Raw genomic sequence first — 81,662 nt, 5'->3', positions numbered from 1 at the left:
CACAGAGTTACGGCGGCCATAGCGGAGGGGAAACGCCCGGACCCATTCCGAACCCGGAAGCTAAGCCCTCCAGCGCCGATGGTACTGCACTCGACAGGGTGTGGGAGAGTAGGACACCGCCGAACACACATTCCAGAAAACCCCCAACCACCACCGGTTGGGGGTTTTCTGCACCCCACACCACCCACACCCACAGCACCACACCCCGCGACCACCACACCCCCGCGTCACAGACGCGCGCGCAATCGTCAGACGCGCGCACAATCGCCACCCCACACGACACCAATCCGCGCGCGTTCAGCAAACGCGCGCGCATTTGCGCCAGGGGCCGGAGTGACCCAGGCACACGCAACGGATCACCCGCTGCACGCACCCCGAGCGCCCTCGACCCTTACCCCGCGGCACAGACGCGCGCGGAATCGTCAAACGCGCGCACAATCGCCACCCCACACGACACCAATCCGCGCGCGTTCAGCAAACGCGCGCGCTTTTGCGACTTAGGGGTACGCGACGGATCACGCGATGGGCACCCGATGATCGCGAACCTCGGAGATCAGGCGTGGACGGCAGTATCCGCGTTGGCGTTGATGTCGATACCCTTCGGATTCGCGAGTACTGTCTCGGCGGATCGCCCGCGTAGCGTCACCGCGTCGCCGAATTCCCATCGATCTGCTTCGTCGGACTCGGCACCGTCGACTGCTGCTTTCGATGAAAGGATTGCTCCGGGAGCGCTTTTCGCCAGTTCCGATAGGCGAGCGGCTTCGTTCACCGGATCTCCGATGACGGTGTACTCGAATCTGGACTTCGCTCCGACGTTGCCTGCAACCGCGCGGCCGGCTGCGACTCCGACGGCTGCGCTGCACTCGGGGACCTCGACCAGCAAGCGTCGGGCAATGGTCCGTGCCGCGGCCAATGCGGAACCGCAATGGTCTGGGATGTCGTTCGGGGCCCCGAAGATGGCGAGTGCTGCGTCACCCTCGAATTTGTTGATGAATCCACCGTGTTCGTCGACCTCGTCGACCACTACGGCAAAGAATCGGTTGAGCAGGTCGACGACCTCGGTCGGTGGCCGCGACGACGCGAGTTCGGTGGAGCCGACGAGGTCGATGAAGAACACGGCGATATCGCGCTCCTCGCCCCCGAGCTCGCTCTCGGACTGCAGCGCCTTCTCTGCGACCTCGTGGCCCACATGCCGTCCGAACAGATCGCGGATCTTCTCTCGATCACGCACACCGTCGGCCATGCGGTTGAACCCGCTCTGTAGCTCACCGAGCTCGGTGCCGTCGTACACCGCAAGGCGGACATCCATGTTGCCCTTCTCCACCTCGGCCATCCCGGCGCGCACATTGTTGATCGGCGACGTGGTGGCGAAGCCGCCGAGGACAGTCAGTGCGAATCCGAAGACGATGGTGATTCCGCCGAGCGCGAGGATGGACACGGCGAGCTGGTTCGCGCTCGTCTCCGGTCTGAGAAAACGGAAGACCGCGATCATCATCAGGCCCGAGACCGGAACGCCGGTTCCCAACAACCACGACAGGATCGACCGTCCCATGACGCCGGCGATACGGATCCGTCGTGGATCGCCTGCTTCGAGCGCCCGAGCCGCGATGGGGCGGAGCGCGAACTCGCTGAGCAGGTAGCTGAACGCGCAGACGACCGTGCCGCCGGCGGCGATCGTGAACGCGACCTTGGGGATCGCCTGAGGGTCGATGATGCCGTCGATCGTGGTCAACAGGATCAACGACCATGTGGAAGCCGATCAACCCGACCCACGATGAGCCGTCGAACGTGTCGGGCTCACACCCGTGCGGCAGCAGCGGAGCGACGACCGAACTCGGGACGCGCCAGTGCAGAAAGACCAACCGTTCCCATCGCTGGTCCATGACGATCGGACGAGGCAACAGCGGTGGCCGCGGCCACAGGCGTCGGGCATCGTCTCGATTCATCGTTCAGGAGGCCTCGAATCGGGCGTGCACGCTCGCGGTGATCGTGATGTCCTCGGGTTTGAGTGCAAACCCGGCAGGGGTCGACTTCGCCGCGAACATGCGTGGCGAGGAGTCGGCGGCACCGTGCGCGCCGATCCCCGGCAGCAGCCCTGGGTCGGCAACCGCAACAGCATGCACTCTCGTGCGTCCCAGGCTCGACGCGTAGGCCTCGGCTTTGGATACCGCGTCCTGCACGGCGAGTTCGCGGACAGCGAGTGTGTGGGAGATTCTGCTCGATTCGGTGAGGTCCCAATCGAAGTGATCGATCGACACGCCATCGAGTGCCGAGGCCGCGTACACGAAGGCATCGACGAGATCGAGCTGACTGAACTGCACGTTCACCGAGGCCTCGGCTTGGTAGACGTACGGCAGTTGTTCCCCGTCCTGATTGAACGGGCGGTTCCGTGAGTGACGCACCTGGTCCACGGACCACCGATCGATGGGGCCGCCATCGCTGTTGTACAGCGGCTCCACCAGCTGCGTGAGTTCGCGGACGAGTTGCTGGGCCGGCTCGGAGGCGGTTTCCGCGGTCCGTCCGTCGGTACGAACAGTCAACGACAGGGTGCACTGTTCGGGCGGATAGGTACGTGCGCCGTGACCGACGACGGTGATGTCGAGTGATTCCGGGCTCATAGCGTCCAGTCTTGCATCCGTGCAGCGGTATTCACCGAAACTCGACACTGCTGGCCGGCGCGTCGGGTGCGGAGGACAATGACGAACATGCTTCCTGTTCTCGACCTCGCCTCGGCCGACCACGACCCGCTGACGTTCCAGCGGTCGTTGCGCGACGCGGCGCATCGGTCCGGGTTCTTCTATCTCGTCGGGCACGGGATCGGGGCCGAGCGGATGAGCGAGGTACTGCGTCTGGCACGCGAGTTCTTCGCAGTTCCCGACGACGTCAAGAACGAGATCAGTCAGCTGAAGAGTCCCCATTTCCGGGGCTACTCGCGGGTGGGCGGCGAGCTGACCAACGGACGGGTGGATTGGCGAGAGCAGGTCGACATCGGGCCCGAGCGTCCGGCGATCGAGGGCGCGGACGGTTACTGGAACCTTCAGGGCCCCAACCTCTGGCCGTCGCAGCCGGTCGGATTCAGGGAGACGTTCGAGCAGTGGGAGCGGACGGTCTCGAGCATCGGTCTTCGGCTGCTTCGGCACTGGGCGCAATCCCTCGGAGCTGAGAAGAACGTGTTCGACGATGCGTTCGCAACCGCGCCCGCCACTCTCATGAAGGTCGTTCGATACCCCGGCACTGCCGATCACTCGCAGGGCGTCGGTGCGCACAAGGACTCCGGTGTGCTGACGCTGCTCCTCGTCGAGCCCGACTCGACCGGCCTGCAGGTGGAGACGACTCCCGATACGTGGATCGATGTGCCGCCGCTGGCAGGGGCCTTCATCGTCAACATCGGCGAACTGCTGGAGGTGGCGACCGGCGGCTACCTACGGGCGACGCGGCATCGGGTCCTCGCTCCCGAGCTCGGCACCGACCGAATATCGGTGCCGCACTTTCTGAGTCCCGCCCTCGACGCCGTCATACCGATCATCGAGCTGCCGCCCGAATTGGCGCAGCATTCGCGCGGCATCGAGAACGATCCGGACAATCCGATCTACGACACCTACGGCGAGAACGCGTGGAAGTCCCGGACGCGTGCCCACCCCGACGTGGCAGAACTGCACCACGGCATCGTTCCAGCCGAGCAGCGATCCACCTACTGACGCCCGCCACGGCGCCGTCGGGACGCACGATACCGAGCCCAGGCCCCGGTGCACCACAGTGCCCACATGATGAGCAGCGGCTGAAAAAGCAACCGGATTCCTCGTGCTGCATCGGAGTCGAGGCCGAATGCGTCGGTGTGGGTGAGGAACTGCGAGATGTTGCCGGGGAACACTGCGACGAAGAAGGCGGCGACCACCCAGCCGACCAGCGGTGCGCGCGCAGACCAGATCAGCAGCGCCGAGCCCAACACAATCTCCACGACGCCCGATGCCAATACGACGAAGTCGGTGCTCAGCGGCACCCAAGACGGAACCTGCGCCGCGAAGGCAGTACGCGCCCAGAACAGGTGGCTCAGTCCGGCGAAGACGAGGAACGCCCCCAACAGGGCCCGCCCGATGGTGCGAGATATCGATTTCGTCATGGCGTCATGAGACACCACGGGCACACTGAACACCATGACCGGGAGCACCCCAACCGAACCAGCGCGTCGCCGATGGGTACTGCATGTCGATCTCGATCAGTTCATCGCGGCCGTGGAAGTGCTGCGCAACCCCGATCTGGCGGGCAAGGCGGTGGTGGTCGGCGGCAGAGGCGACCCGTCCGAGCGCGGAGTGGTCTCGACGGCCTCGTACGAGGCGCGGGCCAAGGGGGTCGGCTCAGGGATGCCGCTGCGCATCGCCGCGAAGAAGATCCCCGACGCAGTCTTCCTCCCGGTCGACAAGCCGGCATACGACGAGGCGTCGGCGACGGTGATGGACACCCTGAGATCGTTGGGCGTCGTGGTCGAGGTCATCGGCTGGGACGAGGCGTTTCTCGGTGTGGAGACCGACGACCCCGAGGGTATGGCGAAGACAGTGCACGATGCGGTGTTCGACGCAACAGGGCTGCATTGCTCGGTCGGCATCGGAGACAACAAGTTACGAGCCAAGATCGCCACCGACTTCGACAAGCCGCAGGGAATCTATCGGCTCACGCAGGACAACTGGTTCGAGGTGATGGGTGAGCGCGGTACCGATGCGCTGTGGGGGATCGGCAAGAAGATCTCGAAGAGACTGGCCGCCCTCGGAATCTCGACAGTCCGAGAACTGGCCGATGCCGAGGACGCGGACCTCGCCGCGGCGTTCGGCCCGAAGATCGGTCCGTGGCTCGGTACGAAAGGGCGAGGCGTCGACCTCGCACCGGTGACCTCGGAGCCGTGGGTTGCACGGTCGCACAGCCGTGAGGTCACATTCCAGACCAACGTCGCCGACTGGGCGGTCATCCGAGACGAGGTCGCCGGTTTGACTTCGAGGGTGTTGGCCGATATCGAAGCCGAGAACCGGCCGGCAGTTCGGGCGGCACTGAAGATCCGCTACGCGCCGTTCGAGACCCACACCGTCAGCGCACCGATAGCCGGTGCGCCGACCTTCGACTCGGCAACCCTGACCGCCGCAGCAGTGGCTCTGGTGGATCGACTGGACCACAGCCGTGAGGTCCGCTTGATCGGCGTCCGACTGGAAATGGTTCCGCCGCAGCCCCGCTGACTATTTCCGGCCTGCCGCCCAGCGCAGTCCCCAGCCGTACTTCTTGTCGAGGTCGGCCTGGCTGCCTTGGATGTACTCCACCTCACGAGTGACCGTGATCCCTGCAGAAGTATTCTGCAACAACGCAATCGAGCAGATTCGTGCCGAGTTCTCGGCTGAGTCGAGCCGGACCTCGACCTGCGGTCCGTTGGTGGGATAGAGCGTCACCACTCCGTCGACTGCAGCCCAGTTCGGTGCGCCGTCGTAGATCATCGCGAAAATCAGGATGCGATTGAACTTTTCCGGATGAGCGAGGTTGATGTGCATGTTCTCGCCGCCGCTGACCGAACCGGAGCGGTCGTCGCCGTCGAGCGCGATGAACGGCGCATCCTGCAATGAACCGAAACTGTTGCCCAGTGCCTGCACGACGCCCTTGGAACCGTCGCGCAATTCGTAGAGGCAACCGAGGTCCAGATCGACACCGCCGTTGCCGTACGAGGCCGCGGCCAATTTCGCCAGGAAGCCCTTCTTCTTCGGCTGTGCTGCCGGTGCGCCGGTCGACCAGTTGAGGTTCACCCGCATCGAGCCCTGCTTCTCACCGGACTTCGTGAGGCTGATCGTCGGAGAGGCCTTGGACAGCGTCACCTTGCTCAGGCTGACGGGAGCTCCGGCCTGCGGTGCAGGGGACTGCCCGGACGAGGGCTTGCGGGTGTAGTCGATGGCCATAGTGGTGCCTTCCGATACGTCTGGTTCCGGATCGCGATGTCCGGTTTGGGCGGTCCGTCGAGAATAGCCGTAGCTCGAACGGCTGACGTGCCCGCGCCGGACCGACCGAGCAGCGGACTAGGGCCGGGGTACGTTGCGCAAATTCGATTTCGCCATCCGAACCGCCTCGCCGACGCCGCCGTTGAGGACGACTTTGCTCATCGCCAGCGCGAAACCCTTGATCTGCTCCCCAGTGATGGTGGGAGGCACCGACAGCGCCATCGGATCTGTGATCAGCTGGACCAGCGCCGGTCCGTCGACCGCAAAAGCGGTTTCGAGTGCGCCGCTGATGTCCTCCGGCCGTTCGACTCGCTGTGCGTGGATACCCGACGCGGCAGCGATGCCTGTGTAGTCGACCTGGGGAACGTCGACGCCGAAGTCGGGTAGGCCGTCGACGAGCATCTCTGCTTTGACCATCCCCAGTGTCGAGTTGTCGAACAAGACGATCTTGACGGGCAGCTTGTACATCGCGACGGTCAGCAGTTCCGAGAGCAGCATCGAGAAGCCGCCGTCGCCGGAGATCGAGACCACCTGTCGACCGGGGTTGGCGAACTGCGCGCCGATGGCGTGCGGCAGTGCGTTTGCCATCGAGCCGTGCAGCATCGAGGCGATGAAAGACCTTCTGCCGGTAGGGTTGATGTAGCGCGCGGTCCACACGTTGCACATGCCGGTATCGGTGGTGAACACGGCATCGTCGGCGGCGAGGTCGTCGAGTATCGAGGCCGCGTACTCGGGATGGATGGGTACCAGCTTCTCGGCGTTGCGGGTATACGCGCCGACGGTCTTGCCCATCAAATCGTTGTGCTTGTCCACCCACTTGTCCACGTAGCGCCGATCGGACTTGCGAGTGACCAACGGCTGCAACGCCTTCAGTGTGGCACCGACGTCACCGTGGATCGGATACTGCACCGATGTTCGGCGTCCGAGCTTCGTCGGATCGATGTCGATCTGCGCGGTGGTGACGTCCTCCGGCAGGAACTGCTGATACGGAAAGTCGGTGCCCAGCAGAATGAGCAGATCGGCGTCGTGGATTCCCGCATGCGCTGCTCCGTAGCCGAGCAACCCCGTCATTCCGACGTCGTACGGGTTGTCGTACTGGATGAATTCCTTGCCGCGCAACGAGTGTCCGATGGGAGCTCCGATGGTGTCGGCAAACGCGACCACCTCGTCGTGGGCATCCTTGACGCCGTAGCCGGCGAAGATCGCGACCTTCTCGGCACCGTTGATGGCGTCGGCGAGCTTCTTCATGTCTGCTGCCGGCGGAGTGACTACCGGCTTCGTGGGTATCGCGATCGGATCCATCGTTCCGGCAGCCGATAGTTCGGCGATGTCGCCGGGGAGCGTGAGCACCGACACTCCACCGCCGGTGATGGCGGCGTTCATCGCTGCGCGGAACACGCGTGGTGCCTGCTCGGCGGTGGAGATGAACTCGTTGTAGAGCGAGCATTCTCCGAACAGCCGATCGGGGTGCGTTTCCTGGAAGTAGCCCGAGCCGATCTCGCTGCTGGGAATGTGCGAGGCGATCGCCAGTACTGGTGCGCCGGAACGGTGTGCGTCGTACAGGCCGTTGATCAGATGCAGGTTGCCGGGCCCGCAGGATCCTGCGCAGACAGCCAGCCTGCCGGTGGTCTGTGCATCGGCCGATGCAGCGAAGGCCGCGGCTTCCTCGTGTCGGACGTGAATCCAGTCGATGCCGCCTTTGGCCGATCCGCCGGTTCGACGCACGGCGTCTACTACGGGGTTGAGGCTGTCGCCGACGATGCCGTAGATGCGTTCGACGCCGGCGTCCACGAGTCCTCGAACGAGTTGATCGGCCACTGTGGTGGGCATTGGATTCTCCTCGGATGTGGTGTGCATGGTTCGAAGACGAGTGGGTCTCACGCGTCCCGGCGACGCCTTCCCTGCGCACAGGGCTTGTCAAACATCCTTGGCACGTGCACACGGGCCGTCAAGTGGAAAGTGCTGGTAGAGCACCTGGCGATCTACGTCACGTCTCGGTTTTCCGGGTTGATTCTCATCGAAGACCGGGTCTGTACGTGTGTGCTGCGCTCGTTAAATTGAACAGGCTCTGTACAGGTTCACTTTTGCGATGTACGGTACTGGCATGACCGAGCCCGCTATGACCCAGCGCACATCGGAGCGCGCGCGGCACAAGCGTCATCAGGTGCTCGCCTCACTCAAGAACACCATCGAGTCCGGTGACATCCCTTCCGGTTCGTTCTTGCCAGGAGAGAACGCACTCGCCCGCGAGTTCGCTGTCAGTCGTGGAACCATTCGTTCTGCGCTCAGTGAGTTGGAAGATCAGAAGCTGATCGAAAAGCGCAGCGGCATAGGATCATTGGTCACCTTCGACGGGCATCAGATCGAGACCGCCGACGGGTGGGCTCGTGCCCTGTCGTCTGCGGGCGTCGAGATGCACACCCGTACCCTCCGCATCGAGCGCATCGTCGATCCGGAGTTGGCTGCCGAGGCCGGTACGTCCACGCTGAACTTCGTTGCCGTCGACAGAGTGAGACACGTGGTTGACGGGCGTCCGGTGTCGTTGGAGCGCAGCCGCATTCCCGCACTCGGACCGCTCGCGGCACTGCCCGAGAACGGACTGGTGGAGGATTCCCTGACGGCGACCTTGAGGTCCGCAGGGCTGGTGGCCGCCAGCGGTGAGCAATGGGTCTCGGTGGTCCCGGTCGACGCATCCGACGCGGCAGTTCTCGACGTGCCGGTGGGCACCCCGTACTTGCACAGCATTCGTGTCAGTCGAGACTCATCGGGTCGGTTCGTCGAGAAGGTTGTCAGCCTGCTCGCGCCCGACCGCTTTCGGCTCCACCTCGCATTCAATTCCTGATCGATCACCCACTCTCGGCAAGGACTGTTTCGATGTCTGCTTCTCGCGATCGCGCCCTCGGGGCCTTCTACGGCCTGGCTCTGGGCGATGCGCTGGGAATGCCGACGCAATCGATGTGCCGCGAAGACATTGCCGAGGACTACGGCCGGTTGCGCGGATTCGTCGATGCCGGTCCACGTCAGTTCATCGCACACGGAATGCCTGCCGGTTCGATCACCGACGACACCGAGCAAGCGATCATGTTGGCGCAGTTGATCATCGACGGGAGCGGTGTGGTAGATCCGTCAGCGTTCGCGCACGCCCTGATCGCTTGGGAAGCGCGAATGAAGGCACGCGGATCGCTGGACCTCCTCGGTCCGTCGACCAAGCGCGCAGTCGAACGCATTCTCGACGGTTCGGAACCGACCGAAGCCGGTAGATTCGGTAGTACCAACGGTGCGGCCATGCGGATCACGCCTGCGGCTATCGCAGCCTCGCTGGACGACGGCATGAGTGCGTTCGTCGACGCGATCTACCGATGTAGCTTCGTCACCCACAATACTTCCCTCGGAATAGCCTCTGCCGCAGCGGTAGCCGGCGCGATCAGTGCCGGAATCGCAGGCGCGGACCTACCCGAAGCAGTCGACACCGGCGTTGCTGCTGCGGCCGAGGGCGCCACCCGCGGATACTGGGTTGCCGGTGGAGACATCGCGACCCGAATCGAGTGGGCGGTCCAGTTGGTCGGCAACACCACCGATCGACACATCACGAATACGGTCGCCGACATCGTCGGTACATCCGTTGCGTCACAGGAATCAGTGGTAGCGGCCTTTGCTCTGGCCGTTGCGTACGACGACCCCTGGGACGTCGTACTCGCAGCCGCCACCATCGGCGGCGACACCGACACCATCGCGGCGATAGCAGGTGCTGTCCGCGGGGCCGTCGGTGGCCTGGCAGCGTGGCCCGGCGACGCGATCCGAACGGTCGTCGACGTCAACTCGCTCGATCTCGAGCCTGTCGTCGATCGGCTGCTCGCTCTCCGTAATACGAACTGACACAGTTCGACTCACTTTGGAGCACAACCATGACCTCTTCCGCCGCCACCTCCGTCTCGGACACCGCCGCCGACGCTCTGACACTGGAAACTCGCGGGATCGAGCCCGTCCCGGAGGACGAGTGCAACGGTAATCCACTGCAGCTGTTCTGGGTGTGGTTCGCCGCGAACATCTCCATCCTGGGGCTGCCGCTCGGTGCCACTCTCGTGGTGTTCACCGGGCTGAACATCTGGCAGGCACTGATCGTGGCGCTGATCGGTGCAGCTGGATCCTTCGCCATCGTCGGCATCGTCTCGATCGCAGGGAGACGCGGTGGTGCCCCCAGTCTCACCCTGTCGCGAGCCACATTCGGGGTCCGAGGCAACATCGGACCGACGCTTGTTTCGTTGATGTCGCGGCTCGGTTGGGAAACCGTCAACACCACCACCGCAGCGTTCGTGTTGCTGTCGATCTTCACTCTGATGTTCGGAGGATCCGGCGCCGCCAAGGATCATCCCGTCGTCACGCTCGGGTCCATTGTCGTATTCATCGTGCTCACACTCGTCGTCAGCGGGCTCGGGCACTCGGCCATTCTCGTCATCCAGCGCTGGTCCACATGGATCTTCGGTGCTTTGAACATCTTCGTTGCTGCCTTCTTGATCGCCACGGTCGACTGGGCCGCCGTGACCAGTACCCCGGCGGGATCGATCAGTGCGATGGTCATCGGTGTCGGAACCATCGCTGCGGGAACAGGTATCGGCTGGGCGAACGCCGGAGCCGACATGTCGCGCTACCAACGCAAGAGCGTCGGTGCCGGTTCGTTGGTGCTCTCCAGCGCTGCGGGTGCGGGTATTCCGCTCGTACTCCTGATAGGCCTCGGCGCACTGCTCTCGGCCGGTGACAACAGCCTCGCGTCCGCGACGGACCCGGTCGCGGCGATCCGGGAGATTCTTCCGGCATGGATGGCAGTTCCGTACCTGATCACCGCATTCGGGGGATTGCTGCTCTCCAATCACCTTTCGGTCTATTCGGCGAGTTTGACCACCTTGACGCTCGGCTTCCGAATCAAGCGGGTCTACGCGGTCGCTGTCGACGTGTTCGTCACCTTCGTCGGTGCCATCTACTTCATGCTGATTTCCGACGGCTTCTACGGCCCGTTCATCACCTTCATCTCGGTTCTCGCGGTTCCTCTGACGGCATGGCTCGGGGTGTTCATATCCGACATGATCAAGCGCAAGACCTACGACGCGGCATCGATCATGAACACAGGGAACACCAGCCGCTACTGGTATTCCGGCGGAGTCAATTGGTACGCGTTCGTGAGCTGGGCAGCGGGTATCGTCGTCGGGTTCCTGTTCACTGCCATCGCTGTGGACGGCGACGTCATCTTCACCGGGCCGTTGTCGGGCAGCTGGATCGGTGACAACGGCCTTGGATGGGTCGCGTCGTTCGTGGTCGCCGCCGGCCTGTATCTCGCTACCGGGGGAGCCCGCCGCACCGAAGCCGTAGCGCGGTGAGTCCGCGGCTGATACATACCGGCCAAGTCATCGTCGACGTGGTGATGGCCGTTCCTGAGGTCCCGACTCCGGGCGGAGACGTCGTGGCGACGTCGGTGAACGAGACGGCGGGCGGTGGCCTCAATGTCATGGTGGCCGCCATTCGTGATGACCTTCCGGTCGTATTCGCGGGAAGGTTCGGTTCCGGTCACTACGGCTCGGTCGTCCGCGACGCCCTGGCTGCGAGTGGGGCAAGCGTGGTCAATGATCGACCACGGCACAAGGATTCGGGATTCTGCATTGCTCTCGTCGACGCGAATGCCGAGCGCACCTTCGTGACGTACCCGGGAGCCGAAGCCGAATTGAGCGTTGCGGACCTCGAGGCAAGTGCGGTTCGAGCCGGTGATCTGGTCTACGTCACCGGTTATGGGTTGGCACACGAGAGTAACGCCGCGGCACTGACCGAGTGGCTCCCATCGCTCCCCGACGGCGTTCTGGTCCTGTTCGATCCGTCGCCGCTGATCGCGACTCTGGACCGGCGCGTCGTGGACGTTGTGATAGCCCGGGCCGACATCGTGAGTGTCAATGAGCGCGAGGGTGCGCTCATGACGGATGCGACCGAAATCGATTCCATCGCCGAGCAGTTGCTCGGACAGGTGCGTCCCGGGGCATCGGTGGTGCTGCGTACCGGACCGGACGGCTGCCGGATCGCAAGTCCAGGTCGGCCGACCCGGTCGGTGCCCGGGTTCGCGGTGAAGGCGGTCGACTCCAACGGTGCAGGCGACGCGCACGCCGGCGTGTTGTTGGCGGGACTTTCGCGCGGACTGGGCCTCTACGAGGCGGCGCTGCGGGCGAATGCCGCTGCAGCGCTTGCCGTCACCGAGCGTGGACCGGCGACGGCCCCGATTCGATCACGTACCGACGCGCTGGTCGGAGGGTGAGGGTGCACTTCGCCCCGGAACCGTGGAGTCGCGGACGACCAGCGTCGGCGTGAGTGCCACCGAGGACACCGGAAGTCCGTGAGTGACGGCCAACAGCATTTCGGCTGCGCGTGTGCCGATTTCGCGGTGCGGACTGTGAATTGTCGTCAGGGGTACCGTCAGTTCGCTGCAGATCGAGATGTCGTTGTAGCCGACGACGGCGATGTCCCTTCCCGGCTGCAAGTGCGCTTCGCGCAGAACACCGAGGACTCCGATGGCGCTGAAATCGTTGGTTGCGAAGATGGCCGTCGGAGGTGTCGGCAATGCCAGAAGTGCTGTGGCCCCGCGTCGTCCGGCCTCGGGATCGAAGCCTTCTTCCCGAACGTACTCGTCCGGAACGTCGATTCCCGCATCGCGGAGGGCAGCTCGGCAGCCTTCCAATCGGTCGATTCCGGTGCTGGCCCACGCCGGGCCGGACACGATCCCCACTCGGGTGTGGCCGAGTCCGGCCAGGTGCTCGCCGGCGAGATATCCACCCCGATGGTCGTCGCACGTCACCGAGGTCATGCCCGGGTATCGACGGCTGATGAGGACGAACTTGATGCCCCGGCGGTGGAGGTCCTCGAGGTTCTCGCTGTCGAGACGGGCGTCGCCGAAGATGAGTCCGTCGACATTGCGGCCGAGCAGCAGATCGATGCGTCGGCGCTGCTGAATCGGATCGTCGTGGGTGTTGGCGACGAACGTCTCGTAGCCGGCCCGGTTCGCTGTTTCCTCGATAGCGTCGTACATCGCCGAGAGCACCACGTCGGTCAATCGCGGGACGAGGACTCCGAACGCGGTGGACTTCTTGGTGGTCAAACTCGCCGCGTTGGGGTTGGGGACGTAGTCCATCTCGCGGGCCAACTCGAACAGCCGCAGATCTCCGGCGCTGGCACCGGCCGGGTCGAGCGCAACGCGGCGCAGAGCTCGGGACACGGTCGAGACGTGTACTCCCGCAGCGGCTGCGACCGTTTTGAGCGTGACGCTTCCCGATGTAGTGCTGTCCACTGGCGGTTCCCCTCGATGCTCCGTCGGCGCTGCCCCGACCCCTGATGACCCCTAAGCTAGCACCGTGCGCAATCGTTTGCGCAACAAGTTGCCCCTTCGAGGAACGGATAATCGATGACAGGTTTGGGTGGTCTCAATCCAACGCCGACGTCGCTCACGCTCGGCCTGGTTCAGCAGCAGGTCCCGCTGATCACGAGTATGGACGATGTGAACGCGACGACCGATCGTGTGTGCAGGCAGTTGCGCGAGGCCAAGGCCGGGTTCGGGGCTCTCGACCTCGTGGTGTTCCCGGAGTACTCGCTGCACGGGCTTCGCAAGTCCTCGTGGGCGTCCGACGAGGTGATGTGTGACATGGACGGTCCGCAGGTGGAGCGATTGCGCGACGCCTGCCGTGAGTCGAACGTGTGGGGGTGCTTCAGCATCATGGAACGCAACCCCGGCGGCGCGCCGTTCAACTCCGGAATCATCGTCGACGACCGAGGTGAGATCGCGCTGTACGTCCGCAAACTCCACCCGTGGACGCCCAAGGAGCCCTGGGAGCCGGGCGATATCGGCCTGCCGGTCTGCCCGGGGCCCAAGGGATCGGTGCTGTCGCTGTTGATCTGCCACGACGGAATGTTCCCCGAGATGGCGCGTGAGGCGAGTTACCGCGGTGCCAACGTGCTGCTGCGGACGGCCGGGTACAAGTTTCCGCTGCGGCAGTCCTGGCGTATCACCAACGAGGCCAATGCCTTCCATAATCTGGCGTACACGGGTTCGGTGTGTCTGGCGGGAGAGGACGGCAATGGCATCCCGTCGATGGGCGAGGCGATGGTGTGCGACTACGAAGGAACGATCATCGAGCGCGGCGACTCCACACCCGATCGGGTGGTGACCGTGTCGATCGAGCCGGCCCGGGCCGATGCGGCACGTCGCGGGTGGGGAGTGGAGAACAACATCTATCAACTGGGCCATCGTGGGTACACCGCGCTCGACGGTGGGGCACGCGATTGCCCGTACACCTACGTCCGTGATCTGGCCGACGGAACCTACCGAGTTCCGTGGGAGGACGAGGTGCGCATCGTGGACGGGACGTCGGAGGGGTACGGACCTCCGCGCCGAACCGGCAGTCCGATCGACACGGCCAGGGCCGGGTTGCGCGGCGAGTAAGGCGCAGGTTACGCAGCCGGTGCCCGTGTAACGGCGCTATTAATTGGTTTCGGATTTGTCGCCCAAAGCTCGACATCGACCGCGAAATCCCTCTATCGTCAGAGCAACGCAATCGGTTGCACGACCGGTTGCACAGCAAGCGAAAGAAGGCTCGTGTCGATGAATTCCCAGGTAGGCGACTCTCTGGAGCTCACGGATCGCACCCGCCACGACATCGACTCGATGTCGGCGGCGGAGGTGTACAAACTGCTGTCCTGTGCGGTGCAGCCTCGTCCGATCGCGTGGATCTCCACGGTGTCGGGTGACGGCGTTCGCAACCTGGCACCGTTCAGTTTCTTCAATGTCGCGTCGCGGAACCCGGCCACGCTGATGATCTCCATCGGCGAGCGCATCGGATTCCCGGGCGAGTTCAAGGACACCTTGGTCAACATCCGAGAGACCGGCGAATTCGTCGTCAACATTCCGGCCGCCGAGACCGTGAATGCGGTGACCGCGAGTTTCGCCACCGTCGATGCGGACGTCGACGAGTTCGAGCTCTCGAACATGACGGCAGTTCCATCGCTGTCCGTCGCGGCCCCGTCGGTCCTCGAATCCCTTGTCTCGCTGGAGTGCCGGACTCTGCAGGAAATCGCGCTCGGATCCGACACCCTGGTGCTCGGTACCGTCACCACCGTGACCAGCCGGCCAGGGTTGCTCACCGAGGATCTGCACGTCGACACACTCGAACACCGATTCCTCGGCAGGTTGGCGGGCCCGTTCTACACCACCGACATGAATCGAGTGGCGCAGTGACGACCTCGGCCCGTCCGCGCGGCATCGCCACCGACACGGTTGTCGATACGTTCGACATCGCCGTGGTGCAGACAGGTTCGCGGGTCGGTGCCTGGCAGCAGAACATCGACTCAGTGAGTGCGCAAGTGCGAGCGCTCGCCGCCGGTGGATCCAAGATCATCGTTTTGCCCGAATTGTTCGCCAGCGGTTACGATCTCGACGGTGTCGAGGCGCTGGCCGAGTCGGTGCCCGGCCCCACTTCGGTCGCGCTCGGCGAGCTCGCTGCCGAGACCGATACGGTTCTGGTGACGGCGATCGTGTTCCGCGACAGCGCCGGAGTAGTGTTCGACAGCTCGCTCGTCGTGGGCCCGGACGGCCTGCTCGCGTTGGGGCACAAACGCTTTCTGTGGGATCGGGAGAAAACGGTGTTCACGCCCGGTGCGGAGAGCGGGCTGCTGGTCAGCACTCCGTTCGGCAACATCGGGGTCGTGGTCTGCTACGAGGCCGGGTTTCCCGAGACGGTCCGCGATCTCGTCCAACGAGGGGCCGATGTGATCGCCGTACCGTCGGCGTTCGGACACGTCCGTTTGCACGTATGGAAACTGCTCACCCGCTCCCGAGCACTCGAGAACGGCGTCGTCGTCGCAGCCGCCGGACTCACCGGACAGACCGGGGACGGCCCACGGTTCGCGGGCCACAGCGTCATCGTCGGACCGCAGGGGCGCACCATCGTCGAGATGGACGAAAGCGTCGGCTCGGTGTCGGCAACGGTGACTCGCCGCGAGTTGCTCGACGCGCGCGACGAAGTTCCATATCTGAAAGACCTTGCCCGCCTGGGCGGAATCACCGACAACGAGTCAACCGAGAACCCTCACGAGAGGAACCGAGATGTTCGATCTGCGATCAGCTGATCTCCTGCGCGCGTTCACCCGTCAGCTCGAGCTGTGCAAAGTTCGGCCCGGAGAGCAGGTGGTGATTCTCGCGGAGCCCTCGAGCCGCGGCGACTACGTGTCGGCTGCCTTCGGGGCGGCCCAGAGCCTGGGCGCACAAGTACTGTCGGCCACCGTTCCCGGCGGCAGTCCGGCACCGATGCCGAGCACCCACACCGGTGCCGGCCCCGGTCTGGTGTCGGTGATGAACAGTTCGGTCGCCCAGGACATGCTCAAGGGAGCCGATCTCGTGGTCGATCTGACCAGTGAGGGTTTCATCCACGCCCCCATCCAGCAGGAGATACTGGCCGCCGGAACGCGCATCATCTTCGTGTGCGACGCGCCGGACGTGCTCATCAGGAACATGCCGCAGGACGGGGACAAGGAACGGGTACAGGCCGGTGTGGATCTGATCCGCAACGGTTCGACCATGCGCATCACCAACGAGGCCGGCACCGATCTCACCGTTCAGCTGAGCAATTCGCAGCCCGAGTTCCAGGTGGGCTTCGCCGACGACAAGGGACGCTGGGACCACTGGCCATCCACCATGGTGCTGTGTTGGCCGGAGATCTCCAACGGACGGATCGTGTTGTCCGAGGGCGACATCCTGCTGCCGTTCAAGGAGTTCGTCCGCGACACGACGACACTGACCGTCACCAACGGACACATCGACGAGGTCACCGGCGGTGCCGAGGCGGCTCTGCTCAACATGTTCTTCGCCGACTCCAACGACAAGTGGGCCCGCTACCTGTCCCACATGGGCTGGGGATTGATGAAGACCGGCGACTGGTTCGCTGCCGCGATGTACGGCAAGGACGACATCATGGGTATGGACGCCCGCGCTTTCGCCGGCAGCTTCCTGTGGTCCACCGGCCCGCACCCCGTACTCGGCCGAGACTCCTACGCACACCTCGACATCGGAATGCGTGCCTGCACCGTATCCATCGACGGCATCGATGTCGTCACCGAAGGTCGATTGGTGGAGAACTGACATGGCACCGATCGAAGTGGTCGTCGCAGGGGGCGGCCTCGGCGGGCTGACCGCGGCGCTCTCGCTGAGGCACAGGGGAATCCAGGTGACGGTCCTCGAAGCCGCTGCCGAGCTCGGTGAGGTGGGAGCAGGGATTCAGACCGCACCGAACTCAAGCCGCGTCCTCATTGCCCTCGGTATGCGCGAGAAGCTCGAAGCGATCAAGACCGAACCGATGGATCAGGTGCGCAGGCGCTGGGAGAACGGCAAGGTCATCGCTCTCACCGCGCTCGGCGAATACTGCAAGAAGACCTTCAACGCGCCGTACTGGCACTACCACCGTGCAGACCTGCACTCTGCGATCCACGCGCAGTGCCTCGACCCCGAGGGGCCCGGCCCGGTCGTGGTGTTCGAGACCGACGCGAAGGTCGTCCAGGTCGACCGGACCAACCCGATGCGGCCCGTCGCGGTCACCGAAGCGGGACGGCGATACGAATCGGACCTGCTCATCGGAGCCGACGGAATCCGCTCGACGGTACGCGATCTGATCGGTCTGCCCGACACTCTGGTGTTCTCCGGTGAAATGGCCTACCGCGCACTCATTCCCGGCGATCGGATCGTCAAGGATCCGGCCACACGCTGGCTCGTCGACCGATACCAGAGCACCATCTGGTACGGGCCCGACCGACACCTGGTGCACTACATGATTCGCAACGGTGAATATCTCAATGTCGTTGCGCTGGCACCGTGCACCGACGAGGTTCGCGACGGCGGACCTCGGCTCGTCGGGCCCGAGGAACTGATGGGGACGTTCCCGGACTGGGACGACCGCGCCCACGCGATGTTGTCGAAGGCCGACGAGAACGTGCTGTGCCAGGCGCTCTACTACCGCAGACCTGATCCTCGCTGGACCGACGGCCGCGTCGCGTTGCTGGGCGACGCGTGCCACGCCATGCTGCCGTATCAGGCGCAGGGCGCGTCGCAGGCGATGGAAGATGCGGCAGTGCTCGCCGAGGAACTCGCGAAGGTCACCTCGAGCGGAATCGACGACGCGTTGGCGCGCTATGTCTTTCGCCGAGCCCGGCACGCGCGGATGGTCCAGGACGCGAGCCTGCAGAACAAGACCTTCTATCACATACCCGATGGACCCGAGCAACAGAAGCGGGACGCGACACTGGCGTCGTTCGATGGGGAGTCCGACATCTCGTACGACTGGCTGTGGAGCGGTACTCCGCTCGACGACAGCGACGACGAGAAATTCCATTACTCGTTCGTCCGATGACCACTTCGGACCACAACACCGCGCCGGAGGCTGCGATGAAGACTGGTGATCAGGTAGTACAGGAACTCCCCTGGAAATGGGGTGTGCAGGGCAAGATCTTCATCATCGGCGGGTTGGGTTACATGTTCGACGCCTGGGACGTGGCGCTGAACGGCTTCTTGACTCCGCTTCTCGGGACCTACTGGGATCTGTCCCAGGCCGAGCGCGGGCTCGTCGCCACCGGCAATCTGATCGGCATGGCCGTCGGTGCCGTCGTGTGGGGAACGATCGCCGACCGAGTCGGGCGAAAACGTGCATTCTCGTTGACGCTGTTGATCTTCGCGCTGTTCTCGGTCCTCGGTGCCTTCGCGCCGAACTTCGAGATCTTCATCATCCTGCGGTTCCTTGCCGGGTTCGGCCTCGGCGGTTGCATCCCGGTGGACTACGCGTTGGTCAGCGAATTCTCACCACGCCGCATTCGCGGCAAGATCCTGTCCGCGATGGACGTCTGGTGGCCGATCGGTGCCACCGTCTGCGGCGTCGTGGCAACACTTCTGGTCCCGATCGACGGTGACGTTCGCTGGCGCTACATGCTGCTGTTCATGGTTCTGCCTGCGCTGCTGCTGTTCTGGGTGCGACGCGGCATCCCGGAGTCACCGATATACCTGGCCAAGGTCGGCCGAGAAGACGAGGCCCGCGCCGTCATCGACGACATGGTGACACGCACCGGATCCGAGGCCGTCGAGTACGTGATCGTCGCGGATACGGCACCGAAGGGTGCCGGTGGGATGAAAGCTGCTCTGACGCAGTTGAAATCGGTCTGGCGCTACAGCCCCCGGATCACCGCCGCAGCCTGGATGCTGTTCGTGTCGATCATGCTGCTCTACTACGCAGCCCTGAGCTGGATGCCGTCCATTCTGCGCGCCGAGGGCTACGGGGAGTTCGCAGCTTTCGCCGGTACGACGCTCATGACCGGAGTCGGTATCGTCGGTGTGCTCACCTCGGCGTTCATCGTGGAGATCTTCGGCCGCAAGTGGGTCATCGGGCTGTCCGGTCCGATCGCGGGTAGTGCGCTGGTCATGTTCGCCGTCATGCTCGACATTCAGTCGGCTGCGCTGATCTGGCTCGGCATCTTCGGGTTCGTCATTCAGCTCACCATCCCGGTGCTCTACTGCTACGTCTCCGAGCTGTACCCCACCAGCATCCGCGCCTCGGGTTTCGGGTACGCATCCTCGGTCAGTCGGGTGGCCACGGGCTTCGCGCCACTGCTCTTCGGATCCGTCATGTGGCCGATCCTGGGTCTTCCGTTGACCTTCGGCATCGTCACTGCCTTCGTGTTGTTCGCGGTGATCTGGATGGCGTATTTCGCACCGGAGACCAAGGGACGCGAACTGGACACACTCGTCGACGAACCCGCCGAGGTAGTAGCAGGCGAGGCCCGGGTCTGATGAAGCCCGCACAGTTCGACTACCACCGGGCGCGCGACGTCTCGGGTGCAGTGCGGCTGCTGGCGGAGTTGGGCGAGGACGCGAAGATCATCGCCGGTGGCCAGTCTCTGGTCGCCATGATGAACTTCCGCCTCGCCCGGCCGGGGCATCTGGTCGACGTGGGTGCGCTGAGCGCTCTGCGCTACATCCGCCGAGAATCGGACGGCCTGCACATCGGCGCGCTCACCACCCACCATGACGTCGAATCCGGTGACGTGGGAACGGACTTCGCTGTTCTACGTGATGCCATGCGGTGGGTGGGGCACTACCCGATCCGTACCCGCGGCACAGTCGGAGGCAGCATCGCCCACGCGGACGCCACTGCAGAATGGTGCTTGCTCGCCGTCCTGCTCGACGCCCGTATCGTCGTCGAGAGCGTGCGGGGGCGTCGAACCGTGGAGTCCGACTCGTTCTTCTTCGGGTACTACTCGACCGATCTCGCGTTCGACGAGATGATCGTCGAGATCGTGTTCCCGAACCCGGCGCCGCACGCTGCGGTGACCGAATACGCCGAGCGGCAGGGAGATTTCGCGATCGTGGGCGCAGCAGTCTCCCTCGAACTCGACGGCGTCGCTGTCTCCGGCGGACGCGTCGCCCTCGCGGGGGTCGGCCCGAGCCCGATGCGATCCCCGGCAGCCGAGGCTGTGCTCGCCGGCGGTGGAAGGTTCGCCGACTGTGCGGACGCCGCGGCACAATCATTGGAACTGGAGGACGAGGGCATGGTCACCGCCGAATACCGTCGCACCCTGGTGCGCACGTTGGTCGCGGAAGCCTGCAGTGACGCACTGGTCTCGCAGGGAGTGCCCACGTGAGCGTCGATCAGCTTCTCACGCCGAAATTCGTCGGCACCTCGGTCGCACGCCGCGAAGACCCGCGATTGCTCACCGGCCGAGCCCGATTCGTCGACGACATCGCGATACCTGGAATGCTGCATGCTCAATTCGTACGCAGCACCGTCGCGGCCGGATCGATCACCGGTCTGGACGTCGGTGATGTCGCCGGAGTCGAGGGTGTGCGCGGCGTCTTCACTGCGGCGGACTTGGACCTGCAGCCGATCCGTGCCGAATTGTCCCGTCCACTCAGCGAATTCGTACCCACCGATATGCCGGTCCTCGCACACGACGTGGTCCGCTACGTCGGCGAGCCGCTGGCCATCGTCCTCGCCGACGATGCCTACCTCGTCGAGGACGGGCTCGAGGCAGCCCGGGTGTCGTACCGGGCCGGCACCGCCGTCACCTCCGCAGATCAGGCCATGTCCGAGGGCGTGCCTCTGGTTCACGATTCGGTTCCGAACAACACCGTCGTCGACGTACAGATGTTTGCCAGTGACGGAATCGACGAGATCTTCGACGGCGCGCACACCGTGGTCTCGGTGCACTCGAGGACCGGCCGCCAGAACGCACTTCCGCTCGAGACACGCGGGTGCATCGCGTACTGGGACGACCGCGACGAGCAGCTGATCATGTACATCTGTACGCAGGTCCCGCACCAGGTCCGTACCGTCACCGCACGGTGCCTCGGTCTCGACGAACGTCAGGTTCGGGTGGTCGTGCCCGACATGGGCGGTGGGTTCGGGCAGAAGTGCGTCGTCGGTCGCGAGGAGATCGCCGTCGCCGCAGCGGCATTGAAACTTCGTCGCCCGATCAAGTGGATCGAGGATCGCAAGGATGCCCTGACGGCATCCTTCCTGGCACGCGAACAGCAGTACGACGTGCGGGCGGCATTCGACGCCGAGGGACACATCCTCGGCGTCGACGCAGATGTCGTGTGCGACATGGGTGCGTACTCCTGCTACCCCTTCACAGCGGGCATCGAGCCGCTCATGGCCTCGGCGGAAATGCCGGGGGTGTATCAGGTTCCGGCGTACCGAGTGCGGGGTCGTTCGGTGTTCAGCAACAAGGCACCGACCGCGCCGTATCGCGGGGTGTCCCGGCCGCAGTACGTCATGGTGATGGAGCGACTGTTCGAGCGAGCGGCTCCTGAACTGCAGCTCGACGCAGTGGAGATCAGGCGGCGCAACGTCATCACCGCTTTCCCGTACACCGGCGTCAACAACATCACCTACGACCCGGGCTCGTACCTCGAGGCGCTGAACTTGTGCGAGCAGACGCTACGAGACGGTGGGTGGTACGACTTCCAGGAGCGGGCGACCGCTGAGGGCCGACACATCGGCATCGGATACTCGTGCTTCAGCGAGCGAACCGGATACGGCAGCAGCGCCTTCGCGGCCCGAAAGATGAACGTGGTACCCGGGTTCGACATCTCGGAGGTCAGGATGGACACCTCCGGCACCGTCGTCGTGACCACCGGAACGATGAGCCACGGGCAGAGTCACGAGACCACGATGGCGCAGATCGTCGCCGACCGACTGGGCATCGCGGTCGACCAGGTCAAGATCGTGCAGGGCGACACCGACCGCATCACCTACGGATTCGGGTCGTTCGCCTCCCGCTCGATCACCATCGGTGGCAGTGCTGTGGCATTGGCGTCGAACAAACTGGGAGACAAACTGTGTGAGATCGCGGCGCACCTGCTCGAGACCCGTGACGACAACGTCGAGCTGGCATCGGGGCGGGTCCGTCAGCGCGACGACCACTCGAAGTACGTCACGTACCGGGACATCGCCGACGTCGCGTACCTGAAGGCGCAACTGCTACCGAAAGGTGTCGATCCAGGACTGTCCGCGACGGCCAGCTTCGACGTGTTCAACGACGGTACGTTCTCCAACGCCACCCACGGCGTCGTCGTGGAGTTGCACGAGGGCACCGGCCGGGTGGAGATACTGAAATATGCGTGCGTCGAGGACTGCGGCGTCGCCATCAACCCCAAGATCGTCGAGGGGCAGTGCCGCGGCGGGATCGCCCAGGGCATCGCCGGTGCGTTGTTCGAGCAGGTGTCGTACGACGACCATGGAAATCCTCTGTGCGCCAGCTTCATCGACTACAAAGTGCCCACTGCCTGCGAAATCCCGGACATCGAGATCCATCACCTCGAAACCCCCTGCCTGTTCACCGAATCCGGTGCCAAGGGAGCAGGTGAGGGTGGCACGATCGGTGCACCTGCCGCCGTACTCAACGCCGTCAACGACGCATTACGTTCCACCGGAGTCGAACTGAACGACACGCCGATCACCCCCGTGGCAGTTCAGGCGGCATTGGCGAAGGGAAGGCCATGAGCAACAAGCAACTGATCGAGCTGAGCGTCAACGGCATTGTCCGTGAGGTGATCACCGAACCACGCCGTACTCTGGTCGACGTGTTGCGGCACGATCTGCAGCTCACCGGAACCCACGTCGGCTGTGAGCACGGCGTGTGCGGCGCCTGCACCGTGCTGATCGACGGTAAGCCGGCCCGCGCGTGCCTGACCTTCGCAGCGCAGGTGGAGAACTCACAGATCGAGACCGTCGAATCACTCGGCGTCGACGGTGCATTGAACGATCTGCAGCAGGCATTCGCAGACCACCACGGACTGCAATGCGGCTTCTGCACACCGGGATTCCTGATGCTGGCCGAGGGCTACCTCGCCGAGAACCCCGATGCCACCAAGGAACAGATCCGTGAGGTGGTGGCGTCGAACTACTGCCGCTGTACCGGGTACCAAACCATAGTCGAGGCCATCGACTCGTGCGCCGAGCAGCGCCGCTGCGCCGGCTGTGTGAACGGAGTTCGTAAGTGATACTGACCAATACACTCGACATCGACGCCTCCGCCGAGGAAGTTTTCCGACTGATCAACGACGTCGAGAAGGTGGCCACGTGCGTACCGGGGGCCGCCATCACCGGTAAGGACGGCGAGACCTACCTCGGTGGAGTCAAGGTCAAAGTCGGCCCGATCAGTGCGTCGTATGCAGGCACGATCAGATTCCTCGAGGTCGACGCCGAGACCCGCACGCTCACCCTGGAGGCCAAGGGCGCGGACTCGCACGGCAACGGTGACGCCGAGGCCCAGGTCGATCTCGCGGTCGAGTCGATCGGTGACCGTTCGCGGTTGACCCTGAACACCGATCTGGTGATCAGCGGAAAGATCGTCTCGTTCGGAAAAGGCGCGATCGTCGCGGTCTCGAACAAGGTGCTCCAACAGTTCGCCGTCAATCTCGGAGCACTGCTCAGTGGTTCGGCCACAACCGATCCAACCACGCCTGCAGCGGTGAGTACCGCTGTTGCAAGCCCGATGGGCGGCGAACTGAACGCGATGATCCTACTCCCCGAACCGATGCGCAAATACGCACCGATCGCGGGCATCTTCCTCGCCGGAATGGTCGAGGGCTGGCTGGTGTCCAGGGCCTTCGGGCGACGGTAGGGCCGTGATGCTGGACTTCGCAGCCACCCTCGACGCCTGGTTCTCCAGCGGACGGCCCTTCGGCCTGGCCACCGTCGTCTCGACATCCGGCAGCACCGTCCGTGATGTGGGTGCAGTCATGGCAGTCGAATGCGACGGTACAGCTCTGGGCGGTGTATCCGGAGGGTGCGTCGACAGCGCGGTGTTCGATGCAGCGGTGTCGGCGGCGACGGTCGGAGTCGGGGATCGGCTGCGGTTCGGGGCCGCGGTTGACGACCCGTTCGCCATCGGCCTCACCTGCGGAGGAACCGTCGACGTCGTGGTCGAACGAATCGACGCCGAGACTCGCCCGCACTTCGCACAGTTGTTGATGCGGGTCATGTCTCGATCCGCCGTCGCCGAGGTGACCGTCGCGGCGGCAAGCGGTCACCTCGTGCTCGGCGGCGGTGAGGCGACAGGAACTCTCGGCCACCCTGCACTCGACACGCAGGCCGGCGTCATCGCCCGAGACATGTTGAGGGACGGCGTATCCGGCCTGCGAGAAGTGAACGTCGACGGCCGAGCCGTCGAGATATTCGTTCGATCGTTTCCGGCTCCGCCGCTGCTGCTCGTCTTCGGAGCACTCGATCTCGCTGATTCCGTTGCCCAGGCGGCCGCAATCGTGGGATACCGCACCGTCGTGTGCGATGCGCGGCCGATCTTCGCCACGGCCGAACGGTTTCCGCATGCCGACGACGTGGTCGTGGCCTGGCCGCACGAATACCTCACTGCGCACTGGGAAGCCGGCCTGATCGATCGCACCACCGCGCTGTGCGTATTGACACACGATCCGAAGTTCGACGTTCCGTTGCTGGACGTCGCGGTACGCACCCCGGCGGGTTACATCGGGGTGTTGGGGAGCCGTCGAACACACGAGGACCGACGCGAACGCTTGCTGGCCACAGGAATCGGCGTCGACGCGCTGGCTCGGTTGTCCTCACCCATCGGTCTCGATCTCGGCGGGCGCACGCCGGGAGAGACAGCGCTCTCGATCGTCGCCGAAATCGTGGCGCACTCGAACGGGCGAGCCGGTGGACGTTTGCGTGACGGCAACGGTCCGCTACACAGCAGTGCCGATGCGGCTCAGCGAGGCGTGATCGACTGCGATACCCGCACCGCGCCTGCAGTTCCGAGGATCAGCACTGCTGTCGCGATCGCGAACGCGATCGAATAGGAGTCGCCGATGGCAGGCGCGACGACCAGTGGGCCGAGCACCTGCCCGAGCCCGTAGACCGCAGTCAGTGTTGCTGCAGAACGGCCTACGGGAAGTGTCTGCGCGATGGCCATCGTCAGCATCGTGATGCCCATGAACGTTCCGCCGAACAACAGAGCCGACAACACAGAGGCGACGGGGTTCGCCGTCAGAGCGGGCAGAACTGCGGCGATGGACTGCAGTGCGAAGGCTGCCACCAGAGCGCTCCGCAGGGTGGCTCGGCGGGCGATCGCCTGCCACAGTACCGTCGCCGGGATCGCGGCGAGCCCCACGACGATCCACACCACCGGGCCCACCGTCGTACTGCCGTGACCACCGACGGCAGCCACCAGAAAGGTGCCGACGACGATGTAGCCGAGACCCTCGAGGAAGTACGCGAACAGCAATGTCCGCCACGCGGCCGGTGGCCGGCGATCGATATCGCCGGGCACAGCCCGCGTTGCGGCCTCGGAATGCACCTGCAGCGTCCACGCCGGGGCGATGAGGATGGCTGTCAGGAGCGCCGAGCACACCCACAGCGCCTGCCAGGACAGGTGCGGTCCGAGGACCAGAGTCAAAATTCCCGACGCCGCGATGCCCGCGCCGACTCCGCCGAACGCGATGCCCGGTGAGGCACCGGCGGCTCGATGTTCGGTGACGGTACTCGCGCAAGCGATGAAGATCGCGGCACTCGCGAGACCAGCCACGAACCGCAGTGCCGAGAACGCGATGGTGGAATGCGCTGCGGCCATCGCCAACTCGCTGGCGACGAGGACCACTGTCCACAGCCTGAACGATAGTGTCGTGTTGATCGAGGGACGTACGGACAGCGCGATCGCTCCGACGAGATAGCCGGCGTAGTTCGCGGTCGCGATGACCGCTCCGCTGCTCGGCGTCACCTCGGCTGCGTCGACCATGATGGGAAGTAGCGGTGTGAAGACGAATCGCCCGACACCCATCGCCGCCGCGAGCCCGGCCGCGGCAGCGAACGACACTCGACGCCCACTCATCCTGACCTCCGTAGATCGTTAGCCGGGTCAACGGTACTGGATCGCCGCGAGTCGCCGGCCGGCGAGTTGTTCCTCTGCCCGCGACACCGCAGTGTGAGAACGACGTCGAACCGGACCCGAGCCACCGACGCCACCCCCGTTGCTGGATCGGCCGAAACACCTCGCAGACGTAGTTCGCCCCCCGGCCGGCATGGAACCGATCCTGAACTCGCTGCGTCAAACCCGATGACGCCGAACGCCGAGCGTCGATCCTGCAACGACTCGGGGGAGCGTCATGACAGTGAATGTGGATCCTGCGATCCTGCGGAGATTCTCGGATGTGTTGTCGGGGAGCGGCGACGCGATTCGCGAGGTCGATGTCCTCGCACCATTCCGACTTTCGGAGAATGCTGTGCCGGGCAGTGACTTTCACACAGCCTGCGCCGCGGCCGCCGCCGCAGCAGCGGGGGCTGTTGCAGCTCTGGCCGGGCGGGCCGAATGCATCGCAGACCTCGCCCGCGGCGTCGCGCAGAACTACGAGATCGCCGACGACGAACTCGCCCGCCGTCTTGCTGCGATGGGCCAGCCGAAATGACTCCGACGGTGCCGCACGTCGCAGGCTGGGAGCCGGAGTCGATGCGCAAGACGATGATCGAATTGGCGGAGATCGTCGAGCGAGTAGACCGCCAGCGCGCAGGGGTGCTCGACGAGCAGGACGTGCTGGCCGAGACATGGACCGGAGACGCAGCCGGCGCTGCAGCGGATCGCGTGGTTGCCGAATGCTCCCGCATGGGCACGGTGTGTGGCGAGATCGATTCCCTGGGTAGAGCATTCGAGAACGCAGCGTCAATGGTCGATGCCGCCAAGACGCACCTGCAGGCTCAGGTATCGGCCGCGACGATGAGCGGGTTCGCCGTCTCGGCCGACGGAGTGGTGAACCCCGACGGAATGATCGCGTTGATCCCGAACAGCCTCGGCGACGACGCAGTGCGCCGGGCCGACGAACTACGTTCCGATGCAGCACAATTGACCGCCGACATCCAGGACGCTCTGCGGCAGGCGGAGAAGGCCGCGGTCGATGCCGCCTACCAGCTGGCCGAACCGACCAAGGTGCTGACCGAGCTTGCTCTCGGCAGCCCGACCGGGAAGTTCGTCGAGAACCCGGATGGGTCGTTCTCGTGGATGCCGGATTGGCCGACGACCATAGCGGCGGCGGTGATCGGGGGAATGACGGATGCCACCAAGAAGGCGTTGGAATTTCCCGGTGTCGGATCCGTCGACGACGTCGCCAGGAACATCGGTCGGGGGCTCGGAGCATTCGGCGCGGTAGCCGGAACGATTCCGTCGATCGCCCACGATATCGACGAAGGTGTGGATCCGACCGAGGCCGTCATCGTGAATTCGGCGGGTACGGCTGCCGGTCTCATGGTGGGAACCGCAGTCACCTGGGCATGCGGAATTGTCGGCGGCGCGGGCGGTTCGGTCATACCGGGTCCTGGCACGGTGGCCGGGGCAGCGGCAGGCATCGCATTGGGAACCCTGGCCGGCGGTGCAGCCGGCAGCGCGGTTTCGAAGATTGTGGAACTGGCCTGGAAATGACGGACCAGCCGCGCTCGGAGAACGGAAGCTGGATGGCCGATATGCCACGCCCCGGAGTTGCTGCGACGACGATGCCGGTCTGGGTGAGAGAACGGCGCAGTATTCACCTCGGGTGGTGTGCTGCCGTAGCGAGCTTGTTTCTGATGATGGTGCTTGTCGTTCTCTGCGCAGTGTGTGTTCGCGAGATGCTCAGCCTGTCCGCCGTGGTGTGGTTGTCGGCCACCGTGTACTTGTTGGCGGTGTTCATCGGGCTCACCGTGGTGTTGTCCGGCCTCGGATCGACGAGATTGTCGCGCTTCGTACGACCGATCCAGGTCGAGGGGATCGGGAGGGGACTGTCGATACCGGGGCGCGGAGACTTCCTGATGCGGATGATGGTGCTGGTACTCGCGCTGATGCTGTTCCTGCTCAATGCGGTGGTTCGAAACGACAGGCCCAGTCCGCGTCAAGCCAAAGTGGAGTTGCTGACTTTCGTGGGTGCCCCGGCTTGCCTCGGGTTCTTCGTCCTGGGTTACGTCATCGTCAATCGAACCAGGATCTCTCTGCACCCCGAAGGCATCGCGCACGAGATCTATCGACGCCGCGCGTGGAAGGTGACCAGCGAGATGACGGTCCTGCCGTGGGATGACATCGCCGATCTGCAGTTGGATGCACATCCGAATCCGGCGGTACCGCATGGGCAGAGCATGCCGGTGATCCGAGTGACGCGTCGGTCGGCAGGCACCGATCAACCAGAGATGGTCATCATGGCATGCGAGAAGAAGGTCGAACCGAACTCTTTGTTGGCACTGCTGCGATGGTGCCGCGACAACCCCTGGGCTCGTGAGCAACTGGGCCGCGACGAAGCGCGTGAGTTGTTGCGCCCACCCAACCTGCTCGAGCGCATCAGGGCCGACCGCGCTGCATCTGCCTCGGCAGCCAAGGTCTCGGCGCAGTGACTGCGCGGGAACCGTCGATCGAGACGTACCTGCAGCAGCGCGGTGTCGAACTCGTCCCGGTGCATCGCAGCGAATGCGGCAGGTTCGGTCTCGAAGTACCGGCACTGCCGAGGTGGGGCGTCGTACCCGAGCATCTTTTTCCGCACGCGACCGCGGCGCTGTGCTCACCGGAGGACGCAGACGAGGGGTTCGTACCGAATGCAATGGTTCTGGTTGGGAAGCTCACGCGCGCGGTCGATCCACACGTGCTGTTGGACTGTGGGTTCGGCGACTCGCGGGCCCTACCGGGATGGGTCGAGGCCAGTCACGATCGGAGCCCGCATTGCGGTCTTCCGTCGGTCTCGATCTCCGGTCGGTACGAGTGGGATGGGCACCTGCTCTTCGCCCGAACCCGCTACACCCTCGTCCACCACATCGTCGATCAATATCTCGTGCAGGCGACGGTTACCGTGACCGACTCGCTTCGTAACCGAATGAGTGGGTTGGCAGACGAGTTCGTGGACGGAGTGCGGATCGGGCGCGAGTGAGCTACGCAGGAATCTGCCGAACCACGGCGGCCACAGCCTCCACCTGATCTGCGATTCGAGGGCCCCATCGACTGGACAGGTCCTCGTCCATCGGGAAGATTCTGCCGTCCCGGACGGCGGTCATCGATCCCCACCCCGGCCGAGCGGCCACGGATTCAGCTGTGACGCCGCAGCATTGAGCATCGGCGAGAAATACGACGTCGGGATCTGCGGTGATCACCGTCTCCGCGGACAGCTGCGGGTAGTTGCCGGCGTCGGAGCCATCGGCGATGCTCTGCAGGCCGAACAGGCCGTAGATCTGGCCGACGAAACTCTCGCTCGTCACCGTGTACAACGTGTCGTCGAGTTCGTGAAAGTACGTCAATGGCTCGTCGCGAGTCGGCACGCTCGCCACGGCCGCGTCGATCCGGTCCTGCATCTGCGTGACTACCGCCTCGCCTTCGGCGTCGTGACCGGTCGCGTCTGCGATGAGTTCGATCTGCGAGTAGGCGTCGTCGAGGCTGGTCGCGGCCGGCAGCAGCAGCGTCGGGATGCCGGCGTCGGCCAACGTGGACGTCACTATGCCCAAATCGGTGGAGGTGATCACCAAATCGGGGTCGTACGCGACGATGGCCTCGAGGCTCGGGGTGAACGCCGATAATCCGGTCTTCGGCGCATCGGCGGGATAGTCCGACTGATCATCGACGGCTGCCACCTGCTCGCCCGCGCCGACGGCGAACAGGGTCTCTGTTGCCGTCGGACTCAGCGACACGATCGTGCGGGGCATCGCATCGATGGTGACGGTGCCGCCGTCGGACCCCGACTCGAGGGTCTTCGGGAATGCCCCGTTGGAAGCCGTGGTGGTGGCGGCCGGTGTGTCCGTCGTCGCGCTGCCACACCCGGCCGCGACGAGCGCGAGAACCGCGAACCCTGCTGAAACAATTCGTGCCGAACGACGCTGCACTGCCACTCCTGTATTTTCCGGCCCTGAACATTCTCGGGCTCTCGAGCGCCAACACTATCGGGTCACCGGTCATCGCCCCAGGCTGCGTGCCAGGTACTTTCCGGTGTGGGTGTCCGAGGCCCCCAACCCGTCGACAGTTCCGGTGAAGGTGATCGATCCGCCGTGGTGCCCGCCATCGGGGCCGAGGTCGATGACCCAATCGGCGGCGGCGATGACGTCGAGATTGTGTTCGATGACGATCACCGATCTGCCCTCGTCGACCATCCCGGACAGCAGCGCGATCAGGTTCGACACGTCCGACGGGTGCAGACCCGTCGTCGGCTCGTCGAGAACCAGCACCGGCGACGACCCGACCAGTTCGGTAGCGAGCTTGAGTCGCTGGCGCTCGCCACCGGACAGCGAAGACAGGTTCTGGCCGAGCGAGAGGTATCCGAGCCCGACGTCCCGACACCGCCGGAGAATCTCACGGATCTTCTTGACGTCGAAGAAGTCCTGAGCGTCCTCGACGGACATCTCGAAGATGTCGGCGATGCTGAGGCCGTCGACGGTATGCCGGATCGCGCCCGAACGAAATCTCCTGCCCTGGCACGTCTCACATGTGCTCGTCACCGGGTCGGTGAACCCGAGATCGGTGAAGATGACGCCACTGCCCTGGCAATCGGGGCATGCGCCGTCGGAGTTGGGTGAGAACAGCGACGGCGGCTGCCCGGTCTTCTTGGCGAAGTAGGCGCGAATCGGATCGAGCAGACCGGTATACGTTGCGGGGGAGGAGCGTCGCGATCCGCGGATGGGTGCCTGGTCGATGATGACGGCGTCTGGTGCGACCTCACGAAGGTGACCGTGGATGAGGCTGGACTTCCCGGAACCGGCGACCCCGGTGACGGCGGTCAAGACACCGAGCGGCACGTCGACGCTGACATCGCGCAGATTGTGGGTGTCGGCACCGGAGATGCTCAGCCAACCCGACGGGCTGCGGGGAGTGCGTAATTCGACGCCCTCGCGCCGGAGTGCGGCCCCGGTTCTGGTGTCGGCACGCCGGAGTTCGTCGAAAGTACCCTCGAACACCACTGTGCCACCGGCTTTTCCGGCACCGGGACCGATCTCGACGATGCGGTCCGCGATGGCCATCACCTCCGGATCGTGCTCGACGACGAGGACGGTGTTGCCTTTGTCGCGCAGCGCCAGCAGCATGTCATCGAGGCGGTGTACGTCGCGCGGGTGGAGCCCGGTGGTCGGTTCGTCGAAGACGTAGAGCATGTCGTTGAGCGTGGCTCCGAGGTGTCGCACCATCTTGATGCGCTGTGATTCACCGCCCGAAAGCGACGACGTTGCGCGATCGAGGCTGAGGTAGCCGAGTCCGAGATCGACGAGTCTGCGCAGTTGCGTGACGATTTCCGCGGTGACGGTCCCCAGGCCTGTGATCTGCCAGCCGTCGATGCGGTCGGCGAGTTCGGAGACCTGCATGGCGAACGCGTCGGGCAGGGACAGGCCCTCGAGGGTGGCACCGCGGATAGTTTCGTTGTAGCGGGAGCCGCCGCAGGATTCGCAGACCCCGCGCGTGACGATGCGCTCGAACGCGAGCTTGGCCTTGCCCTTGAGCGCATCGGCGTCCTTCGCCAGATAACTGCGCCGGAACCGAGAGACGATTCCCTCGTAGCTCTTCATGACGGCATCGGGGTTCGTCACCTCGACCTCTCCGGGCGTGGCGTCGAAGAAGATGTGACGCTCGCGGGCCGAGTACTGCTCGATCGGGACGTCGAGATCGAACAGGCCGGAATCGGCGAACACCCGGTACGGCCATTTCCCGACCTCGAAGTCAGGGTGCTTGAACGGCCCCTCGCGCAGGGACCTCGTCTCGTCCACCAACTCGGCGAGGTCGACGATCTTCGCCTCGCCGAGCCCGTCGCATTCGGGACACATGCCGGCGGGATCGTTGAATGAGAACGCGTTGGCGTACCCGATCTGGGGAGTGACGGCTCGGGACCACAGCATTCGTAGCCAGTCGCCGATGTCGGTGATGGTGCCGACCGTCGAGCGTGGTCCGCCGAACAGGCGCTTCTGGTCGACGATCACCACGGCCGACAGGTTGGCGATCAGATCGGCATCGGGGCGTCCGTAGGACGGGAGGAACGTCTGCGCGAACGCGGTGAACGTGGAATTGATCTGCCGCTGGGCTTCGGCGGCGATGGTGTCGAAGACCAGCGAGGACTTGCCCGACCCGGAGACCCCTGCGAACACCACGAGTGAACGTTTGGGCAGATCGAGGCTGATGTCACGGAGATTGTTCTCGCGGGCACCGCGAACGATGATGGTGGACAGGGTCTCGGCAGGTGTCGACAGCGGAGCCGGAGTCATTGCGTTCGATTCGCCTTTCGCCGCCCCGGACGCTGGTTCGTCGGGGCGGACGCAGTCTACCGTACGGTGTACGGAAATGCGGTGTGCGTCAGATCCGTAGCAGACGAGCTGGTCTCTCGGTTCCACCCGGGCATCTGACCTTGGCCTGTGATGACCCATGTCGAACTCCGATGTGAGGTGACGGCCGTGGGTGCAGAGCACGCCTCCGGCTGCGAGGGTTTTCTACTTCCGGAGCGGGGAAAGTTTGGGACAGGGAGCGCGGATGCGTGGGGTGAGGAGCGTGGATGTGTGGGGTGGCGAGCGTGGATGTGTGGGGTGGCGAGCGTGGATGTGTGGGGTGGCGAGCGTGGATGCAGTTCGACGACTCGATCGCGATGGTCAGGCGCGGTGTTGGCCCACCGATCCCGTGTCACTGCCGGTCGTGCCGTAGGCGAGGTGGCCGCCGATCAGTCCGCCGACGCTCGCCGCCGCGAGACCAGCAGCTGCGAGAACTTTCGCTGCGCCGTCGGTCTGCTTCCGGCGTCGTAGATAGGAGCCGAGGAACAGGAACACGCCGGTCGCGTTCGAAGCCGCGTGGATCATCCCTACCCGTCGCTGGCGGGTGTCCATCGTCGACCAATCCGCCCAGCCGGTCGCGATAGCTGCCGGTGCCGAGAGGAGTCCGACCGAGATGACCAACTTGCTCGCTCTGGAGTGGCGACCGATCACATCGAGGGCCACTGCACTGGTCCAACTGCCGACGGTGACATTGACCAGTGCGGGGTGGATGGGGTGCCCGATCCACCGGCCGAGCAGCGCCGAGCCGACGCGGGTGTCGTCGAGCGCGGGCGCGAGGACGCTGTTGATTGCGTTGCTGGTTCCATCGAGGAACGAGGCGGATTCGAGGCTGTCGAGGGCTTGTTTCAGTGTCATGCGTAGACGGATGCCCCAATGACATGGAGCGAACCCTAAGGGCAGCCAAACCCGGGGTGGATGGGTTGAGGTTCTCTTCGTCGAGACTCGCGTCGTCGACGCCGATGGCACCGATATGTCCGACGGCGAACCGGGTGGGGCGCTTTTCCGTCCACTCGAGTGTGCGATGGGTGCTGCGAATCGCCCGAGGTGTCGCAGTCATGTGTGCCCCGAACGGCGGGTGGGTCGAGGCCGCGAGAGCGGTCGTCCTCTTCATGGGCGGGCAGGCGTTGTCGGCGAAGGCGTGGTTCGACCACGTGAAATCGCGGATCGCGCTGTTCGACGCGCTCGCGAGCGTGCGGTGCGTGTGCGAGATCGATGCGCGGCTGATGTTCAGGCGGCTCGTTGTTTTCGGCGGTGGTAGCTGGGGATGGGTTGTCGTGTGGGGTCGACGGTGTCGGGTGGGATGGCGTAGGGATGGCCGTCGGTGCCCATAGCCAGTTGCCAGTGACCGTGGTGGACGAGGCGGTGGCATTCTCCGCAGACGAGGGCGAGGTTGTTCAGATCGGTGGTGCCGCCGTGTTCCCAGAATGCGATGTGGTGGGCTTGGCACCATGGGGCCGGGCGTCCGCACATCACGCAGCATCGGTCGCGGATAGTCAGGGCGGTGCGTTGGTCCTCGGTCGCCAGTCGGGTGGTCCGTCCGAGGGCGAGTGGGACGCCGTGGTGGTCGACGATGACGGGGGTCAGGTCGGCGTCGCAGGTGAGCAACTCGGCGAGGGTGCGGCTCATCGGCCCGGTCCAGTCGAGGTGGAACGGCCAGTGAACATCTCCCGGCCCCACCGTCGACTTCTGCGCGCCACCGCCAGCGCCAGCACCACCGGCAGTCGCAGCGGCGTCATCGTCCGAAGTGCTGGCGGCGGTGGTCGTTCCCGTCGAATCCGGTGTGACGCTTCCGGTCTGCTGCTTGCCGCTGTGGGTGAGCAAGTCCCGCAACGGAACTATGAGATGCACCGACGCCCGGGACCCGCCCGCTGCGCCGGTACCCCTACCGCGCAGGTGTCGGTCGATCATCAGATCGAGTGCATCAGCGCGGCGTTTCGACGGACTGCGAGGATCACGTGCACCACCGGGACCGGGCCGCGGCGCAGTCAACGGCGAGAGCGCGGTGAGGAGTTTCTCGGCCATCAACCGGTCGACGTTGCCGCTGAGCTGGAACCGATCATCGGCGAGAGGGTGCAGATCGAATCGATTGAGATCCGGGTTCTCCGACACCGGCACCGGAGGCGGTCCCTGCGGTACCGGACCGCCGACGCCCGCACCACCACCAGCAGCGCCCTCACCACCAGCAGTGCCATCACCGCCACCAGCAGCACCATCACCAGCAGCACCATCACCAGCAGCGCCATCACCGGCACCCGAATAGCCGCCACCAGCAGCAGCCGAATCAGCGTCCCCGGCACCGGCATCGTCACCTGCATCGTCGCCGGTGCGGCGGGCCTGTTCCTGCTCCCACTCGCGGTGCTGTTTCTCCGCCTTCTGGTGCCGTGCCCTGGCCTCGTCGGCCGCCGAATGCGCCAACGCCTGCGCACGGGTGGCGACCTGACCGGCGGTAGTACCGCGCGCAGTCTCGAGCAACTCCGCGACGACGGCCTCGCGGTGTCGCTGGTCCAGGGTCGGGTCGGCCACCACGACCGTGGCGTACCCGTCGGCGATCGCCGAGGCATGCGCCGCGTGGATCTCGCTACCGGCGAGAGCATCGAGCACGGCGGGCCATTCGGTGAGCCACAGCCCCAACGCACTCTGGCGGGCAGCGGACCCGTCGGTGATCCGCACCGATCTCGCGTACCACCGCGTCACGGTCGAATGCCCGAGCTTCATCGCCAGACCACGGCGTTCGATCTCGGCGAGCAGCGTCAATCTCGCTGCAGCAAGAACATTTTCGTCGGAAGTCACGGCAGCGAGCTCGGAGACCAAATCCTGGTCCGCGAGCTCGAACACATCCCCCCATGCCTTCACACCGCACAAGCTATACCCACCCACCGACAGACATTCCGACGTTGCTGGTCAGCGCTTCCATCGAATACGGATGGGCCCCTTCGCGGTGGAGGGGTCGACGACGGATCCCTTCTGGGTGATCTCGACTTCACCTGCGTCGACCATGCGGCGCGCAGCGCGGCGGACCGGCTCCATCAACTCTCGCCACCCGTCGTCGGACAAAGCTCGGGCAACGTCGGAGGGGCAGATCGTTGCATCGCGGGATCGGGCGTCGAGCAAAGATCTGATTTTGTCTTCCAACTCCGTGTCGGTGCCGCTCACCTTGTGCCGACGGCATGCGTCGCTGCAGTATCTGACGTCATCCCAGTTCTTCTCCCACTTCTTGCGCCATTCGATCTTCCGCCCGCACGATGCGCAGACCTTGTCCGCGGGGTGCGCGGCGGTGGTGCGACGGGAATGGGCCATGCTTCGACAGTAACCTTCTCGCATGGCGATTCGACCCATCCTCATTGCCGGCGATCCCAGGTTGGCGACCGTCGCTGCTCCCGTCGCCGAGTTCGATGCGGAACTGGCGAAGTTCGTCGAGGACCTGTTCGAGACCAACACAGCAGCGCACGGAGCAGGTCTTGCCGCGAACCAGGTCGGCGACCCGCGCGCGGTCTTCGTCTACGACCTACGCGACCGCGGTGTCCGTCATCGCGGGCACGTGGTGAATCCCGCGCTCGAGACCTCGGAGATTCCGGAGACGATGCCCGACCCCGAGGACAGTGAGGGATGTCTGTCGGTTCCGGGGGAGCGGTATCCGACCGGGCGCGCGGACTGGGCACGGGTCACCGGCGTCGATGTGGAGGGCAATCCGGTGTCCGTCGAGGGCACCGGCTATCTGGCTCGGTGTCTGCAGCACGAGTGCGACCATCTGGCCGGCCACCTGTATCTCGATCGTCTGATCGGCCGCAATCAGCGAGCTGCGAAGAAGATGATCAAAGCCAGGGGGTGGACGGGGCCGGGGAACAGTTGGCTACCCGGATCCGACTCCAACCCGTTCGGTTGGTGAGCAATTCGGCTTCGTCGCCGTCAGAACGGGTTGTAGACGAAGAGAGTCCGGTAGTCCCACTCCGAGGACCCGGTTGGGATCCGTACCTGGGTCAAGCCGCGACCGTTCTGGGTGCACCAGGTACGCGCGTGGAATGACGAGCAGTCGATCTGCAGGCTGGTGCCGAACGGACTGATGATCAATGACCTGTCGCTCGCGCTGCTGTACGCCGCAGGATCGAAGGCACTCACGAAGTAATCGGTCCAGTCCTGCGGCCCGAACGGGTTGTCCTCGGGCGCCGCCGACGCCGTAGGAGCCAAGAGCAATGCGCCGCCGATTGTCAGTGCAGTTGTGGCGAGAATCTTCTTCAGCATGGTGGCTCCGTTCGTTTCGAGCACGAATACTCGGTCCGCACTGGATCGGCTGCAAGCGACCGCGCGTTACGGACCGCCTCCGCCGCCGAACACGGCACACTGGCAACCATGACAGCAATCGAAGCTCCCCTCGTGGCTCAGCGGCTCGGCCGTCGCCTCTCTGTCTGGGGTGTCGGAAGTGTGCTCGCCGGAACGGTGTTGGCGTCGTGCGACTCGTCGCCGGCGCGTCGAGCGTTCGGTCTGCAGACGGCCGGGTGGGGCGCGATCGATCTGGCTATCGCGGGTGCCGGTGCGCTGAGTTCGAAGCCTCCGACGGCAGCGAACTTGCACCGGCTGCTGTGGATCAATGCCGGTCTCGACGTCCTCTACATTGCGGCCGGTGCACATGTCGCCGTCCGCAGGCCAAGGTTCGGTGGCAGGATCACCGCTGACCAGGCGCTGGGTCACGGCGCGGCCGTTGTCGTGCAGGGGGCTGCGCTCCTTGGGCTGGACACTGCGCATGCCCGGATGATCGGCGGCTAATCACACGAGTGTCATTCTCGCCGTAGGCAATTTGTCAAGCACCGACACGCCTCATTTGTTGCGCGACAGGTCGATTTACGTAACACTCGTCCCATCAGTCACATCAGTATCGTGGGTCACACGGGAAACGGTGGGTTCGTCCATGCGTGTACGTAGTCGGCAGATCGCTGCCGGGGCTGTACTGGCACTGGCGGTGAGCGGGCTCAGCGCTCTGACCGCGCCGACCGTCTCGGCGGAACCATGTGGCGGTCTCGGCGGACCGGGCTCGTCGCCCCTGTTCGGATCGTCCGGCAGCGCAGGAATGTCGGGTAAGAACCCGCAGGGCCCGCAGGGGCCACTGCCACGGATCACCGGCAACACCCAGAGCATCGCCTGGGTCACCGGCCCGCTCAGCGTGAACAACACCTACAACGATCTGGCGATCTCGGGCACCGATCTCGGCATCACCTGGGACAACGGGTCCGGTCAGATCTTGATGGCGTTCGGTGACACGTTCGGCGATTGCTCCTCCGGCAACGCGCAGTGGCGCAGCAACGCGCTCTTCCGGTCGGACAAGGCCTCGACGAACCTGGCGAAGGGCATCGAGATCGGTCCTGCCGATCCCGCCTCCACCACCTCCGGTGCTGTGGTCAGGGCGAACAACCCACGCTATGCCGCCGAGATCATCTCGAGTGCAAAGCTTCCGAGCGTCGAGGACACGACGATCCCCACCGCCGCCATCGCGATCGGCGGAACCCAATACATCAACTACATGTCGGTACAGAGTTGGGGAACGCCCGGAAATTGGATCACCAACTACTCCGCGACCGCCAAATCCACGGACAACGGCCAGAATTGGACGACGGACCCCAAGACCATCCGCGTCAACAAGGGTGTCACCATCCCCGGCTTCGTCAACGTCCACGAAAGTCAGGGAAAGTTTCAGCAGAGTGCGTACGTACTCGGCCGAGATGGCAAGTACCTCTATCAGTTCGGTACTCCCAACGGGCGATTCGGTGATGCTTTCGTCTCCCGGGTTGCACCGTCGGCGATCGAGGATCTCACCCAGTACGAGTACTCGACGCAGGATCCGGATCCGGCAAAGCAGTGGTCGACGAACATCGGCGACACCGTCGCTGTCGTCAAGGGGCCGGTCAGCGAGATGTCGGTGGCGTGGAACGACTACCTGGGTCGTTACGTGATGATGTACGGCGACGAGCGCTCGCGCACGTTGGTCGCACGTACTGCCGAGAATCCAGAGGGGCCGTGGAGCGCACCGAAGACCATCCTCGACGCCAATCAGACGGCCGGCGGCATCTACGCACCGTTCATTCATCCGATGTCGAGCGGAAAAGACCTGTACTTCACCGCTTCTCGGTGGTCGGACTACAACGTGCTGCTGCTGAAGACGAACCTCGACGCGTTGAAGTGAGCTCCGCAGATCGCGCGATGGCTGCGTTCAGGTAGTTCTCGACGTCCAGATCTATGGGTGCGCAGTGCAATCCGCGCCGAATCGTCGCGAGATATCTGCTCGACGGTTCGCCGGGTTCCCGCTGGATCGAACTGGTCAGCGTGAAGGCCGGCACTGCGTCGATGTCCGGAAGTCGCAGTAGTGCATCGTATTTCCCGCGGAAGCTCTCGCCCTTGCGATCCACTGTGAGGTGCAACCACTGCCCGATTGCGAGAGTCGGCGGCACTGTCACATCGATGGACTCGACGACGTTCTCGACGGCGGCCAGATGGGAGAACTGGACCCGATCGATCAGATAACCGTGCGCCAGAGACCTGTTCGCAGAATCGGACGTCAACGACACGAAGGCCGGTGAACCGGCCCAGCGCCGCGAGACGCCAGCGAAGTACAGCGGGTGATCGATCCACAGCCAACGCTCGTCCGCCGGCATTGCCGCCGAGGGTGCCGGTGGGTGCGCACCGAACTCGGAGTTCTCGTCGGAACCTGTCAGGTACGCAAGAAATCTCTCGCGCAGCAGATTCGACCCGTACGAGAAGTACCAGACTTGCTCCGTCATTCGGTCTCGAACAGTTGCCGGTACGCCTCGGCGAGCAGATCGGCAGCGAGATCGTTGTTGTGTGTCGCCGCGGCCGTCGACCGCCCGGAGCGCATCAGCCGGGCATTGAGGCCGTAGGCGAGGTCGTCGAAGGTGTCGTCGTCGATCCCCAAGTCGACGTCCACGTCTTCCTCGAGCAGCGCCCCGAGGTCGATCGACCAGGACCACACCCTCTCTTCCCGATATGGTCCGCGTCCTGCGCTCACGGTCTCGTTGGAGACCTCCAGCTGTTCGTCCGTTCGGTCGCGCGGAACGTTCGTGTTGATCCGTAGGTCGAGTTCGATCGCATCGTCGTCGTGCATGATCTCGTCGACCCGAAGCGTCTCGAAACCACCGCAGGTCAGCGTCACCAAGCGCCGGGTCCCCGGGGTTTCGGGCTGATCGGACAGTTCGGTCTGATCGGACAGTGCCGTCACCTGCCACAGGTATTTCGCCGTGTTGGCGGGGTCGGGGATCGAGGAGTTGATGTAGTCGGCGACGGTGCTGCGGATGGCTGGGTAGGCGATGTGGTCGGACAGTTCCCAGAACTGTCGGCGACGCTGCCCGACGGCCGCGTCCTGGAGCGTCGCGCGCTTGGCTCGTTCCTTCGGGAGTGCGGATTTCGCCCCCGGCGCATCAGCGACCGTTGCGGACGTCGAGGGGCGTGGACGGAGCGGAGCCAGTTTCGAGACGATGGCCGTCAGTGTCGACAGATCCTCGACGGTACCCGGAGCGAAGTCGATGGCCTCGATGTCGGGCCAGATGTGCAGGTCGGCACTGAATTGTGCGGCGACGGAATCGGAGTATCCGACGGAGGCCTCGTTGTTCGCGAAGTGCAGTACGTACAGGCCGGACCGGTGCTCCTCGGCGGCGAAGATCGTGGATATGGATCCGGCGTCGGTGACGTCGAACCGCTCGAAGGTGAACCCGTCGGGAGTGGAGGCTGTCGTCATGGTCGTGAATCTACCGAGGTGAGTACGCTGCACCTATTCTTGCGTCGTGTCCGCATTGTCGGGTATTCGTTCCTCGGGCAGACGAGTTAGGTGAACCTTGGGTTTCGGCCGTTCAGAGTCGTTCTGCCGCCCGGGGTTCCGGGTTGTGCGACGTCGCGGTGTCAGTTTCGGCAACGTGAACAAACGACGAATCGGCTTTGCTATCTTGTGGAATGTCTGTTTCCACCGCTAATGAAACAAACACGAAACACGCGGTGTGAAAGATACCGAGAGTGGTGCCAGCGGGCACGGCTGTGGTGCTCGATGGAAGGTGGTTGCGCGTGGGCGGTTATCTTGCGCGGAGGTTGCTCAACTACGTCGTACTGCTGCTCATCGCGACGTTTCTGACCTATCTCCTGGCGTCGCTCACCTTCGATCCACTGTCCAATCTGCTCAGCCGTAATCCACCCCCATCGGACGCGGTTCTCGCCGCCAAGCGTGCGGCCCTGCATCTCGACGACAACCCGGTATTGCGCTACCTGAAGTGGCTGTGGGCGGTGCTGCACGGTGATTTCGGCCAGACGATCGCTGCTGGTTCGGTCAACGACGAGCTGTGGCGTCGCATTTTCGTCTCGCTACGGTTGGTGGTGCTCGGCACGGTCCTCGGCGCGGTGCTGGGGACGCTCGTGGGTGCGTACGGGGCCGTTCGGCAGTACAAGATCTTCGACCATGTCGCCACTGTCGTGACGTTCATCCTCATCAGCACACCGATCCTCGTCCTTGCTCCGGTACTCAAATACCTGGCCGTGCAGGTCAATCAGAGCACCGGCAGTCAGTTCTTCCAGTACACCGGCGAGACGTCCACAACGCTCGCGCCAGGTCTGATGAACGAGATCGTCGATCGAGCGCAGCACCTGTTGCTGCCGACCATCGTGCTGATGTTGTTCACGATCGGCGGTTACAGCCGCTACATGCGCAGCTCCATGTTGGACGAGCTGAACATGGACTACATCCGCACCGCTCGCGGAAAAGGTCTCACCCGTGGCCGTGCGATCTTCAAGCACGGCTTCCGTACTGCGCTGATCCCGATGGCGACGTTGTTCGCCTTCGGTATGGGCGCGGTGATCACCGGCGCGACGTTCACCGAGCGCGTGTTCGGGTGGTACGGCATGGGTGACTGGTTGATCTACGGCATCACCAGCCAGGACATCAACATCACGCTCGCAGTGTCGTTGTTCACCGCGCTCTCGGTCCTCGTTTCCGGGATGTTGACCGACATACTCACGGCCGCATTGGATCCGCGCGTTCGCTACGCGGACTGAATCCACCACTTCGACGAAGGAAAGGATCTTCCGATGGCGACACCTGTGGTTCCCGATATCGCTGCGGTGGAAGGCCCGACTGCAACGTCGGCGCCGATCACCCGACGGCGATTGGTATTGCGCCGGTTCCTGCGCAACCGGGCGGCTCTGGTCGGCGTGGTGGTGTTGATCGCGATGTTCGTGGGGGCGTTCGTGCTTCCGCATTTCATCCCCTACTCCTACGAGGAGCTCGACGCATACGCACTGAACTCGCCGCCGACGACGCGGCACTGGTTCGGCACCAACCAGATCGGCCAGGACGTTCTGGCTCAGACATTGCGTGGTCTGCAGAAGTCGTTGATCATCGGCATGCTTGTCGCTGTCATCTCCACGGTGCTCGCCGGTGTCGTCGGCGCGGTCGCCGGATACTTCGGCGGTTGGCCTGATCGGGTGCTGATGTGGGTGGCCGATGTTCTGCTCGTCGTACCCAGCTTTCTGGTCATCGCCATCTGCTCGCCGCTGTTTCGCGGTAAGAGCTTCTTCATTCTGGTCCTGCTGCTCGCGGCCTTCGCGTGGATGATCACCTCACGCATCATCCGGGCGATGACGAGGTCCCTTCGTGAGCGCGAATTCATCCGTGCTGCAAAGTACATGGGCGCGACACCCGGCAGCGTCATCGGCAAGCACGTGATGCCGTCGATGGCCTCGATTCTGATCGTCGACGTGACGCTCAACGTGGGTATCGCCATCATCGGTGAGGCGTCCCTGAGTTACTTCGGTTTCGGCGTCCAGCGACCCGACGTCTCGCTCGGGACGTTGATCGCCGACGGAACCTCGTCCGCGTTGACCTATCCGTGGCTGTTCGCGTTCTGTTGTGGCGCATTGGTTTTGATCGTGCTGGCCACCAACTTCGTCGGCGACGGCCTGCGCGATGCATTCGATCCGAACTCTACGAGGGGACAGGCACGTGGCTGAGGCGGTGCCGGTGTTGAAGGTCAGCGGACTCGAGGTCAGCTTCCCCAGTGAGGAAGGACGCATCACGGCGGTCCGTGGCCTGGACTACCAGGTCGACAAGGGCGAGGTGATGGCCATCGTCGGTGAGTCCGGTTCGGGCAAGTCGGTCTCGTCTCTCGCCGTCATGGGGCTGCTTCCGGAGACCGCGCGGGTCACCGGGTCCATCGAGCTGAACGGCCGTCAACTGCTCGGACTCTCCGATCGCGAGATGTCCCGGGAACGTGGGCGTTCGGTGGCGATGATCTCGCAGGATCCGTTGACCGCGCTGACACCCATCTACCGCATCGGCGATCAGATAGCCGAGGCGATCTCGGTGCACAATCGGTCGTTGACCAAGGCGAAGGTCCACGAACGCACCCTCGAGTTGCTCGATCTGGTCGGCATCTCCGACCCGGCGACCCGGGCGCGGTCATATCCGCACGAGTTCTCCGGCGGCATGCGTCAACGCGTCGTCATCGCCATGGCCATTGCCAACGACCCGGATCTCATCATCGCCGACGAGCCGACGACAGCTCTGGACGTGACGATTCAGGCCCAGATCCTCGATCTTCTCCGTACCGCTCGCGATGTGACCGGGGCCGGCGTCGTGTTCATCACGCACGACCTGGGAGTCGTTGCCGGCGTTGCTGATCGAGCGATGGTGATGTATGCCGGTCGCGCAGTCGAGACCGCGCCGGTGGACCGGTTGTACGAGCATCCGTCGATGCCGTACACCGTCGGCTTGCTCGGGTCCGTCCCGCGCCCGGATCGTCCGGCGCAGGAACGGCTCGTCCCGATCGAGGGAACTCCGCCTGCCCTGGTGAACCTCCCGACGGGCTGCCCGTTCGGGCCTCGATGCCCGTTGCACATCGACGCCTGTGATGCGGGGGAGCCACCGTTGGTCGAGGTCGCGCCGAACCACAGAGCTGCGTGCATTCGCGTCGATGCGGCCACGGCAGAGTCGGTGGAGGAGGAGTTCGAGGGGTCAGAGGGATCTGCTCCGGCAGAACAGGCGGCGACGGTATCGAAGGACGCCCCGGTGCTGTCGGTGAAAGGTCTGTACAAGAGTTACCCGATGTTCAAAGGATCGGTGTTGCGCCGCCGAGCCGGCGAAGTCGCTGCGGTACAGGGCATCAGCTTCGACGTCCACGCCGGGTCCACATTGGCGATCGTCGGTGAGTCCGGCTGCGGAAAGTCGACGACGCTGCTCGAGATCATGGAATTCGTGAAACCGCAGCAGGGTTCGATCGAGATAAACGGCGTCGAGCCCTACAGTCTGAGCCGCAGCGACCAACGAAAACTGCGGGCGCACATTCAGATCGTGTTCCAGGACCCGATGGGCTCGCTCGATCCGCGTATGCCGGTGGGCGAGATCATCGCCGAGCCGCTCAAGATCAACGGCGTCGGAGTCGACGAGCGCACCCGCCGCGTGCGCGAACTCATGGACATCGTCGGGATGCGTCCTGAACTCGCGGACCGGTATCCCACTCAGTTCTCCGGCGGCCAGCGTCAACGCGTCGGCATAGCACGAGCTTTGGCCCTGGAGCCGTCGATCCTGGTGCTCGACGAGCCGGTATCGGCGCTGGATGTGTCGATCCAGGCGGGCGTGCTGAACCTGCTGCAGGATCTACAGGACGAGCTGGGGCTGGCGTATCTGTTCGTCTCCCACGATCTGTCGGTGGTGCGGCATCTCGCCGACGAGGTCGCGGTGATGCGCAACGGCGCGTTCGTGGAGAAAGGCCCGACGGCGCAGGTCTTCGACGCGCCGAAGCACCCGTATACGCGGGCTCTGCTCAAAGCCATCCCCATTCCCGATCCGGTGCTCCAACGCGCCCGAATCGCCGAAGCCGCGAAACTGGCCGACGCGATCTGACCCTGCAGGTTTCGTGCACACTGAGAAAGGTGAACTGATGAGAGTCAAGCTATTTCGGGCACTGGTCCCGATCGCGGTGGCCGTGACCACCGTGGGTCTGGTGGCGGGGTGCAGCTCCGGCGACTCCGGGCCCAACCCCGACGCGCCTGCGTCTTTCGACAGCGGCGAGCAGATCAACCCGCATCCCATCAGCGATCTGCAGCAGGGCGGGAACATGAACTTCCCGCTCTCGCAGGTGCCTACCAATTACAACTACTACCAAATCGACGGAACCACGGTCGATGCCGCGCGATACTACGCAGCGCTGATGCCGACGGCGTTCAAGGCCGCCGCCGACGCGAGCCTGACGGTGGCGTCGGACTTCTTCACCGACATCACCGAGGCGGAGGTCGACGGCAAGCAGGTCATCACCTACGACATCAACCCGAAGGCCAAGTGGAGCAACGGCCGACCGCTCGATTACACCGATCTGGTGGCTCAGTGGACGGCCAACAACGGCAAGGACCCGGCCTACGAGGCCTCGTCCACGGCAGGTTACGACAAGGTCGAGTCCGTGGTCCGCGGTGACAACGATCAGCAGGTGATCGTCACGTTCGCCGAGAAGTTCGGTGACTGGCGTTCGCTGTTCACGCCGCTGATGCCTGCGGAGTCCATGAACAGCGTGGAGGCGTTCAACACCGGTTTCGTCACGTCGATGCCGCCCACTGCGGGCCCGTTCCGGATCAGGACCATCGAACCCGGTGGCAAGCGCATCGTCGCCGAGCGAAACCCGGACTGGTGGGGTGAGAATCTCGCGGTGCTCGACACCATCACGTATCTGCCGCTCGATTCGACCGCAGCCATCGGCGCGCTGCAGAGCGGCGAGATCGATTACTACGAATTGGGCAGCAATGCAGACGCGTTCAAGGTTGCGCGCGGCATCCCGAACGTCGACCTGCGGCAGAGCCTCGGGTCGCAATACCGCCACTTCGACTTCAACGGGGCACCCGGTCGCATCACCTCGGACAAGGCCGTTCGGGTCGCCTTGATGAAAGCGATCGATCGTGACTACCTGGCTACCTCGCAGCTCGGCCAGATCACCTCGAACCCAGCGGTGCTGAACAATCACATCTTCGTCGACGGGCAGAAGGGCTACCAGGCCAACAACGGCGACATCACCTTCGACCCGGAGAAGGCGAAGTCCGAGCTCGACGCAGCAGGCTGGACGATGAACGGGGAGTTCCGTTCCAAGGACGGCCAGCAGCTCGATCTGCACGACATCATTCCTGCCGATACACCCAATGCGACGCAGGAAGCGCAGATCATTCAGCAGAACCTCAAGGCAGTCGGTGCCAATCTGATCATCGACGCCGTGCCTGCGGACGACTTCTTCGAGAAGTACATCCTGGTCGGTGCTTTCGACGTCACTCACTTCACCTGGGAGGGAACGCCGTTCACCTCCAGTAGTGACGGTATCTTCCGGCTGACACCTGGGAGCACGCTGCAGAACTACGGGCAGATCGGGTCCGAGGAGATCAATGGTTTGCTCGATACCGCTGCGGCCGAACTCGACGACGATGCGCGTATCGCCGACTACAACGAGGCGGACAAGGCGATCTGGGCCGAGGGACACAGCTTGACACTGTTCCAGCGTCCGTTCACCTACGCGACGAAGTCGAATCTCGCGAACTTCGGCGCTCCAGGATTCGGCGATCTCGATATGTCGAAGGTCGGGTTCCTGAAATAAGAAGCGGGCTGGCATATCCGGTCGGTGCCGCGGCAATCACTGTGATTGTCGCGGCATCGACCGTTGTCGTCATCGCGCCGTTGAGTGTGTTCGTTGTGCTCGTCGTTCTGGTCCGGACGGGTTGGTCGGTGGCGTGCGCGCTGCTGGCCGGGCGGTCAATGGTCAGCTCGACCACCGTACGGCGGGTGCGGTTTCAACACCGTATGCGCTCTCGCGGCTACCTCGAGGTCCGCGAGAACGGTTCGCGGGCATGGTATCCCGTCTACTTCCACACCGGCTTGTTGGCGATCGTCCCCGATGCACATGCCCGCATGAGTAGGTCGATCCTCGGGCGTCGTGCGTTCATGATCGAACCCGGGATTCTCGCGGTTCCGTCGGGTCCTCGCCGGGCGTCGCTCCCTCTCGGCGCTCCGCTCGACGCCCCGCGATTGAACGAGTCCGATTTGCGTACCCGCAGTGACCGGTTCGGTTCGCTGCGCCGCCGAGTCGTGCTCGACGCCCCCGCCGCGGTGGCGGGACCGTTCATCGGCTTGTTGTGGCTCGTCGTCGACGGCGGCGGTTTCGCCGAGTTCTCGGCAGTTTCCGTGCTGGCTGCTGTTACTGCGATCTGGTGGTCGGCGATCGGTGGCAGCGACCCGAGCTGAGCTGCGCTGCTGAGCAATTCGTCCGACGCATGATCGTAACTGCCGAGAAACACACCTCCTCTACGTTCGGGATTCGGACAATTCAGGAGGCATCATGGCGAAGTCGATGGCGGAGCATGCAGCGGAGACGATCACCAAGGGGATCGGTCGTCGAGGATTCATCCAGGCTGTGGCGGCCCTCGGCGCGGGAGTCGGAATTGCCGGTACGGCAGCATGTTCGACCTCCTCATCGAGTACGGCCGCGTCGAGTTCGTCCGCACCGACAGCTACCGGCATCTTGCAGCCCGGCGCGGGAGATATCTCCGGCGACCACTACCTGAGCTCGGAGGTCGACCAGGTGCTGTGGGGGTATGTGCCGACGGTCGAGTCTCAGTCGGTAGTGCAGATGAAGTCCGGCGAGACGGTGACCATCGACGCGCTCAGCCACGAGGGAATTCTCGAAGACCAGGGTCGTGATCCGGTCGAGTTCTTCGGCAGCAAGGGCGTGTCGGAATCCGATGTGCTGCGCGATGCCATCGACATCGCAGGCGGATACGACCGTACCGTCCGTAACTTCGACGTGGATGGCCCGCACGTGGTGACGGGGCCGGTGTTCGTCGAGGGTGCGCAGCGCGGCGACGTGCTGAAGATCGAGACGCTCGAAGCGATACCGCGCGTGCCGTACGGCGTGGTGTCGAGTAGACACGGCAAGGGTGCTCTCGCGGTGACGGCGTCGGGTGAAGCGCCCGCGGGCATCGACCTGTCCGAGGTGATGCCGCCGATCGGGAGCGATGGCAGACAGTCCGGTGACCCGACGCAATACGGCAATGTCTCCACGTTCACCGCAGTCGAGGACGGGCAGGGTGTGATGCAGTACGGGGATGCAGCCGTACGTTTTCCGCTCCGTCCGTTCATGGGCATGATGGGTGTAGCGTTCGCGGACGAACCGGGCCTGACGTCACCGAACGCCAACTCGGTTCCGCCGACCCTCGGCGGCGGCAATATCGACATCGGACTGTTGGGTGTCGGTTCCACCTTCTACCTCCCGGTGTTCGCAGAGGGTGCGTTGTTCTACGTCGGTGATCCGCACATGGCCATGGGCGACGGCGAGGTAGCGCTCACCGCGATGGAGGGCTCGTTGCGCGGCACCTTCCGTCTCACGGTCTGCAAGGCCGGCAGTGGTGATGCCCCGTCCGTGGCCTATTCGTATCCCTTCGCCGAGAACGCGGATTCCTGGATCCCGATCGGCTTGTCGGATCCGGACGGTGCCGTCGACGGTCAGAGTTCGGACCTGAACGCGGCCATGCGACGTGCCGTGGTCAACGCGCTCGACTTCCTCGAGAACGATCTCGGAATGGACCGTGCGACGGCGTACGCCTACCTCTCCGCCGCCGCGAACTTCAGTGTCTCGCAGGTGGTCGACAAGACAGTCGGCGTGCACGCCCAGATATCGAAGACGCATTTCGATCGGTAGGTCACCCCGCTCTCGGTGGGCAACGGTAGTGACGTACCGAGGCTTGCTCGGGCGATCTCGATCGTCTACCCCGCGCGGTCGGTGAGCCAGCCGATGATGTCGGCGGTGACCTCGTCGCGGTTGGTCTCGTTGAGGATCTCGTGGCGGGCACCGGGGTAGAGGGTGACGGTCACATCGCTCATGCCGGCCTCGCGGTACCGGGACGCGAGGGTTTCGATCAACTGTCCGCCGCCCGCGAGCGGGTCGTCGGTTCCCGAGGTGATCAGCAACGGGAGGTCGGAACGGATCTGCTCGAGATTGTGCGGATCGGCAAGCTTGTCGGCCTCGCCGAACAGCGCAGGAACTGTCGACTCGGGGAGGTCGAACCCGCACAGTGGATCTGCGACATAAGCGTCGACCTCGTCCTCGTCGCGCGAGAGCCACTCGTATCCGGTGCGGTGCTCGAAGGCGGCGTTGAACACGCTCAGATCGCCCGCGGGGGCGTCGGCCATTCCCGCGGCGAGGACACTGAGTGTGGTCGAACCCGAGAGCACCACGCCCTCGTACAGGTCCGATCGTTCGATCAGAACATGCTGCGCGGCAAACGATCCCATCGAATGTGCAAACAAGAACAACGGTAGATCCGGGTACTCGTCGAGCAGCGATTCCCCGAGCTGTTCGATGTCGGCCCACAATCCGGCAAAGTCCGCGGCACCGAAGTCGCCCGGAGTCTGGACGATCGACTGGCCGTGGCCGCGGTGATCGGACGCGACGGCATGGAAGCCCGCGTCGTTCAATGCGGCGGCGAATCGGGCGTACCGGCTGCCGTGCTCGGCGAGTCCGTGCGCGATCTGCACGACGCCCCGGACCGGGTCGGCGGACGTCGCCCACGTGTAGGTACTGATCTCGATGTCGTCCTGCTTGGATACGAACGACGATGCGTTGGCCACGGGTGACTCCTCGAAACGGCGATGGGAACGAGACTCGAACCTATCTCCTACGCGTTCACTATCGGGTCGAAATGCGAGACGGCGGGGAACGGCTCGCAGAAATGACGCGAGAGGGTCAGGTTCACGAACCCGGGCATCGAGGAGATGATCGATTTCGCGTCGGCGAAGGCGGCTTCGAATTCGTCGGTTCGGTGGGGAATGACCTGCAGTAGGGCGTGTTCGACGATTACCGGGACAGTGTGCGAGGCGGACTCGGGAACCGGATCGGTGGGCCTGGAGCTCTAGACACCCGAGATTCCGAACGCCGTGGCCTTACGGACGCAATCCACACGTGAGACCGCACCGAGCTTGGCGTAGATGTTGGTCAGGTGGCGCTTCACCGTGGATTCGGTGATGCCGAGTTCTCGCCCTATTTGCCAATTGGAACGTGCTTCGGCCAGCAGGTGTAGTACTTCGAGTTCTCTGGGCGACAACAGGTTCGGCAGTCCGGTCGTCTCGGAGTCGAACGCGGAGCTGATCGAATCGCGACTGGTGGACAGCAGCACGTTGTCGGGACTCCGATGGACGGAATGCAGACCGGCGATCAGCTGATCTCGTGCCACGGTCTTGGACAGAAACGCCGACGCTCCGGCATCGAGCAGGCTCCGCAACAGTTCTGCGTCCTGGTGCATCGACAGGACAACGATGGAAACCGTCGGTGCCGCTTTCCGAATCGCCGTCACCACTGCGTGCGCTCCTGGACCCGGCATTTCGATGTCTACCACGGCGATGTCCGGAACGACTCGGGTGATGACCTCGATGGCGGTCGCTCCGTCCGGGCACTGCGCGACTACCGTGAACGCTGGGTCGGTCTCGATCAACGCAGCAAGACCGTCGCGGAAGAGCGTGTGGTCGTCGGCGAGGACCACACGGATGGCGTTACCGGTCACCAACGGTTCCTCCCGAGCGTCTCGGCGGTGCGCTCGAGTAGCGGCAGCTGAACCTCGACCGTGGTTCCGCTCCCCGGATCCGCTGTGATAACGGCACGCCCACCCAGCAACTCGGCACGCTCGCGAATCGACGCCAGTCCGCCCACGTTCTTGATCGCGGTGACGGCTCCGACATCGAAGCCGCACCCGTTGTCGCGGACGACCGCGCGCAGTCTGTCCTGGTCGGTGGCGAGTTCGACGGTGATCGCGTCGGGCTTGCCGTGGATGACAGCATTACGGATCGCCTCTCGGAGCAAGAGATAGAGCTCCTGAGCAACTTCATTCGCCAGGCGCGGTTCTTCCCCGCTCACCGTCACTTCCGACACAGTTCCCTCGGGGACGGTCGATTCCAGGTAGGACGCCAACGACTGGCTCAGCGATTCGCCACCCAATCGAACCCACAGGTCCGCCGACACCCGCCGAGTGCTGTCGAAGCTCGACTTGATCGACTCGCGCGCGGTGGAGAGGTGGGCATCGGCTCGAACAGGATCCCGTGTGCGGTAATGGTCGTAGAGGTCGAGTTGCTGGAGGGCGGCACCCATTCCGTGCGCAATACGGTCGTGTAGGTCGCGGGCGATCCGGCTCCGCTCGTCCTGCTGTGAAGACAGGAGCTTGGTCAACAGATAATTGACGTACGGGATCGATCCGACCGCCAACCGTTCCTGGATCTCTCGTTGCAGAGTGGTTCCCAGGTCGACGACGACTTCCGTCGCTGCCGGTGGGGTGACCGCGTCGACGAGTACAGGAAACAGCGCTTCGAACATCAAACTGGCCGCTGCCAGTGACTGGGTCGGATGAATTCCTGACTTGGCGCGCTGCTCACCGATAGCTTCGCTCGGATCGGGTGAGGGCAGCGGCGATGAGGGTGTACCGAACGCGGTGAAGGCGGTAGAGACGACGCGGACGACGGCTTCGGCCTGACGCGTCAACTGCACTTGCAGCGATCGGTCGGTGAGGACCGGGTTTCCCGAGCCGTCGAGTAGCGTTGTGTACGCGGCGACCGCGCGCTCGACCAGTCGACTCGGCTCGAAACTCACTTCGTTCACCCCCGCCCTGGAGAACCGAACGGATCGACCCGTCGAAGCCTGATTCGCAACGCCGATCCTGACCGCGCCATATTAGCGGTACAAACAGCGCAATGGGTATCGAGTCCACGCAGGACGGCATGTCGAGGCAGCGGTTCCTTCCGAGACCTCGTCCCACCCGGCTCATCTGTCGCTCATCCGTGGTGGCTGCACGGGTGGGTGGTGCATCGATCGGATGTCACCGAGTTCCGATCACAGCAGCATGCACAGCGCGCCCGTGTGCGCACCGTATTGCGAGTACATGAATGCGTGGTAGGGGGTGCGCTCGTGCCATCGTCGGCGGCCTGCCGCCGCATATATGGTTATCGCCGCTGTTCCGCAACTCAAGACAAGGGCAGGGATCGCGAGTCGCTCTTCCACAGTCCACGCTGCGAGGACCAGTCCTGCTGAGATGATTCCGGCCAGCGACGCGATGATCGGAGAGGTTCCGCGTTCGCTCCACATTGCCAGTGTCGACCGTCCCGCAGCCCGGTCACCCTCGACGTCGGGCAGGTCTTTGGCCAGACCTCCGACTCCCATCCACGCGGACATCGCGATCGCGAAGACGACCACGGCGGGTGAGATCTCGGTGCCGGCTGCATGAAATCCGGCGGCGTAGGTTGCGAGCCCGCCTCCGATCACCGAGACCTGGACTCCCCACACGCGGTTCTTCAACGGCGCGGGTCCGGCGGAGTACAGAAAGCCCAAAGCGATCATGACCAGCGCCGAGACCAGAACCGATCGGCCGGCCAACGAGCAGAGAATCACGCCCGCGCACGCCAATGCAGGTACGAGTTGGCGAGCCACTCCTGCATCGAGTGTGCCCTGCGCAAGTGGTCTGGAGGATCCGTTCACCCGATCTTCGACTCGGTCGGCAAGACCGTTGAGTAGATAGATCGACCAGGTGATGCACAGCCACCCCGCGCAGCACAGTGCGACCGCCCCCCACTGGGGAGCAGTTCGGGCATCGAGCGAGGCGACGGCGACGATCGCAATCACTCGAAGCTGGAAGATGATCTGTACTGCTGGACGAGCTTCGGACCAGGCCAAGCGAAGCGTCGACCGTAGCGGCCGTTCTGGTGCACCAGCAGTGACGTGACGCCTCGGCGATGTGGTGCTTGGACCGACTGATCCGCTACCGATGGCCATATGTCGATCGTCCATGGCGCGGTGAGGTAGGTCTATGACCCGAGGGTCGTAGTCCACTACGACCTTGGTCGTAGTCGAGGGTGCACCTTCGCGGCGACCCCATTGGTTTCGGATGTTCTGCCACTTAGCTTTTGACGTGCAAACCCCGCATTCGACGGAATCGGAACCCGGCGCACGACAACGTCAGTCGCCGTCTCTCATCAGCCTACGAAGGTGGAATGCTCGTGAACACGGACTACGTCTGGTTGGCACTCGGATGGATGGCGTTCGTCGCCATTGTCATCGTTGTGGTCGTCGTTGCGCTGGTGGTTCTGGTACGCGGTCGCCAAGCGGCGTCCCGATCGGTCGATCACCACACGGCACCTGCGAAGAGGGACCCGGCGGATTAGCAATCCGCACGACAGCTCTACCCCGCCCAGCACAGTCGGAGTCGATGCGTTCCCTCTTCGGCGAGCGCGACGCCAGTCCATGGGAGATCTGCGAGATGAATAGATTGACCGCCGCGCAGTCGGCGATGCTGTTCGACCAGATCGCGGACCCCGCGGATGTGGGGAACAACGTCGTGGCATCGGTGATCGTCGAGAGTACGGCATCGGCGTCGGCGCACCGAACTGCGTGGGAGGTGGCCCTGCGCCGCCACCCGGTTCTGACCTGTCGAATCGTTGCCCACGACAGCGGTTTCCGATTTCGGCCGACGGAGCGGGCGCTCTCGGTCGACGTTGCTCGGGTTCCCGATGTTCGTGATCGGAGCGTACGAGAGGATCTCGCTTTTCGTGCGATACAACCGTTCGACCTGTTCGCCGGCCCACTGATTCGCGTGGCGGTCAGATGTGACGGATGCCGTGCGGTGGTATCGCTGGTGGTCCACCACATCTTGATCGATGTCGCGAGCGCACCACTGATTCTCAACGAGTACTTCGCACATCTGAGAGGGCTCGAATTCGGTGAACCGGGAGCGACCATCGATCCCGGAACCAATTTCGAGCATTTCGTGGACGCCGAGGTTGCGTACTTGCAATCCGCCGACGCGGAAGCAGACAGAGCGTACTGGCGCGCCGCTGTGGAGGGTTACTCGAATGATCCGCTCGCCGGTCTGCCGATCTCGACAGACCCCGCTCGCGATCCTCTCGAGCCGTTCGTGCGATTCGAGGCCGAGCCCGACGTCGCCGACGCTCTTCGCGCACATGCGAAGAGGGCGGGTGTGTCGCCTGCCGCGTTGTTCCTGGCGGCCTTCCAGCGTGCTCTGGCCGCTGTCTCGACCTCCGCGACAGCCGACATCGCCGTCGGAATGCCGGTGCTGCAGCGCGACGAACGGCATGTGACGACGCTGGGCAGCTTCACCCAGCTCGCAGTCGCGCGTTCGCATGTCGGGCACTCGTTCGACGACGACCTTCGTGCGGCAGGGATGTCCATTGCGGGTGCCAGGCGTCACGGGCGCCTTCCGATCTCGGAGTACGGTCATCACGCCGCTGAGCCGGCAAACCTGACTCGCACTACCTTTCTCTACGAGCCATCTCATCTGGCATTCGGCACTGCCTTCGTTCTCGGTGATCGCTGGGAGTTCGACCTGGCGGGTTATCTGGCCAACCCGTATCCGATTCCTTCTCAGACCGGCCAGTTCGATCTGCGATTCCAGGTCGGGTTGGTGCACGGAAGGTACGTCTGTGCGGTGCATTTCGGGCCGCTATATCACCGTGCTGCAGTGCTGATCGCCGAACGCATTCGCGACGATCTGGAGCGGATATCGGGAGCGGCGTCCGTCGCTTTCGTCGAACCGGGTCGGTTCGGTTCGGGCTGGTTGCATCCCGCCGATCGTGCACCTGCCCCACCACCCGCCGATGTGATCGCGCGAATCGGAGACGTAGCGCGTTCGTACCCCAACCGGGTCGCGGTGTCGGCCGGTTCGGTCAGACTTGATTACGCAGACCTGTGGCGTTCGGCGAGCCGGGTGGCCCGCCTGCTGAGTGGTCGACGGGGCGAGCTCGTGGCCGTGTCGATGCCGAAACAGCCCGACGCGGTGACGGCCATCCTCGGGGTGATGTTGTCCGGCAACGCTTTCGTCGTCGTGGATCCGACGTATCCCGAGCAGCGGAAAGCGGTCATGTTCGCCGATATCGATGTGGTCGTCGTCGCTGCCGGTACGAGAGATGCGATTCCGGAGACATTCGCAGGGGTCGTCATCGAACACGGCGGCGCAGTCGGGAGTCCTTCGGCCGGCGCGTTTCCGATACCCGATCGCACACCACCGACGAGTGCTGCATATGCCGTGCATACTTCGGGATCGACTGGGCGTCCCAAACGGGTGCTCGTCGGGCGAACAGCACTGGCCCGCTCGACTGCTGCGCGCGATTCGGTGTACGAGGAAGAGCCGCAACGCTTCCTACACCTGTCATCGCTGTCTTTCGACAGTGCATACGCCGGTCTGTTCTGGACGTTGGTGCGGGGAGGCGAGCTGTTGCTCGTCGACACGGGGCAACCGCGCTCGACCTCGGAACTGGCCGACATAGTCGCTCACCGGGGCGTCACGCACGTACTTGCCATCCCGTCGCTGTACGAGGCATTGCTAGACGAGTCAGCGAGCCTGTTCTCCCTGCGACAAGTGATCGTCGCGGGTGAGGAATGCACCGAAGCCCTGGCAGATCGGCACCACGCCACGCTGCCCGGGGCCACTCTCACCAACGAGTACGGCCCCTCCGAAAGTGCGATCTGGTCGACCGCCGATCACATCGAAGCCAATGAGCCGGTCACGATCGGACGAGCCGTACCCGGTATCGGTACCCGTGTGATAGACGAATCCGGTAGTCCGGTCCCAGTAGGAACGTCCGGAGAGCTTCACCTGACGGGCACACTGGCGTACGGCTACGACGGCGATCCGCGCGCAACCGCAGACAAGTTCCGTCCCGATCCGTGGGGGAGCAGCGGACAGCGGGTGTACGCAACAGGGGATCGAGTGCGGATTGCGTCGGACGGGCGACTGCTGTTCGACGGACGAACAGACGAGCAATTCAAGATCTCCGGTTTCCGTATCGAACCGCGAGAGGTCGAGGCGTTGGTACGTCGGGTCACCGGACATCAGTGCGTCGCGGGTGTGGCAGCGGGGCCAGGCGGTCGCCGCGACCTGGTCATCGCCGTCGACGAGGCGGTGTTCGTCGACCTCGATGTCGAATCGATGCTCTCGCGTATCCGTGAGGAGGTGCCAGCACATCTCGCTCCGCGTGCTGTGCGGGCCGTCGAATCGATCCCGCACAACGTCAACGGCAAGGTGGACAGGCGTGCTGTTGCGGCCCTGTTGTCCGAGGTCGAGGTCCCCTCGACCGTGCGGGATGCAGACGACGTACCGTCGTGCGCACACGACGGCGTTCTCCTGGATGCCGTTCGGCATGCGTTGTCGCGTGAGGTGGACGCGAGCCGGACATTCGTCGAACACGGCGGTGACTCGATCGCCGCCATGCGGGTCGTGGGATTTCTGCATCGACGGGGCGTGCAGCTCTCACCTCGCCGACTCCTGGCACCGGTACCGCTACGCGAACTTCCCCTCGACGCGGTACAGGTGGATCCCTCGGTGTTGCCCAGCGTCGATCGCATGGACGCCCTCACCACCAGCCGAGCTCAGCGGGCAATGCTGCTGCAGACCGCGCAGGCGTCCTCGCCCGGGGTCTACGTCGAGCAATTGGTACTCGACCTGATCGGTGACATCGACGTGGACCGTCTCGTCGCAGCATGGCGAGCAGTGTTCGAGGCATACCCCGTCCTCGGTGCGTACGCCACTGCGGCACCGTATCTCACCCTCGACACCGGACGCGCGGGCACCGTTTCGATCGACGTCCGCCACGAGAGAGTGGATTGGAGCGAGGTGCTGAAGGAAGATCGTGCGCGCGGCTTCACGCTGCCGGTCGACCCACTCTCGCGGGTGCTGATCGCGACGAGCAGGGAAGGAGCGCGGGTCCTGTGGACTCATCATCACGCAGTTGCCGACGGATGGTCCCTGCCGGTGATCGTCGCTGGCCTGGCGGCGGCGTACCGCTCGGGTGAGGTCGGTGACCGACACGTCGGATTCGAGTTCTCGGCTGAAGAGTCGGTTACCGCCCATCGATCGATTGCGCGCCCACTGGTGGAATCGCTGTCCGCTCCGACGCAGCTCGAACTCGATGCCACTCGAACCCACACGATCACTCCACCCGTCGATCTCGACGTCGTAGCCGATCGACTCGGCATCACTACGGCTGCTTTGGTCAACACGGTGTGGTCGCTGGTGCTCGGAAATGTCTTCGGAGTACGGACCGTCGAGCACGGAACGGTCGGGAGCGGCCGTCACATCGGCACACCGGGGATGGACCGCGCGGTGGGCATGTTCGTGCGGATCGATCCGATCACCGCTACGTGGACCGACCTCACCGACCTCACCGATCTCAGTGCTCGCATCGCCGATCAGGTGGCCGCCGCGATGGACGGCCCTGTTGTCAGCGGCTGGGCACCCGAGACCCTCGTCGTCGTCGAGAACTACCCGCTCGATCCGTCTGCGCTCTCGTTCGGTCCTGGGATCGAGACAGCAACGGTCGAACTCGTCGAACAGACCGAATTCGCACTGGTGCTGCAGTACCGGACCTGGCCGACCAGTGCGCTCCATCTACACGTCGACACCTCCATCGTCTCGCCCGTGGCCGCAGGTGCCGTGGCGCAGCGCGTTGGAGCCGTGTTGTCGGGGTTGGCCACTGCCACGGGTGATACGCCGGTGGCGGCCATTCTGGGTGCCACCGCGAACCCAGAGATCGGTCACGTTGTCGAGCAATCGGTTTCGGTAGTTGAGCGCGTCGCCGAGAACGCGCGAAACCACCCTGCTCGGATCGCCCTGGTCGACGGTGGCATCCGCTCGACCTACGCCGAACTCGACGAGTATCGTCGAGCCGACGCGGCTCGGTTGCGTGCGGTCGGTGTCGCGCCAGGGCACGTGGTGGCCGTCCACGCAGCGGCGTCGGTTTCGTTGGCTCGTACGCTTCTCGCAATCGCGACCGTGGGCGCCACCTGGATGGTCGTCGACGACGATCTTCCTGCTCAGCGGGTCGATGCCATGCTCGCCCGATCAGGTGCGCACTGGTCGTTGGTGCCCGGCAAGCAGGCCGTGCGGTCGACAGTGGCGCTGCCGACCGCCACGGCGAACGCGACCGACCAGCTCGCGTACCTGATCTTCACGTCCGGTACCACCGGTGAGCCCAAGGTGATCGCCGTGGAGCACGGCTCGCTTGCCCGCCACCTTTCCGGCACGTGCGCACGATTCGACTATCGACCCACCGATGTCGTATTGGTGTTCGGATCGGTGGCATTCGACGCCTCGCTCGAACAGTTGTTGGGTGCACTGTATGTCGGTGCGACGGCGGTCGGCAGACCGAATCACCTCGTGGCACCCACCGAACTCGCGCAGTTTCTCGATGAATTCGCCGTCACGGTGTTCAATCCGCCCACCGGGTACTGGACTCAGTTCACCTCCACCGCGCTGCCCCCGAGTGTGCGCACGGTCATTGTCGGCGGTGAGGCACTGCCGGCATGGGCAACTCGAGTGCCGGACGGGGTGGCTCTATGGAACGCCTACGGCCCGACGGAGGCGGTGGTCACGGCGCTCGCGCACCGCGTCGATGCCCGGTCGATCGATCCGGTACCGATCGGCACCTCGCAGCCGGGGCGCGATGCGGCGGTCCTCGGCCCCGACCTGACGCCAGTGGCCGACGGCGTGATCGGCGAGATCTGGTTGACCGGCATTCTGGCAGCAGGCTACCTGGGAGACCCTAGAAGTACCGCCGATGTATTCCGACCGAACGCGGCCGTGGGAGCATCGGCGGGCGAACGTATGTATCGCACAGCTGATCTGGGGTTCAGGGGCGCCGACGGTTCGATCACGTTCGTGGGTCGGGTCGATCGTCAGGCCAAGGTTCGAGGATACCGAGTCGATCCGGCGGAAATCGAGACCGCGGCTGTGGCAGTGGACGGTGTGATCTCGGCGCGAGCATTGCTCGTCGCCCCAAGCGAGGGTGTGGCGGCTCGCATCGAATGCGCTGTGGTGGTTCGAGATATGGACTCTCGATCCGTTCGTGCGGCGATGGGATCGACCCTGCCTTCCCATCTGGTGCCCGCGCGCGTGCACGTGATCCCCGAGCTGCCGCTGACCCGAAACGGGAAAGTGGACGACGGTGCGTTGCGCACGCGGATTCTCGCTGCCACGTCGGCAGTGAGTGACCCTGGCGACGCCGCTGACATCGATGGGATCGTCACCTCGGCGGTGCGGGAGGTCATCGGCGTGACCGATCGCAACACCGGGTTCGTTTCCGCCGGAGGCGATTCGCTGCGTGCACTGGAACTGGCGGCGATAGTGCGGCGAAGTGGTGTCGTCCTCGACGTACAGGTAGCCCTCGCCGATGGCACCGTCGATGCCCTGGTGGCAACGGCATCCCTCGACCCCTCCGCCATGGCGCTCGGCACTCAGCCGAATCGCAGTCGTCTTCTGCCACCTGCAGTGCACTGGTTCGCAGACCGCGTGTCGAGCGAGCCGATCTCGCAGTGGAACATGGCAGTTCGACTCGATCTGGACTTTCTGCCAGACAGTACCCGCGTGGACGCGGCAGTAGCCGAGGTGCTTCGCGTACACCCCATGCTTCGCGTCCGCCTCGAACGATCGGACTCGATTCTGGAGTTCGTTCTCGGCGAATCATCCCCTGTTCTGTTCTTCTTCGACACTGTTGAACTCGAAGTGACGAACGCGTGCAAGCGCGTGTTCAACATGCTGACCTGCCGAGTCGGCATCGACAACGGCACTCCGATCGGCTTCGGCGTCGTCCGAGCGGTGGACACGGGCACGGCCACGATCATCGTGCTGGCGCACCACCTCGTCATGGATGTCGTATCGCTGCACATCGTTGCGGGCGATCTGTTGGAGGTCATCACCGACCGCAACCGCGACGCTCGACTTCCTGCCGAACACACCAGCGTGCACGAGTGGGTGCAATGGCTGGCTTCCGAGGCGAGCGCGCCCGGCGCGTACGAGCGATGCCGCGCGGCGTATCGAGGATCGGCGGTGGCGGACGCTGATGTCGGACGTATCGACCCGGGTACCGAGGGTGGTGCGGTCTCGGCGCGGCGAAGTGTTCCAACTGCGGTCATCGACGCGGCGACGGCAGCCATCGGGGCCAGTGTCGAGGAGATCCTGCAGTCGGCGGCGGTCACGGCGTACTCCGAAAACACGGGCGCATCGCAGGTCGTCATCGAAGTCGAGACGCACGGGCGTGAGCTCGGCGCGCAGGGTATCGATCTCACCCGAACCGTCGGGTGGTTCACCGGATTGTCGGCCGTTCCGGTGCACCCCGCGACACCGGGAGAGCAGATCGCCGAGATCCGCTCGAGACGAACATTTCTCGGCACAACCGGCCAACTACCCGCGGTGTTGCGGTACGTCCTCGGGACCGACCCGTGTCCCGGTCTGCGTCCGCACCTCGGTGTGAACTACGTGGGGCGACTCGACGAGGATCGGACGGGCTCGGCGGTTGTGTACGGCGAGGGATACCTACGTGCCGCTCACGCTGCGAGACCGGTCGCCGTACAAATCGACGCCTGGTTCTGTGGAGGAGAATTCGTCGTGGCGGTCGAACACGTCGACGCTGCGTCGGCGGAATCGGTCGCGGACGCGATCGTCGCGGCACTGACGGCTGCGTCGACGGCTCGGCCGATAGCGGTCGAGGCTGGCCTGTGTGCTGTCGATCTTCGTGGCAACACCATCGACGACGTTCTTGCTGCCGGTCCCGTCGTAGCCCTCGCGCCGCTCACCGAGGTACAGGAGGCGATGTACCTTCGCAGCGGGTCCGATCCCGGTGCTGCCTACGTCGAGCAGATCGTTCTGGGATTGCCGGAGGGCGTCGAGATCGACCGCCTCTGTGCAGCCGTGAGATCGGCGGTTGCGGTGATGCCGCTTTTCCGTAGCGACATCGTGTGGGAAGGACTTGCCGATCCGATCTTGGTGGTGCGAGCACACACAGAACCGGTCGTCGTGCACGACGCATTCGATGCAGGAGCCGAAATTGATTCTCTAGCAAAAGGTTCAGCGCTGTTTCGGGCCACTGTCTCGGACGGCGTGTTGGCCCTGACCTTTCACCATCTCGTCGCGGACGGATGGACTGTGCGGATGTTGTTGCAGCACATCGATGATTGCTACCTGGGTCGTCCGGTCTCGACCGAAGCGGATCACCGGATGCTCCTGCACATGGTGGTGTCGGCGAATCGAGAGCGGTCCCCTTCACTCGATCGTTCTTCGGCCACGCTGCTGCCACCGTTCGATCACGATGCACCCGAGGCGGGATTCGGCAACATCGACTTGACTCGCTCGATCGAACCGAGGGCTGCCCGGCAGCTGCGGAGAGCCGCCGCCCGACACGGCGTCACGCTTGCGTCGCTGGTGCATGCCGGCTGGGCACTGCTGCTCGGTCGATCCGGACCCCACGTGCGTTTCGGCACCGTCGGGCAACACCGTCCTGCCGGTCATGACGATTCGCCCGGCATGTACATCGAAACTCGCACGCTCGACGTGCGATTGCCTGCAAATCGGGACGTTCTGCTGAAGTCCATGCACAGCGCTCTGCGTACGGAGCCCGGATCCGAGGACCACGAACACGACCCGGCCGAAGTCGTCATGGTCGGTGTCGGTGCGATGTACGAGACCGCAGTGATCGTCGACGATGCGCGAGGAACCGGTGCGGCCGCAGAGTTTCTCGGTCGTCCTGTCGATGTCGTGTCGACCCGTGAACGCACTGGTCTCGCACTGACCGCATCGGTGATCGACCACGGTGCCGCATCGGGCATCGAGGTGACTCTCAACTGCGATCTCGAACAGGTGTCCCAGCACGACGGCCACCGCACTCTCGGCGATCTCCTCGCGATCCTGAGCCACCTCGCAGAGCCTTCCGATTCCACGGCGCAACTCGTTCTCGATCAGCCCATCACCACCACTGCCGACTCTGCACCGAGGAGCACACGTTGACCACCACCAGCACGGCCATCGACGTCGGAACCGACGCGACGGCGTGGATCGACTCTCATCTACTCGAGCTCCGCGAGATTCTGGCTATCGAGGGCGTACTGCGTCTGCGGGGTCTCGGAGAGTTTGTCACCGAGTTCGACGCGATCACCGAAACCGTGACCGGTGCTCCGCCTATCGAGTACCGCGGTGGCGTGACGCCACGGACCAGAATCGACGGGAACGTGTACTCGTCCACGGATTTCCCGGCGGAGTACGCGATCGATCTGCATTCGGAGATGGCCTACTCGCGGACCTGGCCGCTCTACCTCGCATTCTGCTGCGTGCAGCCTGCCCGTTCGGGCGGGGCGACTCCTCTGGCATCGACGGTCGAGGTTGCCGAGCGGATCCCGAGCGCGCTCGCCGAGCGTCTCCGGCTCCTCGGCATCCGATACAGGCGAGCATTTCACCCGGTTCTGGGTACCGACTGGCGCAGCGCGTACGGCGTGAACGACGAGGCCGAGCTTGTCGATGCTGCCGCCCGACGCGGAGAGGACATAGCGATCGACGGTGACGTCGTCACGTCGTCGTGGACGCTACCTGCATACCGAATCTGCGACGGTGGAGTCGAGTCCTGGTTCAACCAGATGGTCGCGTTCAACGTGCGCACGCTGCCTTCAGGGGTGCGAGAGGACTTGCTCGACGTCGTGGGTGAGGACGGAATTCCCAAGAACACTCTGCTCGGTGACGGTACGCCGTTCGTCGAATCCGACATCGACGCGGTGCGTGATGCCGTCGACGCGACGTCCATCACCGTGCCCTGGTCGGCAGGAGATCTGACCATCGTCGACAATCGCCGCTTCGCGCACGGACGGCAGCCGTACACCGGCTTCCGGGAGGTGCGGGTGTGCATGACCGGAGAGGGGAGTTGGGCATGACCGCCGATACGGTGTTCGCTCGTTTGGCCGGGGCCTGGATCGCAGTCGACGGCGGCGTCGACCGTCAGCGGAACGGGGTGTCGGCCCATGTGGCCAACGTCTCCGCCGAAGCTGCCGAGACTGCCGTCCGCGCTGCCCTGACCCCGTTTCTGTTGGGACAAGGCGCTATTGGTTCGCTGCGGACGATACGCACCGGCTCCGGTTGGATGGTGGAGGTCGGTGACCTCACCATCACGGCCACATCCGATCGAGTTGAGGTCTCCGGCCAGGTAGACCAGTGGAGACTCGATTCGGTTGTCGCGTCTTCGATAGCGACCGAAACAGCACGCGCACTCGGTGAGGACGTCGCCGGTCACGAGTTCCCGCCCGCGGCCGGCAACTTCGAGCACGTCGATGTCGTCGAACGTATCCGCACACACGCGCGAACCACACCCGGCCGCACTGCGGTTCGGTCGGTCGCCGAAACGCTGGACTACGCCGACCTGGTGCGCGCCGCCGAGGCGCGAGCCGACGAGCTCGACGCGTCGCGCGCCGCTCAGGTGGTTGCGGTGCGATTCGACCGGTCGATCGGCTCGGTGGTGAACCTGCTCGGAGTCGTGATCTCGGGTCGCGCATATCTGTTGTTGTCCGCCGACGACGAATCCGGTTATGCCCGTGCAGCGTCGACCATCGCGTCCGGCATGGAGTCGCCCTCGGGCGAGTTCGACCGAACGTCGAACTCTGGCGCCGCGTACGTGCAGTTCACATCGGGTACTTCGGGGAAGCCCAAGGCGATCATCGTCGAACGACCGCAGCTGTCGGCCTACTGTGCGTTTCTCGAGGCCGAAAACCTCTGCGGCCCTGGCGTGACCATGCCGGTCCTCAGTGCTCCCGAGTTCGACGCCATCGTCAAACAGATATGGGGCCAGCTCACTGCCGGAGGAACGGTGGCGCTGCCCGAGTCCGGGGACGTCCTACGGGAGATCGACCGAGCTACCGCGATCGACAACGTGTCGATCAACACGGTGCCGGCGGTGTGGAATCAGTTCCTGGATGTCGCGACCCGACGTCCGATCAGATCCAAGGGAACGCTACTGCTCGGGGGCGAGGCGCTCGACCCTGGTCTTGTCGACCGTACCCGGGCCCTGTGGCCGGGCGTACGTATCGTCAACCTGTACGGACCGTCCGAATGCACCTCCAACGCAACGTGGTTGAGCGAGGTCGACCACCGACGCGACCGCACTCCCATCGGGAGCGCTATTCGCGGTTCGGTCGCAGTCGTACTCGATGACGAGCTCACCGCCGTTCCCGTCGGCGCTGTCGGTACCCTGCACATCTCGGGCGACAGCGTTGCACGCGGCTACCACAGCGACACGCGTCGTACCGCGTCCTCGTTCCTGCCGATGGCAGTGGACTGCGGTACCGGTCGGGGTGCCAGGATGTACGCGACCGGAGACCGCGTACGAGCAACGTCGGACGGCCTGGTCTACCTCGGACGCGCCGACGCGGAAGTGAAGGTGAACGGAGTCCGCGTCGATCTCGAGGCTCTGCGCAACGATATTTCCGTTGTGCCAGGGGTGACGAGCGCCGCTGTGGTCCTGGTCGACGGCGTGATCGAGGTCGTCATCGAATGCCCGTCGTCGCAACGGGACGACGTGGTCGAATCGGTGCGAGAACGAGTCGGCACCACCTGGCGACGTGAATTGCGCACCAGCCGAGTGCGGTGGGTGCCGGAAATCCCTCGCACCGAAGTGGGCAAGGTCGACGTATCCGCCCTTGCCCGGCCTGCGGACCGGCAGGCGATACCGGAAGACCTCGAACCGACTGCGGCAGCCGAAGCATCCGCAGCACCGCACCGCGTGCTAGAGACGATCTGGACCTCCGTGCTCGGATCCGAGCCGACTCGGTCGTCGTCCATCGTTGCGCTCGGCGGCGATTCGATGAAGCAGCTCAAGATCGTCGCGCTGTACCGTCGTATCCTCAAAGTGGATGTCTCGCTGCATGATTTCAAGCAACGTGACACCCTTGGGGAACACGAGGATCTACTTCTCGAGCGCGTCGACGTCGCCCACCTGGACCGCATGGCCGCATCGTTGAACGAGGCGAAACGGTGAGCGACATCGATCTCCTCCTCGCCGTCGCAGATACGGTCGTCGACGAGAGGCGTGCAGCAGATCAGCGGGCACCGAGCCCTTATCAGGAACGGCTCTGGAGAGCGCATTGCGCCGCACCGGAGACAGCGTATTCGGTCCCGTGTGTGTTCGATCTGGATGGTGGAAACAGCGAAAGCGTCCTCGCGGCGATCCTCGAGGTCATCGCAACACATGAGGTGTTCGCCACGCGCATCGTCGACGCGGACGACTCCGGCCTCGCGCTCGAGCCTGTCGGCCCAATCGTTCCCGAGATCGTTGTCGTGGACGACATCGACGCCGCCACCGCGGAACTGCTTGCTCGTGGGTGGTCGAGTGGGCCGTTGGCGCGTGTGGCTCTCTTTCGCCGAGAGGGCTGGTCGGACCGTATCGCGATGGTGTTTCACCACGCCGTGATCGACGGCCATTCCGTCTCGCTTCTGATCGCAGACGTCGCCCGGGAGCTCGCCGAACCCGGTGCGTTCTCGACTCGGGCTCGGCCGCGGTACCTCGATGTGGCGCGCGTGCGCCGCTCGTCGAGGTCGTGGTGGACCGACTACCTGTCGACGGTGCCCTATCGCCGGGCCTGGCGGCCATCCGAGCCCGGTGAACCCCTCGTCAGCCGCGCATCGGTGGATGCCGGCCGCCGTGACGCCTCGAGCTGGTTCGCCGCAGTGGCCGTCACGCTGTCGAGACTTCTCGGCACGGAAGTTCTGTGCATGTCGGTCCCACTGGCCAACCGACGGGAGGTCGAGGAATTCGACGTGGTCGGGCCATTTGTGAGCACGGTGCCGTTGGTCGTCGAGATCTTCGAGAACGACAGCCTCGGCACTGTTCGTAGCCGTATCGACGCGTTGATCGAGAATGCGAGCGGGCATGCCGACGTCGATTTTGCAGGCGTTGTCGCTGACCTGCGCGAGGATGACCCCGAGTTCTTTCTGCCGACCGAGCTGTTCGTCAATCTCCAGAGCGCCGATCGGTCCGAGATCTCGCTGGGCGGCGGGACAGCCCGTCCGGTCGCGGTACACACAGGTGAGATGAAAGCCGCACTGACGGTGAGTATCTCGGCGAACGGATCACCGGAGGTGCAGATCGAGTCAGCCCTGCCCGGTTGGTCGGCTGTGACACACGATGGAATCCGAGACGTTCTGCTCGACGCACTCGACGCAGATTCGGCCGTATCGGTCGCAGAATTCTCGGTTGGTCTCACAGGTGCGCCCACGTCTCGAGCGACGGTCGACACCTCGATTCTCGCGCCGCTGCTGTCCTCGGCCGACGACTCCCGCGTTGCTCTGGTAGCGCCGGATCGCGTCCTCACTCGCGCGGAGCTGGTTCAGGAAATTCGTGTGCGTGCAGCAGTTCTGGCGCACCACAGGGTGGTCCCCGGAGACACAGTGCTGTTGTCGGTCGAGCGTGACCACGAGTTCGTGGCATGGGCGGCGGCGATCATGGCGCTCGGAGCAGCGTACGTTCCGGTCGATACTCGTCACGGAGCAGCCCGCGTCGCGTCCGTTGCCCACCAGTCGAATGCGAAGGCCGGTGTGTTCGCCGACGTCAACCTGTCTCCGCTCGGTCTCGACACGATCGACCGTACGTTGGTGGTAGCCGAAACCGCATCCGTCGAGCTGCCGACTCTCGTCTCGGATCTTCCCGCATACGTCATCTTCACCTCGGGCACCACCGGCACTCCGAAGGGAGTTCCGGTCACGCACGCCAACCTGCTGGCGCTGCGCGATGCCACTGCTTCCATCATCGAGCCGGACGACATCGTGTCCGCAGTGCACGCGTTCACCTTCGACTTCAGTGTCTGGGAGATATGGACGGCGCTCTCTCGCGGTGCACGCGTGGTGATCTACGACGAGCACGTCGCTCGCGACCCTTTCGAGCTGGCCGTGCGGCTCAATCGAGATCGTGTCAGCGTTGTGTCGCTGACGAACTCGGCGTTCGGATCGCTCATCGGGGCGCGGCCGGTTCTGCCGTCGTTGCGACGCGTGGTGCTCGGCGGGGAGCAGGTCTCGTCCGCCTACGTGCAGCAGTGGTTCGACGCAGTCGAACACCCGGCGGATCACGTCGAAGTCGTCAACATGCTCGGTGCCACCGAGACCACGGTCCACACGACATGGCGGGTGGTCACCAGTTGCGATCTGGAGGCCTCCGCCGTCCAGGTAGGACAATCGCTCTCTCACCTCGACGTCGTCGTTGTCGATGCGGTCGGTCGGGCGCTGCCGAGGGGCTTCGAAGGGCAGATTGCCGTTCGTGGAGCAGGTCTGGCTCTCGGCTATCTCGGACTCGCTCGTGCGACGGCCTCGCGCTTCGTCCCCGATCCGTTTCCCGGCGCACTTCCTGGTTCGCGGCTCTACCTCACCGGTGACAAGGGGCGATGGCTCGCGCCAGGCGAACTGTACGTCGACGGACGCATCGACTCCCAGGTCAAAGTCCGCGGACACCGGATCGAACCTGCCGGGGTCGAAGCCGTTTTCGAGCAACTCCCCGGCGTCCGGCGAGCCTGCGTCGTCGCCCACGAGAATCGTCTGCTCGCCTTCGTCGACGCCGCCGATGATTGCGGGGATCTGTACGCAGGTGCCGCCGTCGGTTTGGCTGCCTACGAGATACCGGACCGAATCCATCGGGTGCGCGAGTTCCCGATGACGGTGAACGGCAAGCTCGATCGGCGACTGGAGTCACTGAAAGCAGTTGCGCTCGCGCCGGAATCGGTTCGGCGTGCCACATCGGATTCCGCTACGGGGTGGTTCGAGCGCGCGCTCGTCGATGCGCTGGGAGTGCCAGAGTACGACGCGGACCGCTCGTTCCTGGCCAACGGTGGCGATTCGATCCTCGCAGTACGCCTCGTCAGCGATGTCCGTTCTCGTGGAACCGAACTCGGTATCGCCGATGTACTCGGGGCGTCGAGCCTCGGAGAGCTCGCCGAACTCGTTTCCGATCGTGGGCCGAGAATCGAGTCCGAAGACGAAGAACTGCAGCCGTTCTCGCTGATCGACGCCGAAGTCCGCGATGGCCTTCCGTACGACGTTGCCGATGCGTACCCGTTGTCGGCGGCGCAGCAGGGCATGTTGTTCCATATCCTTTCCGATTCGACTGTTGGCGTCTACCACAACACGGTCAGCGTGCGTATTCGCGGTGGGCTCGATCCGTTGGCTTTTCGGGTGGCACTCGCCGATACCATGCGCAGGCACGAGGTGCTACGCACCTCGGTCGACGAATGGAGTGCGGCGGAGCCACTGCAATTGGTGCATCGGCATGTGGTCACGCCGCTGTCGGTGGTGTCGGTGCCTGCCGGGTCGGACGCCGAGGCCCTGATCGACGAGATCGTCTCCTCGGAACGAGTGCGTCCGTTCGATCTCGCCCGCGCGCCGCTGTTTCGTCTCACGCTGGTCCGCGTCGCACCCGGAGAGGACCAATTGATCATCAGCGACAGTCACCTCGTGCTCGACGGGTGGAGTTGGACCTCGACACTGGCCGAGGTCATCGACCGGCACAATGCTCTGCTCCGACGAGATCAGGCATACGACACCAACTATCCACCCGTACCGGTCAAGTTCGTCGACTTCGTTGCAGCCGAACTCCGTGCACGATCGTCCTCAGCGACCTCGCAGGCATGGTCGGAGCACCTGCGCGGCGTCCGGCCGCGACGGGTGGCCGATCTTCGCGGTATCGGCGACAGAGACGTCCGACGCACGGAGATCGACGCTGATGATCTGCGTGAACGTGCCGCAGCTGCAGGGATTTCCGTCCGTCACCTCGCGATGGCGGTGCACGTTCACGCGCTTGCCGACGTCTTCGGCGATCGTCAGCTGGTCACCGGTACGACCGCCAACGGCCGACTCGAGCGCGAGGGCGGTGTCGATGCCCGCGGAATGTTTCTGAACATGCTGCCACTGCAGCTGCGTGCCCTGGCCGATCCGATTGCGACAGCCGAGGAATGCGCTCGTGCAGAGGCCGCCATGATGCCGCATCGACACCTCCCGAATGTGGACATCACGACGACGATCGGCAAGGGGCCGTTGTTCGACTATGGATTCAATTTCGTTCGTTTCCATCGTCTTTCGGACATCGAAAAGACACACACGTTCGGTTCGAAGGACGACGATTCCCATTTCTCGCAGGAGGACACAGATTTCGCCTTGATGGCAACGTTTTCGATACACCCACCCGAGCATCGGCTCGCGTTGATGCTCGTCGTCGATACCGCTCGGGTGTCGCCACTGCGGCACCGACGGATCGTCCAGGCGTACCGCGCCGCATTGGCCCGAGCGGCGACCGCGAACGGTACCACCGAAGGAGACACATCGTCATGAAAACACTTCTCGCAGTTCTACTTCGAGGTGGCCGCGGAGTCTCGGCCTTGGCTGTGATCGCGGGAATCGTCACCGGCGTTGCCACGATCGGCATGGTTGCGACCATCACCAGCGCGGTGACCTCGGACACCGGATTCGACGGGCTGGCACCGTTCGTCGCTGCGGCGGTGGCGGTGCTGCTGTCCGGTGCGTTGGCGTCGAATGCATTGGTTCGGGTGACACAGAAGTCGGTCGATCGACTACGCACGAGGCTCGTCGACGACCTTCTGACCGTGCCACTGGGCCGATTCGAGTCGCTGCGCACTGCGCGCGCGATGGCGGTACTCACCGAGGACCTCGCGGCGGTGGGGCAGGCTGTGCAGTCCTTGCCGTTGTTGCTCATCAACTCGGTGATCGTCATCTGCGCGTTGGGGTACGTGGGCATACTGTCACCGATCGCACTGGGTGTGTTGGTACTGGTCATCGTCGTAGGTGGGAGTGCTTACGCGTTTGCCAACGGCAAGGCCGGAGCGTACATGTACCGAGCCCGGGAAGCTCAGGACGAACTGCACGAGACCTACCAGGCCGTGACTCACGGCTTCAAAGATGTCAAACTCAGCTCCCGACTGAGGACATCGTTGGTGGAGCAGGATCTCCGTCGGCAATCGGCCGACTACGCACGCAGCGTCGTCAGAGGCTCCACCGTCAGCCTGGTCACGGGTTACTGGGGGCAGATGCTCTTCCTGGCATGCGTCGGTGCCGTCGCTTTCGGCGGGGATGCCCTGGGTATACCGACGCAGGATCGGGTCGGGGTAGCTCTCGCAGTTCTGTACCTCAACACCCCGCTCGTGACCGTGCTCAACATCGGACCAGTTCTGTCGCGGGCCGTTGTAGCTCTGCGCCGAATAGGTGAGGTCGCGACGTTGCGTGAGGACAGCGAGATCGTCGTCGACGCCGAGCGTCCTGCGGTGGTCGACGAGGTCGGTGTCGAGGAGGTGACGTTCGCATACGACGCGACCTCGCCAGGGGAGGCATTCGCGATCGGACCGGTCTCGCAGCGCTTCACCCGCGGAACCATCACCTTCCTCGTGGGTGGAAATGGAAGCGGCAAGAGCACACTGGGCCGTGTTCTGGCCGGATTGTATACCCCGGACGGCGGTTCGCTCGAGGTCGACGGCAGGGCGCTTTCACCGGAGGAGATCGTCGCCTATCGGGAGAACGTGTCGGCATGCTTCGCCGACACATATGTGTTCGGTCGGTTGCGCTCGGCCGATCCCGAGGTCGTTGCGCGTGCCCGATACTGGTTGCACGAGCTCGGGCTCGACGCCGTCGTCCAGCTCGACGGGGAACGGATGATCTTCGAGGGACTCTCCAGCGGACAACGCAAGCGGCTGGCCCTCGTGGAAACGCTGGCCGATCCGCGCGATGTCGTAGTGCTCGACGAGTGGGCCGCAGAACAGGATCCGGAGAACCGTCACCGCTTCTACACACAAATTCTCCCGCGTATCCGCGATGAAGGCCGGATCGTGATCGTCGTGACGCACGACGATCGCTACTTCGACCTATGCGATCACCTCGTCAAACTCGAGCGGGGTGCGCAGGTGCTCGTCGACCAGCCCGTACACAACTGACGCAAGCCATCACGCAGCAACCAGTCCAAGGAACAGGGGATAACAGTGCAGGACAACATTTCCGAATGGACCGTCGTACGGAACGACGAGGAACAGCATTCGATCTGGCCGGCGAAGAGACCATTGCCGCTGGGTTGGTACGAGGTTGGATTCACCGGTGACCGTGAGGCGTGCCTGGATCATATCGAATCGGTGTGGACCGACATTCGCCCTCTGTCGCTACGCCGCGCGCTGGGGGTGGCATGATGACCGTCCTCGATACCGTCTCGCGAGTCCCTGCGGCACTGGCCAGGACGCTCGTGGGCGATTTCCTTCCGTTGACGATCGACATCGAGCGTTCGTCCGGTTCCTACCTCTGGGACGAGACAGTCGGTCGACCGGTCCTGGATATGGGGATGTTCTTCTCGTCATCCCCGCTCGGCCACAACCCCACCCCCCTCGCACATATCGAAGCCGAGCGAAAGCTGTTGGCAGCAGCCAGGATGAAGCCCTCGAACCCGGATTTTGCATCACTGGTCCTGGCTGATTCCGTCGCTACTTTCCGTCGCCTGCTCATGCCGGAGGACATGCCACATCTCTTCTTCATCGACGGTGGAGCGGCTGCGGTCGAGAACGCACTGAAAGTCGCCTTCGACTGGAAGTCGCAGCGGAGCGGGGTCGACGAGGCGAATCTGCAAGTGCTTCATCTTCGTTGGGCGTTTCATGGTCGCAGCGGCTACACCATGTCTTTGACCAATACCGATCCGGCGAAGACTGCGCGGTTTCCTAAATTCGACTGGCCCAGAATCGATGTGCCGGCTCGCGGTGAGGACGGTGGCGACGAGGCGGACCGAACAGATCTCAATGAGGCCGAACGTCGCGCACTCGCCGAGATCGAAGCGATTCTCGTGGCCGACGGTGAGAAGATCGCGTGTTTCGTCTACGAGCCCATTCAGGGGGAAGGCGGCGACCGGCATCTCGGTGCTGCGTTCCTTAGGGCGGTGCAGTCGTTGTGCGTCCAGTACGACGTCCTCACCGTCGCAGACGAGGTCCAGACCGGTGGTGGCGTCGTCGGCTGCCGTTGGGCGCACGAGGCATTGGGGCTGCACCCCGACTTGGTGGCATTCGGCAAGCGCATGCAGGTGTGTGGGGTCATCGGTGGTCGTCGCGTCGACGATATCGACACCAATGCGTTCGCCGTGCCAGGACGTATCAGTTCGACGTGGGGCGGATCGCTGGTGGATCTGGTGCGCTTCGCACTGCTCTACGAGTACATCGCGCGTGAGAACGTCATCGAGCGCGCGGCGGCCATGGGCCCCTTCATGCGCGCTGGGCTCGACGAGATGGTGAGTTCTTCGGGTGGTCATGTCTTTTCGGCTCGGTCGCGGGGCTTGTGGGGTGCGGTCACACTGTCCTCACGGGAACTGCGCGACGCGGTGCTCCAGACCGCGTTGAACGAATTCGACACGGTACTTCTGCCGTGCGGAACGAGGTCGATTCGTTGGCGTCCGTCCTTGCTGGTCACCGAACAGGAGTTGACGCTCTCGCTCGACGCAGTGTCTCGGTCGTTGACGATGGTGGGGCACTCGTGACAGCCTTCGTCGACGACCTCGCGTTCACCGGGATCTCGAAGCGATTCGCGGACCGTCCAGTGCAGCTCTGCGTGGATGGTGAACTGCGCGTCGGCGCAGTCGAACAACGGAGCTCACAGGTCCGCGAGGCCTTGACGCGTGCCGGCGTCGGCCGTGGCCACGTCGTCGCAGTGAAGGGCCGCCGCGACTCCTGGCTGCTGCCGACATTGCTGGGCATTCTCGGTGCCGGTGCTGCATACACGGTCATTCCGTACAACAGTCCGCAGGCCGTCGAGGCGCAGCTGCTTGAGACCGTCGAGCCCGCCGCCATCGTGGTCTGGGAAGATCTGCATCCCGCGGCGTGGCGTGGACGTCCGTCGGTCGCGCTCAGCGACGGCGTCGTCGCGCTGTTCGGTTCGTTCCTGCCGGCTTCCCCCTCACCACGCAGCATCGACGACCCCGCGTACATCATCAGTACGTCCGGAACCTCGGGCACGCCGAAAGCCGTTCTGGTGCCTCACCGAGCGGTGCTCGCATTCCTCGACGCGGCAAGCGAAGTCGTCGATCTGTCGACCTCCGATGTGGTGGCAGCGCGGTCGTCCGCTGCCTTCGACCTGTCGGTGTGGGAGCTGTTCGCATCGGCGGTGGCAGGTTCTACTGCAGTCCTCGTCGTGGAAAGTGTTGCGGCAGAAACTGCTCGGCTGCATGAGCTGCTCGCACAGACAGGCGCATCCGTGCTCTCGACCACACCGTCCGCTGCGTATCAACTCGGCGCACACGATGAGGCGATCGGTGGTGGGCTGGCGCTGCGACAGTTGCTCGTGGGCGGCGAGGCATCCGATGGCGGCAGGCTTGCCGACGTCATGGCCGCACCGTCTTTCGACAGGTGCGCACTGGTCAATTGGTACGGCCCGACCGAAGTCACGGTGTCGTGCACCGGCGGCGAACTCGTCGAACAGGATCTTGCCGAGCCGAGGGTATCGATCGGTCCAGCACTGCCGGGTGTGCAGACGACGGTATTGCCGGTCGCGAGTGGTGCCGGTTCGGTCGAGGGTCTCGGACAGCTTGCTGTGGGCGGTGCCCAGCTCGCGCACGGCTACCTCGGGAACCCGCGCGCGACCGCAGCAGCATTCGTCCCGGACCCGGCCGGTCATGGTGACCGGTTGTATCTCACCGGGGACATCGTCGAGATTGATTCCGACGGCCGCTTCGTTTATCACGGCCGCGCCGACGACCAGGTGCAGTTGCGGGGATACCGGCTCGAACTGAGCGAGGTGGAACGAGCGATTGCATCGGTGCCGGGGATCCGGTGGTCCCACGCGACTGTCGGTGGCACGGACCTCGATGTTCTCGTGGCGTATTTCGCGACGTTCGTCGGTACCGATATCGATCGTGCGGAGCTGTGGTCGCAGCTCTATCGAACCCTGCCGCGGCATGCAGTGCCCGCCGCCCTGGTGAAGGTCGTCGATGTTCCGGTGACCGTCGGCCAGAAGTTGGATACCGCGAAGTTGCCTCCGCCGGTGATCACCGACTTCGCTGCCGGTTCGACTGCGAGTAGGGCACCGGAGACCGCTACCGAGGAGCGGCTGTTGACGCTGTGGCGACGTCTGCTTGGAATTGACGAGATCGGTACCGATCATCACTTCTTCGCGCTGGGCGGCCACTCGTTGTTGGTCGCGCGCATGGTCAACGGCATATCCCGTGAGTTCGGTGTGCGGTTGCAGTTGGCGGACGTAGTGGATGGATTGACCGTGCGCGAGATCGCGTCGGTCGTGGACAGGGAAACGAATCGTCTACCGGTCGGTGCCTCGGCGTCGAGCCGCGGACAGGAGGAATTGTCATGGTGACCACCAGTGAAAGGCCCCCGATCGAGGGCACGAGGGGCAACGGCTCGGTCCTGGAGCGTTGCGCGGGGGTGGCCAGGTGGAGCTACCGTCACCGTCTCACAGTGCTTGCGGGGTGGCTTGTAGCTCTGGTGTTGTCGGCCGGGGCGTACGTGGGCCTCGGCATGTCCGAGTTGTCCCCGGCGGAGGGTTTCGTCGGCGAGTCCGGTGTGGCGGAGCAATTGGAGGCGGGCGCAGACTTCCTGTCCTCTCGCACCGAAACGATTCTGGTGCAGGGTAGCTCGGCGCAGGACTCCGATCGCATCGCGGACCAGCTGGCCGCGGCGCTGGAGGGAACCGCGCAGGAGCCACCCGAGAAGTTGACCGCTTCGGACGGGGACCAGCGGGTTCTGCAGGTGCTGCTGCCCGAGGAGCAGGCATCGCCGTCCGAACGCGTTCAGGGAATCGAATCTGCGATCGAGACCGCCCGGCAGGCCAACCCGGGTGCTGCCATTTCGGCTACCGGGCCCATCTCGGTACAAGCCGACGTCACCACCAGTTACGGTGAGCGATTGATGTTGCTGGAAGTACTCAGCCTCCCTGTCACCGCTGTCGTGCTGTTCCTGGTGTTCGCCGGTTTCGTCGCGACGCTGATTCCTCTTGTCACCGGCCTCGCCGTGGTGGCATTGGCCATCCTCTGGAGCGGGCCGACGTCGCTGTTGGTGCCTATGGAGAGCAACCAGATGAGCGTCATTCTGCTGATGGGACTCGCTCTGGGAGTGGACTATTCGCTGTTCTTTGTCAGACGCGCCCGCGAGGAGTTCGCCCGGTCGGGTGACGCCGACGCGGCCGCGATGATCGCGGTATCGATGACTGTACGATCGGTTCTGGTGGCCGGTCTGGTGACCGGTGTGTCGGTGATCGCGGCGTTCCTTACCGCATCGCCTATCTTCCACTCACTGACCCTCGGCATCATTCTGGTCGTCGTCGCAGCGATGCTCGCGTCGATCACCTTGCTCCCGGCGCTGTTGGCGCTGGGACGTCGAAGAGTCGTCAAGCAGTTGTTCGGCAAGGCTCCGGACGATGCAGCGGAGGAGACCGGGTTCTGGGCTCGCCTGTCGAGCGCGGTCGTCAGACGCCCGGTGCCTGCGCTGCTCGCAGGACTGGCCGTAATGGCCCTGTTGGCAGCACCGGTCGCGACCATGAAGTTGCAATTTCCGGGAACCGACAGCATGCCGCGCACTTTCGAGACCTTGCGCACACTCGACGACGTATCGGAGCAGTTCCCGTTGTACGGCGTCAGCCACACCGTGGTCACCGAGACCGGCGGGAACGTCGCACGTGCTTCGACGGTCCTCACCGACATCGCCGAGGACGCGGCAGGGCTGCCCGGGTTCGACGGTCAGGTGCGTGACGTTCAGATCTCCACGGACGGGTCGGTGGCGCGCATCGAGATCGGCACCGACGCAGACGGTATCGATGCGCAGTCCGCGAAGGACTCTCTGAACGAGTTGCGGGACAGCATAGTTCCGAAGTTCGCGGGTGATCGAGAGGTTCTCGTCGGTGGTGAGACCGCGGTAAGCGTCGATGTTTCGAAATCGACCGCGCGTGATCTGCTGATCGTCATACCGATAGTCCTACTGGTCGCCTTCGCTCTGATCTACCTCGCGTTCCGCAGTGTCGGGCTGGCCGCGCTGAGCGTGGGCCTCAACCTCCTGTCGGTGCTCGCGTCCTATGGCATCCTGGTGCTGCTGTTCCAGTACGGCTGGGGTGCACAGGTGTTCGGTTCGGAGTACGTCGGTCCGGTGGTGACGCTGCTGCCGGTGATGATGCTCGTTATTCTCATCGGCCTGTCGATGGACTACCACGTGTTCATCCTCACTCGGGTGCGTGAAGCATTCGCTGGTGGCCTCGGCGTCGAAGATGCCGTCCGCCAGGGCGTGGTCCGGTCCGCGCCGCCCGTCACTGCAGCTGCGGCTGTGATGGTTGTGATCTTCGCGATGTTCACGCTGTTGCCCACGCCAGAGATGAAGCAGCTCGGTGTGGGTCTTGCCGCGGCAATAGCGCTGGACGCGACTGTAGTTCGTGGAATTCTCGTTCCAGCCGCGTTGCGTCTGCTGGGCGCGAATGTGTGGAAGCGCTCGCTCACGGGTGCAGGCCACCACTGACCGAGCGAGTTCACGGCGATGAGGAGTCCGACAACGATGAACACCGGGATGAGAGCTGTCCGACAGACTGCAGCGGGGGTTCTGATGTCGATGGCTGTTCTTCTCGGGCTCGTGCCCGGTCCGGCCGCCGCGGCGACGATATCGGCATCCGATCTGCAGTCCGCCGTCGACGATTGGACCACGGAGATCGGTGCTCCGGGCATGTCGGTGCAGATCGTCGATCGAGAATCGGTGTCGGCTCGAGTATCGAGCGGGGTCGACGGCAACGGTGTGCCGGTCGACGCGGCAACGCCGTTCGTGTGGGGTTCGGTATCCAAACAATTCACGGCGGCCACCGTGGTGGGACTGGAGCGGCAAGGTGTCCTCGAAGCGTCGACCCCCGTCGTCGATATCGTGCCCCAGGCGGCTGGGATGCTGGCCGACCAGAGGGTGACCGTCGATGATCTGGTGCACCACACGAGCGGGTTGCCGCACGACATCACAGTCACCGATGATTGGTCTCGCAGGGATTCGGCCGCCGACGCTGTCGGAACCATCTCGGAACCGGCCGGGACTACCGAGCGTGGCTCATTTCGGTATTCGAGCCTGAACTACATGCTCTTGCAGGCAGTGGTGGAAACTGTCACCGGAGAGTCGTTCGCCGACGCTCTCGACGCGGAAGTGCTCGCGCCGGCCGATACTTCTGCGATCACCGATCCTGCGCAGTTCACTCGGGACGTTCCACCGGGCCACGTGCCGTTCTTCGGCACGGCCCGTCCCATCGACGTGGGAGTCGACTCGGCGGGGCTGGGATACGGCTACCTTGCCGGTACCACCGAAGAGCTGGGGCGGTACGCCTCGTGGCGTTTGGGTGAGCTGCAGGACGGTGAGGATGCGGCCCCCGAGGTGGACACCGGTGAGGGGACGGAGTACGGCGACGGGTTGTTCAACGAAAACATCGACGGTCAGGACGTGTGGTGGCATTCCGGTGCCGTGCCGGGCTTCTACACCTATGTTGCCTTTGTGCCGGGATTGGACAAGGCAATGGTGTTGGCCACCAACCGTTACGGAGAGATCGAGGCGGAGCGTATCGCCGCTGTCGGTCGAAATCTCACAACGCTCGTCATCGACGGCACAACCACCGAGCTGCCGTCATCGGCGGCCTTGGCCGTATTGGGAGGGATTTTCACTGTGGTGGGGATACTGCTGGCCATCACCGTGTGGGTCACGGTCCGGTTGTTCACCGGACAAGTTCGTAGGCGCTCGCTCGGTGGAGCGGCCGCGCGCATCGCGATCACCACGGTGCTCGGTGGGGCAGTACTGATCGGCAGTTACATCGGAGTGCCCTCTCTCGTCGGGGCGTCGCTGCCGGTGATGGCCTTGTGGGCACCTGATGTCACTCTGGCGTTCTGGATTCTGCTCGGCACAGTATTTCTCGCGTCTGCACTTGTGGTGACCGATCAAGTGGTCAATTTCAGCAGACAGACTCAGCCCACTGGGTAGCTACGGCCGCACTGATCCCCGGCCGCGGAGCCGGGGATCAGCGTCGGTCGCGTCGGTGATTACTTCGCGGAGACTCGCACCAGTTTCTTGTTCACGAACTCGTCCATGCCCCACGGTCCCAGCTCACGCCCTACGCCGGAGCGCTTGACGCCTCCGAAGGGCAGGCCGGGCAGCGTGGTGCCATGCTCGTTGACGAAGGCCATGCCCACCTCGAGTTGCTCTGCCACGTCCCGGGCCTTGTCGAGGTCGGCGCTCCACACCGAGCCGCTCAGGCCGTACGGGGAGGAATTGGCCAATTCGATTGCCTGCTGCGGGCTTTCGACCTTGTAGATCACGCCGGCCGGCCCGAACAGCTCTTCGCTGTACGCCCGCATGTCCGGGGTGACATCCGTCAGCAGCGTCGGTTGCACGTAGGCACCCGGTCCGTCGATCTTCTTGCCACCGGTCAGCACTGTTGCGCCCTTGGCGACGGCGTCGTCGATCTGCTCGATCAGCGTATCGGCGGCGGTCTGGGAAGACAGTGGGCCGAGGGTGGTTTTGGCGTCCAATGGATCGCCCGTCTGCACGGCCTCGAACGAGGCGGTGAGTTTGGTGACGAACTCGTCGTAGATGTCCTCGGCGACGAGGATGCGCTTGGCGGCGTTACAGGCCTGACCTGCGTTGGAGAGCCGCGCTCGGGTCGCGGATTCGACGGTGGCGTCCATGTCGTCGGAGTCGAGCAGGATGAACACGTCCGATCCTCCGAGTTCGAGGACCACCTTCTTGAGATTGCGTCCGGCGGTCTCGGCGACGGAGGTCCCGGCCCGCTCGCTGCCGGTGAGCGAGACGCCTTGCACGCGTGGGTCGGCGATCATGTCCGCAATCTGCTCGTTGGTGGCGAAGATGTTGATGTACGCGTCCTGGGGAAGTCCGGCTTGCTGGAAGATCTCCTCCATCAGCAGAGCCGACTGCGGGCAATTGGGTGCGTGCTTGAGCAGGATGGTGTTGCCCACCATCAGGTTCGGGCCGGCGAACCGGGCCACCTGGTAGTACGGAAAGTTCCACGGCATGACGCCGACCAGTGCGCCCACCGGCTTACGCTGCAGCACAGACTCTTCCGCGCCTGGGACGTCGAGCTTCTCGTCTTCGAGCAGCGTGGGTCCGTTGTCGGCGTAGTAGCGGTAGATGCTCGAAGACAGCTCCACCTCGCCCTGGGACTCGGTGAGTGGCTTACCCATTTCGAGGGAGATGCTTCGGGCCAATTCGTCCGACCGCTCGGTGTAGAGGTCGGCTACTTTGTGCAGGATGTCGGCGCGGTGCTCGGGGGAGGTCTTGCGCCAGGTCTGAAATCCGGCGTGTGCGTCGGTCAGCGCGCGCTCGACTCCGGCTGCGTCGAGGGTCTCGAATTCCTTGACAGTTGTGCCGTCGGCAGGATTGACAGTTTTGTAGGTTGTCATGCTCGGTTCAACGGTCGGGGAGGGGGTTGTTGTTCCGATTCGGGCAAATCGGATGCTCCGACGGTGGTCAGGAGAGCGGCAGTCGCAGGTAGCGAAATCCTTTGAGCGCCCTACTGGTCGGTAACTTGGGCGCGGTGAAGGAGTGATACCCCACTGGCACGCACAGCGCAGGGTTCAAAGATTAAAGTCGAGGATGGACGCATCCAAAAGACGACGTTGAAACTGAGGCAAAGGCGAAACATGACAGCGAAGAAGCCGACCATCATCTACACCCTGACCGACGAGGCGCCCATGCTGGCGACTCACGCGTTTCTGCCGGTCATACGTTCTTTCGCCAGCGCGGCCGAGATCAGCGTCGAGTCGAGTGACATCTCCGTTGCGAACCGCATCCTCGCCGAGTTCCCGGATTACCTCACCGAAGACCAGCGGGTGACGGACAACCTCGCGGAGCTGGGCAAGCTGACGCAGCAGCCGGAGACCAACATCATCAAGCTGCCGAACATCAGCGCTTCGGTTCCGCAGTTGCTCGCGGCCATCAAGGAACTGCAGGACAAGGGCTACGCGATTCCCGACTTCCCCGGCAACCCGAAGACCGACGAGGAACGCGAGATCCGCGAGCGATACACCAAGTGCCTTGGCAGCGCGGTCAATCCTGTTCTGCGTGAGGGGAACTCGGACCGTCGCGCGCCCAAGGCGGTCAAGGAATTCGCGCGCAAGCACCCGCACAGCATGGGTGAGTGGTCTCCCGCGTCGCGTACCCACGTCGCGCACATGCGCCACGGCGACTTCTATCACGGCGAGAAGTCGATGACCGTCGAAGGCGACCGCGAAATCAAGATGGAGCTGCTCACCGAGGGTGGCGAGACCATCGTCCTCAAGGAGAAGGTGTCGCTCACCGACGGCGACGTCATCGACAGCATGTTCATGAGCAAGAAGGCGCTCATCGAGTTCTACGAAGAGCAGATGGAGGACGCCTACAAGACGGGCATCATGTTCTCCCTGCACGTCAAAGCCACGATGATGCGAGTATCGCACCCCATCGTCTTCGGTCACGCCGTCAAGGTCTTCTACAAGGATGCCTTCGCCAAGCACGGTGACCTGTTCGAGGAACTGGGCGTCAACGTCAACAACGGACTGTCGGATCTGTACAGCAAGATCGAGACCCTCCCCAGCGCGCAGCGGGAAGAGATCATCGACGACCTGCACAAGTGCCACGAGACTCGTCCGGAGCTCGCGATGGTCGACTCGGCGCGCGGCATCTCGAACTTCCACTCGCCCAGCGACGTCATCGTCGACGCGTCGATGCCTGCGATGATTCGCAGCGGCGGCAAGATGTGGGGCGCGGACGGCCGTCCCAAGGACACCAAGGCAGTCAGTCCCGAGTCGACGTTCTTCCGCATCTACCAGGAAATGATCAACTTCTGTAAGACCAACGGCCAGTTCGATCCGACCACGATGGGCACCGTGCCCAACGTCGGGCTGATGGCGCAGAAGGCCGAGGAGTACGGCTCGCACGACAAGACCTTCGAGGTTCCCGCAGGCGGCGTCGCGAACATCACCGACCTGGCGACGGGCGAGGTTCTGCTGACGCAGGACGTCGAAGAGGGCGATATCTGGCGTCTGTGCATCGTCAAGGATGCGCCGATCCGCGACTGGGTTGCGCTGGCTGTGCGACGCACCCGTGAGTCCGGAATGCCGGTCGTGTTCTGGCTGGACCCGTACCGCCCGCACGAGAACGAGCTGATCGGCAAGGTGCGCAAGTACCTGAAGGATCACGACACCGAGGGCCTCGACATCCAGATCATGTCGCAGGTGCGTGCCATCCGATACACGATGGAACGCCTCATCCGCGGACTCGACACCATCTCCGCCACCGGCAACATCCTGCGTGACTACCTCACCGACCTGTTCCCGATTCTCGAACTCGGCACCAGCGCCAAGATGCTGTCCATCGTTCCGCTGATGGCAGGCGGTGGACTCTACGAGACCGGTGCGGGTGGCTCGGCCCCCAAGCACGTCAAGCAGCTCATCGAAGAGAACCACCTGCGCTGGGATTCGCTGGGCGAGTTCCTGGCCCTCGCAGTCAGCCTCGAGGACTTGGGAACCAAGACCGGCGACGCCAAGGCGACCATCCTCGCCACCGCACTCGATTCGGCCACCGGCAAGCTGCTCGAGAACAGCAAAGGCCCGTCGCGCTCGACCGGTGAGCTCGACAACCGCGGCAGCCAGTTCTACCTCGCTCTCTACTGGGCGAAGGAACTCGCCGAGCAGACCGAGGACGCCGAGCTGGCCGAGCACTTCGCAGCACTCGCGAAGACGCTGTCGGAGAACGAAGAGAAGATCGTCGCGGAGATGAACGAGGTCCAAGGCAACCCCGTCGACATCGGTGGCTACTACTACCCGGACTACGACGCCACCGCCGCGGTGATGCGTCCGTCCAAGACCTTCAACGAGGCTCTGGAGTCGGCGAAGCAGTAGTTTTCTCTGGCTCACCTCCCCATGGGATGAATGGTCCATTCACGCGCCCAGGGCAGTTTCAAGTGATGGTTGCAACACAGCTCCTGACCTGAGGAGATGTGGAGCAGATGTCCCGACGTGTCATCCCGAACCGAGCAGAGATAGTCGCTAGGTTCCATGCCATGCGAGATTCGGGCG

At 64.2% G+C, this 81,662-nt stretch carries 61 protein-coding genes, 1 rRNA gene and 3 pseudogenes; 43 read left to right on the top strand and 22 right to left on the bottom strand.

The window, feature by feature from the left end:
* Positions 1 to 8: 8 nt before the first annotated feature.
* A 5S ribosomal RNA gene (gene rrf, locus J1M87_RS28030) occupies positions 9 to 125 on the top strand.
* Positions 126 to 553: 428 nt separating this feature from the next.
* Here the strand turns inward: rrf and J1M87_RS28025 are convergent.
* From J1M87_RS28025 to J1M87_RS28015, 3 genes and pseudogenes are all read right to left on the bottom strand, one after another.
* A pseudogene (locus tag J1M87_RS28025) lies at positions 554 to 1,750 on the bottom strand (adenylate/guanylate cyclase domain-containing protein); the annotation flags it as partial.
* A 52-nt stretch (positions 1,751 to 1,802) separates the two neighbouring features.
* A pseudogene (locus J1M87_RS28960) lies at positions 1,803 to 1,883 on the bottom strand (DUF2071 domain-containing protein); the annotation flags it as partial.
* Between the two features lie 66 nt (positions 1,884 to 1,949).
* Entirely contained in the window at positions 1,950 to 2,618 is a 669-nt protein-coding gene (locus J1M87_RS28015; protein ID WP_206492912.1) for an SIMPL domain-containing protein, read from the bottom strand.
* Positions 2,619 to 2,705: 87 nt separating this feature from the next.
* Between J1M87_RS28015 and J1M87_RS28010 the strand changes: the two genes are divergently transcribed.
* Complete coding sequence (locus J1M87_RS28010) at positions 2,706 to 3,698, top strand: isopenicillin N synthase family oxygenase (protein ID WP_206492911.1); 993 nt, start codon at positions 2,706 to 2,708, stop codon at positions 3,696 to 3,698.
* On the opposite strand, the gene J1M87_RS28005 is transcribed toward J1M87_RS28010, so the two are convergent.
* Positions 3,692 to 4,120, bottom strand: coding sequence for a hypothetical protein (locus tag J1M87_RS28005; protein ID WP_206492910.1), 429 nt, complete (start codon positions 4,118 to 4,120; stop codon positions 3,692 to 3,694). The two genes, J1M87_RS28010 and J1M87_RS28005, sit on opposite strands and share 7 nt — an antisense overlap.
* A 34-nt stretch (positions 4,121 to 4,154) precedes the next feature.
* Here J1M87_RS28005 and J1M87_RS28000 point away from each other — a divergent pair, with 34 nt between their 5' ends.
* Positions 4,155 to 5,222, top strand: coding sequence for a DNA polymerase IV (locus tag J1M87_RS28000; protein ID WP_206492909.1), 1,068 nt, complete (start codon positions 4,155 to 4,157; stop codon positions 5,220 to 5,222).
* Here J1M87_RS28000 and J1M87_RS27995 read toward each other — a convergent pair whose 3' ends face one another.
* Complete coding sequence (locus tag J1M87_RS27995; RefSeq protein ID WP_206492908.1) at positions 5,223 to 5,927, bottom strand: tellurium resistance protein; 705 nt, start codon at positions 5,925 to 5,927, stop codon at positions 5,223 to 5,225.
* Positions 5,928 to 6,044: 117 nt separating this feature from the next.
* On the bottom strand, positions 6,045 to 7,796 hold the full coding sequence (locus tag J1M87_RS27990) for a pyruvate dehydrogenase (protein WP_206492907.1): 1,752 nt from the start codon (positions 7,794 to 7,796) through the stop codon (positions 6,045 to 6,047).
* Between the two features lie 274 nt (positions 7,797 to 8,070).
* On the opposite strand from J1M87_RS27990, the gene J1M87_RS27985 reads away from it, so the two are divergent.
* Genes J1M87_RS27985 through J1M87_RS27970 form a run of 4 tightly spaced genes read left to right on the top strand, consistent with a single transcriptional unit; the run spans position 8,071 to position 12,258 of the window.
* On the top strand, positions 8,071 to 8,808 hold the full coding sequence (locus tag J1M87_RS27985; protein ID WP_206492906.1) for a GntR family transcriptional regulator: 738 nt from the start codon (positions 8,071 to 8,073) through the stop codon (positions 8,806 to 8,808).
* Between the two features lie 32 nt (positions 8,809 to 8,840).
* A complete protein-coding gene (locus J1M87_RS27980) occupies positions 8,841 to 9,842 on the top strand; it encodes an ADP-ribosylglycohydrolase family protein (RefSeq protein WP_206492905.1) in 1,002 nt (333 codons plus the stop codon).
* 29 nt (positions 9,843 to 9,871) lie between these two features.
* Entirely contained in the window at positions 9,872 to 11,338 is a 1,467-nt protein-coding gene (locus J1M87_RS27975) for a cytosine permease (protein ID WP_206492904.1), read from the top strand.
* Positions 11,335 to 12,258: a PfkB family carbohydrate kinase gene (locus J1M87_RS27970; protein WP_307830942.1), complete on the top strand. Its 924-nt coding sequence runs from the start codon at positions 11,335 to 11,337 to the stop codon at positions 12,256 to 12,258. The genes J1M87_RS27975 and J1M87_RS27970 overlap by 4 nt, the downstream gene beginning before the upstream one ends.
* Here the strand turns inward: J1M87_RS27970 and J1M87_RS27965 are convergent.
* A complete protein-coding gene (locus J1M87_RS27965) occupies positions 12,229 to 13,284 on the bottom strand; it encodes a LacI family DNA-binding transcriptional regulator (RefSeq protein WP_206492902.1) in 1,056 nt (351 codons plus the stop codon). The genes J1M87_RS27970 and J1M87_RS27965 overlap by 30 nt on opposite strands.
* A 114-nt stretch (positions 13,285 to 13,398) precedes the next feature.
* Between J1M87_RS27965 and J1M87_RS27960 the strand changes: the two genes are divergently transcribed.
* The 11 genes from J1M87_RS27960 (at position 13,399) to J1M87_RS27910 (ending at position 25,341) form a co-directional block, all read left to right on the top strand.
* Complete coding sequence (locus J1M87_RS27960) at positions 13,399 to 14,433, top strand: formamidase (RefSeq protein WP_206492901.1); 1,035 nt, start codon at positions 13,399 to 13,401, stop codon at positions 14,431 to 14,433.
* Between the two features lie 159 nt (positions 14,434 to 14,592).
* Positions 14,593 to 15,225, top strand: coding sequence for a flavin reductase family protein (locus tag J1M87_RS27955; RefSeq protein WP_206492900.1), 633 nt, complete (start codon positions 14,593 to 14,595; stop codon positions 15,223 to 15,225).
* On the top strand, positions 15,222 to 16,115 hold the full coding sequence (locus J1M87_RS27950) for a carbon-nitrogen hydrolase family protein (RefSeq protein ID WP_206492899.1): 894 nt from the start codon (positions 15,222 to 15,224) through the stop codon (positions 16,113 to 16,115). The genes J1M87_RS27955 and J1M87_RS27950 overlap by 4 nt, the downstream gene beginning before the upstream one ends.
* Positions 16,093 to 17,124: a hypothetical protein gene (locus J1M87_RS27945; RefSeq protein WP_206492898.1), complete on the top strand. Its 1,032-nt coding sequence runs from the start codon at positions 16,093 to 16,095 to the stop codon at positions 17,122 to 17,124. Before J1M87_RS27950 ends, J1M87_RS27945 begins: the two co-directional genes overlap by 23 nt.
* A 1-nt stretch (position 17,125) precedes the next feature.
* Positions 17,126 to 18,385, top strand: coding sequence for an FAD-dependent monooxygenase (locus J1M87_RS27940; protein ID WP_206492897.1), 1,260 nt, complete (start codon positions 17,126 to 17,128; stop codon positions 18,383 to 18,385).
* Positions 18,382 to 19,812, top strand: coding sequence for an MFS transporter (locus tag J1M87_RS27935; protein WP_241257537.1), 1,431 nt, complete (start codon positions 18,382 to 18,384; stop codon positions 19,810 to 19,812). Before J1M87_RS27940 ends, J1M87_RS27935 begins: the two co-directional genes overlap by 4 nt.
* Positions 19,812 to 20,663, top strand: a complete 852-nt coding sequence (locus tag J1M87_RS27930; RefSeq protein WP_206492896.1) for a xanthine dehydrogenase family protein subunit M — start codon at positions 19,812 to 19,814, stop codon at positions 20,661 to 20,663. Before J1M87_RS27935 ends, J1M87_RS27930 begins: the two co-directional genes overlap by 1 nt.
* Positions 20,660 to 23,026, top strand: a complete 2,367-nt coding sequence (locus tag J1M87_RS27925) for a xanthine dehydrogenase family protein molybdopterin-binding subunit (protein WP_307830941.1) — start codon at positions 20,660 to 20,662, stop codon at positions 23,024 to 23,026. Before J1M87_RS27930 ends, J1M87_RS27925 begins: the two co-directional genes overlap by 4 nt.
* Entirely contained in the window at positions 23,023 to 23,526 is a 504-nt protein-coding gene (locus J1M87_RS27920; protein ID WP_206492895.1) for a (2Fe-2S)-binding protein, read from the top strand. Before J1M87_RS27925 ends, J1M87_RS27920 begins: the two co-directional genes overlap by 4 nt.
* Positions 23,523 to 24,149: an SRPBCC family protein gene (locus J1M87_RS27915; RefSeq protein ID WP_206492894.1), complete on the top strand. Its 627-nt coding sequence runs from the start codon at positions 23,523 to 23,525 to the stop codon at positions 24,147 to 24,149. Before J1M87_RS27920 ends, J1M87_RS27915 begins: the two co-directional genes overlap by 4 nt.
* A 7-nt stretch (positions 24,150 to 24,156) precedes the next feature.
* Complete coding sequence (locus J1M87_RS27910) at positions 24,157 to 25,341, top strand: XdhC family protein (protein ID WP_206492916.1); 1,185 nt, start codon at positions 24,157 to 24,159, stop codon at positions 25,339 to 25,341.
* On the opposite strand, the gene J1M87_RS27905 is transcribed toward J1M87_RS27910, so the two are convergent.
* Positions 25,251 to 26,369 (bottom strand): YbfB/YjiJ family MFS transporter, encoded by a 1,119-nt coding sequence (locus J1M87_RS27905; RefSeq protein WP_206492893.1) that lies wholly within the window; start codon positions 26,367 to 26,369, stop codon positions 25,251 to 25,253. The two genes, J1M87_RS27910 and J1M87_RS27905, sit on opposite strands and share 91 nt — an antisense overlap.
* 274 nt (positions 26,370 to 26,643) lie before the next feature.
* Here J1M87_RS27905 and J1M87_RS27900 point away from each other — a divergent pair, with 274 nt between their 5' ends.
* Genes J1M87_RS27900 through J1M87_RS27885 form a run of 4 tightly spaced genes read left to right on the top strand, consistent with a single transcriptional unit; the run spans position 26,644 to position 29,412 of the window.
* On the top strand, positions 26,644 to 26,943 hold the full coding sequence (locus J1M87_RS27900; protein WP_206492892.1) for a type VII secretion target: 300 nt from the start codon (positions 26,644 to 26,646) through the stop codon (positions 26,941 to 26,943).
* Complete coding sequence (locus J1M87_RS27895; RefSeq protein ID WP_206492891.1) at positions 26,940 to 27,947, top strand: hypothetical protein; 1,008 nt, start codon at positions 26,940 to 26,942, stop codon at positions 27,945 to 27,947. The genes J1M87_RS27900 and J1M87_RS27895 overlap by 4 nt, the downstream gene beginning before the upstream one ends.
* Positions 27,944 to 28,885, top strand: a complete 942-nt coding sequence (locus J1M87_RS27890) for a hypothetical protein (protein ID WP_206492890.1) — start codon at positions 27,944 to 27,946, stop codon at positions 28,883 to 28,885. The genes J1M87_RS27895 and J1M87_RS27890 overlap by 4 nt, the downstream gene beginning before the upstream one ends.
* Positions 28,882 to 29,412, top strand: coding sequence for an LpqN/LpqT family lipoprotein (locus tag J1M87_RS27885; protein ID WP_206492889.1), 531 nt, complete (start codon positions 28,882 to 28,884; stop codon positions 29,410 to 29,412). The genes J1M87_RS27890 and J1M87_RS27885 overlap by 4 nt, the downstream gene beginning before the upstream one ends.
* A gap of 1 nt (position 29,413) precedes the next feature.
* Here the strand turns inward: J1M87_RS27885 and J1M87_RS27880 are convergent, their stop codons facing one another.
* The 6 genes and pseudogenes from J1M87_RS27880 to J1M87_RS28950 all read right to left on the bottom strand — a co-directional run.
* Positions 29,414 to 30,355, bottom strand: a complete 942-nt coding sequence (locus J1M87_RS27880) for an ABC transporter substrate-binding protein (protein WP_206492888.1) — start codon at positions 30,353 to 30,355, stop codon at positions 29,414 to 29,416.
* A 69-nt stretch (positions 30,356 to 30,424) separates the two neighbouring features.
* A complete protein-coding gene (locus J1M87_RS27875; RefSeq protein WP_206492887.1) occupies positions 30,425 to 32,710 on the bottom strand; it encodes an excinuclease ABC subunit UvrA in 2,286 nt (761 codons plus the stop codon).
* Positions 32,711 to 33,088: 378 nt separating this feature from the next.
* A complete protein-coding gene (locus J1M87_RS27870; protein WP_206492886.1) occupies positions 33,089 to 33,622 on the bottom strand; it encodes a DUF2231 domain-containing protein in 534 nt (177 codons plus the stop codon).
* Between the two features lie 372 nt (positions 33,623 to 33,994).
* Positions 33,995 to 35,620: a DUF222 domain-containing protein gene (locus tag J1M87_RS27865; RefSeq protein WP_307830940.1), complete on the bottom strand. Its 1,626-nt coding sequence runs from the start codon at positions 35,618 to 35,620 to the stop codon at positions 33,995 to 33,997.
* A 48-nt stretch (positions 35,621 to 35,668) separates the two neighbouring features.
* Positions 35,669 to 35,920: a DUF3253 domain-containing protein gene (locus tag J1M87_RS28955; RefSeq protein ID WP_307830943.1), complete on the bottom strand. Its 252-nt coding sequence runs from the start codon at positions 35,918 to 35,920 to the stop codon at positions 35,669 to 35,671.
* A 15-nt stretch (positions 35,921 to 35,935) separates the two neighbouring features.
* Positions 35,936 to 36,064 (bottom strand): annotated as a pseudogene (locus J1M87_RS28950) (DUF2256 domain-containing protein); the annotation flags it as partial.
* Positions 36,065 to 36,086: 22 nt separating this feature from the next.
* Between J1M87_RS28950 and J1M87_RS27855 the strand changes: the two are divergent.
* Positions 36,087 to 36,653, top strand: a complete 567-nt coding sequence (locus J1M87_RS27855) for a peptide deformylase (RefSeq protein WP_206492883.1) — start codon at positions 36,087 to 36,089, stop codon at positions 36,651 to 36,653.
* 20 nt (positions 36,654 to 36,673) lie between these two features.
* Here J1M87_RS27855 and J1M87_RS27850 read toward each other — a convergent pair whose 3' ends face one another.
* Complete coding sequence (locus J1M87_RS27850; RefSeq protein ID WP_206492882.1) at positions 36,674 to 37,006, bottom strand: hypothetical protein; 333 nt, start codon at positions 37,004 to 37,006, stop codon at positions 36,674 to 36,676.
* 108 nt (positions 37,007 to 37,114) lie between these two features.
* On the opposite strand from J1M87_RS27850, the gene J1M87_RS27845 reads away from it, so the two are divergent.
* Positions 37,115 to 37,528 (top strand): hypothetical protein, encoded by a 414-nt coding sequence (locus J1M87_RS27845; protein WP_206492881.1) that lies wholly within the window; start codon positions 37,115 to 37,117, stop codon positions 37,526 to 37,528.
* A gap of 142 nt (positions 37,529 to 37,670) precedes the next feature.
* Positions 37,671 to 38,939 (top strand): DUF4185 domain-containing protein, encoded by a 1,269-nt coding sequence (locus tag J1M87_RS27840; RefSeq protein ID WP_206492880.1) that lies wholly within the window; start codon positions 37,671 to 37,673, stop codon positions 38,937 to 38,939.
* Here J1M87_RS27840 and J1M87_RS27835 read toward each other — a convergent pair.
* Together J1M87_RS27835 and J1M87_RS27830 are read right to left on the bottom strand one after the other, a co-directional pair.
* A complete protein-coding gene (locus J1M87_RS27835; protein ID WP_206492879.1) occupies positions 38,872 to 39,534 on the bottom strand; it encodes a hypothetical protein in 663 nt (220 codons plus the stop codon). The two genes, J1M87_RS27840 and J1M87_RS27835, sit on opposite strands and share 68 nt — an antisense overlap.
* Positions 39,531 to 40,505, bottom strand: coding sequence for a hypothetical protein (locus J1M87_RS27830; protein ID WP_206492878.1), 975 nt, complete (start codon positions 40,503 to 40,505; stop codon positions 39,531 to 39,533). The genes J1M87_RS27835 and J1M87_RS27830 overlap by 4 nt, the downstream gene beginning before the upstream one ends.
* A 320-nt stretch (positions 40,506 to 40,825) precedes the next feature.
* On the opposite strand from J1M87_RS27830, the gene J1M87_RS27825 reads away from it, so the two are divergent.
* The 6 genes from J1M87_RS27825 to J1M87_RS27800 all read left to right on the top strand — a co-directional run bounded on the left by J1M87_RS27825 (position 40,826) and on the right by J1M87_RS27800 (position 48,474).
* Entirely contained in the window at positions 40,826 to 41,806 is a 981-nt protein-coding gene (locus J1M87_RS27825; RefSeq protein WP_206492877.1) for an ABC transporter permease, read from the top strand.
* 33 nt (positions 41,807 to 41,839) lie between these two features.
* Positions 41,840 to 42,760 carry an ABC transporter permease gene (locus tag J1M87_RS27820; RefSeq protein WP_206492876.1) on the top strand — a complete coding sequence of 307 codons (921 nt, stop codon included), beginning with the start codon at positions 41,840 to 41,842 and terminating at the stop codon, positions 42,758 to 42,760.
* Positions 42,717 to 44,651, top strand: a complete 1,935-nt coding sequence (locus tag J1M87_RS27815) for an ABC transporter ATP-binding protein (RefSeq protein WP_206492875.1) — start codon at positions 42,717 to 42,719, stop codon at positions 44,649 to 44,651. Before J1M87_RS27820 ends, J1M87_RS27815 begins: the two co-directional genes overlap by 44 nt.
* A 37-nt stretch (positions 44,652 to 44,688) precedes the next feature.
* Entirely contained in the window at positions 44,689 to 46,377 is a 1,689-nt protein-coding gene (locus J1M87_RS27810) for an ABC transporter family substrate-binding protein (protein ID WP_206492874.1), read from the top strand.
* A gap of 41 nt (positions 46,378 to 46,418) precedes the next feature.
* Positions 46,419 to 47,021 carry a hypothetical protein gene (locus tag J1M87_RS27805; RefSeq protein WP_206492873.1) on the top strand — a complete coding sequence of 201 codons (603 nt, stop codon included), beginning with the start codon at positions 46,419 to 46,421 and terminating at the stop codon, positions 47,019 to 47,021.
* Positions 47,022 to 47,115: 94 nt separating this feature from the next.
* Positions 47,116 to 48,474 (top strand): acetamidase/formamidase family protein, encoded by a 1,359-nt coding sequence (locus tag J1M87_RS27800; RefSeq protein WP_206492872.1) that lies wholly within the window; start codon positions 47,116 to 47,118, stop codon positions 48,472 to 48,474.
* Between the two features lie 65 nt (positions 48,475 to 48,539).
* Here the strand turns inward: J1M87_RS27800 and J1M87_RS27795 are convergent, their stop codons facing one another.
* The 4 genes from J1M87_RS27795 to J1M87_RS27780 all read right to left on the bottom strand — a co-directional run bounded on the left by J1M87_RS27795 (position 48,540) and on the right by J1M87_RS27780 (position 52,485).
* Positions 48,540 to 49,403, bottom strand: a complete 864-nt coding sequence (locus tag J1M87_RS27795) for an alpha/beta hydrolase (RefSeq protein ID WP_307830938.1) — start codon at positions 49,401 to 49,403, stop codon at positions 48,540 to 48,542.
* Between the two features lie 281 nt (positions 49,404 to 49,684).
* Complete coding sequence (locus J1M87_RS27790) at positions 49,685 to 50,332, bottom strand: response regulator transcription factor (protein WP_206492871.1); 648 nt, start codon at positions 50,330 to 50,332, stop codon at positions 49,685 to 49,687.
* Complete coding sequence (locus tag J1M87_RS28945; RefSeq protein ID WP_206492870.1) at positions 50,329 to 51,408, bottom strand: sensor histidine kinase; 1,080 nt, start codon at positions 51,406 to 51,408, stop codon at positions 50,329 to 50,331. The genes J1M87_RS27790 and J1M87_RS28945 overlap by 4 nt, the downstream gene beginning before the upstream one ends.
* A 240-nt stretch (positions 51,409 to 51,648) precedes the next feature.
* The gene (locus J1M87_RS27780) at positions 51,649 to 52,485 is read right to left on the bottom strand and encodes a UbiA family prenyltransferase (protein ID WP_206492869.1); all 837 of its coding nucleotides are present in this window, start codon (positions 52,483 to 52,485) and stop codon (positions 51,649 to 51,651) included.
* A 323-nt stretch (positions 52,486 to 52,808) separates the two neighbouring features.
* On the opposite strand from J1M87_RS27780, the gene J1M87_RS27775 reads away from it, so the two are divergent.
* The 11 genes from J1M87_RS27775 to J1M87_RS27725 are packed head-to-tail and all read left to right on the top strand — an operon-like array spanning position 52,809 to position 77,571.
* Positions 52,809 to 52,973: a hypothetical protein gene (locus J1M87_RS27775; RefSeq protein WP_206492868.1), complete on the top strand. Its 165-nt coding sequence runs from the start codon at positions 52,809 to 52,811 to the stop codon at positions 52,971 to 52,973.
* Positions 52,974 to 53,017: 44 nt separating this feature from the next.
* A complete protein-coding gene (locus J1M87_RS27770; RefSeq protein WP_206492867.1) occupies positions 53,018 to 61,600 on the top strand; it encodes an AMP-binding protein in 8,583 nt (2,860 codons plus the stop codon).
* The gene (locus tag J1M87_RS27765; protein WP_206492866.1) at positions 61,597 to 62,514 is read left to right on the top strand and encodes a TauD/TfdA family dioxygenase; all 918 of its coding nucleotides are present in this window, start codon (positions 61,597 to 61,599) and stop codon (positions 62,512 to 62,514) included. The genes J1M87_RS27770 and J1M87_RS27765 overlap by 4 nt, the downstream gene beginning before the upstream one ends.
* On the top strand, positions 62,511 to 64,607 hold the full coding sequence (locus J1M87_RS27760; RefSeq protein ID WP_206492865.1) for a non-ribosomal peptide synthetase: 2,097 nt from the start codon (positions 62,511 to 62,513) through the stop codon (positions 64,605 to 64,607). Before J1M87_RS27765 ends, J1M87_RS27760 begins: the two co-directional genes overlap by 4 nt.
* Positions 64,604 to 68,938 carry a condensation domain-containing protein gene (locus J1M87_RS27755; protein WP_206492864.1) on the top strand — a complete coding sequence of 1,445 codons (4,335 nt, stop codon included), beginning with the start codon at positions 64,604 to 64,606 and terminating at the stop codon, positions 68,936 to 68,938. Before J1M87_RS27760 ends, J1M87_RS27755 begins: the two co-directional genes overlap by 4 nt.
* Complete coding sequence (locus J1M87_RS27750; protein ID WP_206492863.1) at positions 68,935 to 70,548, top strand: cyclic peptide export ABC transporter; 1,614 nt, start codon at positions 68,935 to 68,937, stop codon at positions 70,546 to 70,548. The genes J1M87_RS27755 and J1M87_RS27750 overlap by 4 nt, the downstream gene beginning before the upstream one ends.
* Before the next feature lie 45 nt (positions 70,549 to 70,593).
* Positions 70,594 to 70,794, top strand: a complete 201-nt coding sequence (locus J1M87_RS27745) for an MbtH family NRPS accessory protein (protein WP_307830937.1) — start codon at positions 70,594 to 70,596, stop codon at positions 70,792 to 70,794.
* Positions 70,794 to 72,119 (top strand): aminotransferase class III-fold pyridoxal phosphate-dependent enzyme, encoded by a 1,326-nt coding sequence (locus tag J1M87_RS27740; protein ID WP_241257536.1) that lies wholly within the window; start codon positions 70,794 to 70,796, stop codon positions 72,117 to 72,119. The genes J1M87_RS27745 and J1M87_RS27740 overlap by 1 nt, the downstream gene beginning before the upstream one ends.
* Entirely contained in the window at positions 72,116 to 73,945 is a 1,830-nt protein-coding gene (locus J1M87_RS27735; protein WP_206492861.1) for a non-ribosomal peptide synthetase, read from the top strand. The genes J1M87_RS27740 and J1M87_RS27735 overlap by 4 nt, the downstream gene beginning before the upstream one ends.
* A complete protein-coding gene (locus tag J1M87_RS27730) occupies positions 73,939 to 76,089 on the top strand; it encodes an MMPL family transporter (RefSeq protein ID WP_206492860.1) in 2,151 nt (716 codons plus the stop codon). The genes J1M87_RS27735 and J1M87_RS27730 overlap by 7 nt, the downstream gene beginning before the upstream one ends.
* Before the next feature lie 36 nt (positions 76,090 to 76,125).
* On the top strand, positions 76,126 to 77,571 hold the full coding sequence (locus J1M87_RS27725; RefSeq protein WP_241257535.1) for a beta-lactamase family protein: 1,446 nt from the start codon (positions 76,126 to 76,128) through the stop codon (positions 77,569 to 77,571).
* Positions 77,572 to 77,630: 59 nt separating this feature from the next.
* Here J1M87_RS27725 and J1M87_RS27720 read toward each other — a convergent pair whose 3' ends face one another.
* Complete coding sequence (locus J1M87_RS27720; RefSeq protein WP_206492859.1) at positions 77,631 to 79,007, bottom strand: NAD-dependent succinate-semialdehyde dehydrogenase; 1,377 nt, start codon at positions 79,005 to 79,007, stop codon at positions 77,631 to 77,633.
* Between the two features lie 240 nt (positions 79,008 to 79,247).
* On the opposite strand from J1M87_RS27720, the gene J1M87_RS27715 reads away from it, so the two are divergent.
* Positions 79,248 to 81,485, top strand: a complete 2,238-nt coding sequence (locus tag J1M87_RS27715) for an NADP-dependent isocitrate dehydrogenase (RefSeq protein ID WP_206492858.1) — start codon at positions 79,248 to 79,250, stop codon at positions 81,483 to 81,485.
* Positions 81,486 to 81,662 lie beyond the last annotated feature (177 nt).

Source organism: Rhodococcus sp. KRD162, from assembly GCF_017168335.1.
Taxonomy (GTDB): domain Bacteria; phylum Actinomycetota; class Actinomycetes; order Mycobacteriales; family Mycobacteriaceae; genus Rhodococcoides.
The sequence above is the reverse complement of the archived record's forward strand: the minus strand, read 5'-3'. Positions and strand labels throughout refer to the sequence as shown.

Bases quoted from the DNA above. Each gene is read 5' to 3' on its own strand.
- J1M87_RS28015 (WP_206492912.1), bottom strand. From the start codon at position 2,618: ATGAGCCCGGAATCACTCGACATCACCGTCGTCGGTCACGGCGCACGT.
- J1M87_RS28010 (WP_206492911.1), top strand. From the start codon at position 2,706: ATGCTTCCTGTTCTCGACCTCGCCTCGGCCGACCACGACCCGCTGACG.
- J1M87_RS28005 (WP_206492910.1), bottom strand. From the start codon at position 4,120: ATGACGAAATCGATATCTCGCACCATCGGGCGGGCCCTGTTGGGGGCG.
- J1M87_RS28000 (WP_206492909.1), top strand. From the start codon at position 4,155: ATGACCGGGAGCACCCCAACCGAACCAGCGCGTCGCCGATGGGTACTG.
- J1M87_RS27995 (WP_206492908.1), bottom strand. From the start codon at position 5,927: ATGGCCATCGACTACACCCGCAAGCCCTCGTCCGGGCAGTCCCCTGCA.
- J1M87_RS27990 (WP_206492907.1), bottom strand. From the start codon at position 7,796: ATGCCCACCACAGTGGCCGATCAACTCGTTCGAGGACTCGTGGACGCC.
- J1M87_RS27985 (WP_206492906.1), top strand. From the start codon at position 8,071: ATGACCGAGCCCGCTATGACCCAGCGCACATCGGAGCGCGCGCGGCAC.
- J1M87_RS27980 (WP_206492905.1), top strand. From the start codon at position 8,841: ATGTCTGCTTCTCGCGATCGCGCCCTCGGGGCCTTCTACGGCCTGGCT.
- J1M87_RS27975 (WP_206492904.1), top strand. From the start codon at position 9,872: ATGACCTCTTCCGCCGCCACCTCCGTCTCGGACACCGCCGCCGACGCT.
- J1M87_RS27960 (WP_206492901.1), top strand. From the start codon at position 13,399: ATGACAGGTTTGGGTGGTCTCAATCCAACGCCGACGTCGCTCACGCTC.
- J1M87_RS27955 (WP_206492900.1), top strand. From the start codon at position 14,593: ATGAATTCCCAGGTAGGCGACTCTCTGGAGCTCACGGATCGCACCCGC.
- J1M87_RS27945 (WP_206492898.1), top strand. From the start codon at position 16,093: ATGTTCGATCTGCGATCAGCTGATCTCCTGCGCGCGTTCACCCGTCAG.
- J1M87_RS27940 (WP_206492897.1), top strand. From the start codon at position 17,126: ATGGCACCGATCGAAGTGGTCGTCGCAGGGGGCGGCCTCGGCGGGCTG.
- J1M87_RS27935 (WP_241257537.1), top strand. From the start codon at position 18,382: ATGACCACTTCGGACCACAACACCGCGCCGGAGGCTGCGATGAAGACT.
- J1M87_RS27930 (WP_206492896.1), top strand. From the start codon at position 19,812: ATGAAGCCCGCACAGTTCGACTACCACCGGGCGCGCGACGTCTCGGGT.
- J1M87_RS27920 (WP_206492895.1), top strand. From the start codon at position 23,023: ATGAGCAACAAGCAACTGATCGAGCTGAGCGTCAACGGCATTGTCCGT.
- J1M87_RS27910 (WP_206492916.1), top strand. From the start codon at position 24,157: ATGCTGGACTTCGCAGCCACCCTCGACGCCTGGTTCTCCAGCGGACGG.
- J1M87_RS27905 (WP_206492893.1), bottom strand. From the start codon at position 26,369: ATGAGTGGGCGTCGAGTGTCGTTCGCTGCCGCGGCCGGGCTCGCGGCG.
- J1M87_RS27900 (WP_206492892.1), top strand. From the start codon at position 26,644: ATGACAGTGAATGTGGATCCTGCGATCCTGCGGAGATTCTCGGATGTG.
- J1M87_RS27895 (WP_206492891.1), top strand. From the start codon at position 26,940: ATGACTCCGACGGTGCCGCACGTCGCAGGCTGGGAGCCGGAGTCGATG.
- J1M87_RS27890 (WP_206492890.1), top strand. From the start codon at position 27,944: ATGACGGACCAGCCGCGCTCGGAGAACGGAAGCTGGATGGCCGATATG.
- J1M87_RS27875 (WP_206492887.1), bottom strand. From the start codon at position 32,710: ATGACTCCGGCTCCGCTGTCGACACCTGCCGAGACCCTGTCCACCATC.
- J1M87_RS27870 (WP_206492886.1), bottom strand. From the start codon at position 33,622: ATGACACTGAAACAAGCCCTCGACAGCCTCGAATCCGCCTCGTTCCTC.
- J1M87_RS27855 (WP_206492883.1), top strand. From the start codon at position 36,087: ATGGCGATTCGACCCATCCTCATTGCCGGCGATCCCAGGTTGGCGACC.
- J1M87_RS27850 (WP_206492882.1), bottom strand. From the start codon at position 37,006: ATGCTGAAGAAGATTCTCGCCACAACTGCACTGACAATCGGCGGCGCA.
- J1M87_RS27845 (WP_206492881.1), top strand. From the start codon at position 37,115: ATGACAGCAATCGAAGCTCCCCTCGTGGCTCAGCGGCTCGGCCGTCGC.
- J1M87_RS27840 (WP_206492880.1), top strand. From the start codon at position 37,671: ATGCGTGTACGTAGTCGGCAGATCGCTGCCGGGGCTGTACTGGCACTG.
- J1M87_RS27835 (WP_206492879.1), bottom strand. From the start codon at position 39,534: ATGACGGAGCAAGTCTGGTACTTCTCGTACGGGTCGAATCTGCTGCGC.
- J1M87_RS27830 (WP_206492878.1), bottom strand. From the start codon at position 40,505: ATGACGACAGCCTCCACTCCCGACGGGTTCACCTTCGAGCGGTTCGAC.
- J1M87_RS27820 (WP_206492876.1), top strand. From the start codon at position 41,840: ATGGCGACACCTGTGGTTCCCGATATCGCTGCGGTGGAAGGCCCGACT.
- J1M87_RS27815 (WP_206492875.1), top strand. From the start codon at position 42,717: ATGCATTCGATCCGAACTCTACGAGGGGACAGGCACGTGGCTGAGGCG.
- J1M87_RS27810 (WP_206492874.1), top strand. From the start codon at position 44,689: ATGAGAGTCAAGCTATTTCGGGCACTGGTCCCGATCGCGGTGGCCGTG.
- J1M87_RS27800 (WP_206492872.1), top strand. From the start codon at position 47,116: ATGGCGAAGTCGATGGCGGAGCATGCAGCGGAGACGATCACCAAGGGG.
- J1M87_RS27770 (WP_206492867.1), top strand. From the start codon at position 53,018: ATGCGTTCCCTCTTCGGCGAGCGCGACGCCAGTCCATGGGAGATCTGC.
- J1M87_RS27760 (WP_206492865.1), top strand. From the start codon at position 62,511: ATGACCGCCGATACGGTGTTCGCTCGTTTGGCCGGGGCCTGGATCGCA.
- J1M87_RS27750 (WP_206492863.1), top strand. From the start codon at position 68,935: ATGAAAACACTTCTCGCAGTTCTACTTCGAGGTGGCCGCGGAGTCTCG.
- J1M87_RS27740 (WP_241257536.1), top strand. From the start codon at position 70,794: ATGACCGTCCTCGATACCGTCTCGCGAGTCCCTGCGGCACTGGCCAGG.
- J1M87_RS27730 (WP_206492860.1), top strand. From the start codon at position 73,939: ATGGTGACCACCAGTGAAAGGCCCCCGATCGAGGGCACGAGGGGCAAC.
- J1M87_RS27725 (WP_241257535.1), top strand. From the start codon at position 76,126: ATGAACACCGGGATGAGAGCTGTCCGACAGACTGCAGCGGGGGTTCTG.
- J1M87_RS27720 (WP_206492859.1), bottom strand. From the start codon at position 79,007: ATGACAACCTACAAAACTGTCAATCCTGCCGACGGCACAACTGTCAAG.
- J1M87_RS27715 (WP_206492858.1), top strand. From the start codon at position 79,248: ATGACAGCGAAGAAGCCGACCATCATCTACACCCTGACCGACGAGGCG.